The organism is Pseudomonas sp. HP_08, from assembly GCF_055284095.1.
In genome coordinates this window covers 170,280-280,615 of sequence record NZ_JBTOQC010000054.1, presented here as the reverse complement: position 1 = coordinate 280,615, position 110,336 = coordinate 170,280, and the positions used below count along the sequence as shown (strand labels likewise).

The following is a 110,336-nucleotide window of genomic DNA, read 5'->3' as shown; positions in this document are numbered from 1 at the left end:
TTTGGAGCGAAAATCCAGGATGTAATTGTAGACGTAGCGTACACAGCCAAAGGTTTTCTCCAGTAGCAGTTTCTGCTCTGAAGTGGGGTAAAACCTGAATTTATAGGCGCGTTTGCTCATCGGTGGATGGCGCCATCAAGCTGTATTTATGTACAGTATATATTGCTACGCCGCGCTCCTTTCCTCCCCCACCTGAAGGAAGGAGTTTCTCGGAGCGATCTGGATGAAAATCGACTCATCCGATTACACCCCTGTCCTGCACCTGCAGGTTGCCAGCTCAGCAGCAGTTTCTGCGAGCGACAATACGGTCAGCACCAGCGTTACCCCTGCCACGACCAAGGTTGATATCTCCAGGGAAGGCCAGGAAAAGCTGGAAAGCGAAAAGTATGCCGACATCGACAACGCGCCGCTGCCAGAAGAGGTAAAGGAAGCCCTGAAGAACATTCGCAAACTTCAGGAAAAGATCGCTCAGAAAAGCCAGGAGTTGATGGAAATTCTGAGCGACAAGACGTTGACCGACGACGAAATCAAACGTCAACGGGAGATGCTCACGACCGAGATCAGAAGCATGCAGTCGGCGCTAGGGCAAGCCACCAATGCGCTGAACAATGCCATGAGTGCCAAGAGCATGGACAGCAAAAGCCGGGACTTGGCCAAAGGTTTGATTGGCATGAAATAAGCTCCACGCCTCCCGGCCATCAACGCCGATAAATAGCCTGCACAAGCCCGTCCGCCAGCGTGCCCCAGGCCCCGGCCACAGAGGTATTGGTCATGACCACCAGGCTCAGTTGCGCCTGCGGGTCGACCCAATAGTGGCAGCCGAACAACCCGCACCAGCCCCACGTGCCGACGCCTTGTACATGCCCGGCAGCGTCGGGGTCTGTGAGCACCGCAGGCCCCAGCCCAAAACCCCATCCCGGACCGCGACTGGCCATCGGCAGATCGCCCAGCGCGTTGCCCAGCAAGGCAGCGGTGCTGGCCGGGGTCAGCAGCGGCGCGCCGCCCATTCGCAAACACTCGAGCAAGCGCAAATAGTCGTCTGCCGTACCCAGCAGGCCGGCGCCGCCCGAGGCATAGGCGTCGGCCCTGCAAGCACGGCTGGCAGACAACTGCGCCAGGCCGCTGTCGAGCAGCAGGCTGTCGTGAGCGGCGATGGCTTGCGGTAAACCGGGCGCGTCTTTGTAAGGCCGCGCCAACGGGCATTCGGGCCGGTCGACAAAACCGGTGGCGGTCATGTGCAAGGGTTCGGTCACCCAGCGGGCGATGGCCTGGGCCAGCGGCAAGCCGCTGGCCTTTTCGATCACCGCACCCAGCACATCGGTGGCCAGCGAGTAGCCCCAGGCGCTGCCCGGCTTGAACAGCAAGGGCACGTGCGCCAGGCGTTGCAGGTTTTGCTCAAGCGTCAGTTGCCCATCATCCAGACCATCGGACACACCCGCGAGCTGATAGGCATTGCCCGGCGGTTGCTCAAAGCCGTAACTCAGGCCGCTGGTGTGCGACAGCAAGTGCCGCAGCGTGATCTCGGCTTCGCGGCCATCGGCCAGCCGCGGGCGAAATTCCCCCAGCCAGTCGCTGATCCGTTGCTGCAAGCCAAGCACGCCCAGTTCGCACAGGCGCAAGGCGACCACCGAGGTGAGCAGTTTGCTCAGCGAAGCCAGGCGAAAGCGCGTGTCACGCTGCATCACCCTGCCCGCTTCGATGTCGGCCCAGCCCCGGGCGCTGGCATAACGCAGCTCGCAAGCTTCGGCCAGCAGCAAGACGCCGCCGACAATCTGCCCGCTGTCGATGTGCCGGTGCCACACCTCACTGACGCGCTGCAGTGCGCGGGCGTCGAGCATCAGAACCCCCGCACCGCGTGGCTGAAGATCTGCTGGTAGCCTTCGGCCGAATGGCGCACCGGGTTGGTGTGCGAGCAGCCGTCGTTAAAGGCCATCTGCCCGATCAGCCGCGCATCGCGTTCGTCGATGCCCAAGGCCGCCAGGGTGTGCGGGATGCCCATGTCTTCGCGCAGTTGCAGCAGCCAGTCGAGCACGCCCTTGAAGCCCGGCACCGGCAAGCGCAGGGCGTGCGCCAGGTCTTCCATCGGCCGGTGCAAAACCGCTTCGTTGGCGAGCAGCACATAAGGCAGCACGATGGCGTTGAGCAGCCCGTGATGATGGTCGTACAGCGCGCCCAGCGACTGGGCGATGGCGTGTACGCCGCCCAGGCCGCGCTGGAACGCTGCCGCGCCGAGGCTGGAGGCGACCAGCATCTGCTCGCGCGACGCCAGGTCCTGGCCGTCTTCAACCACGCGCGGCAGGTGCCGCTTGATCATCTGCATGCCCTTGACCGACACCGCTTCGGCCATCGGGTGCCAGACCGGCGAGCACCAGGCTTCCATGCAGTGGGTCAGCGCGTCCATGCCGGTGGCGGCGGTCAGGTGCGTGGGCAGGCTGAGAGTCAGCCGCGCATCGAGAATCGCCACTTTAGGCATCATGCGGATGTGCAGAATGGTGCGTTTGACCTGCGCCTCTTCGTCCGTGATCACCGCCGCCCGACCGACTTCGGAGCCGGTGCCGGCGGTGGTCGGTAAGGCGATCAGCGGCGCGATGCCGTCGGGGTCGGCGCGCAGGTGGTTGTCGCCGATGTCTTCGAAATCCCACAGCGGGCGACGCTGGCCGGACATCAACGCCACGGCCTTGGCGGCGTCCAGCGCCGAGCCGCCACCAAAGGCGATGACGCCGTCATGGTTGCCGGCCTTGTAGGCGGCCAGGCCTTCGGCGACGTTGGTGCCGGTGGGATTGCCCTTGACCTGATCGAACAGCGCGCAGTGGCCCAGCTCGCGGCGGCAGTCGTCCAGCGCTTGCTGGATCATGTGGCTGCTGCCCAGGTCGCGGTCGGTGATCAGCAGCGGCCTGCGGATACCGCTGTCGCGGCACGCCTCGGCCAGTTCCCGCGCACGGCCGGCGCCGACGCGAATGGAAGTGGGGTAATGCCAGTTACTGGTGTGCATAAAAGTCGTTCCTTGAAAGATGAGTGCGAATGCCATGGCGGCTGGTTTCACCCTTTCGGCGCCAGGCATCAGGCCGGTCCGGGGACTTAGAAATGCAGCCACGCCGCTGGAATCAGGCCCAGCAGCAAGCGCAGGCCGAAGGCGACCATGAACAGGCCGGTGATGATGTCGATGGCCTTTTTCATGCGGCGATAGCGCTCCTGCACCGCTGGAATCGAGAACAGCGTGGCCAGCAGCACGAACCACGAGATGGCCAGCACGGCGATGATCGACACGCCGGCCGTGCGCACCCACATCGGCAGGCCAGGGGCGGCGACGGTGGTGAACACGCTGGTGTAGAACGCCAGGGCCTTGGGGTTGGTCATGTTGGTCAGCAGGCCGAAGCGGTAGGCGCGGCTCAGGCTGCCGATGCCCAGCGCCTTGATGTCACGCGGGGCCGGCTGGCTGCCGGCATTGCGCAGGCTCTTGGTGCCCAGCCAGGTCAGGTAGGCGCCGCCGAGCAGTTGCAGGCCCGGTTGCAGCCACGGCAGTTGCTGGAACATCAGGCCCAGACCTGTGGCAGCGAGCAAGGCCCAGATGATGCTGCCGGAGGCCACGCCCAAACCTGCGCAGATGCCTTGCTGGCGCGACTGGCTGAACGACAGTTGGGTGATGACCAGAAAGTTCGGGCCGGGGCTGATGATCAGCACGATAAAGGCACCGGCCAGGGCGGTAAGCAAAGTGAGTTCGTTCATGAAGCGTTCCTCAGGTCCGTCGATAAGAGAGTCAGGCTTTGCAGGCAGTCGTGTACCGCCCGCCGCGCTTGTAAGGGCGCCAGGCATGCGGGGTCGGGGGTTGGCACGTAGTGGTTGTAAAAAGTGCAGCCTTCGACCGCCGGCCCCAGCACCCACAGGCGTGAATGGGGCCGGCCGTCTGGGCGCAGCGCACGACTGGCGGTGTCAATGGCCACGCCGTCGGCCGGGTACGGATGGGCGGCATGGATCAGGCCCTGGCGCAGCAGATCAGTGAGCAGTTCATTGCGGTTATGCAGCAGACCGCTGGGGCTGACACGCGCCTGAATCAGGTGGTCGACGTCCAGCATCGATGCCTGCGCCGGCGCCAGCACCTCGACCACACCGGCCTCGATCAGCGCCAGCAGGTCTTCATAGCGTTCGCATTGCGGCCCGCCTACCAGCCGGTTGGACACCCCGGCATACACGGCGTAGAACGCCTGCGTCGAGTGCGCCTGCAAGCCATCGTGGTCGGCGACCCGACGCAGCAGGTCGCGGTAATCACGCCAGACTTCCAGCGCCTGGGTCAGCGGGCTGCGCGAAGTACCTGCGCGACTGCGGATCAGGTCGTGCTCGATCCACTGCCGGAACCAGGCGGCGTAACTGTCAGGCGCGCCGTTCCAGCGTTCAGTGGCGTGCCACTGCGCAGGGTCGAACGGCCCCCATTGCTCGCCCAGCCGGGCGAACAGCGCATGTCGCTCAGGCGTACCCACGGCGTGGCGCAAGGTCTGTTGCAGGTCGCTCAGTTGCGCCGGGGCTTCAAGCCACACGCGGGCCTGATAGAACACGGCGCGCATTTCGTCCTCGATCAGCGGCAGCACTTCACCCGCGAAATCCAGCTGGCCTTGCGCTGCCTGACGACGCAGCGCCTCGATGGCGGCGGCGGTGAAGTACAGCCGTGGCCAAGCGTGACGCTCTGCTGCGTCATAGTGCGGGCGGGCATGAAACGGCCGGCCGCTGCGCGAGTACAGGTACAGGCGTGGCTCTGCGCCGCTGGGCACATAGCGCCAGCCCGCCAGGCTGCTGTCGGCGACAAAGCGCCCGCCGCGCCCTTCGGTGAGGGCCGCCAGCGTGTCCATAGCGCTCAGCCCCAGGCCTTCAATCGCCACGCGCTGGCCGATGTCGGCAGGCAACGGTGCCGCCGTGGCATGCCCGCAGGTGATGAACAGCGCGTCATAAGCGCGGCATTCACCCTGCTGCGTGCGCAATTGCCAGCCCTCAGCCAGCGGCTGGGCACTGACTACCCGCTGCGCCACATGCCGCACCTGCAACGCCTGCGGACAATGGCCAAGCAGCCAGCGGTAGCTGTCTTGCAAGTAGCGGCCCAGCAAGCGCCGCGGCACAAAATCACCAAAGCCGATCGGCCGTCCGTGGCCGCTGCTGTCGACATGGCCCCGCGCATCGAGGCGCAGATCATGGGCCTGGCACCACGCCAGAAAACTCATACCCGGCGGCTCGGTCGCCGGGTGTGCGGTGCAAAACGCCGAGAGTTGCCCGGCCATGGTATTGAGCATCAGGTAGTCGGGCTGCTCGCTCTGGTGCAGGCCGCCGCCCGGGGTTTGCGGGTCGAACAGGTCGATGTGCAGCGCGCGGCCGTCATGCCGGTGCAGGGCAATGAATTGCTCCAGCAGGCTCAGGCCCCGCGAGCCCATGCCGACGATGGCGATGCGCAGTGCATCAGTGCAGGTCGTCATGCGCATCACCACCGATTCGATTCAAAGAAGAAGTTCGGCACCGGCAGCGCCCTGCCCTGCGCCACCGCTTGGCGGTACACGCGCTGGCCGACTGCAAGGTCGAGCACGCCCAGGCCGAACGGCGAGAAGATCGTCGGCCGCGCCGGGTCCAGGGTGATCTCGCCGAGCATCAGCTGCGCCAGGGTGCCGGTGATGAACGTGCGGTGCTGATATTCCTGCACCGCCAGTTGCGGCGAGGTGCCGGCCTTGAGGCAATGCTCGACGTCATCGAACAGGTTGTTGGCCTGCGCGATCAACGCAGGCCCCAGGTCGCGCAGCGAGATGTTCAGGACGATTTGCCCAGGCACCAGCAGCGGCTCCAGCACATACGGACTGGGCGCGGTGGTGGCGAACACCAGCAGATTTGCGCTGAGGCTGGCGCGCAGCTGCACGGCCTCAATGTGCAGGCCGTGTTGCTGGCGGGCGTGTTCGATCAGCGCCTGGGCAGAATCGGCATGGCTGTCGTGGACGCTGATGTGCTCGAACTGCCAGCCATCGGCGACCAGCAGATCGAGGATGGTGCGGGCAATAAAGCCCGCGCCGACCAGCGCCAGGTGCCCGGCATGCCGTTGCTGCTTGTTGATCCACAGTGCGCCAAGCACCGCCGACGCCGCCGTGCGGGTGGCGCTGATTCGCGAGGCTTCCAGGCAGGCGTAGGCGTAGCCGGTGTGCGGGTCGTTGAGCAGCAGCACCGCTGAGGCGCGTTGCAGGCCGGTGTCGATATTGCCCGGAAAGCTGGAGATCCACTTGATGCCGGTCACCGGCTGCTCGCCTTCAAGGCTGGCCGGCAAGGCAATGATGCGGTTGGCCGGTTGCGCCGGAAAGCGCAGAAAGTAGCTGTCCGGGTTAATGGTGCGCCCCGCCTCGTGGTGCAGATACGCCAGGCGTACATCCTCGATGCTGGCTTGCGGGTCGCTGGCCAGAATCTGCGCCACGCTTTCACCGTCGACCACATGAAAGGCGGCACGTCCTGGTTCATCGCCAGGCTCGGATTCAGGGCCTGGCTCGGCAAAGTAGGTGGTGTGCGCGGCCTCGATCGTCAGGTCCGCCAGGGTCATGCCCAGCACTTCACGGCCAAAGCGCTGCTCGACCCATTGATCGTCGTACAGCGTGTCGAGGTAGCGTTCGCCCCAGTCCGGCGACAGCGCCACCACCACCGCGCCGGGTTCGATGCGCTCGCGCCAGGCATGCACGGCGGCCACCACCGTGGCGGTCGAGCCGCCGACCAGCAGGCCGCGGCTGCGCGCCAGCAAACGGGCCATGGCCACGGTGCGCGCTTCGGGGACCATCTCCAGGGCATGAATGCCTTGCGGGTCAAAGATCGGCGGCCGCTGGCTGGTGCCCAGCCCCGGAATGAAACGCCGCCCGGCCGGCGTGCCGAAGGTCACCGAACCGATGCTGTCGACGGCGATGATCTTTGTCTGTGGATGCTGCTGGCGAAAGTACTGCACGCAGCCCATCAGCGTGCCGGTGGTGCCGGCGCCGACGAACAGGTAGTCGATCTTGCCGAAGTGCTCGCCGATCGAGCGCGCCGTGGTCTGCGCATGAGCGCGCGGGTTGGCGGCGTTTTCGTACTGGTTGAGCCACACATAGCGCGCGTCGCGGGCCAGCAGGTCGCGGATCAGCGCGATGCGCGTGCCGAGAAAGCCGCCGTTGGCGTCGGCGGTGTCGACCTGGATGACCTCGGCGCCGTAGCTGCGCATCACACGGATGCTGTGGCTGGCGCTGTTGGGGTCGACCACGCAGGTAAACCGCAAGCCACGGCTGGCGCAGAGCATGGCCAGCGCCACGCCCAGATTGCCCGACGACGACTCGATCAACACGGTGTCGGGCGTGATCAGCCCGCGCGCTTGCAGGTCGTCGATCAAGGCGACGGCGGTCTTGAGCTTGATCGAGCCTGCCGGGTTGAACGACTCCATTTTCAGGTGAAAGTCAGGGCCGATACCGGCCACGTTGAGAAAGGTGCGGTCGTGAATGATGTCGCCGATGGTGTCAAACATGCTCGTCACTCACAGGGCTTGGGCAATGGCCGGCGCCGGGGTGGCGACAGCACTGTGGATTGCGTTGGCAATACGTTCGGCACGCAGCGCCATCATCGAGAACGACTGGCTGTCGCTGATGCCATGGCTGCGCTCGGACAGGCCGTTGACCCACAGCTGCACGTCGCAGTGCTGCGCCGTGGCAATGCGGTAATCGCGGTCGATCAGCAGGCCGCCGTTGGCATCGCTGGCCAGCCACGGTTGCAGACCCGCCAGCAGCGCCGGCACGCGCAGTTGCTGGTAACCGGTGGCGAGCACGATGGCGTCCACCTCGACCACCTGGCTGCGCTGGCTGAACGTGTCGGTGAGCGTGACCCGGTAGCTGTTCGATTGAGGGGCATCGCCCTGTTGCTCGATCGCGCTGACCTGGTGATAGCCGTAGGTGCGCAGGCGCTGGCGGCCGGCGATGGCGTCTTCGTAGGTCAACGAGAACAGCTTCTGGCTTTCGTCCGGGTCGATGCCGGCGTAGTTGGTGGCGCGGCTGTAGTCGAGAAACTGCTGGCGCGCGGCGGCATCGAGGCTGTGGAAATAGTCGACGTGATCGGGGCCGAACACGCGGTTGGGGAATTGCCCCAACTGGGTGAGCTTGAAGCCGGCGCTGCGGTGTACCGAGTGCACCTGCACGTCGCGGTCGCGTTCGATCAGTTCCAGCACCGACTCGCTGGCGCTCTGGCCGGAGCCGATCACCAGCCAGCGCTTTGGCAGCGCATCACCGAAGGCCTGCAGGCAGGTGAGAAATTGCGAGGTGTGAAACACCTGCGGCCCCAGCAACGCGGCAAAGCGCTCGGGAATCTGTGGCACGCTGCCGCTGGACAACACCAGGTTGCGGGTGGTGAACAGCCCGTGCGGGGTCTGGACCTGCACCTCACGCAAGCGGCCGTTGCGGATCACCGGCGCAATGTCTGTGGCCGGCGTGTTGAAGTGGGTGCTGGCGTCGACCTGACGCGACACCCAGGCCACATAGTCCGACCATTCGTGGCGGCTGGCCGGGCGACCGAGCAGGCCGAATTCGAACATACGGCCCTTGTCCTTGAGGTACATGGCAAAGGAAAAGCGGCTGCGCGGGTTGCGCGGTGTCACCAGGTCGCGAAACACGTGGTGGTTGATGTCGGTGCCGGCCAGCAGCAGTTCGCGGTGCCATTGGGTGTCGGCGGCGCTTTCCAGAAAGCGCAGGTCGAGGCGCCCCAGCGGGTGACCCTGTTCGCGAGCGTCTTCAAGTACGCAGGCCAGGGCAATCCCGGCCGGTCCAAAGCCGATGCACAGGGCATCGGAGTCAAGTGTGTGATGACCCATGAAAATCCGTCCTTAGTGATGTGGGTAAACAGGTGTGGCGTGCAATGGCTCAAGACCGCCCGGCCCGACGCGCCAGACGCGATTGCGCGCGCCGATGCATTCGCCGTGCTCGAACGCCACGCTGCCCAGCGCGGTGGTGAAACGTTCGCGGTGCAAGGCCTCGAGCAAGGCGCGGCGGTTCGGCCACTCGCGCCCGGCCAGTGCCGCGAGCACGTGCAACAGGCGCAGGCTCTCGCGGTAGTAGGTCTGCGGCGCGCTGCCGAACAGTTGCTGGTGCTGATGCGGGTAATCGTCAGAGGCAGCGTCAGCGCTATCGTCGAAACCGATCACGTAGGTGTCGCGGTCCTGCGCGCAGGCGTTGCCCAGGTGCATTGAGGCGGCATCGTCGGTGAGCAGCAGCGGTTTGTGACTGCCGGCCGCGCGGCGGGCCTGCCAGTGTTCGCGGCTGGGTTTCAGGCGCCCGGCGAAGATTTCCACCTCGGCCTGTTCCTCCGTGGCGACCTGCTCCAGCCCGTGCCCGCCAGCCTGCCGGGCGATGGCCGCCGCCAGGGCCTGGCCGTGCGCGCTGTCATCGGCGGCGATGTGCAGGCGTTGCCAGCCACGGGTTTGCACCCAGGCCAGCAAGTCAGCGGCCAGGTGCCGATCCGCCGAACAGCCACGCAAGACGTTGTCGTATTGCGTCAGGGCATCGACCGTTGCCGCCGGGGTCAGCAGCGCAATGCCGGCCTCTCGATACAGCGGTGCGGCGCTCAAGGCGGCGTCGGAAGAGAAATGCCCGATCACCAGGTCTGCGTCCCAGTCGATCATCTGTTGCGCAACCTTGGCACCGCGCCGTGGGTCGGCGCCGTCGTCGAGCCAGTGCCAGCGCACGGCATTCAGGCCCGGCAACAGGTTGCGGCCCAACGCCATGGCCCGCAGAAAGGTGCGCGCATGCGGCGTAACGGCCGGATCGAATACCGCGCTGACCCCGACCCGCAACGGCCTGAGTAACCCGTTGCAGGCAATCATGGCTGCACCCGGTGGTCGAACGTGGCCGGTTGCAGGGCGCGACGCGGGCACAGCGGTGCCCATTGCGGCGCTGGCTGGCGATCCTCATCGGCCAGGTAGCGGCTTAATTGCCGCGCGGCGATGTCGGCAATGGCGGGCGCGAACTTGAAGCCCAGCCCGGACATACCGCAGGCCACATACAGCCCGCGCTGGTCATCGACAAACCCCAGCAACGGCCGGCCATCGGCGCTGTAGCTGTCAAACCCCGGCGCGATGTCGAGCACCTGCGCCTGGCCGCCGCCGGCCAGTTGCGTGACGCGCTGGCGGGCATCGGCGTGATGCCGCGCATCGGGGCGCGCGAGGTCTTCAGGCAGTTGCGCCCGGTCGCGCAGGCCGCAGCCGCTTTGCACAATGTGCCGGCTGAGCGGGATGGCATAACTGGCGGTCGGTGCGTCGATCACCGGCAGCGGCCAGTCGCGGTCGGTCAACACCCGCGCCAGCGGAATGCTGCGGCTCTCGACATTCAGCTCTGGCAGAAAACGTCGGGTCCAGGCGCCGCTGGCCAGCACCACTACCCGGCAACGCAGGCGGGTTTCACCGAGGTGAATGCTGGCCGAGCCGTCGGCCTGCCAGTCGATGGCCTGCACCCGGCAATGCTCCAGCACCAGACCGGGACCGCGCAGCACCGCACACAACCGCGCGCTGGCCTGGCGCACATCGCCGACGCAAGCACGGGCTTCGTACAGATCAAGCCGGCTTTCGCGGTGCAAATACGGGCCAAAGCCCTGAACCAGACGCATCGGATACTCCGCGCTGGCATAGCGATCAATGGCCGCATTCAGTTCAGCGTGGTGTTCAGGCGCGGCGCGATACAACACGCCGGTGCGGCGCAAGGCCTTGGCATAAGTGGCGGCGAACAGATTGCCGGCCATCACCTGCAACGAATGCGCGGTGAGCTGCATCAGCAGCGGGTCGCCGTCATAAAGGCGCAGCAGCCCGCCGGAACAGGCGCTGGCACCCAGGCTGGCAACGCTGCCCTGATCGAGCAACGCCACGTCCAGACCAAGGCTGGATAACTGCGCGGCAATGCTCGCGCCGACGATGCCGGCGCCAATCACGGCGACTTGGTAATCGATGTCCATATCAGGTGCGCTCAGATCGAATAGTCGGCAGCAGGACCGGTCAGCACGGTGGCGGTGATCCGCGCTTCGGGCAGGCCATAGGCGGTGAGCAAATGGGCGGCGGTGTCGGGAATCAGGCTTTTGCCGATCACCGCGATCAGCGCGGCAAAGTGGCTGACCGGGCGACCTTCGGCCAGTCGCGTGCGGGCGATGGCAATCGCATCGAGCAGCACCTGGGCCATGTGCTGGATCGAGAACTGCTTGAGCTCCGAGGCCTTGCACCATTGCAGGCGCAGCGCTTCGAGCAAGCCGGCGTCCGGGCCGCAGAAGCCACTCCACCAATGGTCGTGCTGGGCAGGACCGGCCTGCAGCAGCGTCGGGAAAAATTCGCCGAACACTTCCTGGCGCCAGGCCTGGAACTGCGCCAGACGAAAATCGCCCTCGCTCTGCTCCGGCGCGATGCTGGCCAGGTACAACCGGGCGCTGTCCGGGCAAGCCTCGCGGGCCAGGTCGGCGACCCAGATGGCGTGGTTGCGGCTGGTCGACAGGTTCAGGCCATCGAGCTTGAGAAACTGGTTGGGCACAAAATGCTGGCGGACCCGCAGGCCGTCGTGGGCGGCCAGTTGCGCCGGGTAGACGATGCAGTGACTGAACACGCAATCGAAACCGAGAAAGTTGACCAGCGTGCCCTGCCCCGAGCGCCAGTACTGGTTGAACAGCTCCGGGCTACCGATGCGCTCGGCGTATTCCCTGAAGGCCGCGATATAGCCGGCCAGGCCCATGAACCAGGTGTGTACGCGGCACGAGCCATCGGCGGCCAGGTCGAGCCCGCCGTCGTGCGGGCGGGTCACGCCCCAGTCGTGCAGGTGTTCAAGGGTGTCGCGCAGCCAGGCATTGAGCGGCTCGCGCCACTGGCGGCCGAGCAAGGTGTCGCGCAATACCGGCTTGAAATCGGCCAGTTTCAGGAACGCCCGGTGCGTGCTCTTAAGCGCCGGTGCCTTGTGGCACAGCTTGCAGTACAGACCGCTCATCAAGGCCGCATCAGGCGCCTGGGCGCAGTTTTCGCACTGGCTGGGGTCCGAGTCGTGGCCGCAGTAGTTGCACAGGCCGCGGGCAAACGCTTCATAGCCCCACTTGTCGCAGCCGGCGCAATACGGCTCGTCGCTGTCGCGAAACTCGATGGCGCCCGCCGTCTGCAACTTATCGAACACTTCGCTGACGGCCTGATGAAACCAGGGGTTGTCGTACGGGCGCATCCAGTTGTCCGGCTGGATATTCACCGCCGCCAGCGACGCTTCGATGCGGTCGGTGTTGCGCCGCGCCAGCTCGATCGGGTCGACGCCCTGCTCAAGGCCCTTGCGCAGCATGTACGACTGATAGTCGTCGGAATACGACAGCAGCACGCAGTCGTGACCGCGCTGGCGCTGCACGCGGGTGAAGACATCGGCGCCCAGAAAGGGGCCGGCAATGTGACCGATGTGCAGATCGCCGTTGGGCGTCGGCGGGGTGATGGTGACAATGAACTTAGCCATCGAGGCACCCCGTCGTTTCCGTATGACGGCTGAGGAAATCGTTGACGTGATTCATGTCCCACCAGATCACGTAAAAGTGGAAGTCTTCATCGGATTCATTGATGACGTAATGGTGGGTGTGCTTCGGGATCGCGGCGATATCGCCTTTGGCGAAACTCATTTCCTTGTCGCCGATCACCAGCCGGGCCGTGCCCTGGATGGCGATGAACAATTCCTGGTCGATCTGCGTGTGGGTGGCGCTGGTGGTGCCGGGGCGCACCACGCACCAGCCACCGCCAAACGGCATCGGGTAACCCTCCCAGGGCAGCAAACGGCTGCCGTCCAGACCGTATTCGTGGACCAGGGCGTCAAATCGCGTCTTACGGTAAATATCGAACTGTTCCATGCTCAAACCCGTGTTTTGTTGGTGGGCAGAGCATGAAATTTGCGGCGCGAACGCGCTATCGGATGGCTGGATAGCTCAGGGGCGACGCATCGAAGGATTCAATCGATAGCCTTTGATCGTTCCATCGGAACTGTATCGGTTATGTCGATTGTCTGTATTGACAGGCACCATTTCTGCAGACCGGGGGGCCTCTCTAGAATGGCGCCATAGGCAAAGCGAATTAAGACTTTGCACTGATGAGAAACACGGAGAACACCATGAAATATGTAATTTTTGCTGCCCTGTCGATGTTCAGCCTGATGGCCTCGGCCAACAGCGACACCACCCCGCAAGCAGCCGATGTACAGCAGTACAGCTACTCGCAAAACCTCGATGTCGCGAAAGTGATCAGCATCGACGCCGCCGAATCGGACCTGTGCGAGCCAGTAGCCGCGAGCATGGTCTACCTCGACAGCCAGGGCGTTGAGCATGAACTGCACTACTCGCGCCTGAGCGAAACCTGCTCTGCACATGGTTGATCGAACATGCTTTTGACAAGGCCGCCGAACTCAGGGTTCAGGCGGCCTTTTTCGTTTGCGTCAGGCGCGGCCAGGCGGCAACCAGGGTCAGCAGCAACAGCAGCACGATTGCCGGGGCAAAGGCGCCGGCGTCCAGGCGTTGCAACAGCACGCCGCCCAGCAGTCCGCCGCCGGCAATGGCCATGTTCCAGACGGTGACCAGCATCGACTGGGCCACATCCGCCGCCTCGCCTGCGCGCTTGGCCAGGGCGGTCTGAAACAGTGTGGCCGCGCCACCGAAGGCCAGCCCCCAGAGTGCCACCGCCAGATAGATGACCCACGGCGTCTGGCCGGCCAGCGCCAGCAGCACAGCCGACACACCGAACAGGCCGATGCTGGTCAGGGTCAGCGCCTGCAAATACCGATCGATCAGCGCGCCGACGATCCAGATACCCGGCAACGCCATCACGCCAAATACCAGCAGCACCCGGTCGGTGTACGCGCCCATATCGGCACTGGCCAGAAACGGCGCGATGTAGGTGTAGAGAATGTTGTGCGCCAGCACATAGCCCAGCACCACGCAAAGCACCGGCCGCACGCCCGGTAATTTGAACACCTGCCGCAGCGACAGGCGTGCGCCGCCGGGCTTGCCGGCAAAATCCGCAAGCTTGAAGCGTATCCACACCATCAGCAGCAGCGCCAGAGCGCTCATCAGCCCGAAACACAGGCGCCACCCGAGCAGATTGCCCAGCCAGGTGCCGGCCGGCACACCGAGTGACAACGCCAGCGGCGTGCCGACCATGGCAATCGCAATCGCCCGGCCCTGTTGCTGCGGCGCGACAAGGCGCGCGGCATAGCCGGCCAACAGTGCCCAGAGCAGCCCGGCCGAGACCCCGGCCAGCAAGCGCGCCACCAGGGTCAGCGCGTAGCTGTCGGACAATGTGGTCACGGTGTTGGCGATGGCAAAGCCAAAAATCGCCGCCAGCAGCAACGGACGGCGGCGCAAGCCCTGGGTGATGGCGATCAAGGGAATGGCGGCGATCAGCGAGCCCAGCGCGTAGACACTGACCAGTTGCCCGGCCAGCGCCTCGGACACGCCTAAACCTGCGCTGATCTGCGGCAACAGGCCGGCCGGCAAGGCTTCGGTCAGGATCGTGACGAAGCCGGCCAGGGCCAGCGCCAGCAAGGAAGCCAGCGGCAGCCGAGCGCTAGCGCTGGAATCGTTATCGAGTGAAGTGCTAAGCGGAGAAGGCATCGTGAGGACCTGTCACAAGGGCATGAATATCAGGCGCTCACCTTAGGCAGGTGGATCTTTGTGGACAATATTGCGGATGTTCTTAACATATCGGACAAATTCTCCTGAATGGGCTGTCTATGGAATCGCTGAGCGGCATCGCCTTTTTCGTCGAGGCGGCGCAAACCCGCAGTTTTTCCGAGGCCGGTCGCAACCTCGGCGTGTCCGCTTCAGCGGTCGGCAAGAGCGTGGCGCGACTTGAACAGCGGCTGGGTGTGCGCCTGCTGCACCGCAGCACGCGCAGCATCACGGTCACCAGTGAAGGCGCGTTGTTTCTGGAACGTTGCCGGCGGGTCTTGAGCGAACTGGAGGCGGCGGAACTGGAGTTGTCGCAGACGCGCCAGGCACCGCAAGGCCGGTTGCGTGTCAGCCTGCCCCTAGTGGAGCGCTTGGTGATGCCCGCCCTCACCGGCTTCATGCACCGCTATCCGGCCATCGAGCTGGACCTGGATTTCAGCGACCGCCTGGTCGAGGTCATCGAGGAAGGCTTCGATGTGGTGGTGCGCACCGGCGAGCCGCAGGACTCGCGGTTGATGTCGCGGGTACTGGGCAATTTTCAGATGCGCCTGGTCGCCACGCCCGCTTATCTGGCCCGCCACGGCACACCGCGCACGCCTGCCGACCTGGCGCGGCATGCCTGCTTGCGGCACAAGTTTCCTAGCACCGGCAAGCTTGAAACCTGGCCGTTCTTGCAGGCGACCGACGAGGCAGAACCGTGGGTGCCGGCCGCCGTGGTGTGCAACACCATCGAGGCGCTGCTGAGTGTGGTGCTGGATGACCTGGGCATCGCCTGCCTGCCGGACTTTCTGGTCGCTGAGCCTGTCGAGCAAGGGCGGCTGGTGAGCGTGCTGGACGGGGCCTTGCAGTTTCAAGGCACCTTTCGCTTGCTCTGGCCGTCGAGCAAGCACCTGTCGCCCAAGCTGCGGGTGTTTATCGACCATATGGTTGAAAGCCTGTTTCAGCCGGCTGCCACCCGTAAACAAGCAGAAATCGTCACAAGCAATCCATAACGATAGTCACTATCAATAAAGTCGATGATTGATTCGCGCGTGACGATGGTACGGTGCGCCTCGATGAATAACGGCCCGGTTGCCCGCTCCGGCGGCCGGGTGCTCCCTTCATCATTCCTTTGGTTAGATCTGTTTGGCCACCCCACATCAAGTGCGGTGGCCTTTTTTTGCGCCGCACAACAGGGCTTTCATATTACTTTTTGATTTGATGCGCGAATTTTATATTCTTTCGCCCGCGCCCTGCCCTCACGCTACGCTAGCGCTCCTGACCGCCGCCTGTGGACCTCCACGCCTTGCGGCTTTGCATCTTCTCCGGAGTTTCCGCCACTGACATGAGCCAGCGCGGTGTCCATTGCGCATCGATCCGCCATGTCTATCACTTCGCCGCCCGGGCAACATGCCTGGACCCGCCTGCTGTTCGAACGCGAATTCGCCTGGCTGCGCAACCATCTGCAACGCCGCACCCAGAACCGTCACGATGCCGAGGATTTTGCGGCCGAGACCTTTCTGCGGGTCTTGCGCCTGGACACCGGCGAGAGCATTCGCGAACCCCGTGCGTTGCTGACCACCATTGCCCGGCGGGTGATGTATGAAAGCTGGCGCCGCGCGGATCTTGAGCGCGCTTACCGCGACAGCCTGGCCAGCCTGCCCGAGGACCTGCAACCCTCGCTTGAAGATCAGTATCTGGCGAGTGAGTCGCTGCAACTGCTCGACCGCTTGCTCGACGGTTTGCCGGGCAAGGTCAAGGCGGCGTTTATTAATCATCATTTCGGCGGCCTGACGTATCGGCAGATTGCCCGGGAGTTGGGGGTCAGTGCGCCGCGTGTGCATCAATACATGGCGCAGGCGTATCGCTGCTGCCTGCAAGCGTTCATGCCGTCATGAACACGCACGATCCACTGGAACAGGCCGCCGGCTGGCTGGCGCTGATGAGCTCCGGCGAGGCCACGGCGCAACAGCATCAGGACTACGAGCGCTGGTGCCGGCAGTACCCGCGTGAAGCGGCTGCGATCAGCCAGCTCAGCGGCCAGTTGCGCGGTTTGCAGGACCAGGGCGTGGGCGGCTTGTCGAGCCGCCAGCTGGTCGGTGTGGTCAATACGCCGACGACCCGGCGCCGGGTATTGCGCGCCGCCGGTGGCGGTCTGGGCCTGGGCTTGCTGGCGATGCTGGCCGGCCCCGGCGCCTTGCGCGCCTTGCAGCCGGGCCAGCACTGGAGCACCGCCACCGGCGAGCGCCGGCAACTGATGCTCAGCGACGGCAGCCAGTTGACCCTCGATGCGTGCAGCACGGTGCGCGCCCCGCAGGCACGTTGCCTGGCACTGGAACAAGGCCAGATCAGCCTGCGCATTGCACAGGGCGCGGCCTTTCGGATCGACACTGCGCAAGGTTCGTTACTCAGCCCTCAGGCGCGGCTGGTGCTGCGCCGCGAGGCACATATCAGCCGCGTGTCGGTGCTTGAAGGCAGCGCCCGGCTGTTCAGCAATGGCCAGGAACATCGACTCGATGCCGGGCAGCGGGCGCGTTTCGATCGCAGCGGCTTGATCGCTGTCGAGGCGGGCGCCAATGCCGACGATGCCTGGACGCGCGGACTGTTGCGGGTCGAGAACCAGCCACTGAGCCAAGTGATTCGGGCCTTGCAGGACTATCGCCACGGCGTGATCCAGATCGATGCCAGCGTGGCCAATCGGCGGGTCAGCGGCGTTTATCCGCTGGACGATACCGACCGCAGCCTGGCCCTGCTCAGTGACAGCCTGGGTTTGCGCCTGCAGTTTTTCAGCCGTTACTGGGTGCGCGTCAACGCGGCATAAGCTTATGCACAAAGGATCTGAGCGGCGCACTTAACAAAAGCACCCGGCATTGCACACCAAGGTATAACCCTCAAAGGAATGCTTCGATGCCGTTTTCCCGCACCCTGCTCAGCCTGGCGATCGGCCTGGGCTTTGGCTTGCCCGCACTGGCGGCCGACCATGAGTTTCAGATCAGCTCAGGACCATTGGCCAATACCTTGCTGAGCATTTCCGAACAGAGCGGCGAGGCCATCTCGTTCAACCCTGAGCTGGTGGCCCCCTTGCAGGCGCCGGCAGTGCGCGGCCGTTTGAGCAACGAACAGGCGATTGCCGCCGCCCTGCAAGGCACCGACCTGGTGGCGCGTCCTGGCGAGCACGGCACGCTGGTGTCCCGCGCAGGCTCTGCGCCGGGCGCCTCGACCTCCGGCGCACCTGCGACCAGCGACTTGCCACCGGCGCCAGCACTGGCGGTGGTCACCGTGACCTCGGAGCACCGCAGCGAAGACCTGCAACGCACGCCGCTGGCGATTTCAGCCTTCGACACCCAGCGCCTGGAGCAGACCCAGGTCAAAAGCGTGCGTGATCTTGCCGGCCAGGTGCCGAACCTGAGCCTTGGGCGCAATTCCATCGGCCACAGCACCCAGACCTACTCGATTCGCGGCATCGGCGAGTCGGACCCGATTCAGGAAGCCGCCGTCGCGGTGTATGCCGACGACCTGTACATTCCGCGCGCGATCGGTTCGATGGTCGATTTCAGCGATGTCGAACGGGTCGAAGTGCTGCGCGGCCCGCAAGGCACGCTGTACGGGCGCAACAGCAGCGCCGGGGCGATCCGCATCCTGACCCGCGACCCGAATCAGGAAACCCGTGCGCTCTATGAGCTGGAGGTGGGCAACTACAGCGCGCGTAATGCGCGGCTGACGGTGTCCGGGCCGTTGGTCGACGACACCCTGTTTGCCAGCTTTTCGGCCATCGACCTGCAACGCGACGGCACGGTGCGCAACAAGACCCTGAACCGCGATGGCAACGATATCGACAGTCAGGCCTATCGCGGCAAGCTGCGCTGGGCACCGAGCGACTCGCCGTGGGATGTGCAACTGACCCTGTCCGGCAGCTTCGACCATGGCGAGAGCGCCAGCTACACGCCGTTCGACAGCAACGGCCATTACGACAAGTTCACCACGCGCCTGAGCTGGGTGCCGCATAACCGCCTGGATCAGGGCAGCTCGGTGCTGCGCGCGATCTATGCCATCAACGATAACCTGAGCATCAAGTCGATCAGTGCCTGGTCGGCGTTCAATCAGCGGGTCAACTCGGAAAACTCAGGGGCCGCCGAGTTTATCCAGCGCTCGTACATCCTCTATAAACAGAACTACGCGACCCAGGAGTTCCAGCTCAACGGCGATTACGACCGCTTCAATTTCACCACCGGGCTGTTCCTGTTTCATGAGCGTTTCAGGGCCGAGCGCGACAGCCTGACCAACAACATTGCCCAGAACCGTATCGTCGGCAACGGCCTGTACAGCACCACCCGCACCGACAGCGCGGCGATCTACGGCCAGGGCAATTACCACCTGACCGACAAGCTGAGCCTGACTGCCGGCCTGCGCTTTACCCATGAGCGCAAGGACTTCACCTTCTCCAACTACGACATCACCACTGACCAGCAGCGCAACGGCTTGCGCTTCAGTGCCGACGAGAACGAAACCTGGAATTCGTGGACGCCGAAAGTGGGCCTGGAATACGCCTGGTCCGACACATTGCTGCAATACGCCTCGGTGTCGCAGGGCTTCAAGGCCGGTGGCTTCGATAACCGCGCCACCGCAGCGGCATCGGCCGAAACGGCGTTCGACCCGGAAACCGTCACCACGTGGGAAACGGGCCTCAAAGGTGAATTCTTCAATGGCCGGCTGCGCAGCAACGTGGCGCTGTTCTACAACGACTACAAAGACCTGCAAGCCACCGCCTACGCGCCGTCGATCGGCAACTTTTATGCGCGCATCAACGCTGGCGGCGCCCACACCTACGGCGTCGAACTGGAAAACCAGTGGGCTGCCACCGATGCCCTGCAACTGACGCTTAACGTCGGTTACCTGGAGGCCTATTACGAGCGCTTCGCCAATGCCGGCGGGCCGGGCATCGATGCCGACGACAACCGCATGCCGCTGTCGCCACGCTGGAGTGCGTCCACCGCCGCCAGCTATCGCTTGTCGCTGGACCTGCCGGGCGACCTGACCGCCAACACCGACCTGCAATACCAGGCGCGCTCGACCGCCAACCCGCTCAACCAGCCGATCTACGACCTGCCCGAACAATGGTTCTGGAACGCCAACCTGCGCTATGTCACCGGCGACGGCCACTGGAGCGCGGGCGTTGCGGTGAAGAACATTCTCAACCGCGCTTACCCGCAATCAGTGATCTATTCAGCCGCCAGCGGCGCACGCGCTTATGGTCTGAACGACCCGCGCACCGTGCTGTTTTCGCTGAGCTACGAGCTATGAAGGGCTTTTTGTCACTGGTGCAGCACTGGCGCAGCTCTGTAGGAGCGCGCTTGCCGGAATGCCGGACCACCGCGACCGAGTGCGCCAGCGCTCGCAAAATCGCGGAAACGCTGAAAAGGTACGACTCGCAGCTTTGCGAAATGCCGAGAAATTACGACTGCTGGCGCAGCCGGTCGCGGGCAAGCGCGCTCCTACAATGCGGTGGTTTTTATAATTATATGAATCAGACAGTCCGGTTGTTTTTGATGACAGGTCTTTTGCTCGGGGTTGCTCAGGCACAGGCGGCCGATGAGTCGCTGGCCGATCTGCCCGCGCGGGTCGAGTTGCTGAGCATCGACAGCCTGACCTTGAGCGATGCGCAGTTTCTCACCGGCGACGTCAAGGCCACGCCGGTGCGGCTCGGTGCCGAATTGCGCCTGCCGCAAGGCGTACAGAAGCCACCGGTGGTGATCATGCTGCATGGCTCCAGCGGCCTGGGTGCGGGCAGCGAATACTGGGCGCGCTTGCTCAATCGCAACGGCCTGGCAACGCTGACCCTGGACAGCTTCAGCGGTCGCGGGCTGGTTAATGTGTCGAAAGACCAGGCCAGCCTCGGCCGCTTGAACATGGTGCTCGACAGCTATCGGGCGCGCCAGGCGCTGGCTGCGCATCCACTGGTCGATGGCCAGCGGGTAGCGTTGCTGGGTTTCTCACGCGGCGGGCAGTCGGCGCTGTACGCCAGCGTGCTGCGCTTTCAGAAACTGTGGGGCGGCGAGAACGCCTTCAAGGGTTTCTTCGCGTTCTACCCCGATTGCGCCACGCGCTATCTGGACGACAGCCAGACCCAGGCCGTGCCGATCCGGCTGTTTCATGGCCTGGCCGATGACTACAACGGTTTCGAGCGTTGCGCCGAGTATGTGCAGCGCCTGCAACAGGCCGGTCAAGCGGTGAAGCTTTACCCGTATGCCGACAGTCACCACGGCTTCGACTATCCGCTGCCGTTCGCCACGCGGGTGTCACAAGGCGCGCAAAGTGTGCGCAATTGCCGGATCGAGGAACAACGTCCCGGCGAGTTGATCAACCGCCAGACCGGCAAGGCGTTCAGCTTTCAGGACAGCTGTGTGAACACCGCACCGCACGTGGGCGCCAATTTGCCGGCCGGCCAGCAGGCGCGGGCCGATGCGCTGGCTGAGTTGTGTCAGGTGCTGGGCTGCCGCGCACTTTAAGGAAAGCCTCAGAGCTCCAGATGATCGACCACCCGCCGCCGCTCGTTGTCGTTGCGCATGTCGTAGCTGGCGGTGGTCGCGATGTGGGTGTGGTGCGCCAGTTTCTGGGCGATGGACAGGTCGAATTCCTCGATAACGCGGGTGATGAACGACCGGCGAAAATCGTGGGGCATGATGTCCACGCCCACCTGGCGACCGCGCTGGCGGGCGATGAAATAGATGGCGTGCTTGGTGATGCGCTCGCGGGTGATGTGGCTGCCGCGACGGATGCGGTTGAACAGAAAGGTGTCGTCCGGTTGCCCGGCCGGCAGGTCGTCGCGGCGCAGTTGCAGCCAGGTTTGTAACGCCTCGAAGGCCCAGGCCGGGGCGTATTTGATCAGTTGCTTGTTGCCCTTGCCTTGGACGCACAGGCAACGCTGCTCGAAATCGACCTGGGCCAGATCGATGTTGACCGACTCGGACTTGCGCATGCCGGAGCCGTACAGAATCGCGATGATCGCCGCATCGCGCCGGCCTTGCGGGCGCGGGTCGGCGGCGCAGACGTCCATCAGTTCACGGATCAGGCTGCGGCGGATATTGCGCCCGCGACTGAGCCGCGAACCGGCCATGGGCTTGACCGAGCGGATTCTGAGCAACTGGTCATGGCTGATCAGGTTCTGCCGCCAGGCTTCGTTCATCACCCCGCGAATGGCGTTGACATACAGCGAGGTGGTGTTGGGCGCGTAATCGTCGTCGCGCAGGGTCGCCACCAGCGCGGTGATGTGCCCCGGTTGCAAGGTGTGCCACGGCACATCGGCGATGTCCACATCGACCAGCCCCAGGCGGTCGGCAGCATCCTGCAGCACATAGCGCATGGTCTGCCGGCTTGAAGGCGCCAGGCGGTCCATGTACAGGCGCAGCGGATTGCTGACATCCGGCAAGGTGATCGGGGTGGAACGCGGTTGCTCTGGCACGGGTGAAGCCTTTTCTTTTACAGCTTGGGATTGAGTGTGGCGGCCTAGCGGTTGACGTCGACTATTATGCGCCCGCGAATCTCACCGGCGATCAGCCTGGGCGATTGTTCGATGGCTTCGCTCAGGCCGATTTCGTGGCTGATCAACGCCAGCGATGCCAGATCCAGGTCAGTGGCCAGTCGTGACCAGGCTTCGATGCGGTCTGCAAACGGGCGGTTGACACTGTCGATGCCGGCCAGGGTCACGCCGCGCAGGATAAACGGCGCCACGCTGGCCGGAAAATCCATGCCTTGGGCCAGACCGCAGGCAGCAACGATGCCGCGATAGCGCGTGGCGGCGCAGGCATTGGCCAGGGTGTGGCTGCCCACCGAGTCGACCACCGCCGCCCAGCGTTCCTTGAGCAATGGCCGGCCCGGCTGGTTAAGTTCATTACGGTCGATAATGGCGCTGGCGCCCAGTTGCTTGAGGTAGTCGCTTTCTTGCGGACGGCCGGTGGAGGCCACCACCTGATAACCCAGGCGCGCCAGCAAAGCCACGGCAAAACTGCCCACGCCGCCATTGGCGCCGGTGACCAGCACCTCGCCGTCCTCAGGTTTGACGCCGTGCTTTTGTAGGGCAATAACACTGAGCATCGCGGTGTAGCCCGCTGTGCCGATAGCCATCGCCTGTGCCGGGCTGAACGCCGGTGGCAAGGGAATCAGCCACTCGCCCTTCAGACGCGCACGCTGCGCCAGCCCGCCCCAATGGCTTTCACCGACGCCCCAGCCATTGAGCAGCACGTGGTCGCCGGCCTTGTAGCGCGGGTGATCACTGCTTTCGACCGTGCCGGCCAGATCGACGCCGGGCACCATCGGAAAGCGCTTGATGATCGGGCTGCTGCCGGTGATGGCCAGCGCGTCCTTGTAGTTGAGGGTGCTGTGCGACACGCGCACGGTCACATCGCCGTCTGGCAGGGCGTTTTCGTCAAGGTCGCTGAGGCTGACCTGATAGCCCGCCTCGCTCTTGTCGATCAGAATGCCTTTGAATGTGCTGCTGGACATGTCGCCTCCTTTTGGACCGATCGTCTTTTAACCGAATCTATTGCGGCAGGCCGCGCAGGAACCCGGCAATAAAAGTGTTCAAGGGTGCATCGCCCTGTACCAGCCGTGCGCGCAGAACGGCGCCTTCCCAGCCGATCCAGAAAAACGCGGCCAGCTCATTGCAATCGGCACTGCGGCCCAGTTCACCCACTACTTGGGCGCTGCGCAGGCAGGCCGCCAGACGCGCCTGCCAGTCGAGCTGGATCTGCTCAAGGCGCGGACGAAAGCCTTCAGGCAACACGCTGATTTCCTGGCCCAGATTGCCAACCATGCAGCCACGGCGGTAATCGTGCCGAGCCATGCCGGTCTTGGCCGCCTGCACGAAACTGACCAGACGCTCCAGCGGCGACATGGCCTCGTTCAGCAAATGGCGGTCCAGCAGATCGGCGAAATACTCGGCGTAGCGGTCCAGTACTTCGCGGGCAAAGATTTCCTTGCTGGGGAAGTAGTTGTAGAAGGAGCCCTTGGGGATGGCGACCTGCTTGAGCAGGAAATCCAGGCCCGTGGCCGTGAAGCCTTGCTCGGTGAGGACTTCAAGGCCACGACGGATCAACACCTCACGGGTTTCGAGGTTGTCGCGGTCGAGCTTGGGCGGACGGCCTGGGCGGCGGGGTCTGGCGATAGATTCGTTCATGAGGAGAGATATTAGACCGAACGTTTTAATTGTCAATTGCGTTGTGTCGGATGGACCAATAGTGGCGGAGCAGGCAGCGCAAGCACCTTCCCGCGCGTCACTTAACGCTATATATTCCGCTACATAGCGTTAAGCCTTCAGTTATTCAAACAACAACCCTATCGTCTGCCGGAGCCGTTTCATGCGTGCGTTCCCTCTGCGTTTTGCGTTTAAATCCCTTGTCGTCAGCGCCGCCGTATGGGGTGTGATGCCGGCTTACGCCGATGAAGTCCAGGTGGCGGTAGCGGCCAACTTCACCGCCCCGATCCAGGCCATTGCCAAGGATTTCGAGAAAGACACCGGTCACAAACTGGTCGCGGCCTTTGGCTCGACGGGCCAGTTCTATACCCAGATCAAGAACGGTGCGCCGTTCGAGGTGTTCCTGGCCGCCGACGACACCACACCCGCCAAGCTTGAGCAGGAAGGCGATACCGTCAAGGGCTCGCGCTTCACGTACGCCGTCGGCACCCTGGCGCTGTGGTCGGCCAAGGAAGGTTATGTCGATGCCAAGGGCGATATTCTCAAGGCCAACACCTGGCAGCACCTGTCCATCGCCAACCCGAAAACCGCACCTTATGGCCTTGCCGCCACCCAGGTGCTGGAAAAACTGGGCCTGACCGAGTCGACCAAGCCGAAGATCGTTGAAGGTCAGAACATCACCCAGGCTTATCAGTTCGTTTCCACCGGCAATGCCGAGATCGGTTTTGTCGCCCTGTCGCAGATCTACAAGGACGGCAAGATCAGCAGCGGTTCGGCCTGGCAAGTACCGGCCGCATTGCATGACCCGATCAAGCAGGACGCGGTGATTCTCAACAAGGGCAAGGACAATGCCGCTGCCAAGGCGCTGCTCGACTACCTCAAGGGCCCGAAAGCCGCTGCCGTGATCAAGTCCTTCGGCTACGAGCTGTAAATGCCGCTGGACAGCAGCGACCTGGCGGCGATCTGGCTGACCTTCAAGCTGGCGTCACTGACCACGCTGATTCTGCTGGTGATCGGCACGCCGATCGCGATGTGGCTGACCCATACCCGATCGTGGCTCAAGGGCCCGATCGGTGCGGTGGTGGCATTGCCGCTGGTGTTGCCGCCCACGGTGATCGGCTTTTACCTGCTGCTGTTGCTCGGGCCCCATGGCTATGTCGGTCAATTGACCCAAAGCCTGGGGCTGGGCACCCTGACCTTCAGCTTTGCCGGGCTGCTGGTCGGCTCCGTGGTTTATTCCCTGCCCTTTGTCGTGCAGCCGCTGCAAAACGCCTTCGCCGCCATGGGCACCCGCCCGCTTGAGGTCGCCGCCACCCTGCGCGCCGGGCCTTGGGATACGTTTTTCCATGTGGTACTGCCGCTCGCTCGACCTGGTTACCTGACGGGCGCGATTTTGGGATTTGCTCACACGGTTGGCGAATTCGGGGTGGTATTAATGATCGGCGGCAATATCCCCGACAAGACCCGCGTGGTGTCGGTGCAGATTTTCGATCACGTCGAATCCATGGCGTATGAGCAGGCCCACTGGCTGGCCGGGTTCATGCTGGTGTTTTCCTTCCTGGTGCTGTTGGCGCTGTATTCCAGCGGCAAGAACAAGACGGTCTGGAGCTGACTGATGACCGACCGCTTGCATATACGCTTGAAGCTGGCGTTCGCCGATTTCAGCGTGGACGTCAATCTGGACCTGCCCGGCCAGGGCGTGACCGCGCTGTTCGGCCACTCAGGTTCTGGCAAGACCACGTGCCTGCGCTGCGTGGCCGGGCTGGAAAAGGCGCCTGAGGCGTTTATCGAGGTGAACGGTGAGGTCTGGCAAGACACCCGGCACGGCATCTTCGTGCCCACGCACAAGCGCGCGCTGGGTTATGTCTTTCAGGAAGCGAGCCTGTTTGCCCACTTGAGTGTGATGGACAATCTGCAGTTCGGCCTGCGGCGTATTCCCGCCGCGCAGCAAGTGGTCAACATCGAGCACGCCATCGAACTGATGGGCATCGGCCATCTGCTGGACCGGCGCCCGGATAAACTGTCCGGCGGCGAACGCCAGCGCATCGGTATTGCCCGCGCCCTGCTCACCAGCCCGCGCCTGCTGCTGCTCGATGAGCCGCTGGCGGCGCTGGATGCCCGGCGCAAGGCAGAGATTCTGCCGTACCTGGAACGCCTGCACGCCGAGCTGCGCATTCCCATGCTCTATGTCAGCCATTCGCAGGATGAAGTGGCGCGGCTGGCCGATCATCTGGTGCTGCTGAGTGAAGGTCGCGCGATTGCCAGCGGTCCGTTGCAGGACACCCTCGCGCGCCTCGACCTGCCCACGGCCATGGAGGCTGATGCCGGCGTGGTGATAGAAGGCGTGGTGGCAGGTTTCGATGCGCATTACCACTTGCTGACGCTGAACCTGCCCGACAGTGAGCATCAGGTGCGCATCGCTCATGGTCCACAGGCGGCAGGCAGTCGCTTGCGTTTCAAGGTGCAGGCGCGGGATATCAGCCTGACCCTGCAACCCGACGGACACAGCAGCATTCTCAATCGCCTGCCGGTCACGGTGATCGACCAGATACCCGCCGAGCATCCAGCGCATGTGCTGGTCCGGCTTGATGCCAGCGGCACGCCGTTGCTGGCGCGCATCACCCGTTACTCCAGCGATCAGCTGCAGTTGCACCCCGGTCAGCTGCTCTGGGCACAGATCAAGAGCGTGGCCGTCCTGGCCTGATCGCACTCTGTGTCTGATACCGCATGCCTCGTGCTACACGACGAGGCGGAGGCTCATGCAACGCTTCATCGGATCGACCGCTCCATTCGAGCCACACGCACCGGGCACAGGCGCCACCGTGTTGTAATGCCATGAATACGCCTTTATGGAACTACAGCCTGTGAAAAGCTCGATCATGCTCAGCACACCAATGGCCAACGCGATCCTCATCGGCAAGAAAACCGTGACACGCTGCATCATCAGCGCTCGCTCCCCTCCCCACTGCCCTTATGGCCCGCCCGGAAAACATCTGTGGCTCAAGGAGGACTTCTACGCTTATGGGTATTGGGCGCCGAAGTACAGCATCAGCAGAAAACGCGACCTCTGGCACTTCATCGACATGACCCTGCAATCAGGCCAGTCCTACCAGTTTTCACAGCCCGGGCTTTACGCCAAGACACCGCGCAACAACACGACCCCTCTCTGGTGGCACCGACCAGGCCGCTACATGCCCAGGCAGGCTTCACGCATTGAACTGGAAGTGACGAATGTCAGCATTGAGCACCTGAACGACATTACCGATGAGCAGGCCGGCGCCGAAGGGTTTTACCCCATACAGAATTGCATCCACATCTATTTTGCCAACCACCTGCCCTCTCCACACTCCGGCCTGAGCGCAACGGCGGTGATCGCCTTTGCGACTTACTGGCAGAGCCTGCATAAAAGTGGCACGTGGAATGAGAACCCTTGGGTGTGGGTGATCAGTTTTCGCAGCGTCTAGTAGCCGCTACCTGAATCGCAGGCAAAGAAAAGCCCGCGATGGGGGAGCGGGCTGAAGGTAACACACTTGGATGAGGCCTAGATTAGGTCACAGCATGTGAAAGCCCTGTGAAGGGAATGTCACTTTTTCGCTGATTTCCAAAATAGCTCAACGCAGAATACTGGCTGGCTTGATCACAGACCACACACTGCAGAAACGATAAAGGGCTTGTGCGCTAATGCTTCACAAGCCCTTTATCCAAAGATGGTGCCCCGAGCCGGGGTCGAACCGGCACGTCCAGAGGACGAGGGATTTTAAGTCCCTTGCGTCTACCAATTTCGCCATCGGGGCATATAAACGAGAGCAAGAATATATACATCCAGACCTCGCGAAGCAAGCGCGGATGACTCTTAGGTGGCACAAGATGTTGCATTTAACGAAATTTAAAAATCCCTGATAAATCATTGAGCTATACAGATTGCTGGGCAATGGCTAATGAAAAACAGAATCAGTAGATTATATTTGATTAAAAATAAAAAACCCCGCAGACGTTAATCTGCGGGGTCTTTATATAGTGGAGGCCGAGGTCGGAATCGAACCGGCGTAAGCGGATTTGCAATCCGCGGCATAACCATTTTGCTACTCGGCCTCAAACGCTCAATGTCAATAAAGCCAACATCAAACGCATCGTAAACTGGAGCGGGAAACGAGACTCGAACTCGCGACCCCGACCTTGGCAAGGTCGTGCTCTACCAACTGAGCTATTCCCGCGTCGTCTTGATGTGCGCCATTCTATACACTCAAAACTTTTCGTCAACACCTTGATTCTAAAAAAGTTATTTTTTTTCTACAGTGGTTTTCAGATGCGGCCAGGCAGCCTTCAGGTATTGCATCATCGACCACAGGGTCAGACCGGCTGCGATCAGCAGCAACGCATAGCCCACAAAGACCCAGAAGGTCAGTGCCGGCGGGTTGGCCAACAGGATGACCAGCGCGAGCATTTGCGCCGCTGTTTTCCATTTGCCCATGCTGGAAACTGCCACTTGGGCGCGGGCGCCGATTTCAGCCATCCATTCACGCAAGGCCGAAATAACGATCTCTCGACCGATGATTACGGCGGCCGACAAGGTGAGCAACAGGTGGGCGTGGGTTTGCACCAGCAGTACCAGCGCCACGGCCACCATCAGTTTGTCTGCCACCGGGTCGAGGAAGGCGCCGAACGGCGTGCTTTGCTCAAGGCGGCGCGCCAGGTACCCGTCCAGCCAGTCAGTGGCCGCCGCAAAGGCGAATACCAGACTGGCGGCCATGTAACTCCAGTGATAAGGCATATAGAACAGCAGAATGAAGATCGGTATCAGTAGAACGCGCAGTACGGTGATCAGATTAGGGATATTCATCGGCACAACTGGCTACAAGGTGAGCGGGCATTCTACTCGCTATGCAGGTTGGCATAAATCGACTCTGCGAGCTTTTTGCTGATACCGGGCGCCTTGGCGATTTCTTCGATGCTGGCGCGGGACAACTCTTGCAGGCCGCCGAAATGCTTGAGCAGGTCGCGGCGCCGGGTCGGGCCCACGCCAGCCACGCCTTCAAGGGTCGAAGTACGCCGCGTCTTGCCGCGTCGGGCGCGGTGGCCGGTGATTGCAAAACGGTGGGCTTCGTCGCGAATCTGCTGAATCAAATGCAGGGCCGGCGAGTCGCCGCGCAAGGTGAACTCATGCGCCGCATCATTGAGGTACAGCGTCTCGAAGCCGGCCTTGCGCGTCACGCCCTTGGCCACGCCCAGCAGAATCAGGTCTGGAACCGCCAGTGCATCAAGCACCTCGCGCGCCATGTTCAACTGCCCCTTGCCGCCGTCGACCAGTAGAATATCGGGCAGCTTGCTTTCGCCGTCCTTGATCTTGCTGAACCGGCGGGTCAGGGCTTGATGCATAGCCGCATAGTCGTCGCCAGCCGTCACGCCCTCAATGTTGTAACGGCGATAGTCGGACTTGATCGGCCCCTCGGGACCAAACACCACGCAGGAAGCCACAGTGGCCTCACCGCTGGAGTGACTGATGTCATAGCATTCGAGGCGCTGGGGCGGCGCATCCAGGTCCAGCGCCTGAGCCAGGGCTTCAAAGCGTGAAGCCACATGCAGGCGGTTGGCCAGACGGGCCATCAGCGCCTGTTCGGCATTGGTCACGGCCAGTTGCTGCCAGCGTGCACGCGTACCACGTACACGGTGACTGATCGTCAGCTCACGCCCGCGCGATTCTTGAACGGCATCGATCAAGGTCGGGAAATCTTCATGCACCACGTTGACGATTATTTCGGCCGGCAACTCACGGTCAACGCCGCCCAGGAAGTATTGGGCCAGGAATGCCGACATGACCTCCCCGACCTCTTCTTCTATGCCCACTTGAGGGAAGAAGTTCTTGCTGCCCAGCACACGCCCGCCCCGGACACTGATCAGGTGCACGCAGGCACCGCCCGGGTTGACGAACGCGGCGACCACATCCACATCCCCTGTGCCGCCGTCCATGCTCTGCTGGTCCTGGACACGGCGCAGCAAGGACACCTGATCGCGCAACTCGGCCGCCCGCTCGAAATCCAGTTTCATGGCCGCCTGCTCCATGGCGCTGTTCAGTTCATCGCTCAAGGCATTGCTGCGCCCTTCGAGAAACATCACCGAATGGCGCACATCTTCGGCATACACTTCAGGTTCTACGAGCCCGACGCAAGGCGCCTTGCAGCGCTTGATCTGGTATTGCAGGCACGGCCGGGTACGGTTGCGGTAGTAGCTGTCTTCGCACTGGCGCACCTGAAAGGTTTTTTGCAGCAGGCCGAGGCTTTCACGAATCGCCCCGGCACTCGGGTACGGACCGAAGTACCGCCCTTTGCCCTTTTTGGCTCCCCGATGAATGCTCAGGCGCGCGAACGCACCGTCCGACAGATAAACATAGGGGTAGGACTTATCATCACGCAGCAGGATGTTGTAGGGCGGACGGCTCTCCTTGATGAGCGTCTGCTCCAGCAACAAGGCCTCAGTTTCGTTGGCCGTGATGGTGGTTTCGATCTGCGCGATTCGCGCCACCAAAGCACCGGTCTTGGGAGCATGGCCAGTCTTGCGGAAATAGCTGGCCAAGCGATTCTTGAGGTTCTTGGCCTTGCCGACATAGAGCAACTGCCCCTGCACATCGAACATCCGGTAGACACCGGGACGGCCGCTGCAGGTGGAAAGGAAAGCACTGTGATCAAACAATTGGGTCATATTCAGGTTCAGGCGCTGGCATCGACCATACCGTGACGCACTGCAAGCAAGGCCAGTTCTACATCACTGCTGATCGAAAGCTTTTCAAAGATACGATAACGGTACGTGTTCACCGTTTTTGGCGACAGACACAGTTTGTCGGAGATGGTCTGGACTTTCTGGCAGCCGACGATCATCAGGGCAATCTGGATCTCGCGTTCGGACAGCAGATCGAAGGGCGAGTTGCTTTGTTCCGGCTGAAATGACTTGAGCGCCAGTTGCTGGGCAATCTGCGGGCTCAAGTAACGCTGGCCGGCAAACACCAGGCGAATGGCCTGGACCATTTCGGTCAGCCCTGCCCCCTTGGTCATGTAACCGGCGGCCCCGGCCTGAAGCAAACGGGTCGGGAACGGATCTTCCTCACAGGCGGTCACGGCCACCACCTTCATCTCCGGATGGCTGCGCAACAGCTTTCGCGTTGCTTCAAGACCGCCGATGCCCGGCATCTTGACGTCCATGAGCACAACGTCCGGTTTGAGATCGCGCGCCTTCTTCAGCGACTCTTCACCCGAGTCTGCCTGCCCGACGACCTGCAGGCCATCGATGTCAGCGAGCATACGGGTTATGCCTGTGCGCACGAGATCATGGTCATCGACAACTAGCACCTTAATCAAGGATATACCTCGCGAAACAGTCATAGCGATGCCAGCCACCCTGGCAAAAACGATGAGTCAGACCTGAAAGGGCACCAACAGGTTGATGCAGGGCGGTGCGGCAAGGACAGCCACCAGCGAAACGGCATAACAGAATCGCACGACCCGCCACGGGTCCGACTCACCCTCGACAGGTGGATAGCGTTAGCAACAAGCTATCACTCATGCGGCCTGATACCAGAGAAAAATATGCGATGACCTGCAAAATGCGCCCAATGGGCAGATTCGTCATCAGCCCTCGTCGAGAGCATCAAGTGGAGGTTTTTCGAGCAACGACTGGTCGAGCGAAGGTTTGATGAGCACTTGAGAGGTAGACAGCTCAGCCATGGTTGTAGTCAAACGTCGAATTGCATCCTGATCCTCCTTATGCAAGGTTCTGTAGCTACCCAGTACCTTCTCCTCAGCGACACTGAGATTATCGAGCGGTATGGGCGTAGGTCTTCCGGTCAGCACATAGAGAACATCGACACCTTTGGCCGCAACGGCTGCCAGGTAGTCGGCCTTGGGCGCACGATCACCGCTTTCGTATTTGCCTTGAGCATTGGCTTCCACGCCACCGATTTCGCCGAAGGCTCGCTGGGACAACCCCAGTCGCTCGCGCTCTTTCCTTAGTCGGTACCCTATTCCACTCATTTGAATGCACAACCCTATTGACCCCATTCTTACGAATGGTAATATCCTGACGAAATTAAACTGACTTGAACGGTTTTGAACTATGCCCGGAATCCGTACTCCTGCACAAGCCAAGGCCTGGCTCGATCAACAGGGTAAATCTGTTCAGCAATTCGCTCGGGAAAACAATGTTGACCCGGCAACGACCTATCAGGTGTTGGCTGGCCGCAAGAAAGGACGCCGCGGAGAAGCGCATAAAGTCGCGGTTTTGCTGGGGATCAAAGTGGGTACCATCCCGAGCCAGGAAAGCGCGCCAGAACCGGATAGTGAAGAGTAATGCTTTATTTTTTGTAGGTATCTGGAAAACCATACTACTTTCAGTGTCACGATCCGATCGTTCAAAACGGCTTTTCTGACAAACCGTATCGGCACCTGATGAAACTCTGGCACGCCCAATATCCCTTGGACACCAAACGAAGGCCCTTGGCATTCAATTATCGTGATTGAATTCTTCAATTGCTGTGCGCATCGGGCTCGAGTAAGCTCGGCTGCATTCACGGAGACCTTTTCGATGCAGTGTTCCATTACTACTTTGGCTCAAACCCCTGCCGGCAGCGCTTGCCCGGGCATGGTCGTTGCCGGTAGCAATGTCGCGCTGTCTGTCTGTGCACTGGTCAACGTTTATTATGGGTATTGGTTTAGCCACTGGCGCGCCTGATACCCCACATCGGCGCCCTACTCTACGGGACGCCAACCAGAGAATTCTCAACCCCCGGTCGGCTCCCCGACCGGGGGTTTTGTTTTTCCGGCACCTGATAACTCCAAACACATTTTTTCGAGGACACACCCCATGACTTACTTCACTTATTACCGCAACGACTACGGCTTTACCTGGCGATTTAGCAACCTCCGTTCGGGACAACCTGCCGCCTCCGTTCGGTCACTGCCTGGTGGCATCGCGCTCAATACAACCGATACGACCCTTTGTCGAACACCTTTATAGAGGCGCAAGCGGGCGTGACCCGCCGCCCAGGAAGCCAGCACATGAATTCGTCCGTTGCGATCAAAAGCCCTGAAATTTCGTCCGCCACTGCCACACGCCTGGACAGCAACCCGTTCCCCCTTCGCTTGCCCAGTACGCTGGAGCTCAAGCATCGCTTGCCCCTGACGCCCTCTCTGACCGATCAGGTCGCCGCCCACCGTCGCGCCGTGCGCGCCATTCTCGACGGCAGCGACTCGCGCCTGTTGATGATTGTCGGCCCCTGCTCGCTGCATGATCCAAAATCGGCCCTCGAATACGCCGAACGCCTTGCCCGTCTCGCAGGTGAAGTCAGCGACCAGATGCTGCTGGTCATGCGCGCCTATGTCGAAAAACCCCGCACTACCGTCGGCTGGAAAGGCCTGGCCTATGATCCGCACCTCGATGGCAGCGATGACATGGCCACAGGCCTTGCCCTGTCACGGCGGTTGATGCGCGACATGCTGGAGATGGGCTTGCCGGTGGCCACTGAACTGCTGCAGCCGATGGCCGCCGGTTACTTTGACGATGTGCTCAGCTGGGTCGCCATCGGCGCACGCACCACCGAATCGCAGATTCACCGGGAAATGGCCAGCGGCCTGGGCATGCCGGTCGGCTTCAAGAACGGTACCGACGGTGGCGTGGCGGTGGCCTGTGATGCGATCCGCTCCGCAGCCCACCCGCATCGCCATTTCGGTGTCGACCGCCAGGGTCACCCGGCGATCATCGAGACCCAGGGCAACCCGGACAGCCATATCGTATTGCGCGGTGGTCATCAGGGCCCGAACTACGCTGCCGAGCATGTTGCCAAGGTACGTACGGCACTGGACAAACAGGGCATCGCCCCACGGATCATGGTCGATTGCAGCCACGCCAATAGCGGCAAGGACCCATCGCGGCAGCCTCAGGTATTGCGCGATGTACTGGAACAACGCCTGCAGGGTAACGATTCGTTGATCGGCATGATGCTCGAAAGCCATCTGTTCGACGGCAGTCAGGCGCTGGGGCCAAACCTTGAATACGGGGTATCGGTGACCGATGGTTGCCTGGGCTGGTCGTCGACCGAGCAACTGCTGCTTGAGGCCGTGGATCGCCTGCGCTACCGCTGAGGCCATGGGAACTTTCAGGGGAAAAGCAGGCCACAATCGGGTAGCCTGTATTTTTTTCCAAGAGGAGTATTGTTCCAATGGCTAAAGCCACTGCCCGTCACATCCTGGTTGCCAGCGAAGACAAGTGCAACGAACTCAAGGCCCAGATCGAAGGCGGCGCTGATTTTGCCGAAATCGCCAAGGCCAATTCGAGCTGCCCGTCCAGCCGTCAAGGCGGCGACCTGGGTTCGTTCGGTCCAGGCCAGATGGTCAAGGAATTCGACACCGTGGTGTTCAGCGCCCCGGTCAATGTCGTGCAAGGCCCGGTCAAGACCCAGTTCGGTTATCACCTGCTGGAAGTGACCAGCCGTCAGGACTGATCCTGTCGCGCCGATGACACCGCAGCCCACCTTTATGGTGGGCTGTTTCGTTTCAGACTCTGCACGTAAAGTGGCTGCGCTCGGTCATGCTGCGTTAAAAACCGGCTCAGAATGCTCATTGACAACCCGTCAACTCCGCTTCTTCGCCGATTTTTGCCTTGCCTGACCTTCGCTCGCCGACTTTTCGTACAGAGCCTGGCGTGTAGGAATATGTACCGTTTGCGCTTGGCGGCCCGTGGCTTTCCCTGTAGAAGGGCATGATCGTTCACCGCGCCTGGTTTGCTTATGGGTTTCGTTCGTTCATCGTTATTTGTGGCGACACTGGCCTTGCTGGCCACCGTGCAACCCTTATCCGCCGCCCCGCAGCATGCCTTGACCGTTTATGGTGAGGCGCCTCGCTACCCCGCCGACTTCAAGCACTTCGACTACGTCAACCCGGATGCGCCCAAAGGCGGCAGCATGCGCCGTTCTGCCCAGGAAATCGGCCAGTTCGACCACCTGATTCCGTATGTCGACAAAGGCATGGGCGTCGCGCAGATAGAAAAGCTGCTGTACTCGCCCCTGGCCGTGCGTTCGCTGGATGAACCCTGGACCGTGTACGGCCTGATCGCCCAACGAATGGAACGCGGTGCCGATGGCCTTTCGCTGCGTTTCTATCTCGACCCCGAGGCGCGGTTTGCCGACGGCACGCCGATCACTGCCAGCGATGTGAAATACACCTTCGAGCTGCTGATGAGCCAAGGCAAGCTGGAATACCGCACCCAGTTCGAAGCCGTAAAGAACGTAGAAATCGAATCCCCCACGCAGATTCGCTTCGACTTCAGCAGTGCCGAGAACCGTACCCTGCCGCTGGAGCTGGCGTCGCTGCCGGTGCTGCCCGAACACTGGTGGAAGAGCCGAGACTTTGCCGGCGGCGCAGGTTTCGAGATTCCACCAGGCAGTGGCCCGTACAAGATCGCCAGGGTCGATGCCGGGCGCAGCATCACTTTCGAGCGCGACCCCGACTGGTGGGGACGCGACAAGCCGGTCAGTCGCGGGCTGTACAACTTCGACACCTTTCGCATCGAATACTTCGGCGACACCGATGTGGCCCGCCAGGTGCTGCTGGGCGGCGGTTACGACTATAACCGTGAATATTCGGCCACCGGCTACACCATCCGCTACAACGGCCAGGCGCTGACCGATGGCCTGTTGCAAAAGGCGCACCTGGCCAAGGGCGCCGTGCAGAACTCCCAGGGATTTATCTTCAACCTCGACCGTCCGGTGTTTCAGGATCGCCGCGTGCGCCAGGCGCTGGCACTGCTCTGGGACTTCGAGTGGACCAACCGGCAGATGATGCGCAACATGTACATCCGCCAGAGCAGCTTCTTTTCCAACTCGCCGCTGGCCGCCACCGCACTGCCCTCGCCGCGCGAGCTGGAAATCCTCGAACCGCTGCGCGGCAAGGTCCCCGACGAAGTGTTTACCCAGGTCTTCCAGATGCCGAAGACCGACGGCACAGGTTTTATCCGCGACAAACAATTGCAGGCCCTGGCCTTGCTTAAAGAGGCCGGCTGGACACCTGACGGCGACAGGCTGGTCAATGCCCGTGGCGAGCCCTTGAGCTTTACCTTTCTCAATGCCCAGTCCGGCTTTGAGCGTCTGCTGTTACCGTTCAAACGCAATCTGGCGCAGATCGGTATCCAGTTCGATATCCGCCGCATTGATCCCGCGCAATACCTGAACCGGGTCATGGCCCGCGACTACGACATGATCGTCACCGGCTACACCGTCACCACGTCGCCGGGCATGGAGCTTTACAACAATTTTGGCTCGAAAGTGGCCCGCGATCCTGGCTCCAACAATGTCATGGTGCTCCAGGACCCGGCAGTCGATGCGTTGATCGACGGGCTGGTCAAGGCCGGCAGCCAGGCCGACATGGTCGACCATGCGCGCTGCCTGGACCGGGTGCTGCAATGGGGTTACTACTGGATCCCCAACTACTACCCGCCGGGCGCATCGACGGTGTGGTGGAACCGCTTTGGCATCCCCGCCGTGCAGGCGCGCAACAATGAGGCCATCGAGACCTGGTGGGAAATCAGCCCGACGGCTTTGAGCAACGAGGCGTTCACTGCGCGCCGTGGCGCTTCGGCTCTTCCCTGGGAGATGCAGTAAATGCTCGGCTATATCGTAAGGCGCCTGCTGCTGATCATCCCGACGCTGCTGTGCATCCTGCTGGTCAACTTTTTCATCGTTCAGGCGGCGCCCGGTGGCCCGGTCGAGCAAGCGATTGCGCGCCTGCAAGGCATTGGCGGTGCCAGTGTCGGCAGTGCCCCGGCGGAAAGCGCCAGCGCCGGCCAGTCGCGTATTTCGCGTGGCCTGGACCCCAAACTGATCAAGGAAATCGAGCGTCAGTACGGCTTCGACAAACCGCTGCACGAGCGGCTGTGGCTGATGCTCAGCAACTATGCGCGGCTGGATTTCGGCAACAGCTTCTTTCGCGGCGCCTCGGTCACCGAACTGATCGTACAAAAGCTGCCCGTGTCGCTGTCACTGGGCCTGTGGGCCACCTTGCTGACGTATCTGGTGTCTATCCCGCTGGGCATCCGCAAAGCCGTCAAGCACGGCAGCCACTTTGATGTCTGGAGCAGCACGGTGATCATTATCGGCTATGCGATGCCGGCCTTTCTGGTCGCCATGCTGCTGGTGGTGATGTTCTGCGGCGGCACGTCTTTGCACTGGTTTCCGGTGCGCGGGCTGGTGTCGGAGGACTTCGCACAACTGTCGCTGACCGGCAAGATCGCCGATTATTTCTGGCATCTGGTGCTGCCGGTCACCTCTCTGGTGATCGGCGGCTTTGCAGCCCTGACGCTGCTGACCAAGAACGCCTTCCTCAATGAAGTCACCCGCCAGTATGTGACCACTGCGCGAGCCAAAGGCATGACCGAGCGGCGCGTGCTGTACGGCCATGTGTTCCGTAATGCCATGCTGCTGGTGGTCGCCGGCATTCCACAGGCACTGATCAGCGTATTCTTTGCCGGCTCGTTGCTGATCGAAGTGATTTTCTCCCTCGACGGTATGGGCCGCCTGAGTTACGAAGCGGCGGTGTCGCGCGATTACCCGGTGGTGTTCGGTTCGCTGTTCATCTTTACCTTGTTCGGCCTGCTGATAAAGCTGGCCGGCGATGTCTGCTACACCCTGGTCGATCCACGCATCGACTTCAGCGCGAGGACTGCCTGATGGAGCGCCTGTCACCCGTGGCCCGGCGCCGCCTGGAGCGTTTTCGCAATCACCGCCGCGGCTGGTGGTCGCTGTGGCTGTTCTGCGCATTGTTTTTTTTGACCCTAGGCGGCGAATTGATCGCCAACGACAAACCGCTGGTGCTCAGCTACAAGCACTCACTGTATTTCCCGGTGTTCAAGCGCTATACCGAGCAGCAGTTCGGTGGCGAGTTGCCGTTCCAGCCCGATTATCGCAGTGACTATGTCCGCGACCTGATCGACAAGGGCGACGGCTGGATGCTGTTTCCACCCATTGCCTTCGGCGCCGACACGCCCAACTACGACCTCAAGGTGCCCGCGCCCAGCCCGCCGTCGGCGGAAAACTGGCTGGGCACCGACGACCAGGCTCGCGATGTGCTGTCACGGGTGATCTTCGGCACACGCGTCTCGATTCTGTTCGCCCTGGCGCTGACGTTCATCAGCGCCCTGATCGGCATCGCCGCCGGCGCGCTGCAAGGTTATTACGGCGGCTGGGTGGACCTGTTCGGCCAGCGCCTGCAAGAGGTCTGGTCCGGGTTGCCGGTGCTGTACCTGCTGATCATTCTGTCCGGCTTTGTCGAGCCCGACTTCTGGTGGCTGCTGGGCATCATGGCGCTGTTTTCCTGGCTGGCACTGGTGGATGTGGTGCGCGCCGAGTTCTTGCGCGGGCGCAAGCTGGAATACGTCAAGGCCGCCCGCGCGCTGGGGCTGAGCGACAGCAAGATGATCCTGCGCCATATCCTGCCCAACGCCATGAGCGCCACGCTGAGCTACCTGCCGTTCGTGCTGACCGGTGCCATCACGACCCTCACCGCCCTGGATTTTCTCGGCTTCGGCATGCCGGCCGGCAGCGCGTCGCTGGGCGAGCTGATTGCCCAGGGCAAGACCAACCTGCAAGCCCCGTGGCTGGGCCTGACCGCCTTTTGCGCCCTGGCGCTGATTCTCACCTTGCTGGTGTTTATCGGCGAAGCCCTGCGCGATGCATTCGACCCGAGAGCCTGATATGCCGGACAACCTGATCGAAATTCGCAACCTGAGCATTGCCTTCAAGGGTCAACAGGTGGTCCGCGACCTCAATCTGGACATCCGCGCCGGCGAATGCCTGGCGCTGGTCGGCGAGTCTGGTTCGGGCAAGTCAGTCACCGCCCATTCGATCCTGCAACTGCTGCCGCAGACCGGCACAACCAGCAGCGGCAGCATCACCTGGCGCGGCCAGCAACTGCTCGGCGCCGATGCCAAGACCCTGCGCCAGTTGCGCGGCAACCGCATCGCAATGATCTTTCAAGAGCCGATGACCTCGCTCAACCCGTTGCACACGGTTGCCAAACAGATTGGCGAAACCCTGTTGCTGCACCGCGGCATCGGTGGTCGCCAGGCCGAGCAGCGGATTCTGGAACTGCTGGAACTGGTCGGCATCCAGCAACCGCACAAGCGCCTCAAGGCCTACCCGCATGAACTGTCCGGCGGCCAGCGCCAGCGGGTGATGATCGCCATGGCCCTGGCGTGCGAGCCCGAACTGCTGATTGCCGACGAGCCCACCACCGCGCTGGATGTCACCGTGCAGCGCAAGATTCTGAAATTGCTCAAGGACCTGCAACAGCGCCTGAACATGTCGCTGCTGCTGATCAGTCACGACCTTAATCTGGTGCACAGCGTGGCCCAGCGGGTGTGCGTGATGCAGGCCGGGCAAATCGTCGAACACAGCGACTGCCAGAGCCTGTTCAAAAGCCCGCAACATCCTTACAGCCGCTTGTTGCTCGATGCCGAGCCCGCAGGCTTACCGGTGCCCCGCGCGCCCGGAGAAAAATTGCTGCAGGTCGATAATCTGCGGGTCTGGTTCTCGCTGACTGGCGGCCTGCTGCGCCGCCACAGTGAGTACCTCAAGGCGGTCGACGACATCAGCCTGAGCATCGAGCGCGGCAAGACCCTGGGTATCGTTGGTGAGTCCGGCTCGGGTAAATCAACGCTGGGCCAGGCGATCCTGCGCCTGCTGGACTCCACCGGCAGCATCCGTTTTCGCGACCAGCCGCTGGACGGCCTGAGCCCGCGACAAATGCGGCCTTGGCGCAAGGAAATGCAGGTGGTATTCCAGGACCCTTACGGCAGCCTGAGCCCGCGCATGTCGGTGGCGCAGATCATCGCCGAGGGCCTGGAAGTCCACAGTGATCTGGACGCCCGTCAATGCGACGAGCAAGTGATCAAGGCGCTGGAAGAAGTCGGCCTCGACCCGCAAAGCCGGCATCGCTACCCGCACGAGTTTTCCGGCGGGCAACGCCAGCGCATCGCGATTGCCCGGGCGCTGGTGCTCAAGCCCGCCTTCATTCTGCTCGACGAGCCGACCTCGGCACTCGATCGCACGGTCCAGAAGCAGGTGGTCAGCCTGTTGCGCCAGCTACAGGAAAAGCACGACCTGACCTATCTGTTCATCAGCCACGATCTCGCCGTGGTGCGCGCACTGGCGCATGACGTGATCGTGGTCAAGGACGGCAAGGTGGTCGAACACGGCAGCAGCGAGGCGGTGTTCGACGCCCCGCAACATCCCTACACCCGCGAGCTGCTGGCGGCGGCGCATCCGGGATTTAGCTGACAACCCGCCGGCAAGCCGGTTTCAGGATTGTACCGTCGGGTCCTTGTCGTCATCTTCGACCAGGCCCCATTGGGCCATGTCCGGGCTGTCGACCCCGACCGGCGCAGCAGGCGCCTCGGTCGGGCCGGCCACCACCGTGCCCTCGCCATGCAGCTTCAGACGCAAGCGCACATTGTTCTTCGAGTCGGCATGCTTGAGGGCTTCCTCTTCGCTGATCGCGCCCTCGACCGCCAGGTTGAACAGCGCCGTATCGAAGGTTTGCATGCCTAAGTTGCCGGACTTCTCCATGATGTCCTTGAGGCCGGTCAGCTCGTTACGCTGAATCAGGTCGCGGATGGTCGGCGTGCCCATCATCACCTCGACCGCCGCACGACGCTTGCCATCGGGAGTGCGCACCAGCCGCTGGGAAACGAACGCCTTGAGGTTGTTGCCCAGGTCGTGCAGCAACTGGGCGCGGCGTTCCTCAGGGAAGAAGTTGATGATCCGGTCCAGCGCCTGGTTGGCGTTGTTGGCGTGCAGCGTCGAGATCGCCAGGTGGCCGGTGTCGGCAAACGCCAGCGCATGCTCCATGGTTTCGCGGTCGCGGATCTCGCCGATCAGGATCACGTCCGGCGCCTGACGCAAGGTGTTCTTCAACGCTGCATGAAAACTGCGGGTATCAACACCCACTTCGCGTTGGTTGATGATCGATTTCTTGTGCCGGTGAATGAACTCCACCGGGTCTTCGATGGTGATGATATGGCCACTGGCATTGCGATTGCGGTAGTCGATCAACGCCGCCAGCGAGGTCGACTTGCCAGAGCCGGTAGCGCCCACGAACAGCACCAGGCCGTGCTTTTCCATGATCACATCGAGCAGGATCGGCGGCAGGTGCAGGTCTTCGAAGCGCGGGATATCCAGCTTGATATTGCGCGCCACGATCGAGACTTCGTTGCGCTGCATGAAAATGTTGATCCGGAAACGCCCGATCCCGGCCAGCGATACCGCCAGGTTCATCTCCAGCTCACGCTCGAAGACGCGCTGCTGTTCCGGGTCCATGATCGACTCGGCCACCTTGGCGACCTCGCCGGGCTTGAGGGTTTCAGTCCCCAGCGGCTTGAGCACGCCATTGAACTTGGCGCACGGCGGCGCGCCGGTGGACAGGTAAAGGTCCGATCCATCCTGAGTGGCCAGGGTCTTGAGTAACGCCGGAAAATCCATATTCGACACCGCACACAGAAGGTAAAAATGGCAAATGCATCATTATTGACTGTAGATGACTGGCATAATGTCAGCCTTTTGCGACAGGTAATATCGCGACATGAAAGCCCAAGCCCGCCATATTCTGGTCAAGACCGCCGAAGAAGCCGAGCGCCTCAAACAGCGCATCGCCAAGGGCGAAGCCTTCGACGAACTGGCCAAAAAACACTCGACCTGCCCATCCGGTAAACGCGGCGGCGACCTGGGTGAAGTGCGTCCTGGCCAGATGGTAGCGGTCATCGACCAGGTCATCTTCAAGAAACCGCTACGCACCGTGCACGGGCCAGTCAAAAGCAAGTTTGGCTACCACTTGGTCCAGGTGTTCTATCGCGATTAAGGCTGACGGATCAAAGATCTGATCAAAGACAGGTGGCGACGGAAGCGCTTCTCAGCTTGAGCTGGTTGCCGCCATTGGGGGCATAAAAACGGACTTCGCTGCCGCCGCCCTGACGCAGGACATCGACAAAGTACTGCGACTGAGTGGTAAACACCGTGAAGCCGCCGTCGTCGAGCCGATCAAGAAACACGTCGGCGGTGTCGCCAAACAGTTTCGTGTCTTGCCACGACACCTGGACGCACTGGGCAACTTCGGCGCTGGTTTTCTGGCTGGCCAGTGTCTTGACCGGTCCGCCGGAGCGAGCCGAATTCGAAGGTGCCGCACAACCGGCCATCAATGCTGCGGCCATGAGCACAATTGCAATTTTCATGACGGGCCCTTTTCCCTGAAAAGGGCCGAGTCTACCACTGCCACGCACTTTCAGCCTTCAGCCAATTGCTCTTTGAACTCTTTCAAGTATTTGCCGGCCAGCGCATCTTTCTGCCGATCGTCGAGCAACTTGCCGGCGCTCTGGAAGAACTTCTGCTCTTCTTCCTTCAAATGGTGATGCACCTTGTGGCTGAGCTTCTTCGCCGTCACCAGCCAGCTTGGGCTGGACATGTCAGTGGCATCGAGTTCTTCCATCAACTCGTCCATTTCATGGTGTTCGGCAATCGCGTGACGGCTCAGGTCGACACCGTTGTCGTGTTCCATCAAAGGAATGTAGAAATGCCGCTCTTCAGCCGTTTCATGGGCGTGCAGTTCTTCCTTGAGCAAGCGATAGGCTTCGGCGCGCTCTTCGCTGGCACCGTGGGTCTGTATCAGGGCGTCAGCGTAGTGGCGTTGACGATCATGGCTTTCACGCAGGGCTTCAAAAATATTCACGGTAATTCTCCCGATGGTCAGGCTTGGCCGACAGCGGCTCTGAAAACCTAGACCTTGCACTGCCACGGCCAGTTCCAAAGATCTGCTGTTGCGTTAGACTCCGGCACCTTGAGGACGGCCTCACCCATGACGGGACAAAAAACCGGGACGGCCCGGTCCTTGATTTTGATAAGGAGAGCCGCCGATGGCTTGGGTGTATTTGATGTTTGCAGGCGTACTGGAAGTCGTCTGGGCATTCGCCATGAAACAGTCCGAGGGCTTCAGCCGCCCCACCCCGACGATCATTACATTGGTCGCCATGATCGCCAGCTTTGCACTGCTGTCGATTGCGATGAAAACCTTGCCGCTGGGCACCGCCTATACGATCTGGACCGGCATTGGGGCGGTCGGGGCCTTTGTGGTTGGTGTCAGCGTACTGGGCGAGCCGCTCACGCTGATGCGGGTGCTGGCCGCCGTCCTGATCGTCAGCGGTCTGGTACTGATGAAAATCGCGTCCTGATCCTTTTATTGACCGTTCGGCGCAAGAGCGGAAATAAAAAATGAATTCCTTCGTCAGCTCGCTACTCCAGTTCTATGTACAGCGAACCATCTGACGAGGTAACAGCAATGACTATCGAAGCAGAGACCCTTGTGCAACTGACTGAAGCCCTGAAAAAACGCGGGCTGAAACGGATAGCGGATATTAACTTTATTCGCGCACCGTACCGGCACGATCACCGCTGGATTTGCAGTGTAGAGTGATGTGTCTTTGCAGATGCCTGGCCAGACGGCCAGGCATCTGCTCCTTTTACAGGCGTGCCAACAGTTTCACTGATTAAATGGCGCCAGAAACAAGTCACGCATTCAAACTATTGAACTTTTTATTGCTCACCTTGCACAACGTTCATTGCGCAATGATATAAATGGCGCACGTTTTAAAAAATCAATAATCAAGGCATCGCGTCATGCTGGAAACCCTGCACAACATCAAAAGTGACCTTGAAATAACCGCGGCGCATCTGGAAAACCTGTCGCTGACCATCAGCGGTCACCTGACGTTTCTCAATCAGCGCGGCGGCCATGTCGATGGCGTCGACGTCCAGAGCCATATCGCCTCGATCAACTCTTCAGTGCAGACCTTGCGCACCGTCGCTTCAAGGATTGACGAGGCGTGACAACGACTAACCTGCACCGGCGGGGATGCCATCCTTGTTAAAGTCTTTCAGGCGCTCTTTTTCTTGCTCGGTCGAGTGAGCGGGAATGTCGTCTTCTTTGTCCTGATCCTGTTTCTTGTCTTCGGTCATGATGATGCCCCTTTTGAGTACTTGAACAGATTGGGCAGCACCGCAAAGCGTCGGTTCAGAGCAATCGTCAGGCGGTAAATCTGTCTATAGCTTCTTGCCAAGATAATAAAAGGTAAGAAACTGCACAGCCATCCAGCCGAGAAACAGCCAGGTTCGGGTTTCATGATCGATACCAGGTATCTCATAGGTCACCCAGGCCCCGAGCATGATCAAGCCCAGATGCATGAACAACGCAACCATCGTCCAGAAAAACATCCAGAACACATGTACGACTTCGTCTTTAATGGACACCTTCAGTCACGCCTCCCTACTGAAAATAATTCGATCAGTACCAGCAAAAAGGTAACGAGAGCGTGTCGGCGACAAACGTAAAAGGGACATCGATGACACCCAGCGGCCCTACACTTTTAATAAAGACAGGTTCGTGTTTCATGCCGCCATAACAGGAGTAAGGCGTGAACGGGGTGGACACCGCACCCGCCCAGGCGCATCCGGTTAGCGGTAATAGAAGAGCCAGCAAAACAAGTGTGCGCAACATGCAGTGTCCTTACTGATAGCGGTATATGAATGATCGCAAGAGAAGACAGTACATCTCATGTGCATCTTGAAACGAACACGCTTCAAGGCTTGATGCGACCATCAGACGATGAATATTGTTCCCTTCGACCCACCATCGCTGATGGTCATTCGCTCACCTCAATTGTCGTCACTCGGCACCAGCCCCAACAGCGCCCGCAACCGCCACAGGCGATCGTTCAACCAGCCTTCGACAGGGCTGCTCACCGGCCTCAAGGAAAGATCGAAGACCATCATGCGGCTGACGCCGTCCGACGCCCACTCTGTGGTATTGCCCGAAATCGCTCCACCATAGAGCTGCAACATGGACAGGCTGGACACACCACGGATTAAAGATGACCGGTCTCGAACGACGATCCAGCCGGGAGCGTCGCTGCCGCTGCCTGGCATCGCGAACCACATGGGTCGGGGGCATACAGTGAGCTTCCACTGCCCGTCCGGGCTGGTTTCGGTCAGATAAGGATGGTCGTCGCACGCGAGCCTGCGCTCCGGAACCAGGGCGAGCGCGAGCAGGAACGCCGTCAGAAACAGGGCAACAACCCTCCAGCGAGAGGTTTTCATTGGTTCATTCCGGGCGCCGGCTCCTTTCTGAGGACTGTCTTCGAGAAGCGATCAAATCCTCGCACCTGTCTGATAGCTGTGGATGGATGGTCGCAAGATGGGCCAGCACCCGGTACATCTCATGCGCATCTGGAAACGGATAAACTTCAAGGTTTAATGCAACCATAAGCTTACGAATATCGCTCCCTTCGACCAGCCATCGATCGGCAGTGCGGACTATTGCCGCGCCATTATCCTCTGTCTGCCATGCCAGGAAATCGAAGAGTCTGGCGATACGCTGAAATCCCGTCGATGACGGGATTTCCTGAATCAAGCGCTCAGCCAAGTCCGTCTCCCCAAACTCAGTGACAATGTCTGCAACCGCGTCAAACGCATGATCGTATTGCGCTTGAGCGGACTCCGACTCAATCAATGCTAGAGCATGCTCAACGATTGGATGCATGAAGCCGCCTACAACGTTTTGCTAAAAATAGAGCCCTGCCGAACGCAGCCTTTCTCTACTTCAGCTGTTTTTTGGTTTCCCTGGTAATTTCCTGAAGGCCGGCTTCTGTGATCTTCTTCCAGTCGCTCTCAGTGACCGCTTGCATACGCTCGTTTATGTGCGCTACGACCTTAAGATCAGGGGATCCGGGGCTCTCAATTCTCAGTTGGGATTTGTTATTTACAGCCACCGACCAGAAGCCCGGAGAAAACCAGGACCAGAACTCAATAACATGCACATTGACTGCAATGGCATCGAGTGTACTTCTGTCCGTGACGACCTCATAACCGGCCTCTCTGTAGGCATTGGAAACGGCCTCTCCAGCCAGTTGAGAGACGGTACGTCCGGACGGCAAAACCACATCGCCAAAAGCCTTTCCAAAGCCTCCGCGCTTACGACCAATAGCACGCTCAGTCACTGATCTGTCATTGATCTCGTCATCCTTCAGAGAGGGAATATCAGCGCTGCGCGGATTAATCTCAAAGATTCGCTCGTCCGTAGCGCGTACCAACACTTTCTTGCCATTACTTGCAACAGTCACTTGATCAGGGCTGGCGTGAACTGCATTCACGTCCACCTCTGATCGGCCAGTTGCACAACCGGCCAGCACCCCCAACAACAATATCCCTACCGCTATCCGATAACCTGTCACGCACCATCTCCTTATTGCCTTCATTGGCCTGATCCACTAAAGATCAGGCCAATCTTACCGAAAATCTGAATCTTTGCTGATGGCTTCTCAACAAGGGACAGATGCCTGCACAGGCGCGACCAATTGCCACGCCCTCTCAACGCGCCCCAGTGTTCGCAAGCCTGTAGACCTCTTGAGATTGCCGCCCGGCAAAGGCGGGATGTGGATTCAGCAGTCAGGTGTTACAATCCGCGCCCTCAAACCTGTGCTCGAAGCCCTCGGTATTCAAAAGCGCCGTCGATAGGACACGCGCCCTGCCTACGCAACCCTATGCCTGATGTCCGGGATGAACCCTGCGTTCATTGCTGGCCAGCTGGGTCATAGCGTCGAGCGGCTGCTTTCCACTTATGAAAACGGATCAGCTCACCCTCTGAATGGAGGGCGCTGGATAAGCTGGCAGCTCGCCTGTGACTGGCCCGAATGTGGGTAAGCCTGGCAATGACACAGCAATACAACCCTGAAAACCTGACAGGACAAGCAATTGATCTCCACAGCTAACATCACCATGCGATTAAAAGCGCGGTTTTGTGCGGCCTGTAGTGCTGTATTTGCTAGGGTTTCAGACGCCTGACACCGCTGCATAACGCATACTGTGGCCCACAGATTGGCCCACCACCTCCTCCCCTGGGCGTCCTGCCGAAACAAATCCCCATACCCAAGCGCCACGCAGAATCACAGCGCCATTACCCATTCGGCGGCATAAGGTAATTTCGTCGGCTTTCACTTGTTTTGCAGATTCGGCAAGCGCTGACTAAATCCCGTAGAGGTGGTTAAGGGTCAACCGCCCGAAAAAATAAGGAATGCATCATGATCAATCCTCCAGACATGATTTACAGCAATACCCTCATAGCGATATTCAGCGCAGCGTACGAGCTTGGCTTTGACCCTCACGCCCTGGCAGTACAAGCCAAGGTGGACGTGGGTAAATTGCTGGACCTGCGTCCTAACTGCGCGACTCAGGATGCAGAGCAATCCATCAACGAAGCTCTTTTCGTAGCCAGACTGATAAAGGAGCACCGATTAGCTATGTGAACTATTCAAATGAGGGGCGTTTGCCTGGATGTCTATGGACCAGCATCGAGTCAACAAAGCCGAATGCTATAGCAGTCATTGCTTTAGACGCATCATCGCTATCGGCAAATAACTCCTCTCCCCTTACAGAAAATGCTAGAGCTGAATCGTTTAAACTAAAAATTCTCAAATCAGTGATTACGCCTCTTGGATGTTGCACCAAGCGAACTTCTATACGGTAGTTCCGGTAGCTCGTGGTGAAAGATGGCTTATCCCTAAACATTGGACAGCTCCTACAGAAGAAATCAGAGTGTCAAGATTTAGACCAATCCTTTAGGAATATCCATAAAGCATTATAACGACTCAGCAAAAAAGCTAATTATTTGGCGTGCAGGCACAACGCCGCCTTTTCCTGCTGCTAATCGAGGACTTTTTTTCAGATCCTGCCGATTAGCAGTCAATTCATGCCAAAACTATAAAAATTCTGGCTGCTTAAAAAGCAGTGAAGATCACCTCGCCTCTATCCGTTTTGCCTATTCCATTTTTAAACCTGCCTAAATACTGTTCATGCATCGAGTACACTCGCCCCTCCACTACCCTCATAACGATGGCCCTATCACTCCAAATGAGGCCTTCCGTATCCAAACGACCTATTTTATAGCCATTCAATCCATAAACTTCACAGTGCGTCAGCGTGACTTCCATTGAATCTCCGAAATAGTACAAATTGGCATGTACTACAGAGCCAGCTCCAAAAATCCGCCAAAAATCTTGATATGATCATAGGCGCAGTACACGTCGATCAACTGTCGCTGATTGGAAACACCCAAAACCCAGCATCAGATGCGAACACACCTACCTTCGCACAACTGACCAATGGTATGCATGAATATTACAACCGCTTATTCAGGTACTACTCCCTGCCAGCGGCTGACATGCTCAAGAGACGCCATCACTGCCAGGGATCGCCACATGTGCTGCCAAGGCGATCTGCCTCAACGTGGCGGCATCAGCCATAGCAAGCATCGCCCTACCATCCTTGAAGAGAACCAGAAACGTCACCTCAGCCGTTTCTTCGCCCAAAGGCTCATGAGAGTCGAAGGTATATTTATCTGGGAAGATCATCGAGCTAGCGTCCTCGCTGACTACAAAAATCCTCAGTATTTTTTCTACGCCCAAGCAGACTCCGGGCCACGGATGAAGCTCAGTTTCAATATCAATGTAACCATTATGAAACACCCCGCGACCGCATAGAAAGTCGCCAGCTAAGACATCGATCTCTGACATGTAATACTTATTCCTTCCCATGACATCATGCGATAGTCTGCTTGTACTCATTTGCCGTCAATCTAATAGCGGTAGATTGTCAATTGAAATTGATCAGTGGATGAAGGCAGAATGATATTAAACACCAAATAAATCTATTTGCTTTTTACCTGAACCCAAGCTAAACATCTTTATTTACATTAAAACCCGCGTCTCCAGGAATCACAAAATGGACACTCATGACTCCTACTGCGCTTCAGAATTCATCGAGCTTCTCCTCAATCTAATTTCCAGCGACAGAGGAGAGATTGCTATGGCAACTACCTACCTACTACAGGCGGCAACTGAAACAGATCCCTTACGAAAAACTGCTCTGAACCGCATAGCACGAAAGAAAGCTAGGCATATTGATGTTTTGGGAGTGATGCTTGTCAGCGTCTACCGGCACCCTAAAAAGAGCCTGGAGCAGCTACATACAGAGCTTCTGCTTGAAGTGCTTGCAGATCATGGGCTTTCTACCACCCCTCTCAAGACTCTAGTTAAAAGGTTGGAATCACCTCGGACCAGCCGAAAGACTTCTAGCAGTTTTAGCAGCATCCCAAGAAAATTTCTGATCTCTAATATCGCGGCCGAAGATTACCAGATAGCTATTTACAGTCGAATGCTTCAGCTCACCCCTAATCCAATATTCCTTTACGCCTTAAAGATTGCTAGAAGCCAACTAATCCGCTATAGAAAAGAGCTTATAGACATGCTTGAACATGCCTAGCTGCCTACCCCCTGATGACTTCAATTGCATTTCACAGTCCAGAGCTGATCAATTCGGGTTGTGTAGCTCTGGCTCATCATCTCGCGCTTCATTGCCCAATCCGGGTTTGCTGGAACAGCGGCTGATCGCACAGTCCCCCTACCCCATCGACCATTGATTTCATCCATGACGCTCATGATTCGATCGGTAACAGCGGACTGCCTAGCGGCAAACAGATCAGCGGTGAATTCGCCTGGCTGCCTCAAGTCCAGCAGCAGCACCTCGGCCTTGCTGTAGCGGTAACCTTCCCGAAAGATCCTCTCTACAGCCTCTGTGCCGGCACGGGTCAGCAGCAGCGTATCGTTTGTGGGGTATGGCAGTTCGACCAGTGCGCCCTGTGCATACTTCGCCTCATCGGGATTGAACATGCCTGTGCGGATGCTGACGCGCATTTTCTTGCACACAGAGCCTTGTGCACGGAGCTTTTCTGCTGCGCGCTGCACGTATGTCGCGACTGCTTCTTTTATAGGCTCGATTTCTGTCAGTCGGGTGCCGAACATCCGACTGCTGCAGATCTCTTGTTTCGGGGGATCTTCATCACCGAGTTCCAGGCAGGCAGTGCCTGCCAGTTCGCGCGCGGTCTTCTCGATCACGACGCTGAACTTTGCGCGCAGCGTAACCGGATCGGCCCGCGCCAAGTCCATTGCGGTTTTGATACCCATACCTTCGAAGTGCGCAGCCATCTTCCGACCCACACCCCATACCTCTTTCACCTCAGTGTTGCGCAACACCCAGTCTCGCTTGAACTTGTCGCAGAGGTCGACGACGCCGCCAGTGTGCACCTGCAACCTTTTTGCAGTGTGGTTTGCAAGCTTAGCCAGAGTTTTCGTGGGGCCAATGCCCACGCCCACAGGAATGCGCGTACATTTCAATATCCTAGCGCGCAGCTCTCTCCCAAACTGTGTGCGGTCAGGGATCCCAGTCAAATCAGCGAACGCCTCGTCGATGCTGAACACCTCCAGCGCCGGCACCTGGCTCTCGATGATCATCATCACCCGCTCACTCATATCGCCATATAGCGCGTAGTTGCTTGAGAATGCAGCGATTCCGTGCCGGCGAAGCTTGTCTTTGATCTGGAAGTACGGCTCCCCCATCTTCACGAACGGCTTTGCGTCGTAGCTGCGAGCTATCACGCAGCCATCGTTATTGCTGAGCACCACGATCGGGGTCTTTGCGAGGTCAGGCCTGAATGCCCGCTCGCAGCTCGCATAGAACGAATTACAGTCGATGAGCGCAAAAGTCTGATCAGGCTTTGTCATGGTCGCGGACGCTGTACTTCACTACGCCCAGAATCTGCAGTTCATCGCCTTCGAGTATGTGGCGGGCTGGATATTTAGGATTTTCAGAGTTGAGAATTACTGTGCCGTTGCGGGAATAAAGTCGTTTGCATACAGGCTCAGCGTTCAGGCAGGCAATCACGATGTCATCGTGCTCGGCTTCCAAGCCGCAATTGACGATCACCAGATCGCCGGAATGGATACCAGCACCTTGCATGCTGTCGCCAGACACTTGGGCAAGGTACACATGCGGGGCCCGGATATCGAAAAGCTCATCCAGGCTGATGTGCCGTTCGATGTGATCGGCGGCAGGCGAAGGGAAGCCCGCAGGGACGTGGAAGGAATACAATGGAATCTTGACGCCGCCAGGGGCTATTTGCCCCAAAAATTTGACGCTCATCGTGCGAGCCTGCGATATGTTGTGTGAATGGGAAATGTAACTGTATGCATATACAGTTAACTATCACATCGCTAGCAGGTCAATGTTGGATAAGGGAAAAGACGACGAGAGGCCATCATGTGCGGACGCTATTCGATCTACGAATCTATCGACCACTACCTGCGCCAGCTCGAACTGGAGCTGGTCGTGATCAATGGCTATGACCACGAACCTATCAACCGATACAACGTGGCACCGACGACGCGCGTTGAGCTGATCAGGCCTGCCGATGGCGGCTTACGAGTGGACAAAGTGAAGTGGGGATGGGCGCCGCACTGGGCAAAAGGAAAGCGTGCCGACCCGATCAATGCTCGGGCGGACACGTTATTGGAGGGGAAATTCTGGAAGGGGTTGTGGCCGAATGGCCGAGCTCTGGCACCAGCAAACGGGTGGTATGAGTGGGTGAAAGATCCGAACGATCCGAAGAAGAAACAGCCCTACTACATCACCAGCCAGGATGGCCAGCCCCTTTACTTTGCTGCTCTTGCGGAAGTGCACACGGATATCGAGCCGGACGACCTCGACGGCTTCGTGATTGTCACAGCTGCAGCAGACAAAGGCCTGATCGACATTCACGACCGCAAGCCACTGACGCTGACTCCTGAGCTCGCCAAGGAATGGCTGGATCTGGACACGCCTGTTGAGCGCGCGGCGGAGATTGTGCGTTCAGGGTGCCGGCCTGCCGGGGACTTCCGCTGGCATCCTGTGGGCCGTGGGGTTGGGAATGTAAAGAACCAAGGACCGGAGATAATCCGCCCAATGACGGCTATTTAGCCAGTTGCACGCGACAGTTAACGTAGACATCAGACCCTGGCTTAGCCCCGTAGGACTGGCACTGCTGGTCGTCCGCCGCAGCCTTAAGCTCATGATCCTGTCGCGCTTTATTCAACTTCGCTTGCCAGTTGGCATGGCCTTTGGTTCCTGGCAGGCACACATCCAGCGCCATGCCCAAGGCGCAGTCCCCGGGACGGTTGGCACACCCAAGCAGCAGCAAAGCAGCAATAACCACAGCAAGTCCTTTCATGGCGCCCCCCCTTGATCATCAGCGGAGTCTGGCACTCAAGGCGTCGGGCGACAACGCATTATAAGCCCGCTCGCACGCCAGCCCCGCTACTCTGGCAGCGTCAGCAGCTGCTGCCAGCTCCCGATTTCTTGCGACAGATTTGTCGAGCACGACGGCAAGCAGATTGCCGGGGTTTTCGGCTGCCGCGCTGCTGGAGGCAGTGCAGGTATTGCGGCGCGCTCGATCGGCGGCGAGTAACTGGCTGACTCGGTTGCGCAGCCCGTCAGCAGCATTGGCAGCATCAGCAGCTTGAGTGAGTGCGGTATCGATCTGCTTTTCTGCATCGGCCTGTACCTGATCAATTGATTGCTGCAGGGCGCGCTCACGGGTGCGCTCGTTTTCTGTGGCTTTCAGCCGCGCAGCAGTGTCGTCGGCGTCTCGGCCGCTCCAGCGCACCTGCCACTCCGCCCGCTCGGTCATACGGCCGTGATCGTAGGCCAGGTACAGCGCGCCGAATGCCAGGCCGATGGCCAGCAGCACGCCGAGCGCTGCCAGCCAGAACCGGCCAGAACCAGCAGTGCCCAAGGCAATCACGCCAGCTCCCCGCCGGCAGCCGTGTACATTGCCAGCAGATCGGGCTCCGGTTTTTCCTCCTGCGCCCGCTCGCTCGCGTAGATTTCCAGCAGCTGGGCCAACTTGTGCTCACGCTGGCCGTAGCCGGCACCAGGCAGGCTCGCCCAGATCGGAGAGGCCTTGGCGATGGCCTGCTGTATCTGTCCGGCCTTGATGAATGGCATAGCTCCGCACTCGATCAGCAACTTCACGGCGGCCAGGTCCTGGGCTTCGGGAATGAACCGCCCGATGAACCCGTAGTTCTTCACGATGGCGTCCCAGGTTCGGGCCAGAAACTGGTAGCGGCCAGCGGCAGTAGACTTGATCTTGTAGCGCGGCAGGTCGACCAGGACTCGCGGGTGCTTGCTGTAATCAACAAACAGCGTGCCACCCACCAGGACGTTGTAACCGTCGTCGCTTTTCTTGATGGTTGAAGTGCCTTCGCTCCACGCGAGCATGTCGAGGAAAGCCAAAACGTTTTTGCCGCCGGCACGGGCGGCATCGATTCGTGCCATTGAGTTTTCTCCAGGCGAAAAAAAACCGCTCAAGGCGGTCGGGGGTACCGGAATTTGTAGTCGTTACAACAGCTTGAGCGAGAGGGATTAAATAGCCGGAGCCGCAGCAGCGATCAGCAACGTATTTTCTACCGACGCCAATTCTTCACCTTTAAGCGCGGAGTTGAACGCCATGAATGCGTTGGTTGCCAAGGCACGCGTAGTGATAGCTCGACCTGCGCCAGCAACACGCATACCACCTATCAACAGTTCTTTGTTCAGACTGACGGTTTTAATAAGCTCATCAGTACGAACGTACATTTGCTGACCGTTGTAACGAACAGCCAACGTACCAGCCGTTCGGTCAAAAATGATAACAACAGCTGTCAAAGCAGTTGCTGACAGCTTTATAGGCCATGTTGCAGCAATCGACGAAGCAACTGCGATAGTACCGAACACCATCGATACTAATCCGGTTGGGCTTACATCCGAAAAGACTCCCCACGGTGCAGGCACAGAATCTGTAGCTGCACTTTCAGAAAAGCTGCCAAAAGAAACATTCGAACCGCAAACACATGCGATTGTGAAAGAGCCAGAGGTATCAAACCCCGGCATGATAAGCGTGTCTGCCAGGGCGCTGACCGTGTAACCTTTCTTGCCGTTAACCATCGCTGTGAACTTTGTTGCAGGCTGTGAAATACCGTAGGCTGGCAAGACATTGCGTGTCACGCGGTCTTTGACCACACCCTCTTTTACGCCATATTCGAAGAGGCTTGGCCAGAACTTTAGGCTTGGGATATTTGCAACTTCAATTTCGCTGTCAGAAACATCAAGTTTTGGCATGCCAGATACAGACGCAGAGCCAGGGAAAGTCAGGATAGAAAGCGGCATTTTAAAGCTCCAAATTTTTTGAGAAAGCACACAGCCAGTTATAAATTGGCTTACCGTCAAAGCGTGAAAGGTCGCGAAGGTCGGTATCACGGATGCATCCACGACGACCATTGCCGTTCTGCGGCTCTTCCAGCGTTGGCTGCAAGGCGTAGGTCAGCGTAGTGCCAGCTGCAATCGGCGCAGCCGCGGTGATAACAATAGAGGCACCATCGACACCTACAACAACACTACTGATAGTTCCAGAAGACAGCGCGAAGCCCAAATTCCCCGGATCGCTAACCAGTGCAGTATCGGCCACCAACTTGCCGATAGGGCCAGGGGTACCCGCGTTTCCGCTGGGCAAGTTGTTGAGTTTCAGCGTTATCACGGCGCCGGATACGGCCGCCGACAACACCTTCAACGGTTGCCATTTACCGCTGACCTGGGTAAGACGCTCGGCTCGGGCTTCTCGGCCAGCCATGTTCATGTAACCAGGCGCCAACATGTGGTACTTATCGAAATACGGTTCGTTGTATTTTGGGCCTACCATGATGAACCATTCTGTACTCTCACAAACGTCGGTCTGGGCCAGGGGAATGCCGGCCATGGCCACGCCAGGATCACCGGTGAGCATCTGGGAAATGAAAACCAGTGGCGGAATAAGCTGACCGGTAATTGCCGGGATATCAGTACGGTAGTCGTTGCCCCATTCAAGCTGATACGCCACGTATTCTGCGCGCGTGGTGTTGCTCTGGCTCTCGCCGTGCACAATGGAAATGCTGGGCACCACGTAATCCAGGTTCATCCTGCCGGCGATATCCTTGGCAGTGGTGATCTGTGAAAGCGCGTTCGTGTAGGTCGGGGTACCTTTTTTCAAGCCAGAGTAAGCGGTACCGCCTACCGCAGAAATGCTGCAGATCAGCTGCGGCAGCACTGAGGTCTCGCGCTCGTGCCACTTTCGAGTCTCGAGCATGTAGGTCGTCGCTTGAGTCTCACCGAGAACTCCGGAAACGTACTCCCGGGTCGGGTCAAAGGCTGTGGTTCCTTCCCAGTTCGAGGGGCGCGGGCCGCCACTCAGAGTCCAGAGCTTGTCGGCATAGCCCACAGGCGCCGCAGGTGAGAACAGGTTGCCCTTAACGCCGCCAATGGTGTATTCACCCGCCAGGTTCGGCACGATACCCCTCGAGCCCAGAGCCAGGCTCTGGCCCGTGTAGAGCTTGTGAAACAGCACCTGACCATCCCGGAAAATACGCCCGTCACGGAAGATAGAATGAGGCTGCGGTTTCGCAGCATCTGTAGGGTTTACCTTCAGCGCCTTGATGATATCGAAGCTCACCGCCTGAGCAGCCAACCACGTTCCGGTCTGCGTGATCTGCGCGGAAGTAGCCGGCCCGTAAGCCCAAACCTGGCCTCCGCTGATCAGCGCGTAACGCTTAGCTACCGGCGACTTGTTCTGTTCGCTGATCAGTTTGGCGTCGTAAGTCACAACGGGGATAACTGGTGTTCCTGAACCGCCCGACTCCATCATTACGGAGTCACCCGACATAATCAAAACTTCAGTATCAGGGAAGTTTTCGCTGCTAGGCCGCAGCATGGTGCGCATCGGTAAGATAGGTGTGTCACCAACCATTGGCACAGCGCCCTTGGTTTGTGATGGGCCGCTTGGCACTATCTGATGCACACCAAAAAGAATTTGGGCGCCAGCCACCCCGAAAGTCAACGGCGCGTTGAAACTGTTCTTATCACTGGGGCGCTTTTGTGGGCTTACCTGTTTGCGCAACCCGTTTAGTTCAGAGGACGTTGCCGGCTGATTATCTACCCACCGCCACCCACCCGTGCCCGATTCGCCAACCTTCTCATACCAGCCATTGTTTCCGGGGACTGGATCATGAGTAACGACAGCCCTTACTTCTGCGTCAGCTTCAAGCTCGACCAACATCAATGGCACAGTCTTAAATGACCTGACCGTTTTATTGAGCGCCGTCGTACTCGGATATTTCTTGCGCTCTACAGCCGTACCAGAAACATTCTCATAAAGGATCAAATACTCTTTGTTGGCTACGCTAGGGACGCTGAAATAAGCTCCGTTTACGGTTTTTTGCAGACCCCGCTCAATCGTCGGATAAGTACCACTCCCTGTGATCTGAGACGCTACATCAATAAGTACCTCTGTAACCTTCTCTTGCGACTGCGCAGCCTGCTTAGCCAGTGTCGGCAACGCGCCCGACTCGGTTGTAACATCCGCAGTCTTGCCGCCGTGTATGTACTCATGCTGCAGCTGTGCCGCTGCCTGAGACTTTAAAGCAGCCTCGGACAGTTGCCCGGCATACGCCTCAAGCGCAGAAATATCAGTCGCCATATTTTTCAGCCCAATAAAAAGCCCGCATTGCGCGGGCTTACAAATAAAGTGACGAAGTTTGGTTAATCAATTACCTATGACACGGTAATGCACAATGGTGGCTTCGGTTCCAGTTTGAGTCCCTGCCACCCGCTTTGCAGAAACAGTCATGCCTGTTTTAGTCACGGCACTGAACCCGATCATGTTCTCTACGATTTCCGAACTGTTGCCCCCAGTGTTAGAGCAAGTTACGTTGAATGCTGCAACTGGAAACTCCTTAGGAAACACCACCGCGACATCGACCCGATCCCCCACATTGGTGGGTACCACGAGAGAAACCTGCCCCCACACCTCAAGCCGCCCAGTCGACGCATCCAGATGCCAGCCATTCACCCCCAGACTCGACGTGCTCTTGTTCGCCTTCAGCCCGAGCGCGGTGTCAATTTCAAGCTTCGTATAGGCATCAGCAATACCATAGCCGGCCAAGGTAGTGGCCTTCGCCGCCTTAGCATTGTCGACCTCTGTTTTGGTATAGGCGTTGGCGATGCCATAACCCGCTAACGTGGTGGCTTTCGCCGCTTTAGCGGCATCTATCTCAGTCTTCGTATACGCATCGGTAATGCCATAGCCGGCTATTGTTGTGGCCCAGTTGGCTTTTTTCGAAAGGAGAAAATCGGTCTCGTTTTTTGTGTACGCATCCAGAATGCCGTACCCCGCCAGCGTCGTGGCTTTCTGTGCAAACTTGTCGACCAGGACTTTGAGCAACTGTTTGTTATTGGTCTTGTCCAGTGCGGGCAAGAAGTGCAGAACAACGCTGGCCAGCTCTTCCTGCATCATGTTTAGCCATTCAGCCTTGAGCGGCGTCGGCGCCTGGCCAGCTACCAGACTGCCGTAGCGAAACCGGCCGTCCGGCTGCACCAGATCGGTCCAGGCAGAGATGAGTTCCATTAAAAATCCTCGCTGCCGGCAACGGCCGCCGGCGTGATGTAGTGGATGACGCCAAACAGATGATCAGCAATGCCTGATACACGCGCCGCGATGTCGCCGCCAAACCCCAAAGCTACGTTTGTGTATTCCGGCGCCTCGGTCTGCAGGCGGCAATTGAGCGTGTTCGCTGCCATCGTCCCGTAGGCCGTGACCGGCAGTTGGGCCAGCCACGACCATGGCCAGCCGTCGCCATAGAGAAAGGACCCGACGGCGCCGTTGTCGACGGTCAGGGTTTCGTATTCGTTGATCGTGATGTTCAAGCGCAGTCGCGAAGCGATCCCGATGAAGTACGGCCGCTGAGGCCCACCAGATGCCGATATCTTGTCGGCCACCGCCTCCTGCCGCTCTGCCAGCGTCTGAGAGCCCGGCACGGTGCAGGCATCCGGCAGGCCCAAAGTCGTTTCCCATTCGCTCAGCAGGTCGGTCGTAGTGCCCGGGAACGCATCGACGAGCAGCGCCACAGCCGTCTCGCTGATGCGCTCAAAGGTCGGGGCATAGCACCCCGCTGCCTGCGCCTGGACGCTGGCCAGCTCCTTGGGCCAGACCCGCCCACGTGGCAGCAGGCCCAGTAAGGCGCCGGTGAAGTCGTCGCGGGAATACTTAGACATAGTCGACCGCACCCAGCACCGGCAGCTGGCCCAGCACGTTGACGATGTTTTGCGTCGGAGCCGTCATCACAAAGCCGGCAGTGCCGGCGACGGCAGCAATCGCCGAATCAATCGCCGACAGCTCGACAATCGATCCTTTCTTGGGCTCGCCCTGCTCAGCAAGAACCTCGCGGATCGCGGCCTCGACCGCCGCTCGGGTTGTCGTCGAGGCGTTGGCCAGGCCGGTGAGCGTGAACGATTCGGCTCGCGGTACCGGGCTGCACACGTACACCATGGCCGTCACCGGCTGCACGTCGAACAAGTGATTCGCAATGATCAGCTGATCGCCGGCCGCCGTGTTCGCCGGTGTCGCCCGAGGATCAATGCTGGAAACCCCGTTAGTACCTTGAGGAAAGCCATCGTGTTCGACGTTGGCGTCATCGAGCATGGCGTAAACGATCACCGTCCCGGCGCCGAAACCGCTTGGCGCGCACCATGCTCGGGTCACGCCGCTGACTTCCATCGCCCACGACACGTAGTCGGCCCCGGATCCGCCTTTCGGCGTGTTCTGGAACGCATCGAGCATGCGCGCAAACAACGAATCGTCTTTTTCCTGATCGGCGCCGCCGGTGATGACGCCCGTGACCGCACCGGTGGACTGGACGCCGGTGATTGAGGACCCCAGCGTCATGGCACTGCCGACGGCCGTATTGCCGGCATCGCCGGCAATGGCCGCCTGGACTGTGACGACGGCCTGGTTGTTATCACCCACCGTTACCGTAACGGTGGTGGTGAAAACCGCCCCGTCACTGCGAGTGACCTCAGTGCCGGCATCGATCAACACATCCGGTGTGCCGAACAGCGTGACCCGCCCTTGGGCCGCCGTGGCCTTCTTGCGGTAGATCTTTTTCAGCGCCGCCCACGACTCCAGGTACTCGGCCGAGGCCGTAAACGGCACCGCTTGCTTGGCGATCCAGTCCAGATAGCCGTAGTTCAGGTGGCCAAGGCCGGCAACAGCCGTGCCGAGAATGCCCAGGTTCGAAAAGCGCAGCAGGCCGTCTGCCGTGGGCAGGCCTGCGGTGATGTCGGCGGACACCTGCGCACGCAGGTCCGACAAAGTCGGGCGCATGAAAGGCATAGGTCAGCTCCAGGCACAAAAAAGCCGCCCGCAGGCGGCTGTCATAAGGTTTTGAAGGTCAGGACCAGACCCAGCTGTACTGCAGCGGCACGCGGCTGCCATCGGCGCGGGTCAGCGTGACAAGGACGTCCATCCGCGAGCGGCCGTTGATCGCGGTCGACACGTCGACCCGGGCAGCGACCTGGTCATCGATGACCCATTGCAATGCCTCGACGATGTAGACCTTCGCGGTGTTGCACACGTCCTGATTCAACCGCGAGCGATCCAGCAGCCAGAGGCGCGAACCAATGGACTTTTCGGCACCGTCATCGCCCCACCAGCCGCGCCGGTCATCGCTGCCGTCCGGCAAAACGTCGTCGGCATCGGCCTGCCGATCCGTGAACAGGCTGATCAGTACCGCGCTGGCCAGGTCGTTGCCGCTGGCCAGCGCACCGCCGGTAATGGACCAGTCGCCGGTGCCGGTCTCGATGATCCAGACGGTGGTGATATCGGTCATTGCTGTTGTCCTGGTGTCTGGCCACCGCCATGGGTATGGCCGTTGTAGATGGCGCGGTCGGCCGACATGGCGCGTACCTTGTCGCTGATTTCGCCACCGGCCTTGATATCGCCGGTCACCTCCAGCAGCGGCGTGTTGAGCAGCACCTTGTCGGTCGCATTGATCGTCACCACGGTGGCATTGTTGACCGTCACCGGCGTGCCTTGCGCCTCGATCACGATGCCGCCGGCCGCAGTGAAGTAAATCGACTTGCCCCACAGGTCATAGACCTGCGCCTCGCCTACAGCCAGCCCCCGGGGCCGGCTCACCTGGTGCGCGGTACCAATCACCACCCCTTTGGATCGGTCCCCGCCCAGGAACACCACAACAACATCAGAACCCGCCGGCGGCCGCGACGTGAAACCGAACTCGGCCACCCGGGGCGTTTTGTCCCGGGTTTCGCTGTCGTTGAGTTTCACCTGCAGCAACTGGGCGGTCTGGCTGTCGTCGCTGAATGTGACCCGTGCCCACGACGTGGTCAGCTGGATCCGGCGCCAGAGCCGGGCCATGACTCCCTCGGCATCATTCAATGGGCTGTACCTCGGCAAATTCACCCCACAAGGGCGTCAGGTTGATCGGTTGCGGCAGGAACGCTTCGGGAGACATCAGCGTCAGCTCAGCCGTGGTGCCGTTCTCAGGCGTTTTGAGAAACGTGACTTCGCTGATCAGCATGCTGTCAGCGACTAGTTTCAGCCGGGGGATCGACACCGGCACCAGGGTGTTGGGCTCCCACAACGCCCCGTCAGCGTCCCGCCAACTGTCGGTGATGATTTTCACGACCCGCGAGCGACCCCAGCGCCGTGCGCTCTCCCAGGTTGCGCGCTGCATGGCAATCTCGTTGCCCAGCCCGCCGCCTTCGGAAATGATCACCAGCGTGCGGTGTCGCTTCGCGCCAAAATCTCGGACTTTCTGCAACTGGTTGCCGCCCTGCCCCAGATCGGTGTAGGTATCGACCGACTGTATATAGGCGTCGTAGTCCGAATAGATCTGGTCAGCCGAGTAATGGATATACGCGGCCTGAACATTCAGGCCCTCGACCAACCCGCTCGCCGCCTGCCGGGTGCCGGCGCGGGTGAGAAACAGCCCGCCGTCAGGCAGGTCGTAGGCCAGCACCGCTGAAAACCGGGCCATACGGTCAATGATTTCAAACGCCGATTCACCCAGCATCAGGTTGCTCTGCGGCAGGATCGGCAGGTCTGCAATGTCGCTGGTGACCGGCAGATCCTTGTAGACCGACGCCAGTTTCTGGGCGATGCCCAGCACGTTGGCATTACTTATCTGCCCGCCGGGCCATTCAGCTGCGCAGTCGACCAGGTCGGCGCACTTGGAGCGGCCCGCCACCTGAATCGAATGGGCGCCGGCACTGAAGCTCGGCACGAAGTGATCGGCATAGCCGGAGATGACCAGGTCATTGCCCAGCCGTACCTCACACGCCGCGCCGGGCTCGATGACCAGGCGGTCCAATTCACCCGGGTATAGCTCGGTCAGGCCGACGCTAAAGTCAGACGGCAGCCGCTCGATGCCACGGGTCACACGGATATCCGTCCAGCCGGTGACCACCGACCCATCAGCGGTCAGGTAGAGTTCTTCGGGTTCCACAGGGCGCGCCTCAGGTTGCCAGGGCTTTTACGCTGACTGGCATGAATGCAGGATGAATGGGGTTGGCCTGCTCGATCAGCTCGCGCTCGCGGGCAGGATCCTGATAAAGCCGATTGGCCATCACCAGCGAAGACATCGGCGCGTTGAACGCAAACGTCTCAAGACGCGGCAGGGTTGCGCCGCTGGTCGTGAACGCGGTGACGATGCCACCGCGCAGGTCGCGCAGCGCGTTGTAGCTGTCGTCGTCGCCGGCATCGCCGGCAATCAGGATTTCCGCATCGATGTAGCCGACCACGACATTCATGGTGTCGATGGCCTGGTCGTGCGACGCCGGCGCGTAATCCGCCGACACCCGCGCAATCGCGGCAATGGCCGCACGCCGTATCAGCGCGCTGGTGGCCTCCTGAGCGACGTTTTTCGCAATCCCCAGATCGCTATTGCTGGTGAAGGTATCGGGCCGGTACGTTGCCAGAGGCCCCAGCAGCACGATGGCACCGCCTGGATCGGGAATGCCCGCGACCAGTGCGTTCATGACGTCATCGAGCGCGGTGGTCAGGACTTCGCTGTTTGAAGCATCAAGCGTCTCGGCCGAGGCCGTCAGGCGGTCCATCGCCTCATCGACGGCGGCCCGGTTCGCGGTGTTTTTCGCAATCAGGTCCTCCATCGACGTGCCTTTTTGCTTGCGACTCGCGATCAGGGCGCTGCTGACGTTGCCGTTACTGTAACGCCCGGTGTTGCCGGATATCAGACCGACCAGACCCATGATGCCTTTCACAGCACTGGTGATGCGGCCGACCAGATTCTTGAAACCGGCGATCACGCCGACGACCATGCCGACAATGGCTTTGCCGAACTTGATTACGCCCTCGACAATGCTGATGGCCTTCTTGACGAAGCCGATCACCTTTTTCACGAAGTCCAGCACGCCGCCCAGCCCCAGCGCATCGGCCAGCTTTTCCAGCAGGCTCTTGCTCGATGACGTGACTTTCGGGAAAACCCGCTCGCCGGACTCGATGAAAATGAAGCTGATTTCAAAGTACCGGCCCATGTCCCAGCGCTCGATCACGCTGAAACCACCGTCGACGATGCTGACGTTAAGCTCGCCCAGGGTTGGGTGCATAAGCTTGCCGGGCCCTGCACGCTCTACAGCGTTTACCAGCGCATCACGCTGGGCCAGCACGTCACCGCCGCCATAAACCGCGCTGTCGGTGACGATAAAACCGCTCATACGGATCCGACGCGTCGAGCGCCCCAGGTCTTCGACGTAAGGTACGTTGCGCCCCGGGTATTCATGCAGGGCCAGGCGGCGCCCGAATCGGGCCTCGCCGCCATACACGGCAAACGGCACGCCCCGGTAAGAGGCCTTGTTGAGTCGGTCCTGCCAGGTCTTGTTCGACTCGACCGCGATGTCGACGATGTCGGATAGCAGACTCATGCAATGTTCCCCACTCCAGATCGGGCAACGCGGCTACTCACCTCGACGTTGCCGGTTGTTTTGACACTGGTTTTTGTGCCTTCGGGCGCGTTGATGTGCTCGATCTCAACCTTCACGGTGCCGCCACCGCCCTGTTCGCCGCCTGCAGGCGCCGTTCCCGGTACCTGCTGTTTTTGACGGGTATAGGGGCCTTGCGGCGCCGCGAGCTGGTCTGCCATTGCGCCGCGTACCTCGGCCTCTTTTTCTACCGCCTTCGGGCGCAGCCAACTGCGTGAAGCGATTGCGCCGGCCGTGCGCGCATCAGGTGCATCGCGCAGCTTCGCGCCGGCGGATTGCTCGCGGCCTTGAGTCAGCTCGTAGTGAGCGAACTCAAGCTGTTTCTCCCGCGTGGCACGCTCATCGGTGATCCGGAATCCGGCGAATTTCTCGAATTCGCGTTGCCGATCGGGATGCCACTGAAAGATTCCCCGCGCTCGTCCCCAGTCGCCCAGGGCACGATTATTGAGGCCGCTTTCAGCCACGCCATTGGCGACGATGCCGGCAGACGCGGCGGTGCTCCAGCCCTTGGACTTGAAGAAGTCCATCGCAGCAATTGACTGATCCTTGTCGACGCCGCTGAGCATCTTCCAGGCCTCGGACGTGGATCGCTCACGGCTGGCCTGATCCGGCGTCTGCTGCTCGACCGCCGGGAGGCCTTGACGGGCACGGATCCGGGCAATTTCCTCATCTTCACCGTCGTTGAGCGTCGGCGAGTAGAACAGCGCGCCAAGGCCCACAGCGCCCAGACCAAACATGCCGGTCCCAAAGGCCCGACCGCCTGCGCCTACTGCAGCCGCTCGCGCTGCGGCGCCTGCAGCGGCGTCCGTTGCCGCCCCGGCCGCATTCGCCGCTCCCTTCCAGCGCGTCAGCATGCGGATAAACATGCCGATGCCGACCAGACCTCGGCCGAGGGTGATACCCAACGTCACTACGCCGGCAATCAGCCCCGCATTCATGATCGCAACCACACCAATGGCGGCGTTTTCCCAGCCGCCCAGCCAGTCAACCAGCTTCCCTATACCCTTGCCAAAGTTGACGATACCCTCGCCCACCTTGGCCCAATCGATCTTGCCAATCCAGTTGGCAAATCCTTGAGCCCACTCGCCGATATTTGTACTGATCAGCTGCTGGTTGAGAGCCAGCCAGTTGGAAAACTGGTCGACCAGAGGCTTGATCGCCGGAATCAGCGAATCACCGATTGAACGCTTGACGCCATCAATGGCAATACCGAGCCCCGCCAAGCTGACGGAAAACTCCTTGCCGCGCTTCACCGCGTCATCGCTCATCACATAGCCCAGACGCTTGACCATGCCCTCATAACGCTCGATGCCGGCAGCGCCCTGACGCAGGAATGGCAACATGCTTTCCATGCCGAAGGCACGGGCAATCATTGCCTGTTTCTGCGGGTCCGCCTCTTTTGCGATGGCATTGGCAATCGCTTTGTACTGCCCGACCACGTCCCATGTGCCGTCGGCAGTGCGTTTAAGGCCGATCCCGAGACGGTTGAACATCAGCAGTGCGCCCTGATTACGGCCCCACTGCGCGTCCTGCATGACACCCGCCAGACCGTACAAGCTGGCACTGGTCTGGTCGGTACTGATCCCGAGAAACTTCGCCGCGCCCTGAAAGCTCTGCAGCTCACCAACGCTGACGCCGATGCCTCGGGCGCTGCTATCGATAGCACGCCCCAGGTGCCCCCAGCTCGTCGCCAGCGCGACTACACCGGCCACCGATGTCACGCCCGTCACAGCCCCCAGCGGGGCCACAATCGACGCCACACCCCGGGCAGCCACACCGGCCTCACGGCCGATTCCGGTCAGGTTTCGGCCCAGTCGCTCAAAGCCCAACTCCTTGCCGAGGTTCTTGAACGACTGGCCAACGTCCTGGAATGGCCGGACCAGCCGGGCTACCTCGCCGTTGACCTTGCGCACCACGCTGGTGGCCTTGTCCACGGCGCCGATGGTGATCGTGAATGTATTCGACACTGCGATTACTCCGCCGGAGTCGCTTCCATACGCCTGGCCTGGTCATTCCACCAGCCAAGCTCTTTCAGCGTGAGCCCCCATGCATCCTTGGGGCCCCATCTGTAATACCTGGTCAGCTCAGCAATCAGCTCTGGCCATCCGCTCCGGCCATCTGACCAGATCAGGAAAAACCCTGGAAAAACAGGTCCGCCTTTCTCAGGTCACGTTGGGTCATACGCTCGGCAACGCCGCGTGGAACTTTGCTAATCAGGCTGATCATGTCGATGACCGAGCCGATGGAAGTATCGGCGCGAGAGGCCTTTTCCAGTTCGCCGGCGAGCGGTTCGCGCAATGTCACCTTGTCGTAGGTCAGAGCATCCTCGCCCTTGCCCAGCTGGATGGGTTTTGCAAACTCGATAACGATTTCGTCTTGTTCGTTCATGACTCAGTTTTCCTTCACGGATGCGCTTTCCCACTTCACCTCGATGGTGCCGTCGGATGATTTGGCTTCTTGTTGATCGATGGTCCACATGTTGCTGCCGATGATGGTTTTGCCGTTGGCCAGCTCGGCCACCACCGTGACGTTGTCCATCGCGTTGATATCGTCCAGGCTCAACTCACCCGAGTTGCGGACGGTGGCCGCGATGTAGCCGGCCGACGGGCTCTCGCTGAACCCGTGAACACCGTCCTGACCGGAAAGCGTCTCGCGCTTTACCCCAGACGTGCGGTACGAAAAGTCACCGGCCAGCATGTAGCTCTTGCCGTCGACCGACAGGTAACAGGTACCCGCCAGGCGATTTGGATTTGCCATGTCATTTCTCCAGGCGAAAAAAAGCCGCTCTAAAGCGGCCATGAATGAATGCCTGGGTGGTTACAGGCGGAATTGCGCAAGCAGCGCGAACACGCGCAGCTGGTTGATCAGCGTGCCAGGCCACAGCACGTCGACGCGGTTCGGGTTCGTCGCGTTCTTCTCGACGATCAGGGCTCGTGCAAAGGCCTGGGCGTCCTGCACGAACCCTTGGTATTCCAGCGTCGTGTACTGGGCGATCAAATCGGCCTTGATGATCGATGGCGTCACGATGGCCGAACCTGGGGCGAACCGGGTGCCGTCGGCGGCCAGCTTCACCCGCCCATACTTCGACGTGATCAGCGTGCGTTGAGCGCGCAGCACGAACATCAGCAGAAACAGCGTTTCCACCTGCAGGTAGCTGTCATCAGCCGATCCGTAGGCGTTTTTCTGATACGTCGTGATCAGGTTCTCGATGGCCACAGTGCCGTCGCTGGCCACCGTGAATGTCGAGATACCGTCCCACAGCAGGGTATTGCGCTCGCCCAGCATGAAGCGTGAAGCCGTCGGCGGTGCCAGCACGGTGCTGAGTGCCAGCGTTTGCAGCGGTCGGCCCGGATCGGCACGCAACGCCACGGCAGCGGCACCTGCCACGTCGGCAGCCCAGACCCACGCCGGCGATGGGGAGTTGTTGAACCCCATGATCGTCTCGTGCTGGTTGTTACGCGCATTGCCGGCAGTGGCCAGCGTTGCGAGCGTGCCGCGCTGGGCGGCGAACACGTGGCCATAAATCTGGTTGGCATAGCTCCAGCGACCGGTGCGGTCGTTGAGCAGGGTTTTGAGCGCATCGAGCGAGGCCGTGTCGGTGTACGGGCAGACGATGAAGTCGAACGACTCGTCGCCCAGGTTAGCCAGCGCAGCGGTCAGTACCGGATTGGTCGCACCCGCAGCCATCGGCGTGATGATCAGGGTCAAGCCGGCCGGGGTTGCTTCGCCACCGGCAGTACCCCGGTAGTTCAGGCGCAGGTCAATCTCGTTGCCGGACAAGCCTTTGTTCTTGGCCGTGAGCGTTACCGTAACGCCGGTGGCCGCTGCGGTGACCGGCAGATCCGGCGAGCTATTCACCAGCGCCGCCAGAGCTACCGCGATGTCGGCCGCCAGTTCGCCGGCAGTAACAGTCAGGCTCAGCAGCTGGCCAGCGACATACAATGACACCACACCTGTCGCGGTCGGGGTGCCCGCCACCGCAAGGGTACCGGAGGCTGCCGTACTACCGGCCGCATCGGCCAGCGGCAGAAACCAGATTTCACCGAAGTCGTCAGACGCTTTGTAGGCCGCCGTCATCAGGGCCAGCATCGAGCCCAGACCGCCTTTGGCCTGCGCATCGCTGACGCCCTGCCCCAGCACCGGCACGTTGACCACCGCATTACCGCTTGCGGTCACCTGGCCGATAATCAGCGTACGCTGGGTCTGCGCGCCGCTGTTTGCACGGCTGTTGTCGACCTCGGCATAGAACAGCGGTACGCGCAGGTTCGACGGGATATTGCTGAATGGGACGGTCATTGATCGTCACCCGCATCGTCTGCAGGCAGATCCTGCTCGTCGTCGGGCTCAGCCAGTGGCGGCGAGGCATCCGTGCTTTCGGTACCGGCGCTATCGGGCACCTGCACCGCCTCGGGCGGCGTCAAGCTCACATCGCCGTCAGCCAGGCGCCGCTGCCAGAACACGTCGTCGGGCACTTCACGGCCCGATTCGGGCACGATGTCGCGCTTGACCGGGTCGCGAACGACCAGGCCAGGGGTTGGATAGATGCGCATGATTACTCCTGCGGCGTAAATTCAAAGGTGAGGCCGCTTTCATTACGGCCGTCAGGGCCGCTGGTCCTCGGCGCCGGTGTGACGGCATCGGGAAACGGCGGATCGGCATAAGTGCCGGTCGGGTCGACGATATCGACCAGGTCGTTGTTGATCCGAAGATCGAGCAGCGGATTCACCGGCGCGATGGCAGCAATCGCTGCAGCAGCATCAAAGCCTTCGCCTGGATCGGGCTCGTCGTCGATGGGGTAGAAGTATTCAGGCCCTTGGTAGAACTCGATGCCGACATCCATAACCAGCTCGGCAAGATCGGACTCGCCCTCCCCGTCATCAACCATTTCGGCATGAATGAAGGGGAACTGCTGAACCCGCTCCATCAGCGCCGGGTTGTTGATCAAAATCCTTTCGATTCGGCGCTGAAGGGCTTCCAGCTCCAGCGTGGCCTGCTCGGCGCCGGCATTTTTTGCCATCGTCGGCACCTCAACCCGTACAGCGATACGCAGCGTTGCTGTCACGGTGTATTGCGGCGCCCCGTTGCGGCCCAGACCTTCCTTGGTCTCTGCCGGCGTATACAGATAAATCAACGGGTAGCTGCCCTTGGTCGTAGGCCAGGTCCTGGCCGCATACACCCTGTCGCCCGCAGATGTCGCCCCTTTAAGGGCAGCAACAGCAAGCTGCCGCAACTCAGATGTCGTAGTCATCGCATCACCCCCAGCATCAGCTTTGCACCACCATGGCTATCCGGCTGAACATCCTTGATCAGGTACCGTTTTCCGGTGCGCGGGATATACAACTCGTCATCCTGCTGCGGGTCGACTCGGAATGCAGAAAGGCGTACGCCCAGCACTGGCTGAGTAGTGTTGGCTTCAACCATGGGGTTGACCATCGTCACATCGTGCCAGGCTGCGTCGAACACTCCATCAATGGCATAGGGCTCACCGTCCTGCGGGTAATACATGATCGGCCCGCCGGCCTTGTCACCCTCACCAAACACCCGCTCCAGCGGCCCGAGTACAACCGCGTCCCAATCGATGGGCATGGTTACTTCAACTTGCCGGACATCAGCACTTCCGGACGGGTGCAGATGTGCAGCGGGTAGCTGTACACCTCGGCTTTCCACCACATGTTGCGCTGCAGATCCGGGATCGGCAGGACATAGATCGGCTTGCCGGGCGTGTTGACCCACTCGAAGGTCTCGCCAGGCGCGTAGGCCACTTCGAAGATGCCAGGAGCGCCTTTGGGGAAAAACTTCACCTCGTTCGGCTTGACCGAAATGGTCTTGCCATCATCCGAACCCCGGTAGTTGAACCAGTTGATGCCGCCAAAGCGCATCGCCTGGAAGGCATTGCCTTGGCGCAACTCCTGTGCCGCCGCCCAGTTGTAATAGGTTTTGGTCACATCAGGGTGGCTGGTCAAGCGGTCCCAGAAGTCGTCGCCGCACATGGCATAGACCTCGGTCGACGGCAGGAAGGCCCCTTGAGACTTGCGCGCCATGGTTCGCACGATGTTGTTGCACAGCGGACGCAGGGAGTTGGGCTTGATGGCCGAACCGTCCGGATTGATGCCCAGGTCAAACACGATGTCCTTGGGTTTCTCGATGCCGAACTCTGCGAACCAGTCGAACTTGATCTCACCGTCCGCATCCAGGCACATGCCCTGAATTGCTGCCAGGCGCTGAAATTCCCAGGTGTACTCGATGTTGCTGGTGAGGCCAGTGGGACCGTTGAGGCGGCGCGCCACTTCGGTCTGCACCTGCATCAGCTCAGATTCGCTGCCGAAGGCGCGGATATTCTGGATTTCCTGAGCGGTGATAGTGTCCGAGTGCATCAGACGCGGCACCTCGAAGTAACGCGCCTTACGCCGCTCGGTGACGCGCTGGGTGCCTTCTTCGCCGCGCTCGGAGAACGGGATCAGGACCAGTTTGCCCTGCCGTTCCTCGACGGCCAGCGCCGTGGTGCGAATCGGATTGGGCGTGAACAGCCCCAGCTCACCGACACCGGTGGGCAGGAACGGATACTTTTCGATAGCGGTGGTCAGGGCGATTCCGGAAAAGGCATCCCGGTTGAAAATGTTCAGCGAGGCCATGAAGGCTCCTTGAAATGCAAAAGCCCGCCGAAGCGGGCTGTAATCAATGAAGGTTCAGGGCTAGATCAGCGCTGAATGACGCCCTGCAGTTCCAGGGCCGCCGTCGCGGCGTTCTGTTGCGCGGCACTGAGCGACGCATCCCAGATCAACTCCTCGGCGTTGACCTCGGCCTGACGCACGACAGCCGCAGCGTGTACATCGCCGCGTTCGGTGTCGGTCATGCGATACAGCACGCCGTAACGGGTGATATCCGCCGATGCGCTGGTCACCGGCCGCCAGCCTTCGCCGGTTTCAGTCACCGTGATGGTGAAGCTGTCGTCCTCGACGAACGCCGTGGCTCCGGCACTGAGCTTGAAGCCGATGCCGTGGGCATTGAACACATCACCGACGGTACCGGGCCCGGTGACCACGTCCTGGTCATCGCCGGGGTCGACCGTGCCACCCAATGCCGGCACGGGCTGACCATTGGGGGTCTCGACGATGAACTCGGTGTCCGAGATCAGCGTGACGGTGTAGACACCCACCATGGCCGGAGCTTTGGCGACCACACCGCCCAGAGTGCCGTTGCCGGAGTTGCCCGGAACAGCGGCGCCGACAGCCGTGTAATTCAGGGCCGAATAGCCCAGTACGGTACCGGCCTGCAGAACACCGTGACCACCGGACAACTGCACGCCGTCAATGGACAGGTGCCCATTGGCCTGCGACACGATGAAGCCACCCGCATGGCGATTCTCCACCAGCGGGACTTGAGGAACGTACGACATGTGTTTCTCCTGCGAAACGTGAATGACTTCAATCAGCCGCGGGCTTTGCCCATGGCGCGATCCCAGCTACCTGCGACCTGATCGGTACGGCCTGCGTTGTGCCCACCTTCGGAGCCCAGCTGGGGATTGCGGTTGGCTCGGCCGTTAGCACCAGGGTTGCCCGCCGGGGTATCGCGCAGCACCGCCAAGGCCTGCTTGCGGCTCATGCTGGTGTTGAACGCCAGATTGGCGGCCAGTGCCGGGTTACGGCCGGCATTGCGAGAACCGAAGATGGCCGCGCAACGGGCGCGCTCACGGCGACGAGCGCGGGCGGCGGCACTCTTGCCATGCAACTCGTCCTCGTCATCATCAGCGTCTGGATCATCGTCATCAGCCCGCTTGGCGCGCCGCGCCTTGCGCCCCAACGGGGGATCCCTGTCATCGTCATCATCGGCATCCGGATCGTCATCATCAGCGTCCGGGTCATCGTCGTCGGCATCCGGATCGTCGTCTTCGGCGTCCGGGTCATCGTCATCAGCGTGCTTGCCACGCTTGCTGCTCTTGGCACGCTTGGCACGGCGCGCGCGTTTGCTTTTTTTGCCATCCGGCTCGCGCTCGTCATCGTCGTCGCGCTCATCGTCATCATCGCGGTCATCGTCTTCAGGCAGATCATCATCGGCCCGTGCGGCCTGGCCGCGTCGGGCGCCAATGCCTGCCAGATGGGCGAACGACAGCGCGCCCGCCAGTCGAGAAGAAAGGGACATGGGAAAACCTCAATAGGGGTGTTGGGGGTTGAACTCAGTGAAGCGTCTTGAGCAAGGCGCGGAAAGCTTCGTCCGGAGCCATGACGGCATCAGCAAAACCGATATCGACACCTTCGGCACCGAGGAAGGTGGTGGCCTGGGTCTTGCGAACCACCTTGGCCGACAGTCCACGGTTACGGGCCACGGTCGTTACGAACAGTTCGCCCATGGCGTCGACATCGCTCTGATAGCGGGCCAGGGCCTGTTTCGATAACGGTCGGGAATCGGCACCGTCTGCCTTGCGGTCACCGTAGTGAATCAGCGTGACGTTGACGCCGGCATTGCCAAGGGCCTTGGACATATCGACGTGCATGCAGATGACACCGACGCTGCCGGTGCCCCCGGTACGCGGTACCGTAACGTAGTCGCACGCGCTGGCCAGGGCATAGGCTGCCGAATAGGCACTTTCGGACAGGATGCCCCAGATCGGCTTTTTGCCTCGGGCCTTGTAAACAGCATCGGCCAGGTCAAAACAGCCGGCCACCTCGCCACCAGGGCTGTCAATGTCCAGGACAATGGCTTTGACCGACTTGTCCTCCAGGGCCATGCTCAGGCATGCCCGAAGACCGTCATACCCGGTCATCCCGGAATATGGTCGCATGGTGCCCAGCTTCTGCACCAACGTGCCGGTCACTGGAATGATCGCCACACCCTGGACCACTTCATAAGCGCGGCTGGATGCCGGTTCGCCGATATCGTCGTCCCAGTCGTCAAGCGCGACGACACGGCCATTGCCGTGAAACAGGCGCGCCAAGCCGAAACGATCAGCCAGCGCTGCCATGACGATTTCTGCCTTCTGCGGCGTGATGGCCAGCGGCACGTTGAATAGCTTCTGCGCCAGATGCGGGTAGTTGGTCATTCTGATGTTGGCTCGTTCATGGGATTTGGTTGGTTGGGGTTCAGCGGGGCATAGCCCTCTGGCAGCGGCAGCCCGGCCTCCTTGAACTGGGCAACTTCCGCCGCCCGTTGCTGGATAACCTCCTCATAGTCGAGCCCCTGCTCGGCGCATTCGCGCTTGAGGGTCGACAAGCCACCCTTGATGCCCAGAATCGCGCCTTCCTTCTCTTTCACCGGATCCACCCAGCCACGTGCAACACCCAACCATTCGCAACGCGAATAGGCCGTGCGGGCCTCCAGGAAGTCCGGGGCATTGCGAGGCATCGGAAGCATGTTGCGATCCATGGCCTCGTGCAGAAAGCAGGAATAAACCGGGGTAGCCGTACCGACCTTAAACTCCGTATTACGCCGGGTGAGCGTTTTCCAGCTCTCCAGCAACGCGGCCCGCGCACTGGAATAGTTGGTCTTTGACCAGTCCTGCGTCACCTGCTCGGCCGAAATGCCGGCAGCGGCGGCGAAAGTGCGCAACATCTCGTGCGCGAACTCACCGAAGCCGCTATGCGGGTGTGCTGCTCCCACCGAGGTGATCGACTCTCCCGGCGCAAGCGTCGGAATGCGGGCCCCCGAAAGCATGGCGGGCCGCTCATCGGCCCAGTCGGCCCGAATCTGCTGATAGGCCGACAGCTCGTCGCTATCGTCCAAGGCCTCGCGAACCTGGTCAGGATCGTAAGGGCTGGTCACATAGGTGCCGAACGTCGCGGCAATGGTGGCCGCCTGCAGTTCGACACCGTAGTACCGGGCCAGCATCTTGAAGCGGGCCAGCACCGGCGTGAAAATGCCGACGCCCCGATTCTGGCCGGCGCGGTCATGCTCAAAATCATGGATCACCCGCAGCCAGCCGTCCTCATCCTCGCGCAGGACTCGCTCCCATTCCATGCTCTCGATAGTGCTGTACCAGTCGTTCTGGTGGGCCTTGCGGATGTGGTAGGCCAACGGCACGCCATCGTCATCGATCTCGACCCCGCCGCGCATGTAGCGGCTATCCACCATCTGGTAAGGGTTGGATAGCCGGTCCGGGTCGACCACCTGAAAGGCGGTGGCAAAGGTTGCGCCTCCATAACCAACCCGCTCCGGCTTCCAGTGCGTCACGATCAGCGAGTCGCCATCGACTAGCTTATGCCGCAGTGCCAGGCGTAGTTGCTGCGAAACGGTCAGTTGCCGTGACACGTCACTGTAGCGACCGATGTCATCAGAATAGGTCCGCCAAAGTGCCTCAACCTCGCGCCGGAATTCCTCGGCCCAAGCCGCATCGAACCGGCGGTCACCGCTCAGGGCCGCCAGGGCGCGGTAGTCCGGGTTAGCCGACAGCCGCAGGGATGCGCCGACGGTGTTGTCCAGAATGCGGGTGATGCCGCCTGCAGCCCAGCCATCGTTGCGAACCAGGTCGCGGCTGCGAGCCACCATCCGGTCGCGATACTGGTTGATTTCGGAGTCCGGTGAGCGGATCCATGGCAGCCAATCGCCCATTTCCTGCGTGGCCAGATTCGCCGCTTCATAGGGAAACAGGGAACTGCCGCTCACCCCAGAGCCGTAACCGGTCACGCTGCCCTGCTTTTTCGGCGGCACAGGCGCAAAGGGACGGCCCCGGGCATCGAGAATGGCAGTTGGGTTGGTCATTTAGAACACCGGCCGGATGGCTCTGCGTTTACGCATGCCCAAGGCATGCATCAGGGAGTTGATGTGGGCTTGCAAGGCGCCCAGATCGGCACGTGTGTAGGTGACCGAACGCGTCCCGTCGCCTTGGGTGTAGCTGTAGGCTTCACCCTTGGTGCCAGTGCTGAGTTCATGCATGGCCTGCTGGGCCTCGCCCAGCCACCTCTGCAGAGTCAGCTTGGGAACGCCGGTGAAATTATTCGTTGAGGGTGTACGCACGATTCTCTCCTATGCCATTCGGGATACCGAAGAGCGCTTTTTAGGCTTCGCAGGGGTTGCCCACTGAGTCTGGGGTGGCGTCGAATCCGGCTCCGACATACTCGGCGCATGTGCTAAGGGCCTCGGCACCGGTTGGCCGATCAGCGAGTTGACGTCCTCTGCCCGTTTGTTAAGTTTCAGGCCTGCATGCAACAGCCCTTGCAGAGCCGCATAGCCATACACTCGGCAGTCCAGCGCCTCGTTTGCACGTCCTGGACGTGGCTCCCAGACGCGGTACTTGTGACCACCCACTTCCTTGACCACCGACCGCTCGGACGTGAGCTGGGCGTAATAGTTGATGTCGCGGCTCGCCGGGAAGTGCATGTAACCCGGGCTGGGCATACCGGCCTTGGGCTGCTCTTTCATCAGGCGGTTGATAATCGTGTCCTTCGCGGCATTGACACCAAGGATGACCGGCCTGTAAGTGGCCTTGCTGCGCCGGCTGGGCACCTTCGTCGGCCAGACTGGCGAGCGCTTTCCGTTACGCGCAGACTCACCCTTGATCGCCCAGATACGGCGCCCGATCCGGGCCTTGCAGAAGCTGTACACCGCTTGGGTGTGGTGGCCACCGGAGTCCTGACAGGCCGCCATGACCTCAAAGCCCCGACCATCAGCGCGATACCAGATCCGCTTCAGGTACTGATCCAGTGCGGCCTGCACCTCGGGCTGATCGAATTCGCCTTCAATCACGTGGTAATCAATGGACCAAGACTCCTCATTGGCCCCCCAGCCGATCACCTCGATTTCAATGCGGTAATCCTGCGTGTCGATGCCGACCGTGATCAGGGCAACCCCGTCAGGAACCTCGGCGCTCCACAGTTCGCCCCGGGCTGCCAAGGCTTCGATCTGGATTTCACGGCCTGAGTTTTTGCGATAAGGCAGGCCGAGCTGGGTGTTGTAGAACGCCAGTTTCATGTCCTCGTCGTCACCACAGGCCAGCCATTTGCGAGCAATGTCCGCCGGCTTGTCCTTGGCCCAGGGGCTGTAGAGCTTCGACGCGGTAAAACCGGCATGTTCATTGTCGACCGGCAGGCTGCCGCAGGTCGGGCAGCGCGCCCGGTAAACGGCATATCGCTCGCTGGCCCACCAGGTCCATACCTGATCAACCGAACCGGCCGACTCCAGCTTCCAGGCCGCGTCATACAGGTCCAGTGGCACATGCCGCTCATCACAGCAATGAAAGGGCCGGGTCTGATGCCAGCGGATCGTCGACAGCGCCTTGAGGCGATCACCCTCGGACCATTCCGCGCCGCAGCCTTCGCAGAACATGCGGGCCGTCTTGGGCAGGTGCTGCCCGTTTTCGTCCTTCTTCCAATGCACATGCTTGAAGAAGTCCGGGAACTGACGATGCCCGCAGTGACAGCACTGCAGTGACGCACGTCGGCGATCCGACTCCAGGTAACTCTTTTCAATCCGGGATTCGTCTTCGACCGTCGGCGAGCACGCCCGGACCGACAGCCAGTTGGCCCCGAAACTCGCCGTCCGTTCTTCGGCCAGCATGATCGGATCGCCCTCACGGGTGATTGGGTACTTGTCCACCTCGTCGGCCAGCAGGACGCGGATCGGCCGGCGCGCCAGGTTGTCCGGACTGCCGGCGCCGGCCAGTGCCAGAAAGCCACCGGCAAAGGCCTTGTACAGCAAGGTTTCGTCGCTGCTGCGGGTCTTGCCGCTGCCGATCAGGTTGCGCAACACCGGCGTGCTGCGGATCAGCGGGGTAATACGCTCCTTGGAGAACTGTTCGGCGGCGTCTTCCTTCGGCTGTAGCAACAGCATCGGGCACGCGTCCAGGTGCGCGAAAAAGCCGAAGATGTTTTCCAGCAGTGCCGTCTTGAGCAGCTGCGTGCTGACCATCACCGTGATGACATGCACGCCTGGCTCAGTGACCGCCATCATTGGCCCGCGTGCCACCTCGACGGTCGAGGTTTCCCATCGGCCCGAGATAGCACCGGCCTCCTTGGCCAGGCGCCGGAATTTATCGGCCCAGTCCGGCACACTGATGCGCGGTGGCGGTGTGAACCCTCGCCGAAAGGCAATGCTTAGCCGGTCACTTTTGCTCAGCGAATTCGACTTCTGTTTCCGGCTGGCCGAGCTGGGCAATGTGCTTGTGGACATACTCGGTCAGCACTCCTGTTATGCGATCCGCCTCCTGCCCAATCTCGGCCGCGATCAGCGGCCCGACCCGGGTCGGCCAATTGAGCCAGGCATCACGCATAGCGCGGGCCTGGTCGAAAAGGATGTTTTCGGCCACCTCTAGCGACACAAGGGAGCCGGATTTAGTCTCATATTCCAGTTGCTTGAGCAGCGCCAGGAAGTTCTCTTTGCGGCGCTGCGCCTCGGCGTAGTCATGCGAAGGAACCTCGCCGGTGGCGATCAGCCGCTCGACAAATCCTTCCAGGGATTCATCCTCGTCATCGCTGTCTGGGTGCGAACCTGCGAACACCTCAGTGCGAACATGTGTGTTCGCAGTTCGCACTGGCTGTTTTGGTGGATTTGTAGCGGTCGCCCGCCATCCACTACCAACCAGTTGCGGATCCACTGTGCCATCGTCCAGAGCCCGCAGCCGGCCGGCTTTCAACGCCCTTCGCACCAGGGTGTCGGACACCCCTTCACGGCGTGCGAATTCGCGTATGGAAATGCCTTGGCTCATAAGTGGGTCCAGAGGGTGCGAACACCTTTGAAAATTCATAGCTGGGGATACATCGAGCCGCGCAATGCCCTCGATGCATAGATCCTCAGGAGGGACCCGCGATAGGGGGGTGGGGGCCTACCCCCTACCCCCTGAACCAATCTGGTGCGGCTCAGCAGCCCCGACATACGGTCGACTTTCGCGGCGTCACTTGCTTGCTATCTGGCGGTTGCCTGAGCCCTTGCCAGACCGTCCCTGAATGCAGACGCCTTATGCCGATCAATCTCTTCCTGAGCCGTGCGGCGGTAGTTGAGGCGCTTGTTCACCGACACCGCATCGCCGAAACGAATCAGGAGTTTGAGTTTGCCGGTGTTGTTGGCACCGCCTTTACTGACGGCACCTTTGCGCTGCACGCCCTTGGGCTTTTCGTGCGGTCGTTGCCAGACGCCCTTGATGACACCAGCTTTGGTCTTGACCGGACCAATGAAAATATCCTTGCGCGCCTTGAGCTTGGCCAAGGTCTTGCGCGGCAGCTGCCCGTGGCGGTCGAGCTGGATATTCTTCGGGTTGAGCAACGAGCGACCCGGCAGCACGTGCAAGCCGCCTTCCTCGTATGGCCTGAGGTACTTCGCTGCAATCGGACGGACAAATACAGTGGCCTGCAATGTGTCGCGGCGCGCTCCCTTCATACCCACTGAGTTGCGAGTGAACGCCTTCGGGTTCTTGAGAGTACGTCCGAGCTGCTTGCTCTCCGCCTCTTGGACGCGCTTGGCCAACTCCGTCAACGCCAAGGCAGCTCCGTATCGGATCTGCTTTTGTGCCAGGGCACCCAAGGATCGGGAAAACTCCTTGAAGTCTGCATGCACGGAGAGTTCGATAGACATAATTTCCCCGCGATATGAAATGCAAAGTTGCGAATTTGAGGAACAGGCTACTTGCTCTGGCTGCGCAGGATCTGTGCGTCGACTTGGTCGGCGCATGTGTCGAGCAAGTTGATTGCCCGATCTTTTAGCGCCCAGACATTGCCGTTCAATTGCAGATCAGCGTCGGCATCGCTCACCCGCTCGCATGGCACCAGCTCTGGCGGCTCAATTCGAACTGCGGTTGTCTTTGTTACCACCGGTGCTGCGCAGGCCGTCAGGCAGAGGCTGAGCAGCCCAATCACGCACCGGCTTGCTGTTGCGCTTGAGTTTTTCAAAGTCTACCCTCGCCTGTCTGGCTTTCGTTTCGCTGGACTGTAGCCGCTTGGCCAAGTCGGCCTGATAGTCGGCGTTGCGCTTGGCCTCGGCACGTAAGGTGGTGATCGTGGCCTGGCTTTCGACGTTGGCAGCGACTGCATCGGCCCTGCTCTTTATCTCGATGGCCAGGTCACCCTGTAGCGTGACAACCCGGATCTGCTGGATGGCGATCAGCAAGGCCGCCACGATCGTGATCACCAAGGCGACCGCGATGATCCGCAAGGCCGCGTAGGGCTTGCCGATGGTGTTCGCTGTTTCGATGCTCATACCGAATCCGCCTTGCGGTTTATGACCCGCAGCAAGAGCTCTCGTACCGCCGTCACGCCGAGAAAGCCGATAGCGCCGCCGGCAACGATGGAGGCGCTCATGGGCCAGTCCATCCACTCGATGACGATGGAGGCAACGAGACTCAGGCAACCGCAGATCAGCGACTCCAGCAGGATGCGCCAAGGTTTGGTGCCTGGAGCGTCGTACAGCACGCGCAGGAATGAAATTACGGTCGCCATGATTACCCCCTGCCATAACGGGTCGGAGATGGCCAGGTAGATTCGGGCCCAGGTGTCTGGTTTGTCAGGCATATGAGCACCGGTGTATTCCCTTTCGGGAGCCGTAAACGAAAAAGGCCCACTGATTAGCGAGCCTTGGAATGGTTATGTTTAGCGTGTGGACTTGGTCCCAAAGGCTTGCTATAGAGACCAGTTGGCGTAACACCACTATCGAAAGGAAATCGAAATGAGCTACCCAGTCATCCTTCCAGTTGAAGATTTTCCAATCGGATCACCTGGCGAGATTGAGCTGCTGCAAATACTGCAAAGCTCTCCACTTATCCAAGTGCGCAGAAGCCCAACCTTTACACATGGATTCTGCTATTGGACCGTTGCGAATCTTTGCAAGCAATATGGAGGGGCCTTAATTCAAGGATGGCAAATCACCCGAGTCCCTGGCCTCTACATTGAGGCTACACATCACGCCGTGTGGCATTCACCAGACGACGAGCTTGTTGATCATTGTCAACCGACGCCAGGTTCTATCAACGAACAGGGCTTCACTACATTCTCGATCTGCCCGCCAATCCAGATTGACCTCAATTGGCCAGTAGTAATAGAGAACAAGCATGTCTTGTTGAGTGATGATCCACGAGTTGATCAAGCTTTGACTCAATACCGCCTCAACAACCGAGCAACTGCAAGCGCCCGAGATGAAGCAAAAAAACTTGACTGGAGGTGGTCAAGCGATGGTGGCTGGATACCAGGCAAGCGTCCCAACCGCAAATTCAGGGAAGCTGAAAGCCAAGCGACTCAGACCCATGACTCTCTCCACGAGATTCGAGCTGAGCTTCTGCGAGATCATTTTCAACGCTAGCCAGCCCAATCCCGCGACAGCCTATAGCCAGCGAGCTGCCTGGGAACAGGGCAACCCGGATTCCGCCGATGGTTCTCGACGGAATTCGGAGAGCCTGAGCAGAAATCTGAGCATCTAGGTTTGACGTCTCGGCGCTATCCATGACTGACTCCATTTAAAGAAAAGGCCCGCCCACGTGGCGAGCCTTTGAATATGTGCGTGTCTTCCCGCGCTGCCCGCCACAGCCACCCAAGTGAGTGATCGGGATTGAGCGCTGCAACTGCCGGTGTTCTTTACCAACACGAGACTGTCCGGCTATTCCGTGTCCAGGCCCGCCCGAAGGCCCACCCTGGCTGTGGCATCACTGAAAAAGCAAAAGCCCCAGCATATGCCGGGGCCTTGAGGGATGGTGTGTCTATTGAAACCAGTGATACTGGAATATGAGCCAAGCAGCGATCAGGCTTGCGGAGACACCAAGTACGACAGATAACGAATGATTGGCCAACCACGTCAACCAATTAAATTTTTCTTTTCTATTACCGGCATTGGAATCAACCACCACCACATCACCAACTCTTCCTTTAGCCTTGATCAAGGTTGGGTCTGTGGTAGAGCACTTATTGACATTTATATCTCCGGCTTCTTCGAGATCAAGCAGAGGCATGGTCGCTTCCTTCTGACCCGTTTCCTGCAGGCGCAAGGTTAAGAGACCCTTCACTGTGATGGACGTTGTCTAGAGTTAGACTGGAACGGACGCCCTTGACGGCATGTTCGCTTTCAGAAGAAATACTGTTCGAAATGCATACCTCTTCCGAGTCCCGAATCAAAGCTATCGGCAGCCCTTCAGCCACAACATTGTCAAGCTCACCGCCAATGCATCCATCCAACTCAATCGCAGCAAGCATAGCTATCTCGCATTCTGATCCCCTCGTCGAGAAGACAATAATGCCATATAGCCATCTGGTCAATAAACGCCAGTTGCTGATGGTCGGAAAGGAGTCGAACCCTTACCGTTTCCAGCAGCTCCGGGTTCAAACCGGATTGCCCACCGCTAGGCGCCACCTTCCAGAAATGAAAAAGGCCAGCACTTGGGCTGACCTATGGGCGATTTATTAGGCTAACTACCACTCTTTGGCGGCCCACTCAGCACCTTGAGTATCTTGAGCACCCTCAGCATCCTCACCCTCAAGAAAGTCATGGCCCGCCCAGGTCATCTCGAAATTGTCTTCTGCGCGGCCTTGTTCGTCCTTGGTAAACTTCACGAATCCGGCCGTCTCAAGCAGGTTTAGATGATAATCCAGCCAGTCTGAACGACCTGTCTTAGGATCCGGGTGTCTTTCCGCGAAAACACCGTGGATCTCGCTTCGATACAGCCCGCCACCACCATTGTCCTCACCGACGATGACTTCGAGGATCTCTTTGGCCAGTGCCTTGTTGCGATTCATGTGCATCCCTCTCGATTCATGCCAAATGGCCATACAGAGGCTAGCTCAAGAATCGAAAACAAAAAGCCCAGCGCGATGGCTGGGCTTAATGTGGGGTGTCGCGCTGTTACAGCTGAACACCGTGCTATAAAAACAAAGCTATTCCATATGGACAACTCTTTTTTTAAGCAGCATTGCGAAGGCTTTCCAACGCACAATCGATCCAGGCGACACCGGCCTTGATCAGCTCCCGCGCTTTCATTTCACTGACCTTGTAATGACGCCCTACCTTCACGGCTGGCCACTTTGACCCGAAGTAGAGCCAAACCATGTCGCCCATCTGGGCATCGCGGCGGCAAAGCCGCGCAAGCGCGCCATCTACGGCCAAGGCCAAGTCGTCAGTGATCACATACGACTTTGATGCGCTGGGCACCATATCGCGCATGATCGCCAAAGATGGCGATACATAGCTTGGAATGCCCTGCCCATCCATACGCCACCACCCCCACTGCTCAAGCATGTATTCCGTGTCGCCCAGGGGGCGATGCAGCGGCTTGCGAATCATCATGAATCAATCCCCTGTGTAATTTGTGCCGCCTGCGCCCAGACGGTTGTTGTGTTGGTAATGCCCCTCTGGACCAGCGATCCGAGGCTTATTTAATTGGTTGATCAGGTGCTGAGCAGCTTGCAAACGCAGGCTCATCTGGATGACCAGGTCTTGCAGCGGCAGGGCCTGGCCGTCATCGGCACGAACCCAACCAGAGGCGCTGCAGGCATCACAGGGAAGCTCATGAAATATCCCTTTGATAACGGCTTTCCCGCGGCAAACTTGACACTGAGCGAGGTCGATCTGATCGACATGCAACGCCGGTCCGTGGCGCTTTTTCAGCATTTCGATTCCTCGCCTTTTACAGAATCCGATAAGGCATTGCAGGCCTCGTCGTTTGTGGCCTGCACGGGATTTTGTGAATCTGCCAATTTGGTTGCAGTCAGGTTGTGAATGGTTTGAAAGCCGATGCCATCAAGCCAGTTGTGCCAGGTCTCCAAGGCGATCCGGCGCTGATGCATGGCTTGAGTGTGGATATACGTCGAGGCGATCTTGCCCAGACTGTGATTGAGCAGCATCTCGGCGATGTGGCCATCGATACCGAGATCAGTCCAGGCTGTACGGGACACCTTGCGCAAGTCGTGACTGGTCCATTCGCCCTCACCCAGCCGAACAAACACAGCATTGGCCTGGCTCTCGCTCAGCGGCAGCCCCTTTCGGTTAGGGAACAGGTATTTACCCTTGTAGCCCTGATTTACTTGCTTGACCCGGTACGCGATCAGTAACGCTTGAGCCTGAGCGGTCAGAGGCAGGCGATGCTCGGTACGGGTCTTGGTGTGGGCAGCAGGAATGAACCATTCAGCGTCAGGCAGCGAAATATCCGCCCAGCAAGTCTGCCGCGTTTCTCCCAAGCGCGTGCCGTGGGCCAGCATCATCAGAGCCAGCACCGCATCACCGGGCGCATGGCTGAAGGCATGAGCCAACTGATTCACGATTTCAGGCAGTTGCACGGTGCGCAATGCTGATGGCTTTGCTTTGATCCGGCTCTTTGTGAAGTCCTTGAATCTCATACCCGCCAACGGATTGCTGGTGATCAAGCCCAGCTTGAGCGCCTGGCTGAATGCCGTCTGCAGCAGCACAAACATCAAACGAATGTAGGACAGTGACAGCGTGGCTTGACTGGGCCAGATGAATTTTTCATCAAGGCTTGCCGCGTTTAGGTCGGCCACGGCCAGACTTCCCAGCATCGGATGCAAATGCTGTTTGATTGCAGATTTTGACGTGTTCTTGCGCTTTGCCGACAGCGAACGGTCACGGCTCATACGGTCGTTGTACCAGTTGAGCAACTGACCGACTGTTGCGAAGCAGGCGCCGGCCTGGGCGGCAGGATCGGCCAACAGCCGCTGACGGATCGCAGGCAGCTCGGCAAGAATTGCTGACAGGCCAATGTCGGGATAGTGCGCGATCGGGGTCCAGGCTTTGCCCTTGACCAGATACCAGGTAGCTCTTGCACGATCCTGATGGAATCGCAGGTAAAGGCCAGGGTAGCGAGCATCCCGAATGTCACGAACGATAGAATCTGCGGCCTGACGGCGAATTTCAGCGTCTGAAAATTTCACAGGACGGGTAATCATGCGTCACCTTGGGGAAACAGGTTCAGCCCATTGCGATCAGCCGCGTCAAACGCTGAGCGCGCATCGGCGCGCTTGTTATTCCAACGGTTGATGGCAACCCGTACCACATCCGCGACCGTAAGGTCGTACATACCCTCAAAGGTCCCAAGAGAGCAAGAATCAACCTCTGGGCCTTGAGCCCCACATTCGTGGCACCACACATACGCCGTGTAATCTTCATCAAAGTCTTCGGTTTGGGGCCTGTCGTCATCCACTACCGCACGGGTGATGAAATCAACGGCGGTGACACATGGAGGGCCTTGGCAGAATGGGCAAGGATCCATTTTCACTTGAACAGTCATGCAGCCGCTCTCCATCAAAAGCGCTCCTTGTTGGCGTATCGACTGGACAACGAGGCCACCTTCGTGGGCTTCTCGACCGGCTCAGGCTTCCAGCCAGCGGCTAGGTTTTCGAAGCGGTTGTATTGACCGAGGAATGCGGCACGCACAGTGCCCGTCTCGACATCGCGGCCTTTGCCAATGATGATTTCAGCGATGCCTTTAGCTTCGGTGTGCTCGTTGTAAATCTCGTCGCGGTACACGAACAGGATTACGTCAGCATCCTGCTCAATGGCACCGGACTCGCGCAGATCGGAAGGAATCGGACGTTTGTTCGGGCGCTCTTCGCACTTGCGGGAGAGCTGGCTCAGCAGCACGACGGGAATGCCCAGTTCCTTTGCAAGCAACTTGCATCCACGGCTAATGCTGCTTACTTCCTCAGTTCGGTTACCGCCTTCCCCGTCGACCAGTTGCAGGTAATCGATCACCAGCAAGTCCAAGCCATAACGCTGCTTTTGACGGCGAGCAAGGGAACGAATACGGCTCACTGCCGTGCCTGAACGATCCGCGATGAACAGTGAAGCGCGACTCAGCGTGTTGGATGCGGACAGCAGTTCGGTGGGATGGGACTCACAGGCTGTGCCGTTCTTCACCAAGTTGAGCGGTATCCGACCCTCAGCAGCTGTGGCCCTGTCGATCAGCTGGCCCTTGTTCATCTCCAGGCTGACTACGAGCGCGGACTTGGCCTGTCGAATAGCCACATCCAACGCGAAGCCCATGGCCAAAGTGGTTTTGCCCATGCCTGGTCGGCCGGCAACGATGATTAACTGGTCAGGCTGCAAGCCACCCAACTTGTCGTCGAGGTCTTTCAGCCCCGTGGAGAGCCCCATCAAGGTCTCGCCGCGACTATGCCGGTCATGCCGGTCTTGCCAGACTTCGAGTTGGTCGATCAGAACATCGCCCGCTTTGACGATATCGTCATCACCAGAGCCTGCATCAACGGCCATTGCAGCGGCCTGGATTACTGCAATCTTCGCCTGGGTGTCTTGGTCACCATGAGCGATGTCCATGGCTTGCGAGCCCAGGGTGAACAAAGCGCGATCAATGGCACGCTCGCGCACAATTCGGGCGTATGTGCCTGCACTGGCAATGCTCGGAGTGTTGCGTACGATCTCAGCGCAATAACCGAATGCGCTGGCACCATCGAGCAGGATGTTGATGTGGTCAGAGACTGTCAGGAAGTCGACAGCCTTGCCAGCCGACCGGCAAGCCATGATTCCGCGAAAGACTTCGGCGTTTTCAGGGAAGTAAAACGACTCGGCTGACAGATCGTCGGCCAGGGTGTCGATCAGCTCGGGCCGCTGAAGCATTGCGCCGAGAAGGCCGTGCTCAGCTTCGACGTTGTACAAATCACGCATTGTAATTTCCTTCCACGACCTTGACGAAGTTGCTTGGGGCGATCAGCCAATCGAACGTGGCGCGGAACGGCGCGCTTCCGCCCTTCCCGCTTGAGCGGCCCATCAGGAAGTCCGACTCAGCAACCGTGGCGAAGTACTCGGTCCAGAAGTCCAGGCTCTGGTGAACATCGCTCTGGTTCCATCGAGCACGAATTTGTTTCTTGCGAATTTCGGATACGAGAATCACAGCAGGCAGTGCCGGACTCAGAACCCGATTGAACAAATCAACGATGTCCTGAACTGGGCATGTGGGCGATTGCGGGACGCGATTGCCGACCTGTGACGGTTCAATTGACGGTTCCTTTACGGTTCTGGGGGCACGTGGTGCCGGGGTGGGGGGCATCTGGTGCCGGGGCGGTGGGGCATCTGGTGCCGGGGGGCATTTGCTGCCGGGGGCATATCGTGCCGGGGTTACCGTGTACCAGGTGGAGCGACCAAACCGCTGATCACTCGTCAGTAGTCCTGACTCTTCGAGCCAGCGAATAGCATTCCGCACAGCGCGTTCGGAAAGGCACGTGCGAATGCAGATTGTGGCAATCGATGGCCAGCAGACGCCTTCATCGTTGGCATTGTCGGCCAGCGATATCAGCACGGACTTTTGGGCGGGACTCATACCCTGGAGCGGCCAGCAGGCCGCCTGGACAATGGTGCTCACAGCAACCTCGCTTGCGTCAGGTCTGACAGCAGGCAAAAAAATGACGCATCAGGTCGATTGGTCATCGCTGATGGCCTCCTACTGGTTAAAAAAACAGCCAAATCAATGCCCTGTTGGTGTATGGCCATAGGACGGATAATCAACTCGCTCTTAACGTCAGGGATGGTCAAAAAAGTAATTCGCGAGCTGCTGGACTGTCTTGATTCGGGGATTTTGGGTAGCGCCAGTCACCATTTTGCTAATGGTGAAATAGGGAACGCATGATCCCCGGCTTATCTCCGGCCAGTCCCCTTTGCGCCTGTTCAGCTCAGTAATCACAAAGCCGCTCAGGTCTCTCTTTGGCTCAAAATTCGCGTCAGTGCATTTCATGGTGCTCGGCCCGTCTAGCTATTCGCGGCTAGGTTAGCCACGAACGGGTATTTACGCAAGCCGCAAACGATTAGCCATTGGTGGCACTATTTAGGGGTAAATTGACAGGTGCAATTAATGGCTACGATCGAACAGGTTCTGTCTAACAACCTGAAGTTTTTAATGGCTTCAAATCCCGACCTCTCGACGCAGCTAAAGCTTGAGGATCGCTCGGGCGTAGGGCAGACGACCATAGGGAGAATTTTGCGGGCAGAAACGGAAGCCAAAATCGGAACCGTTCAAGACCTGGCAAAGACCTTTAAGGTGAGCGTTGGAGAACTTTTGGATCCAGGCCTTGTGGCAAAGCTAAGCGGCTCTGATGCTAATATCAGTGGCACCAGTGGTGGCATTGGGCTCGTACCGCTGATTTCATGGGTTACTGCAGGGATGTTGTACGAAACCATAGGCTCTCAGACGTTTAGTGACGCTGAGGAATGGCTTGAGTCTCCCTTCAAGCACGGGAGGCAGACATTTTGCCTAAAGATCCGTGGCGAAAGCATGTGGCCTGAATACAAAGATGGCGAGATCATTCAGATCGATCCGGACGTGATCGCCAAGCACAATGATGACGTTGTCGTGAGAACTCCGGATGGAAAAGCGACATTCAAACGCTTTCAAGAAAGCGAAGATGGGCAATTTTTGCTTGCGCTCAATCCTGACTTTCCAGATCGGATAATTCGCGTTCCTGAGGGAACCATAATCTGCGGCGTATGCACCGGAAGCTGGATGGACAGACGGCACAAAAATTAGCACGCAGAAAAAACCCCAACCCGCTGCGGCGGGTTTTTTATTACCTGCAATTAACACAAGCCGTAAACGCATAAATATTTAGCCGTTTACGGCTTGACACTCTACCCATCTGCGCATAATTTATAGCCATGAACGGCTAGACATTCAACCAATCAGCCGAGCATCGCTCTTTACACAATCTGACGTGACCACCTCGACGCACCCCGCTTGGGGTCGGGACAAGCTAAGTCGTCGACCACGCAGCCTCTGGATAGCTGCCGGACTCGCCACATCGCGAGAACGACAAACCATGCAAGCCACCTGATGCGTAGCCAGCAGCTGCACCAGGCCGTGGTGGGATACCCGGCACCGCGCATGGAGAGGAACAAACACCATAGGAGGAGCCAGCCGATGCACCAGTAAGCCCAGCCGGAACACGGACCGGCAACACACGACGAGTTGCCCTACTCAGTAGGCCGCCCGAGCTGCAGCTGGCAGTCGTGTAGATAACACCTAACCCCATGACCACCGAGCCGAAGTCGAGATAGGCAACGTGAACAGGGAAGCTCAAGGCCGAACAAAGCGCAGCGCGAAGCCATCGACGGCAGAGCGCGACTTCACTGGCTGGCCTGCTCACGCGGGCCAGACGGGAAGTCACCCGGAGCAACCCATGCCCCAAAAACCTGAGCAAACCATCGACTTCAAGATCTTCGAAGGCAAGACGCTTTGCATGGCTGTCGAGAACGGCAGCCTGCTGAGCGGGCTGCACTTGGCTGCGCACCGCCTGAGCGGCGCCGAACGCCTTGAACTAATCGCGAAGCTTCAGAAGACCCACGCCGAGTTTGAATCTCGGGGTCGATGATCAACCCTCCCTCCCACCTCGACTGCATTGGCGGGCACCAGCCTACGCAACCTGCGCGGGGGCTTGGTCACCTTCACTGGTGCCCGACCAATGCAGTCCACGGAAGTTAATTGCATGGCCACATCGTTCAAGCAAATGATCAAGAGCGGCGAGGTAAAGCGCGCCGACGCAATGAAAGTGCAGCTGGAAGATCTGCACGTTGAGCCAGGCTTCAACCTTCGCATCGAGGGTAAAGCGCTTGAAGCCAGCATTGATGTGCTGGCCGAGTTCATCGCAGCAGGCGGGCAGATTCCACCGCTTGAGGTCAGGCCTCGCACAGAGGGCGGCGTCTGGCTGGTGGATGGTCACCGGCGCCGGCGAGCGCTGTGGAAGCTTGATGCTGCCGGCCGCCTGCCCCGCACGCCGAACAAGGATGACCCAAGAATCCTGGAAGCCTGGGTCTCGGTCGTCGCTTTCGAGGGCAGTGACGCGGATCGGGTAGCGCGGATCATCTCCAGTCAGGAAAACGAAAAGCTGTCCCCTCTTGAGCTGGCCGAGGGTTACAAGCGTCTCCGCTCGTTCGGCTGGTCGATTGAGCAAATTGCGAAGAAGGTCGGCAAGACCCGACAGCATGTCGAACAAGTGATCACAGTCGGCAATGCCAATACCGATGTGCAGGCTCTGGTCGCCGCTGGCCAGGTATCCGCAACAACCGCCGCTCAAGTCGTACGGCAACACGGCGACGACGCTGGAAAGGTGCTTGGTAGTGAGCTGGAAAAAGCTCAGGCCAAGGGCAAGACCAAAGTTACAGCCGGCACCATCAAAGGCGCATCAGTCCCCAAATCTCGCATCGAAGCCGTTCTCAGCGCCTCACGCAATTTGATTGCGGCTCTCGAAGAAGTTGACGAGCAATCCGAAAACACCGTGCTTCCCACAGCTCTGGTAATTGAATTGCGCCGTGCCATGGAAAGCGCGAAACCGAGATAAGCATCATGGATTCGACGATAACAAGCGGTGCATGGACTGGTCATCTTGGGCGCGGCCTCGCGCCTCGGGAGCTGGAGTGCGTGCTGGGGGTTGCCCAGGGCATGACAGCAAAAGAGATATCCCTTCGCATCAAAATTGCAAAAGGGACTGTAGACAAGCGCTTGGCGGCAGCGATGTTCAAGTTGGGAGTGCCGCGCCGTACGGCACTTGTCGCTGAGGCAATGCAACGCCAGATCATTACGCATATGTGCGTGATGCTGGCCGCGCTGATTGCCATCCATTCAACGAACGACGACATGCGCCGGGAGAGAAAGACCGAGCGGCGTGTGGCGGTGTTCGAAGTAAAGCTGGCCCGCAAGGGCGCCATCAAAGCCAGGCCTTGCATCTCGATTGCGTAGGCCACATCCGAAGGACTGAAAATGAACCAGCTCATTAACTTGTCGGCCTCCTTGCGGGTGGCTGTCGAGGCGCGTTCGGCTATGCAAGCAAGGGCAAATATGGCCTCAGAAGAGTTCTATCTGAAGATCGGGCGTACGCCACCTGCGCCGGTCAAGGCTGTGCGCTTCCAGATCATGAACAAGGGTAAAGCCTTTCACCTCTTCGACCGGCACACCGGCCGCGTGGTTGGCTTCTGTTTCACCCACCGCGCAGCCGTGGCCTATGCCGAGGCTCTTGAAGTCGGAGCCTCGCGCAAACTGGTACCGCGCCGGCTCAATTCGTAGGAGCCAGCATGATCAGCAATGAAGCATCACTGATCTTGGCTAACGCGCCCAAGTCAGCCGAACTGGCCTCTGCTATCGACGAATTTCTGGCCCGTGGTGGCGTGATAGAAGACGTACGGCCAAAGGTTAGATTGCCAGAGCCTGCGCCAAAGCCTTATGGCCGCAACCACGATGAACGCAAACAGAAAGCCGCCCGTACTAAGCGTTCAGAGAAAAAGCCCTGCGACCAAGTAAGCGCCTTGGCCGAAGCCAAGAACAAGACACGCCTTGAGCTGGAGCAAAAAGTACGCACATTTGCAAAGCAGATGACGCTTACAGATGTGAGTCGCCACACTGGAATCAGCAAATACAACCTGCGCCGCATGGCCAGCGCGTGTGGATTTCAGTTCCAGCAATACGACCCTACACCCCACCTCAAGCCGAACAGCATTGACCGTGCCGACGACGCGATGAATGTCTTGCGTATCAAGGATGCACGGGATCGCGGGCTTTCACGCAAAACCGCCAGTGATGAGCTGTGCCTCAGCTACGCGCTTATGACACGGCTGATCACTGAATACGCGATTGATTACCCGAAGCAAAAACCGGGACCGAAATGAAACGTCTTCACAACCGCGTCCGGCACGGCCGGCGCCAGCAATTTATCTATCTGCCGTACAGCGGCATCACATGCACGGAGCCATTCCCATGCCCAACCCAACCAACACCGCCGAGTTCCTCGACGAGCTCAACGGCGGCGCGTTTGCCAGCCAGATCGGCCATGCACTCTCTGAAGTAGCCGCCGGGGTCGTTGACCACGGCAAGGCCGGCAAGCTGGTGATCACCCTCGACCTGACCCAAGTCGGCCAGTCCAGCCAGGTCTCGATCAAGCACAAGCTCGATTACAAGGTGCCGACCAAGCGCGGTACCCGTAGCGAGAACACCGCCCTCGATACACCGATGTTCGTCGGTACCGGCGGCAAGCTCTCCCTGTTCCAGGAAAAGCACGACCAGCTTTTCTCCCGCGAAGACGCCCCAGTCCATCCCCGCACGTAAAGGAATCGCAATATGTCTTTGAGCAAAGAAGCCATCCAGCTAATTGGCGATAACGCCCTGCTCGCTGCCGGCAAAGAGCTGAACACCTTCACCCCTACCCTGGTTATCCCTGAATCGGCCAAGGTTGTTGATCTGGAGCGGTTTGCAGGCGGGCGCTCTCGCTTCCGTGGTGCCTTCCGTACCGATTCGCTGGCCGACTTTGGCGCCTACGTGCAGGACCGCTGCAACCTGGACGCGCAAGGCTTCATCAATCAGAAGGCCATGTCGTGCGAGGTGTTCTTTAACCTGGGCACGGTCGATGAGCCAGGCCACGGTGATGACCGCGCCGTGTTGCAGCTGCAACCCACCGCCGGTTACAAGGCAGTGGAAGGCATCAACGGTTCACCGATGAGCCAGCGTGACCTCAGCGACTGGATCGAGGACTGGAACCTCAACCTGAAAGCCCACGATGCCGAAGGCAACGAGATGGGCATTGCAAAGGTCATCGCGGCGGTGCGCACCATCACCGTGAAAGCGATCTCGGAAAGCGATCACGCGGTGAGCGAAACGAAGTCGAGCCGCAGCGCCATGGACCAGATCGAAGCCAGTAGCAAAGAAACGCTGCCGTCGACCCTGGCCTTTTCAACCGTGCCTTATGACGGGCTGATGGAGCGCACTTTCACTTTCCGGCTGTCGGTCATCACCAGCGGTCGTGAGCCGATCCTGAAACTTCGCTGGATCGCAGAAGAAGTGCAGCGCGAGGAAATTGCCCGCGAGTTCAAGGGCGTCTTGCAGGGGCTGGTCGAGGATAAGGCGTCGTTGTGGCTGGGTAGCTTCGACGCTCGTTGAGCTGGCTGATTCTCTGTTGATCCTGCTGATGATTCAGCAGGATCCGGGGGATGAGATTGTCGCACCAGTTGATCTATAAAATTAAATCAACAGATCGCCGTATCCCCAGACAATTGTTGCAACGATGATCTGCAGAAAACAGATCTGCTTTGGAAAGGCCATCCAGCGCACAATTGGCATGACCTCCGAATTCAGTCTGGGAGCCAGACTGGAAAGAACGCGCTCTGCATAGATAGCCATAACTGTAACTACTGCACCGGACCGGGCAAACCAGGCACCCGAATCCTGACCTATTGGTTTTAAAACCCCAAAATAAGAGGCTATGGAGAGGGCAGCTCCAGTCAATAGAAGCCCCCAGCCTAAAGCTACTTTCAGCAAAAACTCTTTTTTAGATGCCGCCTGCGGCGTACCGGGTGTTGGCCCAAAGCTCATCAATCTTTCATCTCCACTCAGGCCCAGTGCCGGCCACCATCTATAGCCCACCCACAACCAATTTGCCACCACTGCTCAGCGGAGCAACGGTTATGCCTCAGGTTGAGGCTTGTAGCTATGCCGCGCTGCCTTTGCGCGATCAATCAACTTTGGTGTAAGTGGATTTCCGGCCGAGTCAACGAGGACCGCTGTGCATGAACACCGACAGTCGCGGCTGTTATCACTCTTGGACCACCATTCAAGCATTTCTTCCCCAGTAAACAGCTCGCCATGCCGTGCTACATGTGATGGACGGCTCACTGGTGATAGTCCTGACAGATGCATGAATCGTGCTTTTATTCCAAGACGTGTGTGTTCTGCCATCTCGGTCTTCAGCTTATTAATGCGCATGGCGTGAAGCTCATCGTCTCGCTTTTTATCTTGCATCATAAAAACCTCAGTTTTTTATCTTCATATCCCACTTCAACAAATCACGCCAGCCCGGCAGCGCCTGCGGCTGCCTGGAGACTTTATGACGTCCCTGAAAAGAACGCCTTTCGATTTCAAGACCCAGTACAGCCTGGGCTTTTCCAGCCAAGACGATGAGATCGTCGTGGACTTCTTCTGTGGAGGTGGTGGTGCCGGTACCGGTCTTGAAATGGGTCTGGGCCGCGCAGTGACTGTAGCCAAGAACCACAACCCAGCGGCGATCAGCATGCACACCGCTAACCACCCGCACGCGCGGCACTTCACAACTGATGTGTTCGAAGGCGATCCAGATGAAGAATGCGGCGGGCGTGCCGTGGGCTGGTTCCATATGAGCCCAGACTGCACGCATCACAGCCAAGCGGCAGGCGGACAACCGCGCAAACGCGAGATCCGCAACTTGTCATGGATCGGCATCAAGTGGGCAGGCAAGAAGCGGCCCCGGGTGATCAGCCTGGAGAACGTAAAACAGATCCTGCAATGGGGTCGGCTGATCGCAAAACGCTGCAAGGCGACAGGCCGGGTCATGAAGCTAGACGGCACGGTCGCAGCACCTGGCGAGCGCGTGCCCGTGCAAGAGCAGTTCCTGATACCAGATCCGAAACATCGCGGTCGCACCTGGCGCCGCTTTGTTCAGTTGCTCGAAGCCATGGGTTATGTCATCGAGTGGCGCATCATCAAGGCCTGCGACTTTGGCGCACCGACCAGCCGTGAGCGCCTGTTCATGATCGCTCGGTGCGACGGACAGCCAATCGTTTGGCCAGACCCCACGCACGCCAAGAAGCCGGTCAAGGGTCAGCAGAAGTGGCGCACAGCCGCCGACTGTATCGACTGGACAGTGCCCAGCAAAAGCATCTTCGGTCGCAAGAAAGATCTGGCACCCGCCACGCTTCGCCGGGTGGCTAAGGGCTTGAAGAAGTTCGTAATCGACAGTGCAGCCCCATTCATCGTGCCAATCGCGAACTGGTCAGGCGAGTTGGCCCAGTCTGCCGACGAACCGCTGCGTACAGTGACCGCCTGGCCGCGCGGCGGATCGTTCGCCATGGCCAGCCCAGTCATTGCTCCAGCCACGCATCAGGGCAGTGACCGAGTAAACGACCCGGGCGAGCCATTGCCAACGATCACCTGCGCCAATCGCGGCGAACTGACGCTGATCAGCCCCACGCTGATTCAATCCGGATATGGCGAGCGTCACGGCCAGCAGCCGCGCGTACCTGGTCTCGATCAGCCGCTGGGCACCGTGGTTGCCGGCGGCATAAAGCATGCGCTGACGAGCTCGATTTTGGTGGGCGCTGGAGGCCCAATTTATTCCGGGCACCCAGTAGCAATAGACAAACCGGTAGGCACGCTCATGACACGCAGCCACCGCGCGGTGGCCACCGCCTTTATGGCTCAAATGAACGGCGGATTCAATGCCACGGATGCCAAGAGCATGGGCGAGCCAATGACCACCGTGACGAACACCGGCAGCCAACAGCAGTTGGTCAGCGCGAGCCTGCTTCACCTGCGCGGTAACTGCGATGCGCGTAACGCTGTCGAGCCCCTGCATACCGTCAGTGCCGGTGGCACTCACCATGGCTTGGTAACGGCATTCATGGAGCGGCAATTCGGCGGCAGTATCGGCCAAGCCATTGATGAGCCCGCGCCAACTATCACGGCAGGTGGCAGCGGCAAGAGCTCACTGGTCGAGCTGAAGCTATCGCCGGAGCATGAAGCCGGTGCGTTGAGAGTGGCTGCATTCCTGATCAGCTACTACGGCACCGAAAACATGAGCGGCTGCGAACAGCCCGCGCCAACGATCACGATCAAGGATCGACTTGGGCTGGTCACCGTCATGGTCAAGGGCACGCCCTATGTGATCGTCGACATCTGCCTTCGGATGCTCCAGCCACATGAGCTATACCGCGCCCAGGGCTTCCCGGCGGACTACATCATCGACAAAGGCGCTGATGGCCGCAAGTTCACAAAGACCGAGCAGGTGCACATGTGCGGCAACAGCGTCAGCCCGCCGCCAATGGCTGCACTTGCCAAGGCTAATGATCCGTGGAGGGTAGAAGAGCGAAGGGCGGTAGCAGCTTAGCCCATTAAAACCAAAAAACCCCCTCCATTGCTGGAAGGGGCTTTGCGGAGAGGACGGGGGTCGAACCCGTGGGCCGGTTTCCCGGCCTCCGACTTATCAGGTCGGTGCAATAAACCACTCTGCCACCTCTGGAAAGCTGTTTCTTTCCGCAGGAGGCTGATAACGAAAATCTAACACCGCCCGCCTACAGCTTCAATAGACCACGATAAATAAGGTGCCCCTATGTATACACAACCTCCCCCCACCCGCATCACCCTAACCCTGCGCGCAGCAGACGGCCAGACTCTTGAGCCGATCCAACCCTTTGTCCAGATCGGCGCACACGTCAGCATTGGGCGTGGGCTGGCTGTGATTGACCAGGTGCAGCCGCCGGCGCTCGGCTGGGAACCGGAAGTCCTGGCAAGCATCTGGCACGGCGCTCCGGGCGAAGTGGGTCTGCTTTGGTCGCACATACCTGCACCTGATCGCTTCGAACGCAAGATTGATCTGGTAGATAGCGCGCTCGTCTCCTGCTTGCTTCAGGAACGCGCAACGATGGACCGTGCCCTGGTTGCGGCTGCTGATGAGCGCGACCAGCTCAAAGCCGAGCTGACCAGCGCATACGCCGACAAGGCCGCATACGCACAGAACGCAGTTGACCTGCGCCGAAATCTGGACGCGAGCAAGGCCGAGGTCGAGCGGCTACGTTCAGCGCTCAAGTTCTACGCCGACCGCGAGCACTACCACTTTGAAAGTGGCAACTGGGACACGGTAAGTGGTGAGCCGCTGAACATCCTGTGGAATGGCGAAGAGCCAGACTTTATCGAAGATGGCACGGTTGCTCGCAATGCACTGGCCGAGGGCGCGAAGTCATGAGCGAAGAACTGAAACCGTGCCCGTTTTGCGGAGAGCAGGTGAAGCAGCCAGTATCTCGGCCTGCCTCGACCGACAAGCTTGAAGGCTTTGTAGCCTTCTTGGCTTGCTATTGCGGCGGTTACTCGGCGACCGCACATCGGATGGGCAGTGGCGATACCGAGCGCGCTGCCGTCCTCGACGTAATTTCCAAGTGGAACCGCCGCCATTCGCCAGACCAAGCGGTGAAGTTGCCGGCTGTCGACGGCGATATGCTTCCAGGGGTTGGCAGCCCCGTGCTTATACACCTCGCCAGCTCCGATACTTGGATGCCGCACAACGTGGTCGGCTACTACGCGTGGGGCGACTTGGGCGGCAATGACACCCTGCACCGGATTTTCGTACGAGTGCGCGACGCTGATGGCCACCTCAATGCTCGACTTCTGAAAGACGTGCGCAAGCTCAACGCCCCGCAATAACCCCCCTCCCCTCTATAGGTCGACTGACCAGTTTCACCTGCCGCCGCGCGCGGCCCGGAGATAACCATGGCACTTAACCAACCAGCCTCCACTGTCGAGATGCCAGAAACCGACAAGGTAACCGAAGAGCGTATGGCCGAAATTCTCGGGATAACACTTCGCGCCCTCCAGACCAGACGGCAGCGCGGAAAAATCCCGGAAGGCGTTTGGAATCGCAGCGGCCGCAACATTATTTACAGCAGATGGAGATATGAGCAATGGCTCGAAAGCCTGTGGGTTTGCCCCTTGGACTTGAAATCAGAGGTGACTCGATCCGAATCCGTTTCACTTGGAACGGTGAGCGCTGCCGGGAAACTCTTGCCCTTGCCCCGACACCGCAAGGGATCAAAGCGGCCAGTCGTCTACGCGATCAAGTAGTGAGTCTGATCCAGCATGACCTGCTGGATCTTGAAAAGTATGCTGAGCTTTTTCCGAGTTCCGACCTTGCGGCGACCGCGCAGGGCAAAATCCCTAGCTTTGGGGAGTATGCCCAACTTTGGCTCGACAGCCGGCACATCGTTGCCGGCACGCGTGACAACTACAAAAGCGCGCTCAACCTGTATTGGATGCCGACGCTGAACTTGCGCCGGATCGACATGATAACCCCTGCCATGTTGCGGACGATCATCGCCAAGACGGAATGGGCGTCAACCGGCGTAAAGCGCAACGCCGTAATAAAACTGGCGAGCATCTTCAAGACAGCGGTGCTGGATGGCTTGATCGAGAAAAGCCCAACGCTATCCCTGGATAAGCCCAAGGCAACAAAGAGGGTTGTCGACCCATACACGCGAGAGGAGGCAGAAAGGATAATTACCTACCTCTACGAAAACTCAATACGGTATGCGCAGATCTACGCGGCCTTCTTTGAGTTTCTTTTCTTCACCGGCTTACGGCCAGGCGAAGCGATGGCTCTGCAGTGGCAAGATATCGATTTGGAAGGCAAGACGGCGACCATCCGGCGGATAATCGTTGATCGGGTGCCTGAGCACAGGACCAAAACCAATACCCATCGCGTTGTATTGCTGAATGCCAGGGCGATGGGCGCGCTCGCGCAGGCCAAACGAATCGCGACACTGCGCAAAATGTCATCGCAAGGTGGCTACCCTGAGAGCCCTTACGTTTTCCCGCCCAGCAGGGGCGGGATGTGGATTCAGGAACCAAGTGTTACAATCCGCCACCTCAAACCTGTGCTCCAAGCTCTTGGCATCCGCGAGCGTCGCCAATACGACACGCGTCATACCTATGCAACCATGTGCCTGATGTCTGGGATGAATCCTGCATTCATTGCCAGCCAACTGGGCCATAGCGTCGAAATGCTGCTTTCCACTTACGCAAAATGGATCAGCTCTACCTCTGACTGGAGGGAGCTGGATAAGCTAGCAGTTCGAGTGTGATTGGCCCAAATTTGGCCCAAGACCGGCAGCGACACAGAAACACCCGCCCGAAACCCTTACAGGACCAGCACTTGATTTCTACAGCTAACATCACCATGCAATTCGGCCCAAAACCCTTGTTCGAGAACGTCTCGGTCAAGTTTGGCGCCGGAAACCGTTACGGCCTGATCGGCGCCAACGGCTGTGGTAAATCCACTTTCATGAAGATCCTGGGCGGTGATCTGGAGCCTTCGGGTGGTCAGGTGATGCTCGAGCCGAACGTGCGCCTCGGCAAGCTGCGTCAGGATCAGTTCGCCTATGAAGAGTTCACGGTGCTCGACACGGTGATCATGGGTCATGAAGAGCTGTGGAAGGTCAAGGCCGAGCGCGACCGTATCTACTCGCTGCCGGAAATGACCGAAGAAGACGGCATGGCCGTGGCCGAGCTGGAAACCGATTTCGCCGAGATGGACGGCTACACCGCCGAATCGCGCGCCGGTGAGTTGCTGTTGGGCCTGGGGATCGGCATCGAGCAGCATAACGGTCCGATGAGCGAAGTGTCGCCAGGCTGGAAACTGCGTGTACTGCTGGCCCAGGCACTGTTCTCGGATCCTGAAGTGCTGTTGCTCGACGAACCGACCAACCACTTGGACATCAACACGATTCGCTGGCTGGAAAACGTGCTGACCCAGCGCAACAGCCTGATGATCATCATTTCCCACGACCGTCACTTCCTGAACAGCGTGTGCACGCACATGGCTGACCTCGATTACGGCGAGCTGCGTCTGTTCCCGGGCAACTACGACGAGTACATGACCGTGGCGACCCAGTCGCGTGAGCAGTTGCTGTCTGACAACGCCAAGAAGAAGGCGCAGATTTCCGAGCTGCAATCGTTCGTCAGCCGCTTCTCGGCGAACGCCTCGAAAGCCAAGCAGGCCACCTCGCGTGCCAAGCAGATCGACAAGATCCAGCTGGCCGAGGTCAAGCCTTCGAGCCGCGTCAGCCCGTTCATCCGCTTCGAACAGACCAAGAAGCTGCACCGTCAGGCCGTGGTCGTCGAGCGCATGGCCAAAGGCTTCGATGGCGTGACCTTGTTCAAGGACTTCAGCTTCACCGTTGAAGCCGGCGAGCGCGTGGCGATCATCGGTCCTAACGGTATCGGCAAGACCACCCTGCTGCGTACCCTGGTCAGCGAGCTGACCCCGGATGCCGGCAGCATAAAATGGACCGATGCCGCGGAAATCGGCTACTACGCCCAGGACCACGCCCACGACTTCGAAGACGACAGCACCCTGTTCGACTGGATGGGCCAATGGACGCAAGGCGGCGAGCAACTGGTGCGCGGCACGCTGGGCCGCATGCTGTTCTCCAACGACGAGATTCTCAAGTCGGTGAAGGTGATTTCCGGTGGTGAGCAAGGCCGCATGCTGTTCGGCAAGCTGATCCTGCAAAAGCCCAACGTGCTGGTGATGGACGAACCGACCAACCACCTGGACATGGAATCGATCGAGGCGCTGAACCTGGCGCTGGAGAACTATCCGGGCACGCTGATCTTCGTCAGCCATGACCGTGAGTTCGTGTCGTCGCTGGCCACGCGCATCATCGAGTTGAGCGCCGATGGCGTGATCGACTTCAGCGGCACTTACGACGACTACCTGCGCAGCCAGGGCGTTACGTTCTGAGTCAATACCTCTGAGTCAACGCCAACCCCGCCTGCATGGCGGGGTTGGCGTTTCAGGCGTCAGGCGTCGGGCACCTGGACCATTTCGATCCACACCGCGCCTTTGCCTGACGGCGCCTCGCCTACCCGCTGCAACGCGCCATCCGCACCAATGGCATAGCTGCCGACGGTGCCACTCTTTTCTCCGGTTACCAATAACCAGCGCCCGCTTGGCGCCACGGCGATGTTGCGTGGCTGTTTTTCCTGCATGGGGTAGTTGTTCAGGTAACTGACCTGACCACTGCCGGCGTCGACCTTGAACACCGACACCGTGCTGGTGGTGCGCTCGCTGATGAACAGCAAGCGGCCATCCGGCGAGATCCGAATGTCAGCGGCCCAGATGCGTGGGGTCGGGTCGTCCTTGAGGTCGTTGTTGCGCGCATCGCGCACTTCGCCATGTGCGAGCTTCAAGCGTTCGGGAATGCCTTCGGCCTGGTTGACCTGGGTCAGCGCACCGCTGGCTGGATCGATGGCGAAGCCGGTCACCGTGCCGCTCATCTCACCCACCACATACAAGAACTTGCCGTTCGGCGAGAACGCCAGATGGCGTGGCCCGCTGTTGGCCGTCACCGTAACCTGGCCACTGCCGATCGGCGTCAGGCGGCCCTGTTTGTTGTCCAGCTGGTATTGCAGCACCTGATCGACGCCCAGATTACCGGCATACACGAAACGGTTGCTCAGGTCGGTGCGCGCCGAGTGGGCATGCAGGCCGGTCTTGTAGGTGTTGATCTGCTCAGCCTGAGTGGCGTCAACCGGCTGTACGCTGAGCAGATCGCCGCCGTAGGACGCCCCGAGCAGGTAACGGTTACTGCGGTCCAGAGACAGATAGGCCAGGCTGTCGGCCAATGGCGCTTCGGAAAACGCCTGCAAGTGGCCAGTGCCTGGCTCGATGCGATAGCCCACGACCTTGTACGGTTTGGCCCGCAGGGCGGCATAGAGCCGGCTGCCATCATGCGCAGCGGCCAGCGGATTGACCTGCTCACCGGCCTTGGTCTGGGCCACCAGACTCAGTGCGCCATTGCTTTCATCGAGGCGATATTGCGAAATCAAGCCATCGGCAGGGCTGGAAATATAGGCAAACGTTGCCGCCTGGGCGCTGACACTCAGGCCTGCTGCAATGGCCAATACGAGGGGTTTGATCATGGAATCGCCTTTGTTGTTGTGGTTGTTATCAGTCATCCTATGACTATTCGGCATGAAGCGGCAATAACTGCCCGGTTAAATAGATAGCCTGCTTTCATTTACCGTCATCACGCGCCATCATGAGGCACGCCTACCCCACCGCCTGTGGACCCGTCTTATGTCTTCGAGCTCCAAACCATCAGGACCCTCTTCTGCCGTCACCCCGCCCAGCAACATGACGATCACCCTGCAAATCGTCGGCATTGTCCTCTACACCTTCATTGCTTTTCTGTGCGTCGGCCTGCCCGTGGCCATCCTGCCCGGCTACATTCATGACCAGTTAGGCTTCAGCGCCGTGGTAGCAGGACTGGCGATTGGCGCGCAGTACCTGGCGACACTGATCAGTCGCCCCTTTGCGGGACGGATAACCGACAACCTGGGCAGCAAGCGCGCCATCGTCTACGGGCTGGCGGGCTTTGTAATCGGCGGCGTACTGACCCTGATCGGCACGTTGTGCGAAACGTTTCCCGCTGCCAGCCTGACCCTGTTGATCGTCGCGCGGCTGTTCATGGGCGTAGCCCAGGGGTTTATCGGAGTCGGCACCATCAGTTGGTCGATTGCCAAAGTGGGCGTCGAGCACACTGCCCGCTCGATTTCCTGGAATGGCATTGCTTCCTACGGCGCCATCGCCATCGGCGCGCCACTGGGCGTGTGGATGATCGGCGAAGTCGGCTTTCACAGCCTGGGCATCGCGCTGGTTCTGCTGGCCGGCGCCGGCCTGTTGTTGATCCGCCACAAACCTTCGGTGCCGGTGATCAAGGGCGAGCGCATGCCTTACTGGTCGGTGTTCGGCCGCGTGTCACCGTTCGGCCTGGCGTTGACCCTGGCGTCGATTGGCTACGGCACCCTGACCACCTTCATCACCCTGTTCTATATCAGCCGCGGCTGGGAAGGTGCGGCGTACTGCCTGACGCTGTTCGGGGTCTGCTTCATTGTTTCGCGGCTGGTGTTCATCGGGGCGATCAATCGCCTGGGCGGTTTTCTGGCCGCCATGGCCTGCATGGGTGTGGAAATCGTCGGGCTGGCACTGTTGTGGCTGGCACCCAACACCGGCATTGCGCTGGTTGGCGCGGGCCTGACGGGCCTGGGTCTGTCGCTGGTTTATCCAGCGCTGGGGGTCGAGGCGATCAAGCGGGTGCCGGTCGCCAGTCGGTCGGCCGGCTTGAGCGCGTATGCGGTATTTTTCGATCTGGCCATGGCGATTGCCGGGCCGTTGATGGGTGCCATAGCCCTGGGTCAGGGCTATGGGTTGATCTTCTTCTACAGTGCCGTGTTGTCAGGGCTGGCGCTGGCGCTGACCTGGTGGCTGTCGCGCCGGGAACAACCGTCGGCGCCTAGCCTTTAGGCTTGAGGATCAGCACCGCCAGCGGCGGCAGGTTGAGTTGCAGCGAAGCGGCCTGGCCGTGGCTATGGACGTCGGTGGCGCGGACTTCACCGCCGTTGCCCTGGTTGGAGCCGGCATAGGTTTCCGAGTCGCTGTTAAGCAACTCGGTCCATGCGCCGGCAAACGGCACACCGACGCGATAACCTTCGCGAGGCACTGGCGTCAGGTTGCAGACCACCAGCAATGGCTCGCCCTGCTTGCTCCAGCGCAACCAGGCGTAAACGCTGTTGGCGTGGTCGTCACCGATCAGCCACTGGAAGCCCATCGGCTCGGTGTCGCGTTCGTGCAGGGCTTTTTCTTCGCGGTACAGACGATTGAGGTCGCCGACCAGTTTCTTCACGCCGATGTGCTCGGCGTACTGCAGCAGATACCAGTCCAGTTGCTCATCGTGGTTCCACTCTCGCCATTGGCCGAACTCGCAGCCCATGAACAGCAGCTTCTTGCCGGGGTGCGCCCACATGAAGGTCAGGTAGGCGCGCAGGTTGGCAAATTTCTGCCAGCGGTCGCCGGGCATCTTGTCGATCAGCGAGCGCTTGCCGTGTACCACCTCATCGTGGGAGATCGGCAGGATGAAACGCTCCGACCAAGCGTACACCAGGCCAAAGCTCAGCTCGTTGTGGTGATGGGCACGGTGGATCGGGTCTTGCTGGATGTAGTGCAGCGAGTCATGCATCCAGCCCATGTTCCATTTGTAGGCAAAGCCCAGACCGCCCTGCTGGGTGGTTTGCGTCACGCCCGGCCAGGCGGTGGATTCTTCAGCGATGACCAGGGCGCCCGGTGCCTCAAGGGCTACAACATCGTTGAGGTGGCGCAAAAAGTCGATGGCTTCGAGGTTTTCCCGGCCGCCAAAGCGGTTCGGTACCCATTCGCCGGCCTTGCGCGAATAGTCGCGGTAGAGCATCGAGGCCACCGCATCGACGCGCAGGCCGTCGATGTGGAAATGCTTGAGCCAGAACAACCCCGACGCCAGCATGAAACCGTGCACCTCGGTGCGGCCCAGGTTGTAGATCAGCGTGTTCCAGTCCTGGTGAAAGCCTTCATGCGGGTTGCCGTACTCATAGAGTGCGGTGCCGTCGAACTCGGCCAGGCCGTGGGTATCGGTCGGAAAATGCGCCGGCACCCAGTCGAGGATCACACCGATATTGGCCTGGTGGCAGGCGTTGACGAAGAAAGCAAAATCCTCAGGCGAACCATAGCGTGCAGTCGGGGCGAACTGCGCCAGCAACTGGTAGCCCCAGGAGCCGCCGAACGGGTGTTCCATGATCGGCATCAGCTCGATATGGGTAAAGCCCAGTTCATGGATATACGGAATCAGCCGGTCGGCCAGCTCGCGCCAGTTGTATTGACGCCAGGCGGTGCCGTCTTCGTTCTGCTCCATCTGCCATGAGCCCGCGTGCAGCTCATAGATCGACAACGGTGCAGACGGCGCATGCAACTCGCCGCGTGCCTCCATCCACTCGCGGTCCTGCCATTCGAACTGCAAGGGGCCGGCGACTTTGGAAGCGGTTTCGGGCGGCAAGGTCGTGGCCCGCGCCACCGGGTCGCATTTGAGCGGCAGAATGCCGTGCTGGCCGAGGATTTCGTACTGGTACCTTTCGCCCGGCTGCAGGCGTGGTACGAAGATTTCCCAGATACCCGAAGAATGCAGCAGGCGCATCGGGTGGCGGCGACCGTCCCAGTTATTGAAATCGCCGACTACCGATACCCGCCGGGCATTCGGCGCCCAGACGGCAAAGCGCACGCCCTGGACGTTATCGACGGTTTGCAATTGCGAGCCCAGGCAGTGCCCAAGGTCACGGTGATTGCCCTCGGAAAACAGATAGATGTCCATTTCGCCGAGCAATTGCCCGTAGCTGTACGGGTCTTCAGTGATCTGCTCGCCGCCGGCCCATTGCACCTTGAGCAGGTACGGTTGCGCCTCGGCAAACTGGCCGGCGAAAAAGCCGGGGATCTGGGTCATGGGCAACTCGCCCAGATCCTGTTCGCTGCCACGCGCCAGCACCCGCACACTCAATGCACCCGGCAGGTAGGCTCGAATGATCTGCCCGCCGTTGCCATCATCGTGCGGGCCAAGGATGGAGAACGGATCACGGTGTTCGGCACGGATCAAAGCGTCCGTGTCGACGACAGCGGGCAGTGGTTGGCGGCCCGCGCCGCGTTTATCAGGCACATTCATGTTGACTCTCCATCGTTCAATTGCAGCAACCCACGCAAGCCTTGCAAAGGCACGGCCAACCAGTCCGGGCGGTTCTCGGCTTCGTAGATTACTTCATAGGCGGTTTTTTCAAGGGTAAATAATTCCAGTGCCGCGCGCTCCCCGTTCGGGTCTTTCCAGGCATGGGCGATGCCGGCACTGGCGTGTCGGTAACCGTCCAGAAACGCCTCGCGGGTCTGGCTCAGATAGGCCTCGGCGACCTGTTGGCGAGCGGCAACCGCTTCCTGAGAGGTGTCGACGCTCTGGGCGCTGCGCGCGGCCATGGCCGCCGCGTAATCGAAAGAGCGCAATACACCGCCGACATCCTTGAACGGGCTGTATTTGCCGCGGCGTTCCTGCAACGGACGCACCGGCTCGCCTTCAAAGTCGATCAGGTAGGCATCACCCTTGACGACCAGTACCTGGCCCAGGTGCAAATCACCATGGACGCGCATGCGCAGCCCGCCCTCGGAGGCCTTGGCCAGCGACAGCACGTGCGCCTGGATGCGCTCATGCTGTGCGAGCAGCTCTTCAACCAACTGGCGATCTTGCGCCTGCAGGCCGTCCTTGCGCTGGTCGAGCAATTTCAGGGCACGATCGATCTGCGCCTGCACCCGTTTGGCCGTGGCCAGAGCTTCATCGGCCGTGGTGTTCTCCACAGCAAAGTCGGCGTTGTCGGTGGGCGCTGCCAAGACCTTGTGCATCTCGCCCAGGCGCTGGCCAAGGTTGCGCGAGAAATCGGCCAGTTCGGTCAGGGCGTTGTAAGACGAATCCTGCCCCGGAGTGCCGTGCGCCAGTTGATCGCGCACCGCCCGCTCCAGATTGTTCTGCGTCCATTCCCAGGCATCGCCCTGATTGCTCAGGTAGCCCTGGGCAATCATCAGCAGGTGCGGCTGGCCGTCGGCATCGACCCGCACCAGAGAGCCCAGCAAGGGCGAAATGTACTGGTAGCCTGCGCCAGTCAGGTAAGCGCCCATTTCCAGTTCCGGGTGAATGCCGGCGCTGACCTTGCGGATCATCTTCAACACCAGGCTATCGCCCACCACCACCGAACTGTTGGACTGCTCGGCCGACAGATAACGCACCTGCGACTGTTGATCGAGCCCCAGCGGTGCGAGCTTTTCAGTGGCCTCGAAGCGCAGCTGGCCATGCGCGCTCATCGTGTCGATGACCGTCTGCGTCTGCATGGCCTGGATCACGTCACGGATGCAATGCTCCAGGGTAAAGCCATCGGTGATCAGGCCGACCTGCGGCCCGCGACGCACGCGGCTCAAGGCCAGTTGCTGCGGCAGCGCACTGCTGAAATCTTCTTCGGCGAGCAATCCGATCGGTAATTGATAGCGCTCTTGCTGACCGCCTGCGACCACATCGATCTCGCTGAGCAGCACGGGCCGCTCACCATTGCTCAGGCGCACTGCATAAGCGATGTGCACGCTTTCGACAGGCTTGTCCTTGCTGGCAAACCAGCGCCGCTTGGGCAGATAAACCGCCAGCGAGGTGTTCTCGATGATGTCGCGCAGGGGCTCTTCGAGCAGTTCTTCCAGGCGCTTCTTGAGAACGAGGGTCGGGAAGTCCGGCATGCTTTGAGCCGGTTCAACGTGCCAGCTGGGCATCTGATTCTCCGCTGCAAGTAGAAACCAATGAAAGCCATAAGGCGTAAAGGTCAGCAGGTAATTGAGCTGGCCAATGGGCGGAAAGGCGCTGCCGCCGAGCATTTCGACCGGCACCCTGCCGGCATAGGCCGACAGTTCCAGCTCTGCCGCTTGGGATGCGCTGGACATGTTGGCCACGCACAAAATGCTCTCGGTGCGGCCGTCGCTGTCGGTGTATTCACGGATGTAAGCAAGGATACGGCGGTTGCTTGGCGACAGCATGTGCAGCGTGCCGCGGCCAAAGGCCTTTTGCTGCTTGCGCACCGCCAGCATGCGCCGGGTCCAGTTCAGCAATGAATGCGGATCGGCATCCTGGGTTTCGACGTTGATCGACTGGTACCCATACAGCGGGTCCATGATCGGCGGCAGCACCAGGCTGGCCGGGTCGGCGCGGGAAAAGCCGCCGTTACGGTCGATCGACCATTGCATGGGCGTGCGCACGCCATCGCGGTCGCCCAGATAGATGTTGTCGCCCATGCCCAGCTCGTCGCCGTAATACAGGGTCGGCGTGCCCGGCATGGACAGCAGCATGCTGTTGAGCAGCTCGACGCGGCGCCGGTCGCGCTGCACCAGTGGCGCCAGACGCCTGCGAATCCCGAGGTTGATCCGCGCCCGGCGATCGGCGGCGTAATGGTTCCACAGGTAATCGCGCTCGCGGCTGGTGACCATTTCCAGGGTCAACTCATCGTGGTTGCGCAGAAAGATCGCCCACTGGCAGTTGGCCGGAATTTCCGGGGTCTGGCGCAGGATATCGGTGATCGGAAAGCGGTCCTCCTGCGCCAGCGCCATGTACATGCGCGGCATCAGCGGAAAGTGAAACGCCATGTGGCATTCGTCGCCGTCCGGGCCTTGGCTGTCGCCAAAATACAGCTGCGTGTCTTCAGGCCATTGGTTGGCTTCGGCAAGCAGCATGCGGTCGGGATAATGCGCATCGATCTCGGCGCGGATGCGCTTGAGCACCTGATGGGTCTCGGGCAGGTTCTCGTTATTGGTGCCATCGCGTTCGATCAGGTACGGGATGGCATCCAGGCGCAAACCGTCGACGCCCAGGTCGAGCCAGAAGCGCATGACGCTCAGCACCGCTTCCATCACCTGCGGGTTGTCGAAATTGAGATCGGGCTGGTGCGAATAAAACCGGTGCCAGAAATACTGACCGGCCACCGGGTCCCAGGTCCAGTTGGATTTTTCCGTGTCGAGAAAGATGATCCGCGTGCCTTGATACTTCTGATCGGTGTCGGACCACACATAGAAGTCGCGGGCCTTGGAGCCCTTTTTGGCATTGCGTGCGCGCTGAAACCACGGGTGCTGGTCGGAGGTGTGGTTGATGACCAGTTCGGTGATGATCCGCAGCCCGCGCTTGTGCGCCTCGGCGATAAAGCGCTTGGCATCGGCCATGCTCCCGTAATCGGGGTGCACGGCGCGGTAATCGGCAATGTCGTAGCCATCGTCGCGGCGCGGCGAGGGATAGAACGGCAGCAACCACAGGGTATTCACGCCCAGCTCGGCAATGTAGTCGAGCTTGGCGATCAGGCCGGGAAAGTCGCCGATGCCGTCGTTATTGGAGTCGAAGAACGACTTGACGTGCACCTGATAGATCACCGCGTCCTTGTACCAGAGCGGGTCGTTGATGAAGCTGGCGTTTCTGGGCTTCTTGGCCATGGCGATCTCCCGGCGGGCTGTGATCAGGTCGCGCTGATGCGCCAGATACCGAAGGGCTGGTAATGCGGGTCGATGCGCATCCACTGCGTCTTGCCGTACCAGGTCCAGCGGTGGCCGGTCATCAGGTCTTCGCCTGTGGTCTGGGCATCGTCGGGCAGGCCCATGTCCCACAGCGGCAGCTCGAAATGCGCTTCCTGCACGTTGTGGGGATCAAGACTGACCGCGACCAGAATGAAATTGCTGCCATCCGCGGTGCGCTTGCCGAAGTAGAGGATGTTGTCGTTCCAGGCGGTGTACAGCTTGAGCCCGAGGTGAGTCTGCAAGGCCGGGTTTTGCCGGCGGATGCGGTTGAGCTGGGCAATCTCGGCAATGATATTGCCGGGCGCGGTGAAGTCGCGGACGCGGATCTGGTACTTCTCGGAGTCCAGGTATTCTTCCTTGCCCGGCAACGGCGCCGACTCGCAAATTTCGAAACCCGAATACATGCCCCACAGGCCTGAGCCCATGGTCGCCAGTGCCGCGCGAATCAGAAAGCCCGGCCGCCCGTTGTTGTGCAAGAAGTGCGGATTGATGTCCGGCGTGTTGACGAAAAAGTTCGGCCGGTAGCAATCGCGCAACGGCGCTTCATTGAGCTGGGTGAGGTATTCGGACAGCTCGGCCTTGTTGTTGCGCCAGGTGAAATAGGTGTAGCTCTGCGAATAACCGACCTTGCCCAGGCGCGCCATCATCGCAGGCTTGGTGAAGGCCTCGGCCAGGAACATCACGTCAGGGTGCTTGCGACGCACATCGTCGATCAGCCACTGCCAGAACGGCAGCGGTTTGGTGTGCGGGTTGTCGACGCGGAAGATCTTGACCCCCTCCTCGACCCAGCCCACGATCACGTCGCGCAACTCAAGCCACAGGCCGGGAATGGCATCGGGCGCATAGAAGTCGACGTTGACGATGTCCTGGTATTTCTTTGGCGGGTTTTCCGCATAGCGGATGGTGCCGTCCGGGCGCCAGCTGAACCAGCCCGGATGCTCCTTGAGCCACGGATGGTCCTGGGAACACTGAATGGCAAAGTCCAGCGCCAGTTCCAAGCCGTGTTCGGCGGCGGCCGCGACCAGCGCGCGAAAATCCTCGCGGCTGCCCAGTTGCGGGTGAATGGCCTCGTGGCCGCCGTCCGGGCTGCCGATGGCATACGGGCTGCCCGGATCATCGGGGCCTGCAGTCAACGAGTTGTTCGGGCCCTTGCGATGGGCGCGGCCGATGGGGTGGATGGGCGGGAAATACAGCACATCAAAGCCCATGTCACGGATCATCGGCAACCGCGAATGCACGTCATTGAAGGTGCCATGGCGGTTGGGATCATCGGTGATCGAACGCGGGAACAGCTCGTACCAACTGGCAAATTGCGCGCGCTCACGCTCGACCTCAAGCGGGTATTCGCGGCTCACACTCAGGTAGCTGTGGTTATCGGCCTGCGCCATCAGGGCCGCGGTTTCGCTGTGCAATAACAAGGCGACACGCGACTGGGTGTCCTTGCCTTCCAGTTGCGCCAGCACCTGTTCGATCTGCTGGCGCAACTCACCCTGGCTGCGCTCGGCGCCGTGCTGCAAATGGATACGGCCTTCTTCAAGCTCAAGCTCGATCGGCACCCCGGCGCCGTGCTTCTTATCCAGCTCATAACGGTAGCTGGCGTACACGTCGATCCAGGCTTGCAGGCGGAATACATAGCGGTCCACGGTGACGGGCGTGAAGTCGCCGGTCCAGCTGTCATTGCCCAGTTCATGCAGCGCCGTGCTGTGCCACTGCGTGTCACCTTCAGCGCGCCAGTCCAGCCTGACGGCCAGCTTGTCGTGGCCGTCGGCATAGACCTTGGCGGTGACCGTTACCGGCTGGCCAATGATCGCCTTGGCAGCGAACTGGCCGCCTTCAAGCACCGGCGTAACGTCCTCGATGGCAATGCGCGGCAACTGCAGTGCCTGGGTCAAAGACAACGGGCCTTGGAGTTGCACAGTGTTGGGTGAGGTTTCGAAAGCGTGAGAATCCGGACTGTATGACTGTTCATTCATCGAGCATCACTCCTTACGCCCCTGGGACGCGGCGGTGCGGTCCATAGCATTGACTGCTTTGAATGGGTTGAACGACAGCCGCCAGGCTCGGGCCTGCGGTGCCGACTGCAAAGATTCCGAACGACAGCCCTGGGGAAAGTTCAAAGCTTTACCCCGGCAAGCCTGACCCTGATGGCCGGTACAGACACATGCCGCAGCACGCTGGGCAAGCATAGGCGCAGCCGGTAAAACGGCCAGTTTGAAAAATGCTGTGTTTTTCCCAAGCACGGGCCGGCAGCCTGCCTATATCCTTATGTAACGCGCCATGTCAGGAAGCAGGAAGAACCGTTTGATGCAGGGAAGTCACGAACAATCATCCGTCAACGATCGGCACCGTCCGCTTGCAGCAGACCGTGAACGCACCGCCACCCTGTTCCGGCTGACCGTCAGCTTCATGCTGGTGGTGGTCATGACCTTTCTCACTGTTGAGGGCTGGCGTGCCTGGCGCGATTATCGCCAGGCCTTTGCCTCGGCCGAAGACTCGGTCACCAACCTGGCCCAGGCCACGGCGCAGCACGCCGAAGATGCGATCCGCCAGGTGGATATCCTGACCTCGGTGCTGGCCGAGCGGGTCGAAGGCGACGGCCTGGACCGGATCGACATTGCGCGCATGCACCAGTTGATGGTCCAGCAGACGCGGATCATGCCGCAGTTGCACGGGCTGTTCATCTATGACGCCACCGGCAAGTGGATCCTGACCGACAAGCTCGGCACGCCCGAGTCGGCCAACAACGCCGACCGCGATTACTTCATCTACCACCGCACCCACGCCGACCGTGATGTGCGCATCAGCAAAGTGGTCAACAGCCGCTCCACTCAGGAGTTGATCATTCCGGTTTCACGGCGCCTGAACAACCGGGACGGCTCCTTTGCCGGGGTTATGCTGGGCACGGTCCGGGTCAGCTATTTCGTCGATTATTACGGCGACTTCAAAATCGACGACAAGGGCGCGCTGGTGCTGGCCATGCGCGACGGCAACATTCTGGTCCGGCGGCCTTTCATTGCCAAAACCATCGGCCAGAGCCTGGCACAGAGTGAAATCTTTACCCGCTACCTGCCGTGGTCGAATGCCGGCATCGCGCAGGTCAAGGCGGTTGTCGACGGCACCCACCGGCTCTATAGCTACCGGGCGCTGAGTCGCTATCCGCTGGTGGTCGAAGCAGGCATTTCACGCGATTCGATCATTGCGCCCTGGCGCCTGGACCTGATCAAGACCGGGCTGATCCTGCTGCTGTTGATTGCAGGCCTGGTGGGATTCGGGGTTATTATCCTCAAGCAATTGCGCGCTCGCATGGCCATGGAAACCGAACTGCGCCGCGTGCACCGCCAGGTTCAGGACATGGCCCTGACCGACAGCCTGACCGGCCTGGGCAACCGGCGCCGGCTGGACATCGTGCTGGGCGAAGAAGTCGCGCGCGCCAGACGGCAGAACACTCGCCTGGCGCTGATCATGCTCGACGTCGACTATTTCAAGCGCTTCAACGACCGCTACGGGCACTCAGCGGGCGATGACTGCCTGCGCCAGGTGGCTCAGGCCATCCAGAATACCTTGCAACGCCCCACCGACCTGGCGGTGCGCTATGGCGGTGAGGAGTTCACCATCCTGCTGCCCGACACCGATCCGGCCGGTGCGGCGCAGGTGGCGGACAACCTGCTTGAAGCCATCCGCGCGCTGGGCATCGAACACGCAGACCATCCCGCCGGCCACGTCACCGCCAGCGCCGGGGTGAGCGTCAATGCCCCGCGGCTTGAAGAGGTCACGCCCGCGAGTATGATCAAAGCCGCCGATGCCTTCCTGTATGTCGCCAAGCACAAGGGCCGTGACCAGTGGCAGGCCGAACAGTTGCCGCAAAACGTCCTCGCCGTGGACTGATCCGGCAAGTTGCGCGGAATTTTACCTGGGCATGCTTATCCAATACAGGACCAACCCCAAGGAGGTCCGCCCATGAATATCCCGATTCCGCCAGAACCCGAGGATCCAAACATCGACGAGCCGCCGCTTCCGGTCCCACCGCCGGACGATGCACCGCCCATTACCCCGCCCGGTACGCAACCGCCAATTGGCGATCCGCCCAGCCACGAGCCGCCAGCGAGGCTCTGAGCAGCTAAAGGCTCAGGGCAGTTCCTGACTGTCCTTGGCCGGTAGCGTCTGTTTGTCTGCAGGTGGCAATTCATCGTCGGATTTGTGCTTGTGCTCATGGCGGTCGACCACATGCGGAACCAGGCTAAGAATGCCCAGCGCCAGTATCGTGCTGAGCACAGCGGTCGCTTCACGGCCCATGCCCGCCGCCACGCCGATGGCGGCGGTCATCCACAGTCCGGCAGCGGTCGTCAGGCCCTTGACCTGA

The 110,336-nt window shown here is 60.0% G+C and carries 117 protein-coding genes, 4 tRNA genes and 1 pseudogene (1 of these 122 only partly in view); 41 read left to right on the top strand and 81 right to left on the bottom strand.

Annotation, left to right across the window (positions count from 1 at the left end; all coding sequences use genetic code 11):
• The coding region (locus ACYAS9_RS31705) for a helix-turn-helix domain-containing protein (RefSeq protein WP_463570231.1) at nt 1-120 on the bottom strand (120 nt) is incomplete at its 3' end.
• Between the two features lie 103 nt (nt 121-223).
• Here ACYAS9_RS31705 and ACYAS9_RS31700 point away from each other — a divergent pair.
• Nucleotides 224-679 (top strand): hypothetical protein, encoded by a 456-nt coding sequence (locus ACYAS9_RS31700; RefSeq protein ID WP_463572455.1) that lies wholly within the window; start codon nt 224-226, stop codon nt 677-679.
• A 19-nt stretch (nt 680-698) separates the two neighbouring features.
• Here the strand turns inward: ACYAS9_RS31700 and ACYAS9_RS31695 are convergent, their stop codons facing one another.
• The 10 genes from ACYAS9_RS31695 to ACYAS9_RS31650 all read right to left on the bottom strand — a co-directional run bounded on the left by ACYAS9_RS31695 (nt 699) and on the right by ACYAS9_RS31650 (nt 12,852).
• Entirely contained in the window at nt 699-1,838 is a 1,140-nt protein-coding gene (locus ACYAS9_RS31695) for a serine hydrolase domain-containing protein (protein ID WP_463572454.1), read from the bottom strand.
• Nucleotides 1,838-2,992 carry an iron-containing alcohol dehydrogenase gene (locus ACYAS9_RS31690; protein WP_463572453.1) on the bottom strand — a complete coding sequence of 385 codons (1,155 nt, stop codon included), beginning with the start codon at nt 2,990-2,992 and terminating at the stop codon, nt 1,838-1,840. Before ACYAS9_RS31690 ends, ACYAS9_RS31695 begins: the two co-directional genes overlap by 1 nt.
• Before the next feature lie 86 nt (nt 2,993-3,078).
• On the bottom strand, nt 3,079-3,726 hold the full coding sequence (locus ACYAS9_RS31685; RefSeq protein WP_463572452.1) for a LysE family transporter: 648 nt from the start codon (nt 3,724-3,726) through the stop codon (nt 3,079-3,081).
• Nucleotides 3,723-5,462 (bottom strand): FAD/NAD(P)-binding protein, encoded by a 1,740-nt coding sequence (locus ACYAS9_RS31680; RefSeq protein WP_463572451.1) that lies wholly within the window; start codon nt 5,460-5,462, stop codon nt 3,723-3,725. The genes ACYAS9_RS31685 and ACYAS9_RS31680 overlap by 4 nt, the downstream gene beginning before the upstream one ends.
• Nucleotides 5,462-7,495, bottom strand: coding sequence for a 2,3-diaminopropionate biosynthesis protein SbnA (gene sbnA, locus ACYAS9_RS31675; RefSeq protein WP_463572450.1), 2,034 nt, complete (start codon nt 7,493-7,495; stop codon nt 5,462-5,464). The genes ACYAS9_RS31680 and sbnA overlap by 1 nt, the downstream gene beginning before the upstream one ends.
• A 9-nt stretch (nt 7,496-7,504) precedes the next feature.
• On the bottom strand, nt 7,505-8,827 hold the full coding sequence (locus tag ACYAS9_RS31670; protein ID WP_463572449.1) for a SidA/IucD/PvdA family monooxygenase: 1,323 nt from the start codon (nt 8,825-8,827) through the stop codon (nt 7,505-7,507).
• Between the two features lie 12 nt (nt 8,828-8,839).
• Nucleotides 8,840-9,835: an ABC transporter substrate-binding protein gene (locus tag ACYAS9_RS31665; protein WP_463572448.1), complete on the bottom strand. Its 996-nt coding sequence runs from the start codon at nt 9,833-9,835 to the stop codon at nt 8,840-8,842.
• Nucleotides 9,832-10,956: an NAD(P)/FAD-dependent oxidoreductase gene (locus tag ACYAS9_RS31660; protein ID WP_463572447.1), complete on the bottom strand. Its 1,125-nt coding sequence runs from the start codon at nt 10,954-10,956 to the stop codon at nt 9,832-9,834. The genes ACYAS9_RS31665 and ACYAS9_RS31660 overlap by 4 nt, the downstream gene beginning before the upstream one ends.
• Before the next feature lie 11 nt (nt 10,957-10,967).
• Nucleotides 10,968-12,467, bottom strand: coding sequence for a methionine--tRNA ligase (locus ACYAS9_RS31655; protein WP_463572446.1), 1,500 nt, complete (start codon nt 12,465-12,467; stop codon nt 10,968-10,970).
• Nucleotides 12,460-12,852: a cupin domain-containing protein gene (locus ACYAS9_RS31650; protein WP_463572445.1), complete on the bottom strand. Its 393-nt coding sequence runs from the start codon at nt 12,850-12,852 to the stop codon at nt 12,460-12,462. The genes ACYAS9_RS31655 and ACYAS9_RS31650 overlap by 8 nt, the downstream gene beginning before the upstream one ends.
• Nucleotides 12,853-13,109: 257 nt before the next feature.
• Here ACYAS9_RS31650 and ACYAS9_RS31645 point away from each other — a divergent pair, with 257 nt between their 5' ends.
• Entirely contained in the window at nt 13,110-13,370 is a 261-nt protein-coding gene (locus ACYAS9_RS31645) for a DUF2790 domain-containing protein (RefSeq protein WP_463572444.1), read from the top strand.
• A gap of 37 nt (nt 13,371-13,407) precedes the next feature.
• On the opposite strand, the gene ACYAS9_RS31640 is transcribed toward ACYAS9_RS31645, so the two are convergent.
• Nucleotides 13,408-14,604, bottom strand: a complete 1,197-nt coding sequence (locus tag ACYAS9_RS31640) for an MFS transporter (RefSeq protein WP_463572443.1) — start codon at nt 14,602-14,604, stop codon at nt 13,408-13,410.
• Between the two features lie 119 nt (nt 14,605-14,723).
• Here ACYAS9_RS31640 and ACYAS9_RS31635 point away from each other — a divergent pair, with 119 nt between their 5' ends.
• The 5 genes from ACYAS9_RS31635 (at nt 14,724) to ACYAS9_RS31615 (ending at nt 21,146) form a co-directional block, all read left to right on the top strand.
• On the top strand, nt 14,724-15,653 hold the full coding sequence (locus ACYAS9_RS31635; protein WP_463572442.1) for a LysR family transcriptional regulator: 930 nt from the start codon (nt 14,724-14,726) through the stop codon (nt 15,651-15,653).
• 369 nt (nt 15,654-16,022) lie between these two features.
• Complete coding sequence (locus ACYAS9_RS31630) at nt 16,023-16,538, top strand: sigma-70 family RNA polymerase sigma factor (protein WP_463572441.1); 516 nt, start codon at nt 16,023-16,025, stop codon at nt 16,536-16,538.
• On the top strand, nt 16,535-17,461 hold the full coding sequence (locus ACYAS9_RS31625) for a FecR family protein (RefSeq protein ID WP_463572440.1): 927 nt from the start codon (nt 16,535-16,537) through the stop codon (nt 17,459-17,461). Before ACYAS9_RS31630 ends, ACYAS9_RS31625 begins: the two co-directional genes overlap by 4 nt.
• 86 nt (nt 17,462-17,547) lie before the next feature.
• The gene (locus ACYAS9_RS31620) at nt 17,548-19,941 is read left to right on the top strand and encodes a TonB-dependent receptor (protein WP_463572439.1); all 2,394 of its coding nucleotides are present in this window, start codon (nt 17,548-17,550) and stop codon (nt 19,939-19,941) included.
• A gap of 245 nt (nt 19,942-20,186) precedes the next feature.
• Entirely contained in the window at nt 20,187-21,146 is a 960-nt protein-coding gene (locus ACYAS9_RS31615; RefSeq protein WP_463572438.1) for a dienelactone hydrolase family protein, read from the top strand.
• Between the two features lie 8 nt (nt 21,147-21,154).
• On the opposite strand, the gene ACYAS9_RS31610 is transcribed toward ACYAS9_RS31615, so the two are convergent.
• The 3 genes from ACYAS9_RS31610 to acuR all read right to left on the bottom strand — a co-directional run bounded on the left by ACYAS9_RS31610 (nt 21,155) and on the right by acuR (nt 23,812).
• A complete protein-coding gene (locus tag ACYAS9_RS31610) occupies nt 21,155-22,033 on the bottom strand; it encodes a site-specific integrase (RefSeq protein WP_463572464.1) in 879 nt (292 codons plus the stop codon).
• Between the two features lie 110 nt (nt 22,034-22,143).
• Nucleotides 22,144-23,139 (bottom strand): acrylyl-CoA reductase (NADPH), encoded by a 996-nt coding sequence (acuI, locus tag ACYAS9_RS31605; RefSeq protein ID WP_463572437.1) that lies wholly within the window; start codon nt 23,137-23,139, stop codon nt 22,144-22,146.
• 37 nt (nt 23,140-23,176) lie between these two features.
• Nucleotides 23,177-23,812 carry an acrylate utilization transcriptional regulator AcuR gene (gene acuR, locus ACYAS9_RS31600; RefSeq protein ID WP_463572436.1) on the bottom strand — a complete coding sequence of 212 codons (636 nt, stop codon included), beginning with the start codon at nt 23,810-23,812 and terminating at the stop codon, nt 23,177-23,179.
• Between the two features lie 247 nt (nt 23,813-24,059).
• On the opposite strand from acuR, the gene modA reads away from it, so the two are divergent.
• The 4 genes from modA (at nt 24,060) to ACYAS9_RS31580 (ending at nt 27,294) form a co-directional block, all read left to right on the top strand.
• Nucleotides 24,060-24,761 (top strand): molybdate ABC transporter substrate-binding protein, encoded by a 702-nt coding sequence (modA, locus tag ACYAS9_RS31595; protein WP_463572463.1) that lies wholly within the window; start codon nt 24,060-24,062, stop codon nt 24,759-24,761.
• Nucleotides 24,762-25,442 carry a molybdate ABC transporter permease subunit gene (gene modB, locus ACYAS9_RS31590; RefSeq protein ID WP_463572435.1) on the top strand — a complete coding sequence of 227 codons (681 nt, stop codon included), beginning with the start codon at nt 24,762-24,764 and terminating at the stop codon, nt 25,440-25,442.
• A gap of 3 nt (nt 25,443-25,445) precedes the next feature.
• The gene (gene modC / locus ACYAS9_RS31585) at nt 25,446-26,534 is read left to right on the top strand and encodes a molybdenum ABC transporter ATP-binding protein (protein ID WP_463572434.1); all 1,089 of its coding nucleotides are present in this window, start codon (nt 25,446-25,448) and stop codon (nt 26,532-26,534) included.
• 160 nt (nt 26,535-26,694) lie between these two features.
• A complete protein-coding gene (locus ACYAS9_RS31580; RefSeq protein WP_463572433.1) occupies nt 26,695-27,294 on the top strand; it encodes an ASCH domain-containing protein in 600 nt (199 codons plus the stop codon).
• A 244-nt stretch (nt 27,295-27,538) separates the two neighbouring features.
• On the opposite strand, the gene ACYAS9_RS31575 is transcribed toward ACYAS9_RS31580, so the two are convergent.
• From ACYAS9_RS31575 to ACYAS9_RS31545, 7 genes are all read right to left on the bottom strand, one after another.
• Nucleotides 27,539-27,624, bottom strand: a tRNA-Leu gene (locus ACYAS9_RS31575).
• A 224-nt stretch (nt 27,625-27,848) separates the two neighbouring features.
• Nucleotides 27,849-27,922: transfer RNA gene (locus ACYAS9_RS31570), tRNA-Cys, on the bottom strand.
• Between the two features lie 46 nt (nt 27,923-27,968).
• Nucleotides 27,969-28,044, bottom strand: a tRNA-Gly gene (locus ACYAS9_RS31565).
• Nucleotides 28,045-28,109: 65 nt separating this feature from the next.
• On the bottom strand, nt 28,110-28,670 hold the full coding sequence (gene pgsA / locus ACYAS9_RS31560; RefSeq protein WP_463572432.1) for a CDP-diacylglycerol--glycerol-3-phosphate 3-phosphatidyltransferase: 561 nt from the start codon (nt 28,668-28,670) through the stop codon (nt 28,110-28,112).
• A gap of 32 nt (nt 28,671-28,702) precedes the next feature.
• Complete coding sequence (gene uvrC / locus ACYAS9_RS31555; protein WP_463572431.1) at nt 28,703-30,526, bottom strand: excinuclease ABC subunit UvrC; 1,824 nt, start codon at nt 30,524-30,526, stop codon at nt 28,703-28,705.
• Between the two features lie 8 nt (nt 30,527-30,534).
• A complete protein-coding gene (gene gacA / locus ACYAS9_RS31550) occupies nt 30,535-31,179 on the bottom strand; it encodes a response regulator transcription factor GacA (RefSeq protein WP_459745545.1) in 645 nt (214 codons plus the stop codon).
• A 270-nt stretch (nt 31,180-31,449) separates the two neighbouring features.
• Entirely contained in the window at nt 31,450-31,851 is a 402-nt protein-coding gene (locus ACYAS9_RS31545) for a helix-turn-helix domain-containing protein (RefSeq protein ID WP_463572430.1), read from the bottom strand.
• A gap of 82 nt (nt 31,852-31,933) precedes the next feature.
• Between ACYAS9_RS31545 and ACYAS9_RS31540 the strand changes: the two genes are divergently transcribed.
• From ACYAS9_RS31540 to ACYAS9_RS31510, 7 genes are all read left to right on the top strand, one after another.
• Nucleotides 31,934-32,167, top strand: a complete 234-nt coding sequence (locus tag ACYAS9_RS31540; protein WP_463572429.1) for a DNA-binding protein — start codon at nt 31,934-31,936, stop codon at nt 32,165-32,167.
• A 707-nt stretch (nt 32,168-32,874) separates the two neighbouring features.
• Nucleotides 32,875-33,957, top strand: coding sequence for a 3-deoxy-7-phosphoheptulonate synthase (locus tag ACYAS9_RS31535; protein ID WP_463572428.1), 1,083 nt, complete (start codon nt 32,875-32,877; stop codon nt 33,955-33,957).
• A gap of 77 nt (nt 33,958-34,034) precedes the next feature.
• Nucleotides 34,035-34,316, top strand: a complete 282-nt coding sequence (locus tag ACYAS9_RS31530) for a peptidylprolyl isomerase (RefSeq protein ID WP_459745539.1) — start codon at nt 34,035-34,037, stop codon at nt 34,314-34,316.
• 285 nt (nt 34,317-34,601) lie between these two features.
• Entirely contained in the window at nt 34,602-36,470 is a 1,869-nt protein-coding gene (locus tag ACYAS9_RS31525; RefSeq protein WP_463572427.1) for an extracellular solute-binding protein, read from the top strand.
• Nucleotides 36,471-37,535, top strand: a complete 1,065-nt coding sequence (locus tag ACYAS9_RS31520) for a microcin C ABC transporter permease YejB (protein ID WP_463572426.1) — start codon at nt 36,471-36,473, stop codon at nt 37,533-37,535. It abuts the gene before it with no gap.
• Nucleotides 37,535-38,557 carry an ABC transporter permease gene (locus tag ACYAS9_RS31515; RefSeq protein WP_463572425.1) on the top strand — a complete coding sequence of 341 codons (1,023 nt, stop codon included), beginning with the start codon at nt 37,535-37,537 and terminating at the stop codon, nt 38,555-38,557. The genes ACYAS9_RS31520 and ACYAS9_RS31515 overlap by 1 nt, the downstream gene beginning before the upstream one ends.
• A 1-nt stretch (nt 38,558) precedes the next feature.
• The gene (locus ACYAS9_RS31510) at nt 38,559-40,142 is read left to right on the top strand and encodes an ABC transporter ATP-binding protein (RefSeq protein WP_463572424.1); all 1,584 of its coding nucleotides are present in this window, start codon (nt 38,559-38,561) and stop codon (nt 40,140-40,142) included.
• 21 nt (nt 40,143-40,163) lie between these two features.
• On the opposite strand, the gene ACYAS9_RS31505 is transcribed toward ACYAS9_RS31510, so the two are convergent.
• The gene (locus ACYAS9_RS31505) at nt 40,164-41,342 is read right to left on the bottom strand and encodes a PilT/PilU family type 4a pilus ATPase (RefSeq protein WP_463572423.1); all 1,179 of its coding nucleotides are present in this window, start codon (nt 41,340-41,342) and stop codon (nt 40,164-40,166) included.
• Nucleotides 41,343-41,442: 100 nt separating this feature from the next.
• On the opposite strand from ACYAS9_RS31505, the gene ACYAS9_RS31500 reads away from it, so the two are divergent.
• On the top strand, nt 41,443-41,718 hold the full coding sequence (locus ACYAS9_RS31500) for a peptidylprolyl isomerase (protein ID WP_463572422.1): 276 nt from the start codon (nt 41,443-41,445) through the stop codon (nt 41,716-41,718).
• A 22-nt stretch (nt 41,719-41,740) separates the two neighbouring features.
• Here ACYAS9_RS31500 and ACYAS9_RS31495 read toward each other — a convergent pair whose 3' ends face one another.
• Nucleotides 41,741-42,088 (bottom strand): 2-oxoacid ferredoxin oxidoreductase, encoded by a 348-nt coding sequence (locus tag ACYAS9_RS31495; RefSeq protein ID WP_463572421.1) that lies wholly within the window; start codon nt 42,086-42,088, stop codon nt 41,741-41,743.
• Between the two features lie 50 nt (nt 42,089-42,138).
• Nucleotides 42,139-42,582 carry a hemerythrin domain-containing protein gene (locus ACYAS9_RS31490; RefSeq protein WP_463572420.1) on the bottom strand — a complete coding sequence of 148 codons (444 nt, stop codon included), beginning with the start codon at nt 42,580-42,582 and terminating at the stop codon, nt 42,139-42,141.
• A 184-nt stretch (nt 42,583-42,766) separates the two neighbouring features.
• Here ACYAS9_RS31490 and ACYAS9_RS31485 point away from each other — a divergent pair, with 184 nt between their 5' ends.
• The 3 genes from ACYAS9_RS31485 to ACYAS9_RS31475 all read left to right on the top strand — a co-directional run bounded on the left by ACYAS9_RS31485 (nt 42,767) and on the right by ACYAS9_RS31475 (nt 43,736).
• On the top strand, nt 42,767-43,081 hold the full coding sequence (locus ACYAS9_RS31485; protein ID WP_463572419.1) for a DMT family transporter: 315 nt from the start codon (nt 42,767-42,769) through the stop codon (nt 43,079-43,081).
• A gap of 107 nt (nt 43,082-43,188) precedes the next feature.
• Nucleotides 43,189-43,323 (top strand): hypothetical protein, encoded by a 135-nt coding sequence (locus tag ACYAS9_RS31480; protein WP_463572418.1) that lies wholly within the window; start codon nt 43,189-43,191, stop codon nt 43,321-43,323.
• A 203-nt stretch (nt 43,324-43,526) separates the two neighbouring features.
• Nucleotides 43,527-43,736: a hypothetical protein gene (locus ACYAS9_RS31475; protein WP_463572417.1), complete on the top strand. Its 210-nt coding sequence runs from the start codon at nt 43,527-43,529 to the stop codon at nt 43,734-43,736.
• Between the two features lie 6 nt (nt 43,737-43,742).
• Here the strand turns inward: ACYAS9_RS31475 and ACYAS9_RS31470 are convergent, their stop codons facing one another.
• The 6 genes from ACYAS9_RS31470 to ACYAS9_RS31445 all read right to left on the bottom strand — a co-directional run bounded on the left by ACYAS9_RS31470 (nt 43,743) and on the right by ACYAS9_RS31445 (nt 46,135).
• Nucleotides 43,743-43,865 carry a hypothetical protein gene (locus ACYAS9_RS31470; RefSeq protein ID WP_463572416.1) on the bottom strand — a complete coding sequence of 41 codons (123 nt, stop codon included), beginning with the start codon at nt 43,863-43,865 and terminating at the stop codon, nt 43,743-43,745.
• An 84-nt stretch (nt 43,866-43,949) separates the two neighbouring features.
• Nucleotides 43,950-44,156 carry a hypothetical protein gene (locus ACYAS9_RS31465; RefSeq protein WP_463572415.1) on the bottom strand — a complete coding sequence of 69 codons (207 nt, stop codon included), beginning with the start codon at nt 44,154-44,156 and terminating at the stop codon, nt 43,950-43,952.
• Between the two features lie 34 nt (nt 44,157-44,190).
• On the bottom strand, nt 44,191-44,403 hold the full coding sequence (locus tag ACYAS9_RS31460; protein WP_463572414.1) for a YceK/YidQ family lipoprotein: 213 nt from the start codon (nt 44,401-44,403) through the stop codon (nt 44,191-44,193).
• Between the two features lie 158 nt (nt 44,404-44,561).
• On the bottom strand, nt 44,562-45,002 hold the full coding sequence (locus ACYAS9_RS31455; protein WP_463572413.1) for a hypothetical protein: 441 nt from the start codon (nt 45,000-45,002) through the stop codon (nt 44,562-44,564).
• A 4-nt stretch (nt 45,003-45,006) separates the two neighbouring features.
• Nucleotides 45,007-45,444, bottom strand: a complete 438-nt coding sequence (locus ACYAS9_RS31450; RefSeq protein WP_463572412.1) for a hypothetical protein — start codon at nt 45,442-45,444, stop codon at nt 45,007-45,009.
• A 55-nt stretch (nt 45,445-45,499) separates the two neighbouring features.
• Entirely contained in the window at nt 45,500-46,135 is a 636-nt protein-coding gene (locus ACYAS9_RS31445) for a YajG family lipoprotein (RefSeq protein ID WP_463572411.1), read from the bottom strand.
• 846 nt (nt 46,136-46,981) lie between these two features.
• Here ACYAS9_RS31445 and ACYAS9_RS31440 point away from each other — a divergent pair.
• A complete protein-coding gene (locus tag ACYAS9_RS31440) occupies nt 46,982-47,206 on the top strand; it encodes a hypothetical protein (protein ID WP_463572410.1) in 225 nt (74 codons plus the stop codon).
• Nucleotides 47,207-47,677: 471 nt separating this feature from the next.
• On the opposite strand, the gene ACYAS9_RS31435 is transcribed toward ACYAS9_RS31440, so the two are convergent.
• Together ACYAS9_RS31435 and ACYAS9_RS31430 are read right to left on the bottom strand one after the other, a co-directional pair.
• Nucleotides 47,678-47,890 (bottom strand): hypothetical protein, encoded by a 213-nt coding sequence (locus ACYAS9_RS31435; RefSeq protein WP_463572409.1) that lies wholly within the window; start codon nt 47,888-47,890, stop codon nt 47,678-47,680.
• Nucleotides 47,891-48,124: 234 nt separating this feature from the next.
• The gene (locus tag ACYAS9_RS31430; protein ID WP_463572408.1) at nt 48,125-48,472 is read right to left on the bottom strand and encodes a hypothetical protein; all 348 of its coding nucleotides are present in this window, start codon (nt 48,470-48,472) and stop codon (nt 48,125-48,127) included.
• A 208-nt stretch (nt 48,473-48,680) separates the two neighbouring features.
• Here ACYAS9_RS31430 and ACYAS9_RS31425 point away from each other — a divergent pair, with 208 nt between their 5' ends.
• On the top strand, nt 48,681-49,220 hold the full coding sequence (locus tag ACYAS9_RS31425) for a hypothetical protein (protein WP_463572407.1): 540 nt from the start codon (nt 48,681-48,683) through the stop codon (nt 49,218-49,220).
• 20 nt (nt 49,221-49,240) lie between these two features.
• Here ACYAS9_RS31425 and ACYAS9_RS31420 read toward each other — a convergent pair whose 3' ends face one another.
• Nucleotides 49,241-50,518: a Y-family DNA polymerase gene (locus tag ACYAS9_RS31420; RefSeq protein ID WP_463572406.1), complete on the bottom strand. Its 1,278-nt coding sequence runs from the start codon at nt 50,516-50,518 to the stop codon at nt 49,241-49,243.
• The gene (locus ACYAS9_RS31415) at nt 50,505-50,936 is read right to left on the bottom strand and encodes a LexA family protein (RefSeq protein WP_463572405.1); all 432 of its coding nucleotides are present in this window, start codon (nt 50,934-50,936) and stop codon (nt 50,505-50,507) included. Before ACYAS9_RS31415 ends, ACYAS9_RS31420 begins: the two co-directional genes overlap by 14 nt.
• A gap of 117 nt (nt 50,937-51,053) precedes the next feature.
• Here ACYAS9_RS31415 and ACYAS9_RS31410 point away from each other — a divergent pair, with 117 nt between their 5' ends.
• A complete protein-coding gene (locus ACYAS9_RS31410) occupies nt 51,054-51,749 on the top strand; it encodes an SOS response-associated peptidase family protein (RefSeq protein WP_463572404.1) in 696 nt (231 codons plus the stop codon).
• On the opposite strand, the gene ACYAS9_RS31405 is transcribed toward ACYAS9_RS31410, so the two are convergent.
• From ACYAS9_RS31405 to ACYAS9_RS31260, 30 genes are all read right to left on the bottom strand, one after another.
• Nucleotides 51,742-51,999, bottom strand: coding sequence for a hypothetical protein (locus ACYAS9_RS31405; protein WP_463572403.1), 258 nt, complete (start codon nt 51,997-51,999; stop codon nt 51,742-51,744). The two genes, ACYAS9_RS31410 and ACYAS9_RS31405, sit on opposite strands and share 8 nt — an antisense overlap.
• A gap of 18 nt (nt 52,000-52,017) precedes the next feature.
• Nucleotides 52,018-52,572 (bottom strand): DUF2514 family protein, encoded by a 555-nt coding sequence (locus ACYAS9_RS31400; RefSeq protein WP_463572402.1) that lies wholly within the window; start codon nt 52,570-52,572, stop codon nt 52,018-52,020.
• Nucleotides 52,569-53,105, bottom strand: a complete 537-nt coding sequence (locus ACYAS9_RS31395) for a glycoside hydrolase family 24 protein (protein ID WP_463572401.1) — start codon at nt 53,103-53,105, stop codon at nt 52,569-52,571. The genes ACYAS9_RS31400 and ACYAS9_RS31395 overlap by 4 nt, the downstream gene beginning before the upstream one ends.
• An 87-nt stretch (nt 53,106-53,192) precedes the next feature.
• Complete coding sequence (locus ACYAS9_RS31390; RefSeq protein WP_463572400.1) at nt 53,193-53,975, bottom strand: hypothetical protein; 783 nt, start codon at nt 53,973-53,975, stop codon at nt 53,193-53,195.
• 1 nt (nt 53,976) lies between these two features.
• Nucleotides 53,977-56,313, bottom strand: a complete 2,337-nt coding sequence (locus tag ACYAS9_RS31385) for a hypothetical protein (RefSeq protein ID WP_463572399.1) — start codon at nt 56,311-56,313, stop codon at nt 53,977-53,979.
• A 66-nt stretch (nt 56,314-56,379) separates the two neighbouring features.
• Nucleotides 56,380-57,240 carry a gp53-like domain-containing protein gene (locus ACYAS9_RS31380; protein ID WP_463572398.1) on the bottom strand — a complete coding sequence of 287 codons (861 nt, stop codon included), beginning with the start codon at nt 57,238-57,240 and terminating at the stop codon, nt 56,380-56,382.
• Nucleotides 57,240-57,887: a putative phage tail protein gene (locus ACYAS9_RS31375; protein WP_463572397.1), complete on the bottom strand. Its 648-nt coding sequence runs from the start codon at nt 57,885-57,887 to the stop codon at nt 57,240-57,242. Before ACYAS9_RS31375 ends, ACYAS9_RS31380 begins: the two co-directional genes overlap by 1 nt.
• Nucleotides 57,880-59,004 carry a baseplate J/gp47 family protein gene (locus ACYAS9_RS31370; RefSeq protein WP_463572396.1) on the bottom strand — a complete coding sequence of 375 codons (1,125 nt, stop codon included), beginning with the start codon at nt 59,002-59,004 and terminating at the stop codon, nt 57,880-57,882. Before ACYAS9_RS31370 ends, ACYAS9_RS31375 begins: the two co-directional genes overlap by 8 nt.
• Nucleotides 59,005-59,062: 58 nt before the next feature.
• Nucleotides 59,063-59,500 (bottom strand): phage GP46 family protein, encoded by a 438-nt coding sequence (locus ACYAS9_RS31365; RefSeq protein WP_463572395.1) that lies wholly within the window; start codon nt 59,498-59,500, stop codon nt 59,063-59,065.
• Nucleotides 59,497-60,048, bottom strand: coding sequence for a phage baseplate assembly protein V (locus tag ACYAS9_RS31360; RefSeq protein WP_463572394.1), 552 nt, complete (start codon nt 60,046-60,048; stop codon nt 59,497-59,499). Before ACYAS9_RS31360 ends, ACYAS9_RS31365 begins: the two co-directional genes overlap by 4 nt.
• A 13-nt stretch (nt 60,049-60,061) precedes the next feature.
• Nucleotides 60,062-61,138 (bottom strand): phage baseplate assembly protein, encoded by a 1,077-nt coding sequence (locus ACYAS9_RS31355; RefSeq protein ID WP_463572393.1) that lies wholly within the window; start codon nt 61,136-61,138, stop codon nt 60,062-60,064.
• A 10-nt stretch (nt 61,139-61,148) separates the two neighbouring features.
• On the bottom strand, nt 61,149-62,573 hold the full coding sequence (locus ACYAS9_RS31350; RefSeq protein WP_463572392.1) for a DNA circularization protein: 1,425 nt from the start codon (nt 62,571-62,573) through the stop codon (nt 61,149-61,151).
• Nucleotides 62,570-64,597 (bottom strand): phage tail tip lysozyme, encoded by a 2,028-nt coding sequence (locus ACYAS9_RS31345; RefSeq protein WP_463572391.1) that lies wholly within the window; start codon nt 64,595-64,597, stop codon nt 62,570-62,572. The genes ACYAS9_RS31350 and ACYAS9_RS31345 overlap by 4 nt, the downstream gene beginning before the upstream one ends.
• Before the next feature lie 160 nt (nt 64,598-64,757).
• Nucleotides 64,758-65,018: a phage tail assembly protein gene (locus ACYAS9_RS31340; RefSeq protein WP_463572390.1), complete on the bottom strand. Its 261-nt coding sequence runs from the start codon at nt 65,016-65,018 to the stop codon at nt 64,758-64,760.
• 3 nt (nt 65,019-65,021) lie between these two features.
• Nucleotides 65,022-65,387 carry a phage tail tube protein gene (locus ACYAS9_RS31335; RefSeq protein WP_463572389.1) on the bottom strand — a complete coding sequence of 122 codons (366 nt, stop codon included), beginning with the start codon at nt 65,385-65,387 and terminating at the stop codon, nt 65,022-65,024.
• 60 nt (nt 65,388-65,447) lie between these two features.
• Nucleotides 65,448-66,926, bottom strand: a complete 1,479-nt coding sequence (locus ACYAS9_RS31330) for a phage tail sheath subtilisin-like domain-containing protein (protein WP_463572388.1) — start codon at nt 66,924-66,926, stop codon at nt 65,448-65,450.
• On the bottom strand, nt 66,923-67,180 hold the full coding sequence (locus ACYAS9_RS31325; RefSeq protein ID WP_463572387.1) for a DUF2635 domain-containing protein: 258 nt from the start codon (nt 67,178-67,180) through the stop codon (nt 66,923-66,925). The genes ACYAS9_RS31330 and ACYAS9_RS31325 overlap by 4 nt, the downstream gene beginning before the upstream one ends.
• Nucleotides 67,181-67,182: 2 nt before the next feature.
• On the bottom strand, nt 67,183-67,878 hold the full coding sequence (locus tag ACYAS9_RS31320; RefSeq protein ID WP_463572386.1) for a phage tail protein: 696 nt from the start codon (nt 67,876-67,878) through the stop codon (nt 67,183-67,185).
• Entirely contained in the window at nt 67,875-68,216 is a 342-nt protein-coding gene (locus tag ACYAS9_RS31315) for a head-tail joining protein (RefSeq protein WP_463572385.1), read from the bottom strand. The genes ACYAS9_RS31320 and ACYAS9_RS31315 overlap by 4 nt, the downstream gene beginning before the upstream one ends.
• A gap of 2 nt (nt 68,217-68,218) precedes the next feature.
• Complete coding sequence (locus tag ACYAS9_RS31310) at nt 68,219-69,262, bottom strand: major capsid protein (protein WP_463572384.1); 1,044 nt, start codon at nt 69,260-69,262, stop codon at nt 68,219-68,221.
• Between the two features lie 65 nt (nt 69,263-69,327).
• Nucleotides 69,328-70,026, bottom strand: coding sequence for a head decoration protein (locus ACYAS9_RS31305; protein ID WP_463572383.1), 699 nt, complete (start codon nt 70,024-70,026; stop codon nt 69,328-69,330).
• A 32-nt stretch (nt 70,027-70,058) separates the two neighbouring features.
• Nucleotides 70,059-70,769, bottom strand: a complete 711-nt coding sequence (locus ACYAS9_RS31300; RefSeq protein ID WP_463572382.1) for a hypothetical protein — start codon at nt 70,767-70,769, stop codon at nt 70,059-70,061.
• A gap of 34 nt (nt 70,770-70,803) precedes the next feature.
• Nucleotides 70,804-71,667: a S49 family peptidase gene (locus ACYAS9_RS31295; protein WP_463572381.1), complete on the bottom strand. Its 864-nt coding sequence runs from the start codon at nt 71,665-71,667 to the stop codon at nt 70,804-70,806.
• Nucleotides 71,664-73,322 (bottom strand): phage portal protein, encoded by a 1,659-nt coding sequence (locus tag ACYAS9_RS31290; protein WP_463572380.1) that lies wholly within the window; start codon nt 73,320-73,322, stop codon nt 71,664-71,666. Before ACYAS9_RS31290 ends, ACYAS9_RS31295 begins: the two co-directional genes overlap by 4 nt.
• The gene (gene gpW, locus ACYAS9_RS31285) at nt 73,323-73,577 is read right to left on the bottom strand and encodes a gpW family head-tail joining protein (RefSeq protein WP_463572379.1); all 255 of its coding nucleotides are present in this window, start codon (nt 73,575-73,577) and stop codon (nt 73,323-73,325) included. It lies immediately after the preceding gene.
• Between the two features lie 9 nt (nt 73,578-73,586).
• Nucleotides 73,587-75,608 (bottom strand): phage terminase large subunit family protein, encoded by a 2,022-nt coding sequence (locus ACYAS9_RS31280; protein ID WP_463572378.1) that lies wholly within the window; start codon nt 75,606-75,608, stop codon nt 73,587-73,589.
• Between the two features lie 52 nt (nt 75,609-75,660).
• A complete protein-coding gene (locus ACYAS9_RS31275; RefSeq protein ID WP_463572377.1) occupies nt 75,661-76,263 on the bottom strand; it encodes a hypothetical protein in 603 nt (200 codons plus the stop codon).
• Nucleotides 76,264-76,460: 197 nt separating this feature from the next.
• Complete coding sequence (locus tag ACYAS9_RS31270; protein ID WP_463572376.1) at nt 76,461-77,126, bottom strand: hypothetical protein; 666 nt, start codon at nt 77,124-77,126, stop codon at nt 76,461-76,463.
• Nucleotides 77,127-77,330: 204 nt separating this feature from the next.
• A complete protein-coding gene (locus tag ACYAS9_RS31265) occupies nt 77,331-77,702 on the bottom strand; it encodes a hypothetical protein (RefSeq protein WP_463572462.1) in 372 nt (123 codons plus the stop codon).
• A gap of 41 nt (nt 77,703-77,743) precedes the next feature.
• A complete protein-coding gene (locus tag ACYAS9_RS31260; RefSeq protein WP_463572375.1) occupies nt 77,744-78,058 on the bottom strand; it encodes a phage holin, lambda family in 315 nt (104 codons plus the stop codon).
• 154 nt (nt 78,059-78,212) lie between these two features.
• Between ACYAS9_RS31260 and ACYAS9_RS31255 the strand changes: the two genes are divergently transcribed.
• On the top strand, nt 78,213-78,842 hold the full coding sequence (locus tag ACYAS9_RS31255) for a hypothetical protein (RefSeq protein WP_463572374.1): 630 nt from the start codon (nt 78,213-78,215) through the stop codon (nt 78,840-78,842).
• Between the two features lie 394 nt (nt 78,843-79,236).
• Here the strand turns inward: ACYAS9_RS31255 and ACYAS9_RS31250 are convergent, their stop codons facing one another.
• The 9 genes and pseudogenes from ACYAS9_RS31250 to ACYAS9_RS31210 all read right to left on the bottom strand — a co-directional run.
• The gene (locus ACYAS9_RS31250; protein WP_463572373.1) at nt 79,237-79,485 is read right to left on the bottom strand and encodes a hypothetical protein; all 249 of its coding nucleotides are present in this window, start codon (nt 79,483-79,485) and stop codon (nt 79,237-79,239) included.
• Nucleotides 79,486-79,942: 457 nt separating this feature from the next.
• On the bottom strand, nt 79,943-80,266 hold the full coding sequence (locus ACYAS9_RS31245) for a hypothetical protein (RefSeq protein WP_463572372.1): 324 nt from the start codon (nt 80,264-80,266) through the stop codon (nt 79,943-79,945).
• A gap of 163 nt (nt 80,267-80,429) precedes the next feature.
• Nucleotides 80,430-80,813 carry an antiterminator Q family protein gene (locus ACYAS9_RS31240; protein WP_463572371.1) on the bottom strand — a complete coding sequence of 128 codons (384 nt, stop codon included), beginning with the start codon at nt 80,811-80,813 and terminating at the stop codon, nt 80,430-80,432.
• 3 nt (nt 80,814-80,816) lie between these two features.
• Nucleotides 80,817-81,134 carry a hypothetical protein gene (locus ACYAS9_RS31235; protein WP_463572461.1) on the bottom strand — a complete coding sequence of 106 codons (318 nt, stop codon included), beginning with the start codon at nt 81,132-81,134 and terminating at the stop codon, nt 80,817-80,819.
• Entirely contained in the window at nt 81,131-82,426 is a 1,296-nt protein-coding gene (locus tag ACYAS9_RS31230; RefSeq protein WP_463572370.1) for a tyrosine-type recombinase/integrase, read from the bottom strand. The genes ACYAS9_RS31235 and ACYAS9_RS31230 overlap by 4 nt, the downstream gene beginning before the upstream one ends.
• Nucleotides 82,423-82,767, bottom strand: coding sequence for a Lar family restriction alleviation protein (locus ACYAS9_RS31225; protein WP_463572369.1), 345 nt, complete (start codon nt 82,765-82,767; stop codon nt 82,423-82,425). The genes ACYAS9_RS31230 and ACYAS9_RS31225 overlap by 4 nt, the downstream gene beginning before the upstream one ends.
• Nucleotides 82,768-82,781: 14 nt before the next feature.
• A complete protein-coding gene (dnaB, locus tag ACYAS9_RS31220; protein ID WP_463572368.1) occupies nt 82,782-84,161 on the bottom strand; it encodes a replicative DNA helicase in 1,380 nt (459 codons plus the stop codon).
• Nucleotides 84,154-84,423: a hypothetical protein gene (locus ACYAS9_RS31215; RefSeq protein WP_463572460.1), complete on the bottom strand. Its 270-nt coding sequence runs from the start codon at nt 84,421-84,423 to the stop codon at nt 84,154-84,156. Before ACYAS9_RS31215 ends, dnaB begins: the two co-directional genes overlap by 8 nt.
• A 291-nt stretch (nt 84,424-84,714) precedes the next feature.
• Nucleotides 84,715-84,813 (bottom strand): annotated as a pseudogene (locus ACYAS9_RS31210) (helix-turn-helix domain-containing protein); the annotation flags it as partial.
• 528 nt (nt 84,814-85,341) lie between these two features.
• Here ACYAS9_RS31210 and ACYAS9_RS31205 point away from each other — a divergent pair.
• The 8 genes from ACYAS9_RS31205 (at nt 85,342) to ACYAS9_RS31170 (ending at nt 90,405) form a co-directional block, all read left to right on the top strand.
• Nucleotides 85,342-86,013, top strand: coding sequence for a helix-turn-helix domain-containing protein (locus ACYAS9_RS31205; protein WP_463572367.1), 672 nt, complete (start codon nt 85,342-85,344; stop codon nt 86,011-86,013).
• 649 nt (nt 86,014-86,662) lie between these two features.
• Nucleotides 86,663-86,854, top strand: a complete 192-nt coding sequence (locus ACYAS9_RS31200; protein WP_463572366.1) for a hypothetical protein — start codon at nt 86,663-86,665, stop codon at nt 86,852-86,854.
• A 114-nt stretch (nt 86,855-86,968) separates the two neighbouring features.
• Nucleotides 86,969-87,820: a ParB/RepB/Spo0J family partition protein gene (locus ACYAS9_RS31195; RefSeq protein WP_463572365.1), complete on the top strand. Its 852-nt coding sequence runs from the start codon at nt 86,969-86,971 to the stop codon at nt 87,818-87,820.
• Nucleotides 87,821-87,825: 5 nt separating this feature from the next.
• The gene (locus tag ACYAS9_RS31190) at nt 87,826-88,218 is read left to right on the top strand and encodes a response regulator transcription factor (protein WP_463572364.1); all 393 of its coding nucleotides are present in this window, start codon (nt 87,826-87,828) and stop codon (nt 88,216-88,218) included.
• 21 nt (nt 88,219-88,239) lie between these two features.
• On the top strand, nt 88,240-88,542 hold the full coding sequence (locus ACYAS9_RS31185; protein ID WP_463572363.1) for a hypothetical protein: 303 nt from the start codon (nt 88,240-88,242) through the stop codon (nt 88,540-88,542).
• A gap of 8 nt (nt 88,543-88,550) precedes the next feature.
• Nucleotides 88,551-89,141 carry a hypothetical protein gene (locus ACYAS9_RS31180; RefSeq protein WP_463572362.1) on the top strand — a complete coding sequence of 197 codons (591 nt, stop codon included), beginning with the start codon at nt 88,551-88,553 and terminating at the stop codon, nt 89,139-89,141.
• Nucleotides 89,142-89,229: 88 nt separating this feature from the next.
• A complete protein-coding gene (locus tag ACYAS9_RS31175; RefSeq protein ID WP_463572361.1) occupies nt 89,230-89,577 on the top strand; it encodes a hypothetical protein in 348 nt (115 codons plus the stop codon).
• 12 nt (nt 89,578-89,589) lie between these two features.
• Nucleotides 89,590-90,405, top strand: coding sequence for a DUF2303 family protein (locus ACYAS9_RS31170; RefSeq protein ID WP_463572360.1), 816 nt, complete (start codon nt 89,590-89,592; stop codon nt 90,403-90,405).
• An 81-nt stretch (nt 90,406-90,486) separates the two neighbouring features.
• On the opposite strand, the gene ACYAS9_RS31165 is transcribed toward ACYAS9_RS31170, so the two are convergent.
• A complete protein-coding gene (locus ACYAS9_RS31165; protein ID WP_463572359.1) occupies nt 90,487-90,837 on the bottom strand; it encodes a hypothetical protein in 351 nt (116 codons plus the stop codon).
• Nucleotides 90,838-91,348: 511 nt separating this feature from the next.
• Here ACYAS9_RS31165 and ACYAS9_RS31160 point away from each other — a divergent pair.
• Nucleotides 91,349-93,382 (top strand): DNA cytosine methyltransferase, encoded by a 2,034-nt coding sequence (locus tag ACYAS9_RS31160; RefSeq protein WP_463572358.1) that lies wholly within the window; start codon nt 91,349-91,351, stop codon nt 93,380-93,382.
• Between the two features lie 45 nt (nt 93,383-93,427).
• On the opposite strand, the gene ACYAS9_RS31155 is transcribed toward ACYAS9_RS31160, so the two are convergent.
• Nucleotides 93,428-93,512 (bottom strand) — tRNA-Ile (locus ACYAS9_RS31155).
• Nucleotides 93,513-93,604: 92 nt separating this feature from the next.
• On the opposite strand from ACYAS9_RS31155, the gene ACYAS9_RS31150 reads away from it, so the two are divergent.
• The 4 genes from ACYAS9_RS31150 to ACYAS9_RS31135 all read left to right on the top strand — a co-directional run bounded on the left by ACYAS9_RS31150 (nt 93,605) and on the right by ACYAS9_RS31135 (nt 97,786).
• The gene (locus ACYAS9_RS31150) at nt 93,605-94,237 is read left to right on the top strand and encodes a hypothetical protein (RefSeq protein WP_463572357.1); all 633 of its coding nucleotides are present in this window, start codon (nt 93,605-93,607) and stop codon (nt 94,235-94,237) included.
• The gene (locus ACYAS9_RS31145; RefSeq protein WP_463572356.1) at nt 94,234-94,692 is read left to right on the top strand and encodes a Lar family restriction alleviation protein; all 459 of its coding nucleotides are present in this window, start codon (nt 94,234-94,236) and stop codon (nt 94,690-94,692) included. Before ACYAS9_RS31150 ends, ACYAS9_RS31145 begins: the two co-directional genes overlap by 4 nt.
• A gap of 257 nt (nt 94,693-94,949) precedes the next feature.
• A complete protein-coding gene (locus ACYAS9_RS31140) occupies nt 94,950-96,125 on the top strand; it encodes a tyrosine-type recombinase/integrase (RefSeq protein WP_463572355.1) in 1,176 nt (391 codons plus the stop codon).
• A 71-nt stretch (nt 96,126-96,196) separates the two neighbouring features.
• Nucleotides 96,197-97,786 (top strand): ABC-F family ATPase, encoded by a 1,590-nt coding sequence (locus ACYAS9_RS31135; RefSeq protein ID WP_463572354.1) that lies wholly within the window; start codon nt 96,197-96,199, stop codon nt 97,784-97,786.
• Nucleotides 97,787-97,845: 59 nt separating this feature from the next.
• Here the strand turns inward: ACYAS9_RS31135 and ACYAS9_RS31130 are convergent, their stop codons facing one another.
• Nucleotides 97,846-98,967, bottom strand: coding sequence for a lactonase family protein (locus ACYAS9_RS31130; protein ID WP_463572353.1), 1,122 nt, complete (start codon nt 98,965-98,967; stop codon nt 97,846-97,848).
• 157 nt (nt 98,968-99,124) lie between these two features.
• On the opposite strand from ACYAS9_RS31130, the gene ACYAS9_RS31125 reads away from it, so the two are divergent.
• A complete protein-coding gene (locus tag ACYAS9_RS31125; RefSeq protein WP_463572352.1) occupies nt 99,125-100,351 on the top strand; it encodes an MFS transporter in 1,227 nt (408 codons plus the stop codon).
• Here ACYAS9_RS31125 and glgB read toward each other — a convergent pair.
• The 3 genes from glgB to ACYAS9_RS31110 are packed head-to-tail and all read right to left on the bottom strand — an operon-like array spanning nt 100,341 to nt 107,949.
• On the bottom strand, nt 100,341-102,566 hold the full coding sequence (gene glgB / locus ACYAS9_RS31120) for a 1,4-alpha-glucan branching protein GlgB (RefSeq protein ID WP_463572351.1): 2,226 nt from the start codon (nt 102,564-102,566) through the stop codon (nt 100,341-100,343). The two genes, ACYAS9_RS31125 and glgB, sit on opposite strands and share 11 nt — an antisense overlap.
• Nucleotides 102,563-105,895 carry a maltose alpha-D-glucosyltransferase gene (treS, locus tag ACYAS9_RS31115; protein WP_463572350.1) on the bottom strand — a complete coding sequence of 1,111 codons (3,333 nt, stop codon included), beginning with the start codon at nt 105,893-105,895 and terminating at the stop codon, nt 102,563-102,565. The genes glgB and treS overlap by 4 nt, the downstream gene beginning before the upstream one ends.
• Before the next feature lie 23 nt (nt 105,896-105,918).
• Nucleotides 105,919-107,949, bottom strand: coding sequence for an alpha-1,4-glucan--maltose-1-phosphate maltosyltransferase (locus tag ACYAS9_RS31110; RefSeq protein ID WP_463572349.1), 2,031 nt, complete (start codon nt 107,947-107,949; stop codon nt 105,919-105,921).
• Between the two features lie 331 nt (nt 107,950-108,280).
• Between ACYAS9_RS31110 and ACYAS9_RS31105 the strand changes: the two genes are divergently transcribed.
• Nucleotides 108,281-109,861 carry a sensor domain-containing diguanylate cyclase gene (locus tag ACYAS9_RS31105; protein WP_463572348.1) on the top strand — a complete coding sequence of 527 codons (1,581 nt, stop codon included), beginning with the start codon at nt 108,281-108,283 and terminating at the stop codon, nt 109,859-109,861.
• 240 nt (nt 109,862-110,101) lie between these two features.
• On the opposite strand, the gene ACYAS9_RS31100 is transcribed toward ACYAS9_RS31105, so the two are convergent.
• Nucleotides 110,102-110,336: the end of an MgtC/SapB family protein gene (locus tag ACYAS9_RS31100; RefSeq protein ID WP_463572347.1), read on the bottom strand. It continues 329 nt past the right edge of the window; 235 of the gene's 564 nt are visible here — the last part of the coding sequence; the start codon falls outside the window, past its right edge; the stop codon is at nt 110,102-110,104.

Excerpts from the sequence above, each read along its gene's own strand:
- ACYAS9_RS31690 (WP_463572453.1), bottom strand. The coding sequence starts at position 2,992 with ATGCACACCAGTAACTGGCATTACCCCACTTCCATTCGCGTCGGCGCC.
- glgB (WP_463572351.1), bottom strand. The coding sequence starts at position 102,566 with ATGAATGTGCCTGATAAACGCGGCGCGGGCCGCCAACCACTGCCCGCT.
- ACYAS9_RS31700 (WP_463572455.1), top strand. The coding sequence starts at position 224 with ATGAAAATCGACTCATCCGATTACACCCCTGTCCTGCACCTGCAGGTT.
- ACYAS9_RS31650 (WP_463572445.1), bottom strand. The coding sequence starts at position 12,852 with ATGGAACAGTTCGATATTTACCGTAAGACGCGATTTGACGCCCTGGTC.
- ACYAS9_RS31525 (WP_463572427.1), top strand. The coding sequence starts at position 34,602 with ATGGGTTTCGTTCGTTCATCGTTATTTGTGGCGACACTGGCCTTGCTG.
- ACYAS9_RS31250 (WP_463572373.1), bottom strand. The coding sequence starts at position 79,485 with ATGCCTCTGCTTGATCTCGAAGAAGCCGGAGATATAAATGTCAATAAG.
- ACYAS9_RS31540 (WP_463572429.1), top strand. The coding sequence starts at position 31,934 with ATGCCCGGAATCCGTACTCCTGCACAAGCCAAGGCCTGGCTCGATCAA.
- ACYAS9_RS31685 (WP_463572452.1), bottom strand. The coding sequence starts at position 3,726 with ATGAACGAACTCACTTTGCTTACCGCCCTGGCCGGTGCCTTTATCGTG.
- ACYAS9_RS31185 (WP_463572363.1), top strand. The coding sequence starts at position 88,240 with ATGAACCAGCTCATTAACTTGTCGGCCTCCTTGCGGGTGGCTGTCGAG.
- ACYAS9_RS31415 (WP_463572405.1), bottom strand. The coding sequence starts at position 50,936 with ATGAGCGTCAAATTTTTGGGGCAAATAGCCCCTGGCGGCGTCAAGATT.
- uvrC (WP_463572431.1), bottom strand. The coding sequence starts at position 30,526 with ATGACCCAATTGTTTGATCACAGTGCTTTCCTTTCCACCTGCAGCGGC.
- ACYAS9_RS31610 (WP_463572464.1), bottom strand. The coding sequence starts at position 22,033 with ATGGACCGCCTGGCGCCTTCAAGCCGGCAGACCATGCGCTATGTGCTG.
- ACYAS9_RS31510 (WP_463572424.1), top strand. The coding sequence starts at position 38,559 with ATGCCGGACAACCTGATCGAAATTCGCAACCTGAGCATTGCCTTCAAG.
- ACYAS9_RS31130 (WP_463572353.1), bottom strand. The coding sequence starts at position 98,967 with ATGATCAAACCCCTCGTATTGGCCATTGCAGCAGGCCTGAGTGTCAGC.
- ACYAS9_RS31305 (WP_463572383.1), bottom strand. The coding sequence starts at position 70,026 with ATGTCGTACGTTCCTCAAGTCCCGCTGGTGGAGAATCGCCATGCGGGT.
- ACYAS9_RS31405 (WP_463572403.1), bottom strand. The coding sequence starts at position 51,999 with ATGAAAGGACTTGCTGTGGTTATTGCTGCTTTGCTGCTGCTTGGGTGT.
- ACYAS9_RS31460 (WP_463572414.1), bottom strand. The coding sequence starts at position 44,403 with ATGTTGCGCACACTTGTTTTGCTGGCTCTTCTATTACCGCTAACCGGA.
- ACYAS9_RS31435 (WP_463572409.1), bottom strand. The coding sequence starts at position 47,890 with ATGGAAGTCACGCTGACGCACTGTGAAGTTTATGGATTGAATGGCTAT.
- ACYAS9_RS31670 (WP_463572449.1), bottom strand. The coding sequence starts at position 8,827 with ATGGGTCATCACACACTTGACTCCGATGCCCTGTGCATCGGCTTTGGA.
- ACYAS9_RS31350 (WP_463572392.1), bottom strand. The coding sequence starts at position 62,573 with ATGAGTCTGCTATCCGACATCGTCGACATCGCGGTCGAGTCGAACAAG.
- ACYAS9_RS31545 (WP_463572430.1), bottom strand. The coding sequence starts at position 31,851 with ATGAGTGGAATAGGGTACCGACTAAGGAAAGAGCGCGAGCGACTGGGG.
- ACYAS9_RS31455 (WP_463572413.1), bottom strand. The coding sequence starts at position 45,002 with ATGAAAACCTCTCGCTGGAGGGTTGTTGCCCTGTTTCTGACGGCGTTC.
- ACYAS9_RS31295 (WP_463572381.1), bottom strand. The coding sequence starts at position 71,667 with ATGACCAACTACCCGCATCTGGCGCAGAAGCTATTCAACGTGCCGCTG.
- ACYAS9_RS31360 (WP_463572394.1), bottom strand. The coding sequence starts at position 60,048 with ATGGCCCGGCTCTGGCGCCGGATCCAGCTGACCACGTCGTGGGCACGG.
- ACYAS9_RS31630 (WP_463572441.1), top strand. The coding sequence starts at position 16,023 with ATGTCTATCACTTCGCCGCCCGGGCAACATGCCTGGACCCGCCTGCTG.
- ACYAS9_RS31655 (WP_463572446.1), bottom strand. The coding sequence starts at position 12,467 with ATGGCTAAGTTCATTGTCACCATCACCCCGCCGACGCCCAACGGCGAT.
- ACYAS9_RS31420 (WP_463572406.1), bottom strand. The coding sequence starts at position 50,518 with ATGACAAAGCCTGATCAGACTTTTGCGCTCATCGACTGTAATTCGTTC.
- ACYAS9_RS31175 (WP_463572361.1), top strand. The coding sequence starts at position 89,230 with ATGCCCAACCCAACCAACACCGCCGAGTTCCTCGACGAGCTCAACGGC.
- ACYAS9_RS31620 (WP_463572439.1), top strand. The coding sequence starts at position 17,548 with ATGCCGTTTTCCCGCACCCTGCTCAGCCTGGCGATCGGCCTGGGCTTT.
- ACYAS9_RS31515 (WP_463572425.1), top strand. The coding sequence starts at position 37,535 with ATGGAGCGCCTGTCACCCGTGGCCCGGCGCCGCCTGGAGCGTTTTCGC.
- ACYAS9_RS31165 (WP_463572359.1), bottom strand. The coding sequence starts at position 90,837 with ATGAGCTTTGGGCCAACACCCGGTACGCCGCAGGCGGCATCTAAAAAA.
- ACYAS9_RS31315 (WP_463572385.1), bottom strand. The coding sequence starts at position 68,216 with ATGCCCATCGATTGGGACGCGGTTGTACTCGGGCCGCTGGAGCGGGTG.
- ACYAS9_RS31180 (WP_463572362.1), top strand. The coding sequence starts at position 88,551 with ATGATCAGCAATGAAGCATCACTGATCTTGGCTAACGCGCCCAAGTCA.
- ACYAS9_RS31660 (WP_463572447.1), bottom strand. The coding sequence starts at position 10,956 with ATGGACATCGATTACCAAGTCGCCGTGATTGGCGCCGGCATCGTCGGC.
- ACYAS9_RS31125 (WP_463572352.1), top strand. The coding sequence starts at position 99,125 with ATGTCTTCGAGCTCCAAACCATCAGGACCCTCTTCTGCCGTCACCCCG.
- ACYAS9_RS31390 (WP_463572400.1), bottom strand. The coding sequence starts at position 53,975 with ATGCCGCTTTCTATCCTGACTTTCCCTGGCTCTGCGTCTGTATCTGGC.
- ACYAS9_RS31150 (WP_463572357.1), top strand. The coding sequence starts at position 93,605 with ATGTATACACAACCTCCCCCCACCCGCATCACCCTAACCCTGCGCGCA.
- acuI (WP_463572437.1), bottom strand. The coding sequence starts at position 23,139 with ATGTCCAGCAGCACATTCAAAGGCATTCTGATCGACAAGAGCGAGGCG.
- ACYAS9_RS31370 (WP_463572396.1), bottom strand. The coding sequence starts at position 59,004 with ATGCCTTTCATGCGCCCGACTTTGTCGGACCTGCGTGCGCAGGTGTCC.
- ACYAS9_RS31635 (WP_463572442.1), top strand. The coding sequence starts at position 14,724 with ATGGAATCGCTGAGCGGCATCGCCTTTTTCGTCGAGGCGGCGCAAACC.
- ACYAS9_RS31430 (WP_463572408.1), bottom strand. The coding sequence starts at position 48,472 with ATGTCAGAGATCGATGTCTTAGCTGGCGACTTTCTATGCGGTCGCGGG.
- pgsA (WP_463572432.1), bottom strand. The coding sequence starts at position 28,670 with ATGAATATCCCTAATCTGATCACCGTACTGCGCGTTCTACTGATACCG.
- ACYAS9_RS31500 (WP_463572422.1), top strand. The coding sequence starts at position 41,443 with ATGAAAGCCCAAGCCCGCCATATTCTGGTCAAGACCGCCGAAGAAGCC.
- ACYAS9_RS31530 (WP_459745539.1), top strand. The coding sequence starts at position 34,035 with ATGGCTAAAGCCACTGCCCGTCACATCCTGGTTGCCAGCGAAGACAAG.
- ACYAS9_RS31505 (WP_463572423.1), bottom strand. The coding sequence starts at position 41,342 with ATGGATTTTCCGGCGTTACTCAAGACCCTGGCCACTCAGGATGGATCG.
- ACYAS9_RS31695 (WP_463572454.1), bottom strand. The coding sequence starts at position 1,838 with ATGCTCGACGCCCGCGCACTGCAGCGCGTCAGTGAGGTGTGGCACCGG.
- ACYAS9_RS31680 (WP_463572451.1), bottom strand. The coding sequence starts at position 5,462 with ATGCGCATGACGACCTGCACTGATGCACTGCGCATCGCCATCGTCGGC.
- ACYAS9_RS31450 (WP_463572412.1), bottom strand. The coding sequence starts at position 45,444 with ATGCATCCAATCGTTGAGCATGCTCTAGCATTGATTGAGTCGGAGTCC.
- sbnA (WP_463572450.1), bottom strand. The coding sequence starts at position 7,495 with ATGTTTGACACCATCGGCGACATCATTCACGACCGCACCTTTCTCAAC.
- ACYAS9_RS31385 (WP_463572399.1), bottom strand. The coding sequence starts at position 56,313 with ATGGCGACTGATATTTCTGCGCTTGAGGCGTATGCCGGGCAACTGTCC.
- ACYAS9_RS31170 (WP_463572360.1), top strand. The coding sequence starts at position 89,590 with ATGTCTTTGAGCAAAGAAGCCATCCAGCTAATTGGCGATAACGCCCTG.
- ACYAS9_RS31425 (WP_463572407.1), top strand. The coding sequence starts at position 48,681 with ATGGACACTCATGACTCCTACTGCGCTTCAGAATTCATCGAGCTTCTC.
- ACYAS9_RS31310 (WP_463572384.1), bottom strand. The coding sequence starts at position 69,262 with ATGGCCTCGCTGAACATTTTCAACCGGGATGCCTTTTCCGGAATCGCC.
- ACYAS9_RS31270 (WP_463572376.1), bottom strand. The coding sequence starts at position 77,126 with ATGTCTATCGAACTCTCCGTGCATGCAGACTTCAAGGAGTTTTCCCGA.
- ACYAS9_RS31190 (WP_463572364.1), top strand. The coding sequence starts at position 87,826 with ATGGATTCGACGATAACAAGCGGTGCATGGACTGGTCATCTTGGGCGC.
- dnaB (WP_463572368.1), bottom strand. The coding sequence starts at position 84,161 with ATGCGTGATTTGTACAACGTCGAAGCTGAGCACGGCCTTCTCGGCGCA.
- ACYAS9_RS31485 (WP_463572419.1), top strand. The coding sequence starts at position 42,767 with ATGGCTTGGGTGTATTTGATGTTTGCAGGCGTACTGGAAGTCGTCTGG.
- ACYAS9_RS31200 (WP_463572366.1), top strand. The coding sequence starts at position 86,663 with ATGCCCCAAAAACCTGAGCAAACCATCGACTTCAAGATCTTCGAAGGC.
- ACYAS9_RS31275 (WP_463572377.1), bottom strand. The coding sequence starts at position 76,263 with ATGAGCCAAGGCATTTCCATACGCGAATTCGCACGCCGTGAAGGGGTG.
- ACYAS9_RS31380 (WP_463572398.1), bottom strand. The coding sequence starts at position 57,240 with ATGGAACTCATCTCTGCCTGGACCGATCTGGTGCAGCCGGACGGCCGG.
- ACYAS9_RS31105 (WP_463572348.1), top strand. The coding sequence starts at position 108,281 with ATGCAGGGAAGTCACGAACAATCATCCGTCAACGATCGGCACCGTCCG.
- ACYAS9_RS31395 (WP_463572401.1), bottom strand. The coding sequence starts at position 53,105 with ATGGCACGAATCGATGCCGCCCGTGCCGGCGGCAAAAACGTTTTGGCT.
- ACYAS9_RS31145 (WP_463572356.1), top strand. The coding sequence starts at position 94,234 with ATGAGCGAAGAACTGAAACCGTGCCCGTTTTGCGGAGAGCAGGTGAAG.
- ACYAS9_RS31470 (WP_463572416.1), bottom strand. The coding sequence starts at position 43,865 with ATGACCGAAGACAAGAAACAGGATCAGGACAAAGAAGACGACATTCCC.
- ACYAS9_RS31480 (WP_463572418.1), top strand. The coding sequence starts at position 43,189 with ATGACTATCGAAGCAGAGACCCTTGTGCAACTGACTGAAGCCCTGAAA.
- ACYAS9_RS31645 (WP_463572444.1), top strand. The coding sequence starts at position 13,110 with ATGAAATATGTAATTTTTGCTGCCCTGTCGATGTTCAGCCTGATGGCC.
- ACYAS9_RS31475 (WP_463572417.1), top strand. The coding sequence starts at position 43,527 with ATGCTGGAAACCCTGCACAACATCAAAAGTGACCTTGAAATAACCGCG.
- ACYAS9_RS31245 (WP_463572372.1), bottom strand. The coding sequence starts at position 80,266 with ATGAATCGCAACAAGGCACTGGCCAAAGAGATCCTCGAAGTCATCGTC.
- ACYAS9_RS31665 (WP_463572448.1), bottom strand. The coding sequence starts at position 9,835 with ATGATTGCCTGCAACGGGTTACTCAGGCCGTTGCGGGTCGGGGTCAGC.
- ACYAS9_RS31495 (WP_463572421.1), bottom strand. The coding sequence starts at position 42,088 with ATGAAAATTGCAATTGTGCTCATGGCCGCAGCATTGATGGCCGGTTGT.
- ACYAS9_RS31520 (WP_463572426.1), top strand. The coding sequence starts at position 36,471 with ATGCTCGGCTATATCGTAAGGCGCCTGCTGCTGATCATCCCGACGCTG.
- ACYAS9_RS31260 (WP_463572375.1), bottom strand. The coding sequence starts at position 78,058 with ATGCCTGACAAACCAGACACCTGGGCCCGAATCTACCTGGCCATCTCC.
- ACYAS9_RS31365 (WP_463572395.1), bottom strand. The coding sequence starts at position 59,500 with ATGACCGATATCACCACCGTCTGGATCATCGAGACCGGCACCGGCGAC.
- ACYAS9_RS31160 (WP_463572358.1), top strand. The coding sequence starts at position 91,349 with ATGACGTCCCTGAAAAGAACGCCTTTCGATTTCAAGACCCAGTACAGC.
- ACYAS9_RS31440 (WP_463572410.1), top strand. The coding sequence starts at position 46,982 with ATGATCAATCCTCCAGACATGATTTACAGCAATACCCTCATAGCGATA.
- ACYAS9_RS31535 (WP_463572428.1), top strand. The coding sequence starts at position 32,875 with ATGAATTCGTCCGTTGCGATCAAAAGCCCTGAAATTTCGTCCGCCACT.
- modA (WP_463572463.1), top strand. The coding sequence starts at position 24,060 with ATGCCGGCTTACGCCGATGAAGTCCAGGTGGCGGTAGCGGCCAACTTC.
- modC (WP_463572434.1), top strand. The coding sequence starts at position 25,446 with ATGACCGACCGCTTGCATATACGCTTGAAGCTGGCGTTCGCCGATTTC.
- ACYAS9_RS31195 (WP_463572365.1), top strand. The coding sequence starts at position 86,969 with ATGGCCACATCGTTCAAGCAAATGATCAAGAGCGGCGAGGTAAAGCGC.
- ACYAS9_RS31205 (WP_463572367.1), top strand. The coding sequence starts at position 85,342 with ATGGCTACGATCGAACAGGTTCTGTCTAACAACCTGAAGTTTTTAATG.
- ACYAS9_RS31340 (WP_463572390.1), bottom strand. The coding sequence starts at position 65,018 with ATGAACGAACAAGACGAAATCGTTATCGAGTTTGCAAAACCCATCCAG.
- acuR (WP_463572436.1), bottom strand. The coding sequence starts at position 23,812 with ATGAACGAATCTATCGCCAGACCCCGCCGCCCAGGCCGTCCGCCCAAG.
- ACYAS9_RS31240 (WP_463572371.1), bottom strand. The coding sequence starts at position 80,813 with ATGATGATTCGCAAGCCGCTGCATCGCCCCCTGGGCGACACGGAATAC.
- ACYAS9_RS31640 (WP_463572443.1), bottom strand. The coding sequence starts at position 14,604 with ATGCCTTCTCCGCTTAGCACTTCACTCGATAACGATTCCAGCGCTAGC.
- modB (WP_463572435.1), top strand. The coding sequence starts at position 24,762 with ATGCCGCTGGACAGCAGCGACCTGGCGGCGATCTGGCTGACCTTCAAG.
- ACYAS9_RS31225 (WP_463572369.1), bottom strand. The coding sequence starts at position 82,767 with ATGACTGTTCAAGTGAAAATGGATCCTTGCCCATTCTGCCAAGGCCCT.
- ACYAS9_RS31615 (WP_463572438.1), top strand. The coding sequence starts at position 20,187 with ATGACAGGTCTTTTGCTCGGGGTTGCTCAGGCACAGGCGGCCGATGAG.
- ACYAS9_RS31325 (WP_463572387.1), bottom strand. The coding sequence starts at position 67,180 with ATGCGCATCTATCCAACCCCTGGCCTGGTCGTTCGCGACCCGGTCAAG.
- treS (WP_463572350.1), bottom strand. The coding sequence starts at position 105,895 with ATGGCCAAGAAGCCCAGAAACGCCAGCTTCATCAACGACCCGCTCTGG.
- ACYAS9_RS31230 (WP_463572370.1), bottom strand. The coding sequence starts at position 82,426 with ATGATTACCCGTCCTGTGAAATTTTCAGACGCTGAAATTCGCCGTCAG.
- ACYAS9_RS31110 (WP_463572349.1), bottom strand. The coding sequence starts at position 107,949 with ATGAATGAACAGTCATACAGTCCGGATTCTCACGCTTTCGAAACCTCA.
- ACYAS9_RS31290 (WP_463572380.1), bottom strand. The coding sequence starts at position 73,322 with ATGACCAACCCAACTGCCATTCTCGATGCCCGGGGCCGTCCCTTTGCG.
- ACYAS9_RS31330 (WP_463572388.1), bottom strand. The coding sequence starts at position 66,926 with ATGACCGTCCCATTCAGCAATATCCCGTCGAACCTGCGCGTACCGCTG.
- ACYAS9_RS31255 (WP_463572374.1), top strand. The coding sequence starts at position 78,213 with ATGAGCTACCCAGTCATCCTTCCAGTTGAAGATTTTCCAATCGGATCA.
- ACYAS9_RS31335 (WP_463572389.1), bottom strand. The coding sequence starts at position 65,387 with ATGGCAAATCCAAATCGCCTGGCGGGTACCTGTTACCTGTCGGTCGAC.
- ACYAS9_RS31140 (WP_463572355.1), top strand. The coding sequence starts at position 94,950 with ATGGCTCGAAAGCCTGTGGGTTTGCCCCTTGGACTTGAAATCAGAGGT.
- ACYAS9_RS31375 (WP_463572397.1), bottom strand. The coding sequence starts at position 57,887 with ATGTCTAAGTATTCCCGCGACGACTTCACCGGCGCCTTACTGGGCCTG.
- ACYAS9_RS31625 (WP_463572440.1), top strand. The coding sequence starts at position 16,535 with ATGAACACGCACGATCCACTGGAACAGGCCGCCGGCTGGCTGGCGCTG.
- ACYAS9_RS31320 (WP_463572386.1), bottom strand. The coding sequence starts at position 67,878 with ATGACTACGACATCTGAGTTGCGGCAGCTTGCTGTTGCTGCCCTTAAA.
- ACYAS9_RS31300 (WP_463572382.1), bottom strand. The coding sequence starts at position 70,769 with ATGTCCCTTTCTTCTCGACTGGCGGGCGCGCTGTCGTTCGCCCATCTG.
- ACYAS9_RS31410 (WP_463572404.1), top strand. The coding sequence starts at position 51,054 with ATGTGCGGACGCTATTCGATCTACGAATCTATCGACCACTACCTGCGC.